At 70.6% G+C, this 87,030-nt stretch carries 72 protein-coding genes and 1 pseudogene; 22 read left to right on the forward strand and 51 right to left on the reverse strand.

Going from position 1 to position 87,030, the window contains the following annotated elements; all coding sequences use genetic code 11:
* Both ABD823_RS20735 and ABD823_RS20740 read right to left on the reverse strand, forming a co-directional pair.
* A partial coding sequence (locus tag ABD823_RS20735) for a LysR family transcriptional regulator (RefSeq protein ID WP_344862064.1) occupies window positions 1–461 on the reverse strand: 461 nt, incomplete at its 3' end.
* A 344-nt stretch (window positions 462–805) separates the two neighbouring features.
* Window positions 806–1,387: a TetR/AcrR family transcriptional regulator gene (locus ABD823_RS20740; RefSeq protein ID WP_344862068.1), complete on the reverse strand. Its 582-nt coding sequence runs from the start codon at window positions 1,385–1,387 to the stop codon at window positions 806–808.
* Between the two features lie 205 nt (window positions 1,388–1,592).
* Here ABD823_RS20740 and ABD823_RS20745 point away from each other — a divergent pair, with 205 nt between their 5' ends.
* From ABD823_RS20745 to ABD823_RS20760, 4 genes are all read left to right on the forward strand, one after another.
* Window positions 1,593–2,207 (forward strand): CatB-related O-acetyltransferase, encoded by a 615-nt coding sequence (locus ABD823_RS20745; protein WP_425566636.1) that lies wholly within the window; start codon window positions 1,593–1,595, stop codon window positions 2,205–2,207.
* Window positions 2,208–2,247: 40 nt separating this feature from the next.
* Window positions 2,248–3,519, forward strand: coding sequence for an erythromycin esterase family protein (locus ABD823_RS20750; RefSeq protein WP_344862072.1), 1,272 nt, complete (start codon window positions 2,248–2,250; stop codon window positions 3,517–3,519).
* Between the two features lie 187 nt (window positions 3,520–3,706).
* A complete protein-coding gene (locus tag ABD823_RS20755; RefSeq protein ID WP_344862074.1) occupies window positions 3,707–4,084 on the forward strand; it encodes an FAD-dependent monooxygenase in 378 nt (125 codons plus the stop codon).
* Window positions 4,081–5,238: an FAD-dependent monooxygenase gene (locus ABD823_RS20760; protein ID WP_344862076.1), complete on the forward strand. Its 1,158-nt coding sequence runs from the start codon at window positions 4,081–4,083 to the stop codon at window positions 5,236–5,238. The genes ABD823_RS20755 and ABD823_RS20760 overlap by 4 nt, the downstream gene beginning before the upstream one ends.
* Window positions 5,239–5,358: 120 nt before the next feature.
* On the opposite strand, the gene ABD823_RS20765 is transcribed toward ABD823_RS20760, so the two are convergent.
* Entirely contained in the window at window positions 5,359–8,478 is a 3,120-nt protein-coding gene (locus ABD823_RS20765; RefSeq protein ID WP_425566632.1) for a Tn3 family transposase, read from the reverse strand.
* A gap of 676 nt (window positions 8,479–9,154) precedes the next feature.
* On the opposite strand from ABD823_RS20765, the gene ABD823_RS20770 reads away from it, so the two are divergent.
* The 3 genes from ABD823_RS20770 to ABD823_RS20780 are packed head-to-tail and all read left to right on the forward strand — an operon-like array spanning window position 9,155 to window position 12,584.
* Window positions 9,155–10,180 carry an enoyl-CoA hydratase/isomerase family protein gene (locus ABD823_RS20770; RefSeq protein WP_344862078.1) on the forward strand — a complete coding sequence of 342 codons (1,026 nt, stop codon included), beginning with the start codon at window positions 9,155–9,157 and terminating at the stop codon, window positions 10,178–10,180.
* A complete protein-coding gene (locus tag ABD823_RS20775) occupies window positions 10,177–11,298 on the forward strand; it encodes a CoA transferase (RefSeq protein WP_344862080.1) in 1,122 nt (373 codons plus the stop codon). Before ABD823_RS20770 ends, ABD823_RS20775 begins: the two co-directional genes overlap by 4 nt.
* Window positions 11,295–12,584 carry an amidohydrolase family protein gene (locus ABD823_RS20780; RefSeq protein ID WP_344862082.1) on the forward strand — a complete coding sequence of 430 codons (1,290 nt, stop codon included), beginning with the start codon at window positions 11,295–11,297 and terminating at the stop codon, window positions 12,582–12,584. The genes ABD823_RS20775 and ABD823_RS20780 overlap by 4 nt, the downstream gene beginning before the upstream one ends.
* Window positions 12,585–12,663: 79 nt before the next feature.
* Here ABD823_RS20780 and ABD823_RS20785 read toward each other — a convergent pair whose 3' ends face one another.
* The 9 genes from ABD823_RS20785 to ABD823_RS20825 all read right to left on the reverse strand — a co-directional run bounded on the left by ABD823_RS20785 (window position 12,664) and on the right by ABD823_RS20825 (window position 23,085).
* On the reverse strand, window positions 12,664–14,166 hold the full coding sequence (locus ABD823_RS20785) for a class I adenylate-forming enzyme family protein (protein WP_344862084.1): 1,503 nt from the start codon (window positions 14,164–14,166) through the stop codon (window positions 12,664–12,666).
* 7 nt (window positions 14,167–14,173) lie between these two features.
* A complete protein-coding gene (locus ABD823_RS20790) occupies window positions 14,174–14,473 on the reverse strand; it encodes a hypothetical protein (RefSeq protein WP_344862086.1) in 300 nt (99 codons plus the stop codon).
* Between the two features lie 12 nt (window positions 14,474–14,485).
* The gene (locus ABD823_RS20795) at window positions 14,486–15,598 is read right to left on the reverse strand and encodes an FAS1-like dehydratase domain-containing protein (RefSeq protein WP_344862088.1); all 1,113 of its coding nucleotides are present in this window, start codon (window positions 15,596–15,598) and stop codon (window positions 14,486–14,488) included.
* 6 nt (window positions 15,599–15,604) lie between these two features.
* A complete protein-coding gene (locus ABD823_RS20800; RefSeq protein ID WP_344862089.1) occupies window positions 15,605–16,810 on the reverse strand; it encodes a cytochrome P450 in 1,206 nt (401 codons plus the stop codon).
* On the reverse strand, window positions 16,807–17,661 hold the full coding sequence (locus tag ABD823_RS20805; RefSeq protein WP_344862091.1) for an SDR family NAD(P)-dependent oxidoreductase: 855 nt from the start codon (window positions 17,659–17,661) through the stop codon (window positions 16,807–16,809). Before ABD823_RS20805 ends, ABD823_RS20800 begins: the two co-directional genes overlap by 4 nt.
* An 83-nt stretch (window positions 17,662–17,744) precedes the next feature.
* Window positions 17,745–18,641, reverse strand: a complete 897-nt coding sequence (locus ABD823_RS20810; protein ID WP_344862093.1) for an SMP-30/gluconolactonase/LRE family protein — start codon at window positions 18,639–18,641, stop codon at window positions 17,745–17,747.
* 8 nt (window positions 18,642–18,649) lie between these two features.
* Window positions 18,650–20,887 (reverse strand): CaiB/BaiF CoA-transferase family protein, encoded by a 2,238-nt coding sequence (locus ABD823_RS20815; protein ID WP_344862095.1) that lies wholly within the window; start codon window positions 20,885–20,887, stop codon window positions 18,650–18,652.
* Window positions 20,884–21,909, reverse strand: coding sequence for an acyl-CoA dehydrogenase family protein (locus tag ABD823_RS20820; protein ID WP_344862097.1), 1,026 nt, complete (start codon window positions 21,907–21,909; stop codon window positions 20,884–20,886). Before ABD823_RS20820 ends, ABD823_RS20815 begins: the two co-directional genes overlap by 4 nt.
* Window positions 21,910–21,918: 9 nt before the next feature.
* The gene (locus ABD823_RS20825; RefSeq protein WP_344862099.1) at window positions 21,919–23,085 is read right to left on the reverse strand and encodes an acyl-CoA dehydrogenase family protein; all 1,167 of its coding nucleotides are present in this window, start codon (window positions 23,083–23,085) and stop codon (window positions 21,919–21,921) included.
* Window positions 23,086–23,217: 132 nt separating this feature from the next.
* Between ABD823_RS20825 and ABD823_RS20830 the strand changes: the two genes are divergently transcribed.
* The 3 genes from ABD823_RS20830 to ABD823_RS20840 all read left to right on the forward strand — a co-directional run bounded on the left by ABD823_RS20830 (window position 23,218) and on the right by ABD823_RS20840 (window position 26,535).
* Window positions 23,218–23,688, forward strand: a complete 471-nt coding sequence (locus ABD823_RS20830; protein ID WP_344862101.1) for a MarR family winged helix-turn-helix transcriptional regulator — start codon at window positions 23,218–23,220, stop codon at window positions 23,686–23,688.
* A gap of 149 nt (window positions 23,689–23,837) precedes the next feature.
* On the forward strand, window positions 23,838–25,289 hold the full coding sequence (locus ABD823_RS20835; RefSeq protein ID WP_344862103.1) for an FAD-dependent oxidoreductase: 1,452 nt from the start codon (window positions 23,838–23,840) through the stop codon (window positions 25,287–25,289).
* Window positions 25,290–25,428: 139 nt separating this feature from the next.
* The gene (locus tag ABD823_RS20840) at window positions 25,429–26,535 is read left to right on the forward strand and encodes a 2Fe-2S iron-sulfur cluster-binding protein (RefSeq protein ID WP_344862105.1); all 1,107 of its coding nucleotides are present in this window, start codon (window positions 25,429–25,431) and stop codon (window positions 26,533–26,535) included.
* 61 nt (window positions 26,536–26,596) lie between these two features.
* On the opposite strand, the gene ABD823_RS20845 is transcribed toward ABD823_RS20840, so the two are convergent.
* From ABD823_RS20845 to ABD823_RS20945, 21 genes are all read right to left on the reverse strand, one after another.
* Window positions 26,597–27,403 carry a 2-keto-4-pentenoate hydratase gene (locus ABD823_RS20845; RefSeq protein WP_344862107.1) on the reverse strand — a complete coding sequence of 269 codons (807 nt, stop codon included), beginning with the start codon at window positions 27,401–27,403 and terminating at the stop codon, window positions 26,597–26,599.
* The gene (locus ABD823_RS20850; protein ID WP_344862109.1) at window positions 27,388–28,275 is read right to left on the reverse strand and encodes a VOC family protein; all 888 of its coding nucleotides are present in this window, start codon (window positions 28,273–28,275) and stop codon (window positions 27,388–27,390) included. Before ABD823_RS20850 ends, ABD823_RS20845 begins: the two co-directional genes overlap by 16 nt.
* Before the next feature lie 40 nt (window positions 28,276–28,315).
* Complete coding sequence (locus ABD823_RS20855) at window positions 28,316–29,491, reverse strand: acyl-CoA dehydrogenase family protein (protein ID WP_344862111.1); 1,176 nt, start codon at window positions 29,489–29,491, stop codon at window positions 28,316–28,318.
* A gap of 210 nt (window positions 29,492–29,701) precedes the next feature.
* Entirely contained in the window at window positions 29,702–30,730 is a 1,029-nt protein-coding gene (gene dmpG / locus ABD823_RS20860) for a 4-hydroxy-2-oxovalerate aldolase (RefSeq protein ID WP_344862113.1), read from the reverse strand.
* A complete protein-coding gene (locus ABD823_RS20865) occupies window positions 30,727–31,647 on the reverse strand; it encodes an acetaldehyde dehydrogenase (acetylating) (RefSeq protein WP_344862115.1) in 921 nt (306 codons plus the stop codon). The genes dmpG and ABD823_RS20865 overlap by 4 nt, the downstream gene beginning before the upstream one ends.
* Window positions 31,648–31,697: 50 nt before the next feature.
* On the reverse strand, window positions 31,698–32,576 hold the full coding sequence (locus tag ABD823_RS20870; protein ID WP_344862117.1) for an alpha/beta fold hydrolase: 879 nt from the start codon (window positions 32,574–32,576) through the stop codon (window positions 31,698–31,700).
* A gap of 88 nt (window positions 32,577–32,664) precedes the next feature.
* Complete coding sequence (locus ABD823_RS20875) at window positions 32,665–32,877, reverse strand: hypothetical protein (RefSeq protein ID WP_344862119.1); 213 nt, start codon at window positions 32,875–32,877, stop codon at window positions 32,665–32,667.
* 3 nt (window positions 32,878–32,880) lie between these two features.
* A complete protein-coding gene (locus ABD823_RS20880) occupies window positions 32,881–34,062 on the reverse strand; it encodes an amidohydrolase family protein (protein WP_344862121.1) in 1,182 nt (393 codons plus the stop codon).
* A gap of 9 nt (window positions 34,063–34,071) precedes the next feature.
* The gene (locus ABD823_RS20885) at window positions 34,072–34,962 is read right to left on the reverse strand and encodes an SDR family NAD(P)-dependent oxidoreductase (protein WP_344862123.1); all 891 of its coding nucleotides are present in this window, start codon (window positions 34,960–34,962) and stop codon (window positions 34,072–34,074) included.
* Window positions 34,959–35,954, reverse strand: a complete 996-nt coding sequence (locus ABD823_RS20890) for an amidohydrolase family protein (RefSeq protein WP_344862125.1) — start codon at window positions 35,952–35,954, stop codon at window positions 34,959–34,961. The genes ABD823_RS20885 and ABD823_RS20890 overlap by 4 nt, the downstream gene beginning before the upstream one ends.
* Complete coding sequence (locus ABD823_RS20895; RefSeq protein ID WP_344862127.1) at window positions 35,951–36,811, reverse strand: SDR family NAD(P)-dependent oxidoreductase; 861 nt, start codon at window positions 36,809–36,811, stop codon at window positions 35,951–35,953. Before ABD823_RS20895 ends, ABD823_RS20890 begins: the two co-directional genes overlap by 4 nt.
* A complete protein-coding gene (locus ABD823_RS20900; RefSeq protein WP_344862129.1) occupies window positions 36,808–37,191 on the reverse strand; it encodes a Zn-ribbon domain-containing OB-fold protein in 384 nt (127 codons plus the stop codon). The genes ABD823_RS20895 and ABD823_RS20900 overlap by 4 nt, the downstream gene beginning before the upstream one ends.
* A 101-nt stretch (window positions 37,192–37,292) precedes the next feature.
* Window positions 37,293–38,471, reverse strand: coding sequence for a thiolase family protein (locus ABD823_RS20905; protein ID WP_344862131.1), 1,179 nt, complete (start codon window positions 38,469–38,471; stop codon window positions 37,293–37,295).
* On the reverse strand, window positions 38,468–40,831 hold the full coding sequence (locus tag ABD823_RS20910; protein ID WP_344862133.1) for a CaiB/BaiF CoA-transferase family protein: 2,364 nt from the start codon (window positions 40,829–40,831) through the stop codon (window positions 38,468–38,470). Before ABD823_RS20910 ends, ABD823_RS20905 begins: the two co-directional genes overlap by 4 nt.
* 8 nt (window positions 40,832–40,839) lie before the next feature.
* Complete coding sequence (gene hsaB / locus ABD823_RS20915; RefSeq protein ID WP_344862135.1) at window positions 40,840–41,340, reverse strand: 3-hydroxy-9,10-secoandrosta-1,3,5(10)-triene-9,17-dione monooxygenase reductase subunit; 501 nt, start codon at window positions 41,338–41,340, stop codon at window positions 40,840–40,842.
* Window positions 41,337–41,591 (reverse strand): hypothetical protein, encoded by a 255-nt coding sequence (locus tag ABD823_RS20920; RefSeq protein ID WP_344862137.1) that lies wholly within the window; start codon window positions 41,589–41,591, stop codon window positions 41,337–41,339. Before ABD823_RS20920 ends, hsaB begins: the two co-directional genes overlap by 4 nt.
* Window positions 41,588–42,757 (reverse strand): 3-ketosteroid-9-alpha-monooxygenase, oxygenase component, encoded by a 1,170-nt coding sequence (locus ABD823_RS20925; protein WP_344862139.1) that lies wholly within the window; start codon window positions 42,755–42,757, stop codon window positions 41,588–41,590. Before ABD823_RS20925 ends, ABD823_RS20920 begins: the two co-directional genes overlap by 4 nt.
* A 75-nt stretch (window positions 42,758–42,832) precedes the next feature.
* Window positions 42,833–44,008: a DegT/DnrJ/EryC1/StrS family aminotransferase gene (locus ABD823_RS20930; RefSeq protein ID WP_344862141.1), complete on the reverse strand. Its 1,176-nt coding sequence runs from the start codon at window positions 44,006–44,008 to the stop codon at window positions 42,833–42,835.
* 433 nt (window positions 44,009–44,441) lie between these two features.
* A complete protein-coding gene (locus tag ABD823_RS20935; protein WP_344862143.1) occupies window positions 44,442–45,587 on the reverse strand; it encodes an acyl-CoA dehydrogenase family protein in 1,146 nt (381 codons plus the stop codon).
* A 5-nt stretch (window positions 45,588–45,592) separates the two neighbouring features.
* Window positions 45,593–46,768: an acyl-CoA dehydrogenase family protein gene (locus ABD823_RS20940; protein ID WP_425566634.1), complete on the reverse strand. Its 1,176-nt coding sequence runs from the start codon at window positions 46,766–46,768 to the stop codon at window positions 45,593–45,595.
* Entirely contained in the window at window positions 46,765–47,376 is a 612-nt protein-coding gene (locus ABD823_RS20945) for an SDR family oxidoreductase (protein WP_344862145.1), read from the reverse strand. Before ABD823_RS20945 ends, ABD823_RS20940 begins: the two co-directional genes overlap by 4 nt.
* A 303-nt stretch (window positions 47,377–47,679) precedes the next feature.
* Here ABD823_RS20945 and ABD823_RS20950 point away from each other — a divergent pair, with 303 nt between their 5' ends.
* The gene (locus ABD823_RS20950) at window positions 47,680–48,753 is read left to right on the forward strand and encodes a MarR family winged helix-turn-helix transcriptional regulator (RefSeq protein ID WP_344862147.1); all 1,074 of its coding nucleotides are present in this window, start codon (window positions 47,680–47,682) and stop codon (window positions 48,751–48,753) included.
* 134 nt (window positions 48,754–48,887) lie between these two features.
* On the opposite strand, the gene ABD823_RS20955 is transcribed toward ABD823_RS20950, so the two are convergent.
* The 4 genes from ABD823_RS20955 to ABD823_RS20970 all read right to left on the reverse strand — a co-directional run bounded on the left by ABD823_RS20955 (window position 48,888) and on the right by ABD823_RS20970 (window position 55,438).
* Complete coding sequence (locus ABD823_RS20955) at window positions 48,888–50,429, reverse strand: FAD-binding protein (RefSeq protein WP_344862149.1); 1,542 nt, start codon at window positions 50,427–50,429, stop codon at window positions 48,888–48,890.
* 103 nt (window positions 50,430–50,532) lie between these two features.
* Window positions 50,533–51,321 carry an IclR family transcriptional regulator gene (locus tag ABD823_RS20960; RefSeq protein ID WP_344862151.1) on the reverse strand — a complete coding sequence of 263 codons (789 nt, stop codon included), beginning with the start codon at window positions 51,319–51,321 and terminating at the stop codon, window positions 50,533–50,535.
* A 109-nt stretch (window positions 51,322–51,430) separates the two neighbouring features.
* Window positions 51,431–53,884: an alpha-L-rhamnosidase gene (locus ABD823_RS20965; protein WP_344862153.1), complete on the reverse strand. Its 2,454-nt coding sequence runs from the start codon at window positions 53,882–53,884 to the stop codon at window positions 51,431–51,433.
* A gap of 72 nt (window positions 53,885–53,956) precedes the next feature.
* Window positions 53,957–55,438 (reverse strand): glycoside hydrolase family 43 protein, encoded by a 1,482-nt coding sequence (locus tag ABD823_RS20970; RefSeq protein WP_344862155.1) that lies wholly within the window; start codon window positions 55,436–55,438, stop codon window positions 53,957–53,959.
* Between the two features lie 370 nt (window positions 55,439–55,808).
* Here ABD823_RS20970 and ABD823_RS20975 point away from each other — a divergent pair, with 370 nt between their 5' ends.
* Window positions 55,809–57,128, forward strand: a complete 1,320-nt coding sequence (locus ABD823_RS20975; protein ID WP_344862157.1) for an MFS transporter — start codon at window positions 55,809–55,811, stop codon at window positions 57,126–57,128.
* A 72-nt stretch (window positions 57,129–57,200) separates the two neighbouring features.
* Here the strand turns inward: ABD823_RS20975 and ABD823_RS20980 are convergent, their stop codons facing one another.
* The 4 genes from ABD823_RS20980 to ABD823_RS20995 all read right to left on the reverse strand — a co-directional run bounded on the left by ABD823_RS20980 (window position 57,201) and on the right by ABD823_RS20995 (window position 61,718).
* Window positions 57,201–58,367, reverse strand: coding sequence for a glycoside hydrolase family 1 protein (locus ABD823_RS20980; protein ID WP_344862159.1), 1,167 nt, complete (start codon window positions 58,365–58,367; stop codon window positions 57,201–57,203).
* 184 nt (window positions 58,368–58,551) lie between these two features.
* Entirely contained in the window at window positions 58,552–59,352 is an 801-nt protein-coding gene (locus ABD823_RS20985; protein ID WP_344862161.1) for a carbohydrate ABC transporter permease, read from the reverse strand.
* A gap of 76 nt (window positions 59,353–59,428) precedes the next feature.
* Window positions 59,429–60,352, reverse strand: a complete 924-nt coding sequence (locus tag ABD823_RS20990; RefSeq protein WP_344862163.1) for a carbohydrate ABC transporter permease — start codon at window positions 60,350–60,352, stop codon at window positions 59,429–59,431.
* Between the two features lie 7 nt (window positions 60,353–60,359).
* Window positions 60,360–61,718 (reverse strand): ABC transporter substrate-binding protein, encoded by a 1,359-nt coding sequence (locus ABD823_RS20995; protein WP_344862165.1) that lies wholly within the window; start codon window positions 61,716–61,718, stop codon window positions 60,360–60,362.
* 230 nt (window positions 61,719–61,948) lie between these two features.
* Here ABD823_RS20995 and ABD823_RS21000 point away from each other — a divergent pair, with 230 nt between their 5' ends.
* The 3 genes from ABD823_RS21000 to ABD823_RS21010 all read left to right on the forward strand — a co-directional run bounded on the left by ABD823_RS21000 (window position 61,949) and on the right by ABD823_RS21010 (window position 64,729).
* Window positions 61,949–62,581 carry a TetR/AcrR family transcriptional regulator gene (locus tag ABD823_RS21000; protein ID WP_344862167.1) on the forward strand — a complete coding sequence of 211 codons (633 nt, stop codon included), beginning with the start codon at window positions 61,949–61,951 and terminating at the stop codon, window positions 62,579–62,581.
* A gap of 186 nt (window positions 62,582–62,767) precedes the next feature.
* Complete coding sequence (locus ABD823_RS21005; protein ID WP_344862169.1) at window positions 62,768–64,060, forward strand: endo-1,4-beta-xylanase; 1,293 nt, start codon at window positions 62,768–62,770, stop codon at window positions 64,058–64,060.
* Window positions 64,061–64,342: 282 nt separating this feature from the next.
* On the forward strand, window positions 64,343–64,729 hold the full coding sequence (locus ABD823_RS21010) for a hypothetical protein (protein ID WP_344862171.1): 387 nt from the start codon (window positions 64,343–64,345) through the stop codon (window positions 64,727–64,729).
* Window positions 64,730–64,929: 200 nt separating this feature from the next.
* Here ABD823_RS21010 and ABD823_RS21015 read toward each other — a convergent pair whose 3' ends face one another.
* The 3 genes from ABD823_RS21015 to ABD823_RS21025 all read right to left on the reverse strand — a co-directional run bounded on the left by ABD823_RS21015 (window position 64,930) and on the right by ABD823_RS21025 (window position 69,514).
* Complete coding sequence (locus ABD823_RS21015) at window positions 64,930–66,105, reverse strand: glycoside hydrolase family 1 protein (RefSeq protein WP_344862173.1); 1,176 nt, start codon at window positions 66,103–66,105, stop codon at window positions 64,930–64,932.
* On the reverse strand, window positions 66,102–68,654 hold the full coding sequence (locus tag ABD823_RS21020) for a beta-glucosidase family protein (RefSeq protein WP_344862175.1): 2,553 nt from the start codon (window positions 68,652–68,654) through the stop codon (window positions 66,102–66,104). The genes ABD823_RS21015 and ABD823_RS21020 overlap by 4 nt, the downstream gene beginning before the upstream one ends.
* Window positions 68,655–68,755: 101 nt before the next feature.
* Window positions 68,756–69,514: an SDR family NAD(P)-dependent oxidoreductase gene (locus ABD823_RS21025; RefSeq protein ID WP_344862178.1), complete on the reverse strand. Its 759-nt coding sequence runs from the start codon at window positions 69,512–69,514 to the stop codon at window positions 68,756–68,758.
* A 288-nt stretch (window positions 69,515–69,802) separates the two neighbouring features.
* Here ABD823_RS21025 and ABD823_RS21030 point away from each other — a divergent pair, with 288 nt between their 5' ends.
* From ABD823_RS21030 to ABD823_RS21055, 6 genes are all read left to right on the forward strand, one after another.
* Window positions 69,803–72,052, forward strand: coding sequence for a glycoside hydrolase family 3 C-terminal domain-containing protein (locus ABD823_RS21030; protein ID WP_344862180.1), 2,250 nt, complete (start codon window positions 69,803–69,805; stop codon window positions 72,050–72,052).
* Window positions 72,049–74,949, forward strand: coding sequence for a glycoside hydrolase family 2 TIM barrel-domain containing protein (locus ABD823_RS21035; RefSeq protein WP_344862182.1), 2,901 nt, complete (start codon window positions 72,049–72,051; stop codon window positions 74,947–74,949). The genes ABD823_RS21030 and ABD823_RS21035 overlap by 4 nt, the downstream gene beginning before the upstream one ends.
* 54 nt (window positions 74,950–75,003) lie before the next feature.
* Window positions 75,004–76,044, forward strand: a complete 1,041-nt coding sequence (locus tag ABD823_RS21040) for a LacI family DNA-binding transcriptional regulator (protein ID WP_344862188.1) — start codon at window positions 75,004–75,006, stop codon at window positions 76,042–76,044.
* Between the two features lie 10 nt (window positions 76,045–76,054).
* Window positions 76,055–77,218 (forward strand): sensor histidine kinase, encoded by a 1,164-nt coding sequence (locus ABD823_RS21045; protein WP_344862190.1) that lies wholly within the window; start codon window positions 76,055–76,057, stop codon window positions 77,216–77,218.
* Window positions 77,215–77,886: a response regulator gene (locus ABD823_RS21050; RefSeq protein WP_425566635.1), complete on the forward strand. Its 672-nt coding sequence runs from the start codon at window positions 77,215–77,217 to the stop codon at window positions 77,884–77,886. The genes ABD823_RS21045 and ABD823_RS21050 overlap by 4 nt, the downstream gene beginning before the upstream one ends.
* 166 nt (window positions 77,887–78,052) lie before the next feature.
* Window positions 78,053–80,263, forward strand: a complete 2,211-nt coding sequence (locus ABD823_RS21055) for an MMPL family transporter (protein ID WP_344862192.1) — start codon at window positions 78,053–78,055, stop codon at window positions 80,261–80,263.
* 213 nt (window positions 80,264–80,476) lie between these two features.
* Here ABD823_RS21055 and ABD823_RS21060 read toward each other — a convergent pair whose 3' ends face one another.
* The 7 genes and pseudogenes from ABD823_RS21060 to ABD823_RS21090 form a co-directional block, all read right to left on the reverse strand.
* Entirely contained in the window at window positions 80,477–80,677 is a 201-nt protein-coding gene (locus tag ABD823_RS21060) for an IS3 family transposase (RefSeq protein ID WP_344862194.1), read from the reverse strand.
* A 125-nt stretch (window positions 80,678–80,802) separates the two neighbouring features.
* Window positions 80,803–82,043: pseudogene (locus ABD823_RS21065) on the reverse strand (IS256 family transposase).
* Window positions 82,044–82,217: 174 nt separating this feature from the next.
* Complete coding sequence (locus ABD823_RS21070; RefSeq protein ID WP_344862196.1) at window positions 82,218–82,664, reverse strand: hypothetical protein; 447 nt, start codon at window positions 82,662–82,664, stop codon at window positions 82,218–82,220.
* On the reverse strand, window positions 82,661–83,494 hold the full coding sequence (locus ABD823_RS21075) for an IS5 family transposase (RefSeq protein ID WP_344862198.1): 834 nt from the start codon (window positions 83,492–83,494) through the stop codon (window positions 82,661–82,663). The genes ABD823_RS21070 and ABD823_RS21075 overlap by 4 nt, the downstream gene beginning before the upstream one ends.
* 101 nt (window positions 83,495–83,595) lie before the next feature.
* Window positions 83,596–84,342 carry an SDR family oxidoreductase gene (locus ABD823_RS21080; protein WP_344862199.1) on the reverse strand — a complete coding sequence of 249 codons (747 nt, stop codon included), beginning with the start codon at window positions 84,340–84,342 and terminating at the stop codon, window positions 83,596–83,598.
* 69 nt (window positions 84,343–84,411) lie between these two features.
* On the reverse strand, window positions 84,412–85,482 hold the full coding sequence (locus ABD823_RS21085) for an aldo/keto reductase (RefSeq protein WP_344862200.1): 1,071 nt from the start codon (window positions 85,480–85,482) through the stop codon (window positions 84,412–84,414).
* Between the two features lie 69 nt (window positions 85,483–85,551).
* Window positions 85,552–86,277 (reverse strand): SDR family oxidoreductase, encoded by a 726-nt coding sequence (locus ABD823_RS21090; protein WP_344862201.1) that lies wholly within the window; start codon window positions 86,275–86,277, stop codon window positions 85,552–85,554.
* A 138-nt stretch (window positions 86,278–86,415) separates the two neighbouring features.
* Between ABD823_RS21090 and ABD823_RS21095 the strand changes: the two genes are divergently transcribed.
* A complete protein-coding gene (locus ABD823_RS21095) occupies window positions 86,416–86,979 on the forward strand; it encodes a TetR/AcrR family transcriptional regulator (protein WP_344862202.1) in 564 nt (187 codons plus the stop codon).
* Window positions 86,980–87,030: the final 51 nt, after the last annotated feature.

Consider the following 87,030-nt stretch of genomic DNA (forward strand, 5'->3'; position numbering starts at 1 on the left):
TCCGGGAACCAGGGTTCCCCAGAGGTGAGGTGTCCACCAAACCGGGTTAACTCCAGGTCCTCGTACGACACCGTTTCCCGCTGGGCCAGGCGGTTCTGTGCCTCGCACGCGGGATGCCGGGCGTGGAACCCGTCGAGCAGCGGCCGGAAGTCCTGGACATTGCTGGAGAGCATGCCCAGGCGCAGCACCTCGGTCTTTCCGCCGGCCGCGCGCATGGCGCGCTCCAGGCTCTCGTGCAGGCCACGGTACATCGGCCGCAGGTCCTCGAAAAGCTGCCTGCCGATCGGCGTCAGCGCCACGGCCCGGTTGCTGCGTTCGAACAAGGCGGCGCCGATCCGGCGCTCCTGCTTCTTGACCGCCTGACTGACACGGGCGGGTGTCACGTGCAAACGCTCGGCGGTCCGGCCGAAGTGCAGTTCCTCGGCCAGGGTCAAGAAGATCTCGATGTCCCGCAGCTCCACACATGCTCTTTCGTTGTTAAGCGAGAGGTTAAGGCACCTTATCGGAGCCGACGTTGTCACCGGTGCCGGCTTGCGGCCAGGCTGGAGGGCGTCCGAAGAGATCACGATGGCTGGTGGTGCTCGCCGGGCTGTCGGATTTTCCGTTTCTGGGAGGGCGCTCTGCACATCATCAGCTCGGCCGTGTCGCTGAACGTCGACGACCTGGCGGCCTTCGTCGATTTTTCACCACGCATCTGGGCTTTCACGAGCCAGCGGCGGCCGCAGGCTTCGTCACTCTCGCCCGTCCGGACAGCGCCGACATCGTGTTGGTGGCGCGGCGGCCGGCCCGGATGAGCGCTGGCGTGTCAGGGCTGTGGTCGAGGGCCCATACCAGCGAAGACCGCCTGGAGCACACGATCGACGTAAGCGGGCGTCAGCGGCTCATGGGTGATCAGCAGCCTGAAGTACAACGGTCCCGACAGGAGCTCGAAGGCCAGGTCCAGGTCGAAGTCGGGGGCGAGCTGCCCTTGCTCTTGCGCAGCCTTGATCCGGGCCAGGGTGTCGGCGGCCTGGGGCTGGATGAAGCGTTCGTTGAGGGCTGCGGCGACTTCGGGGTTGTGCTGCGCCTCGCCGATCAGGTCCTGATACAGCGGTCCCCATGGCGGCCGGCCCAGCAGGTCGCAGGCCCGGGTCATCACCTGGCGCAGGTCGGCCACGATGTCACCGGTGTCGGGATGTTCCAGGCCTTGGGTGCGTGAGCTGAGGACGGCGTCGAGGAACAGCAGGGCCTTGGAGGGCCATCGGCGGTAGATGGTGTCCTTGCCGACGCCGGCCCGGGCGGCGACCGCCTCCATGCTGAGCTTGGCGTAGCCGACCTCAAGGGCCAGGTCGAGTGCAGTCTGCATGATCGTTTCTGTCCGGTCGTGGGAGCGGCGGCGGGCGTTCATGATGCCACCATATCGGGACGGGACGTCTTGTTTGACAATGAAGAAGACATTCTTGCACGCTTGGCACATCCATACGGGACGCCCCGTCCCGTTACTGGTCCAAGGCGTTCGCAGGTGGCCTTACTCCACCTGCGGGGGCCAGCTTTCAGAGAGGAAAGAGTTCGTGACCTCCGCTGTTCCCGCCGATCCGACCGTGGTGCACCCGATGCCCGGCCAGCCCCGGGTGGTGCTGCTCAAGCCGCTGGTCACCTCGCCGCTGATCGAGGTGGGGGAGTTCTCCTACTACGACGATCCGGATGATCCCACCGCGTTCGAGACCCGCAACGTGCTGTACCACTACGGGCCGGAGAAGCTGGTCATCGGGAGGTTCTGCGCGCTGGGCGAGGGTGTGCGGTTCATCATGAACGGCGCCAACCACCGCATGGACGGGCCCTCGACGTTCCCGTTCCCGATCATGGGCGGCTCCTGGGCCGAGCACTTCGACCTCATCAGCGGTTTGCCCGGACGGGGTGACACCGTGGTGGGCCACGACGTGTGGTTCGGCTACCGGTCCATGGTGATGCCCGGCGTCCGCATCGGGCACGGCGCGATCATCGCCTCCGGCGCCGTGGTGGTCGACGACGTGCCCGACTACGGCATCGTCGGCGGCAACCCCGCCCGGCTCATCCGTCGCCGCCACAGCGACGCCGACGTCGCCCGGCTCCTGGCGGTGGCGTGGTGGGACTGGCCGCTGGAGCACATCACCGCGCACGTCCGGACGATCATGTCCGGCAGCGTCGACGACCTGGAGCGTGCGGCTTCCGCGCTGCCGCACCTCTGATCCATCCCTTACCAAAGCACGACAGAATCGGTTCATCAACATGCCTGCTTCGTCCCACCTCGACCCGTTCACCGGCTGGCTGCGTGAGCACGCCGTCCCGCTCCGCCACCTCGACCCCGAGGCGCCGCTGGACGACCTGGAGCCGCTGCGCGAGCTCATCGGCGACGCGCGCGTCGTCGCGATCGGCGAGAACTCCCACTTCATCACCGAGTTCGCGCACCTGCGGCAGCGCATCCTGCGCTTCCTGGCCGAACGCTGCGGCTTCACCGTCATGGCCTTCGAGTACGGCTTCAGCGAGGGCTTCCCCCTGGACGCCTGGGCCCAGGGCCAGGGCACCGACGACGACCTGAAGACCCTGCTCGACGCGACCATCCCGGTAGGCGTTGAGGAGCCGCTGCGCTGGATGCGCCGGCACAACGCCACCGCCGAGGTGCCGATGCGGTTCGCCGGCATCGACATCCCGGCAGCCGGCGGATCCCTGCTGCCCGCCCTGGCCCCCGTCGCCGACTACCTGCGCGACATCGACCCCGAAACCCTGCCGGCCATCGAGCAGGCGATGCGGATCGCCGGATCCTTCGCCGGCGCCTCCGCCGCCTCGGCCGCACCCGCCTGGACCCGCCTGCCCGCCGCCGATCAGGACGCGCTCAGCGCCCTGCTGATGCGGCTGCTGCTGCGTTTCCGCGCCGTCGAGGTCCTGTACGTCTCCCGGAGCGATCAGCACAGCTATGATGTCGCGCTGCGCCGCCTGGAGGCCGCCTGCCATGCCGACTACGGCTTCCGTGCCATGGCCGGTCTGTACGCCGGCAACGGCTGGACCGCCGACACCTCCGGCCGCGACGTCTACATGGCCGGATCCGTCCAGTGGCACCTGCAGCGCTCCGGCCCCGGCACCCGCATCGTGCTGGCCGCCCACAACGCCCATATCCAGAAGACGCCCGTCTCCTTCAACGGCCGGCTCACCGGGTTGCCGATGGGCCAGCACCTGCACAACGCCCTCGGCGACGACTACCGCGCCTTCGCCCTGACCAGCATCACCGGACGCACCGCCGACATGCGCCCCGACGAGAACGCCCGCTTCGGCTTCGCCATCGACGACACCCCGCTGCAGCCGCCCGAGCCGGGCAGCGTCGAGGCCGCCTTCGCCGAGGCCGGGCTCGGGCTCAGCATCGCCGGCCTCCGGCAGGCGCCCCGTGAGACTCCCGGCCCCGACCGCTACCGGATCCAGAGCGCCTACCTGCACACGCCCGTCCTGGACGCGTTCGACGCCGTCCTGACCGCCCCGGCCTCGACCGTGGCCGACCTGGGAAGCTGACACATCGCCCGATGACCCGTCACCATCCCACCCCGCCATGCTGCCCCTGATTCAGGCCGACACCACCCTGACGGCGGAGCCACCCGGCAGATCATCGGCCGGGCCCGGGACCGGCGGACCGGGGAGTAGCGCCATGCGCACGCTGACGACGCTGACGACAACGACGAATGACGAGGAAAGCAGATAAGTGATCAACGCCGATGTGATCATTGTGGGGGCCGGCCCGACCGGCCTGATGCTCGCCGCCGAGCTGCGGCTGGCCGGGGTGCGGCCGCTGGTGCTGGAGCGGCAGCCGCGCCGCCGGGACACCCCCAAGGCCGGCGGCCTGGGCGGGCAGATCCTGGAGCTGCTGCGCTACCGGGGCCTGCTGGAGCGTTTCGAGGCCGCCTGCCCGGGACCGCCACCGGCGCCCCGGTTCCCGTTCGGCGGCGTGCACCTGGACTTCACCCGGCTCCCCGATCCGCCGATGCACGCCCTGCCGCTGCCGCAACAGGAGCTGGAGCGGCTGCTGGAGGAGAACGTGCCGCGGAGCTGGACGTCGAAATCCACCGAGGGCACGAGGTGACCGGCATCCGCCAGGACGACGCGGCGGTGACGGTGGACGTGCGCGGCCCGGACGGGCCGTATCAGGTGCGCGCCCGCTACCTGGTGGGCTGCGACGGCGCCCGCAGCCGCGTCCGTGACTGGGCCGGCATCGGCTTTCCGGGCACCGTCTACCCGGAGGTCAACCGGCTGGCCCAGGTCACCCTGCCCGCCGCGGTGACCGTGCTCGGCAACGGCGACCTGGACGTGCCCGGCTTCGGTGTGGTCCGCGCCGGATTCACCCGCACCGACCACGGCCTGTTCGGCCTCGGCTCCGCACCCGGCGCCACCAGCGTCTCCCTCTACACCATCGAGGACGAGACCACCGAGTACGACGACGACGTCCCCATGACCGTCACCGAACTCCAGGACAGCGTGCACCGCGTGCTCGGCGCGCACCTGCCGATCGCCGCCACGACCCGGCTGTCCCGCTTCACCTTCAAGGCCCGCCAGGCCGACCACTACCGCAAAGGCCGCATCCTGCTGGCCGGGGACGCGGTCCACCTGTTCCCCGCCACCGGCGTGGCACTCAACGCGGGCATGCTGGACGCGGTCAACCTCGCCTGGAAACTGGCCGCTGACCTGCACGGCCGGGCCCCGCGCGGCCTGCTGGACACCTACCACACCGAACGCCGCCTGGCCGCCGCCCGCACCATGCTGCACACCCGTGCCCAGGTCGCCCTGCGCCGCGGCCACGACGCGGCCGCCGAAGCCCTGCGCGAGATGTTCACCGAACTGCTCACCGACGAACAACCGCTGCGCCGCATGGGAGCCCTGGTCGCCGGCAGCGACCTGCGCTACCCCACGCCCGGCACGAACGACCACCCATTGACCGGCGTCTTCGCCCCCGACCTCACCCTGCACACCGACGAGGGCATGACCGGCGTCGCCCGGCTCATGCACCCCGCCAGGCCCGTCCTGCTCGACCTCGCCGACCGCCCCGGCCTGCGCGAGGCCGCCCACGACTGGAAGGACCGCGTCGACGTCCACACCGCCAGGACCGCCGACCGGCCGGCCGACGCCCTGCTGATCCGCCCGGACGCGCACATCGCCTGGGCGGTCCCCATCGACGAACCCGCCGCAACAGCCGCGACCGCGCTGCGAGAAGCACTCTCCACCTGGTTCGGCCCGAGCTGACCTCCACTCCGGCCCGCCCCGGCCGAGTCCCGGCCGGATCCCGCGCCACCACGATGGCCCGCGCGCCGCGCGGGCCATCGTTCGCTTGCGCATGCTCATGACACCAACCCGCGCGGGCGATCAAGCGGCCAGCTCGACGTCAGCGAAGTCGACCTCCTTCAGCAGCGGATCGAACGGATCCGGCCGGTCACGTAGCTCGTCGGTGGCGTACGCGCCGAACCGGCTGATGTGGGCGCGCAGGTAGGGGGCGATCTGGCCGAGCTGGTCGGCGGTGATCTGCCAGCGCTCGGTGATCATCTGCCGCACGATGTCGGAGATGTCGAGGGCGTTGTGGAAGACGACCAGGTTGGCCAGCAAGGTGTTGAACTTGATCAGTTTCTCTTGCTCTTCGGGGTCGTTGTCGGCCAGCACGCCGCCGAAGCCGAGCCACTTGGAGAATCCGTTGTAGGACTCGACCTTGTTGGTCGCCGCGGTGACGCGCGCCCGTAGCGCCGGGTCGGCCAGATAGCGCAGTAGGGCGACGGTGCGTACGCTGCGGCCGACCTCACGGAAGGCCTTGTAGATGCGGTTCTTGCGGGAGCTGGAGCGCAGCCGCCGCATCAGCGTGGCCGAGGACAGGCGGCCCTCGCTGATGGAGATGGCCACCTGCATCAGGTCGACCCAGTGCCTTTCGAAGAGTTTCCAGTCGATGACATTGCGGCCGCTCTCGCCGAACAGCTGGTCGATGTGCGGGTAGGCGATCTCCACGGAGGCGCGGAAGAAGATCAGGTCCTTGAAGTCGCGGATACGCGGCATCAGGTCGAACCCGAACAACGTGGCCAGGGCGAAGACCGGGAAGTTCTGGCCCTGGGTGTCGGCGTGCACGGTGGAGGGCTGGATGTCGGAGGCATTCGCCAGCAACCCTTCGATCAGGTGCACCGCCTCCCACACTCCGCACGGGATGAACCGGGAGAACAGCGCCACGTAGGTGTCGGAGATGTAGTGGTAGGCGATGCCGCCGAATCCTCCGTAGCGGATGCTGGTCTCGGCGAGCAGGTTGTCGATGTAGGTGTCCACCTGCGTGCCGTCGGCGGCCACCGTGCTGCCGTCCCCCCAGGCCTTGACCACGTCCAGCTCGGCGAAGGCGTTGACCACATCGGCGATCGCGGCGTTCAGCTTCTTCAGGGTGATGTGCCGGTTGCGCACCATGGACAGCTCTCGGGCGGTGACGCCGGCGATGTGCTTGGCCGCCTCGTACGGGCCGATGTTGATGCCGCCGGTGAACACCGCCAGCGAGTACCGTCCCAGCTTGTCCTTGATCTTGGGGTCGGAGCCGGAGGTCGGGCCGAAGTGGCGATACCAGCTCAGCCAGTGGGCGGTGCGCGCGACGATCGACAGCAGGGAGCGTTCGGGCATGCGCCGCTCGATCTCGGCCGCCAGCCGTTCGGCCTCGGCGTCGCTGCCCTTGCCGCGGCGGCGTTTGAGGGTGGGCACGCCGGCCTCGTCGATGATCAGGTCGGCGTTGTCGAGGTAGCCGGCGTCCAGGTGCGCGGCAGCGCTCAGGTGGGCGTCCTTGAGATGGGCGACGAAACCGGCAGGCGTATCGGGCAGCCCGACCTTCTCGCAGAAGGCGGCCAGCTTCGGCTGGCACTCCTCCCAGGGCAGCAGGTGCGCGCCCCAGTTGGCGTACTCGCCTGAGCCGAGCACGGCCACGTCCCCGGTGCGCAGTTCCTCGGCCAGGTAGCAGAACACCATCGCCTCAAAATGCCGCCGCGCCACCATGCCGGGACGGCGCCGGTCGGTCACCGCGCGCCGCCAATTGCCCGAAGCGAACGCGATGCCCGACTCCGGCTCATCCTCCACCGACGGCGGCAGCGGGATGAAGTCGCGCCGCTTGGGTGAGTGCTCGCGGGCGTGCGCCAGCGCGGCCAGCACCGAATCGTCGCTGGAGGTGGCCTTCAGCCGCAGCTTGCTGGTCAGCTCGAACAGCGCTGGCCGGTCCTTCTTGAAGAACCGGTACACCAGCAGCTCGTGCGCGTCACCGTGGAAGGCGGCGACCTCCTCGATGTCGGCCAGCTGCGCGGCGAACCCGCCGGCCTGCTCCACCGCCGCTCGCACCGCCTGCACGCTGTGAGTCTGCACCACGAGAGCCGACAGCATCTCACCCAGCGCCTGGACCTGCCCGGCGCCCGCCCCGCACGAGGTCACCGCCTCCATGGCCCGCGCCACCGCCTCGTGTCCGGCGGCCGAGGTCTCGCTGCCGGGATCCAGACGTTCCAGCACCTGACGGTAGGTGCCGATCAGCCGCTCGCTGATCGCGCGCTGCCGGGCGCGGATCTCCTCCAGCTCCGCCTTGGCCCGTTTGACGTGGGCGGCCATCCGCTTGCACAGCATCTCGGCCAGGTCATCCCGGGCCCGCATCCGGGCAGTGTGTGTCAGGCAGGCCAGCAACGCCACCTGCTTGACCGGGTCGTAGCGCGACAAGGTGTCGGCGTCCTGGGCGTCGGCCTCACCGGCGAAGTCGGCGATCTTCGATGGAGCGATGCCGTCCAGCCACGCGTCGGTGTCACCGAGCGCGTCCACCTGATCCAGCCATCTCACCTGCTCGCGAAATCGCGACCAGGTGGCCCGCTGGGCGGGCTTCTTGAGCCGGTTGAACGTCGATTTGCCGTCCGGCCCGACGACGAGCAGACCTTCCATCCGGGCCCGGCCGGCCTCGGCCATCCGCTGCAGGATCGTGGCGAAGATGGTGGCGTTCACCTCGGCGCGAATGCTGGTGGCCAGGTCCTCCAGCGTCGTGTATCCGAGCAGTTCCAGCCGGAGCCGGAGCAACTCCTCGATCGCCACGTTGATCAGGTCCGCCGGGTTGTTCTTGGCCTGCGCCGCTTTGCGGATCGCCGCCGCGGCGATCGCCCGGGCCCGGCCCGCGTCGTACTTCACGCCCTGACGCTCGCGCACCAGCCTGCGATGCGCCTTCGCGCTCGGGGAGGACCCATGGTCTGGCCAGACGTCGTCGGCCAAGTCCAGGCAGCGCCGGACGTGGTCGATCACCACGTCGGGAATCTCGTCCGGGGACGGGAAACGCGCCATCTTCTGAAAGCACTTCAACGCCAGCACCAGCGCGAAGCGCGACTCCGGGCTGCCGGTGCGCTGTTCGGCCCAAGCCACCTCTTCCGGCGATGGCGTGAAGAACACATGCAGCACCCGCGCCGATGTCAGCCGCTTGAACTGCGGGTAGGCGGTCCGCTCGATCCATGTCACTGCAGGCCGTCCTCGCCTCGATCCCGGCATCCAAGACGCCGAAACCGTAGCGACGATCAACTCCAACGGACACCTTGCTCACCAAACCGCAATCAAACCAAAGCGGAGGGTCATATCATCCGGCAAAAGAACCCTCTGAGCAGCGCCTCGACACCTCACTATCCCTTTCTCCCGTACTTGGTCTGCGCCCCCAGAGCGCCCCGTCACTGTCGGTGACCGTGTTTTCGTTCAATCGGCGCTCATACCCCGGCCGTCCTATTGATTGGAATGCATAGGCTGGGCCTGGCCGCACCGGACGACCTGACCGTCATCGGCTCCGACGACATCTCGCGTCCCGCCTTGCCGTATCCCCGCTGACCGCAGTCGCGCTGAGCAGGTCCTCGCGATCGTGGACAGTGAGTGGGCGGATCTGGACTCCCCTCCGGGCGACGTCCACGTCGTGGAACGCGGATCCGCTTGGGCCCTAGAACTTCTTCCCCGCTCGCCTCGGTACGGCCTATTTCATCGGCAAATCACCCCTGCCGCTTCCGGAACTCCGACGATAAGGTAGACCCGTGTCGTATGGAAATAATGTAAAAACGACATCTTCTGAGGTCGGGACACCGGACCCACCCGACACCGGCCGTGCCTTCCGACCGCGTCGTCGCCAGAACGCCAGGCGGTCACAGGACCGGCGATGCTGACGGTCCGCGAACTGCTCGACCTGCTCCAGGCGCCCCAGCCGCTCACGGTCGACGGCCTCCCCACCTACCCGCTGCTGGTGGTCGACCTCGAAACAGCCGCAGGAGAGGCCGACCCCGAGACGCTGGCCCCCCACCTGGTAACGCGCCCACAAGTGATCATCGGTGTCCTACCGACGGACGCATCCCCACGGGCGCTTCGCCTGGCACGGGCATGCACCGTGGCGGTGTGCCCACAACCGTCCAGACACCCCCAGGTCGTCGCGGTGAACGACGTCCACGCCGCCCTGGAGACACTGACCCGGACCATCCACACCGCACCGGTCGCGGCGCTCAGCCTGCACCAGCTCCTGCACCTGCAGGAACACCTGCCCGTCCCCGAAGCGCTGGTGGCCGAGTCGGCGGTCTACTCCACACTGCTCGCCGGGACGGAGTTCTCCAGCTGGCTCGCCCGCCGAAACACCCGCCGCCCGCAGGAGACCACCGACCCCGTCAAAGCCAGCATCGAGGCGGGCACCCTCCGCATCAGCCTGTCCCGACCGGCCCGGCGCAACGCCTTCAACGCCGCCATGCGCGAAGCCCTGTGCGACGCCCTGGCCGTCGCCGCCGGTGACCGGGCACTCCGCGTGGAACTCACCGGCCACGGACCGGACTTCTGCGCCGGCGGTGATCTGGACGAGTTCGGCACCGCCGACCCGGCCGCGGCCCACCTGCTGCGAACGGCACGATCCGCCGCTCTGGCACTCCACCGCCTGGCCGACCGGACCACGGCCCGCCTCCAGGGAAACTGCATCGGCGCGGGCATCGAGCTCCCCGCCTACGCCGGGCGGGTCCTGGCCCGGCCGGACGTCCGCATCCACCTGCCCGAGCTCAGTATGGGACTCATCCCCGGCGCCGGCGGCACCGTCAGCCTGACCCGCCGCATCGGCCGGTGGCGCACGGCCTGGCTCGCGCTCACCGGAGCGGTCCTCACCGCCCGGGAGGCCCTCTCCTGGGGGCTGATCGACGAGCTGTGGCCATGACCTCAGCCTGGGTCTCCTCAGGGCTGGCCGCACTCACCGGCCACCCGGACGGCCCGCCCCTCGACCCCGGACACCACACGGCAGAAGCCGCCGCGCAATGGGGAGCGGCCCTGGGCGTCAACGGAGCCGCCCTGCTGACCGAGCGGGCGGCGCTGACCGGACGCACCCGCGCGGGAACGATCTCGGTCGGCGGGTCATGCCGCCTGCTGGAGACCGCCGACGGCTGGGCAGCGCTCTCCTGCGCTCGCCCCGACGATCCGGACCTGCTCACCGCGCTCATCGGCGCGCCGATGAGCCGGCGGAAGCTGGCCGAGTGGTGCCGTACCCGGAGCGGAGCCGAGATCAGGCAGCGGGCCCGGCTGCTGGGGCTCGCCGTGTCACTGGTCGGAGAGTGGCCGCATCCGGCTCCCCCATGCGCTCCGGCGGCGGTCCCGGACCTGCGCGGTGCGCTCGTCGTGGACTTCAGCGCCCTGTGGGCCGGACCGCTCTGCGCGCACCTGCTGGGCCTGGCCGGAGCCCAAGTGATCAAGGTGGAGACGCCCGACCGGCCGGACGGCGCACGCTTCGGCGACCCTCGCTTCTTCGACCTGCTGCACTCCGGCCACCGCTCCGTCATCCTCGACCCCCGCCATCAGGCCGCAGCTCTGCAGTCACTCCTCGAACGGGCCGATGTGGTCATCGAGTCCTCCCGTCCCCGGGCTCTGGCCCGCTGGGGCCTGGACGCGCACGCGGCCGCGGCGGCCGGCACCGTCTGGCTGTCCATCACGGCATACGGTCGCCGGGAGGACCGGGTGGGTTTCGGCGACGACGTGGCGGCCGCGGCCGGGCTGGTCGCCCAGGATCCCGATGGGTGCGGACCGCTGTTCTGCGGCGACGCGCTCGCCGACCCGCTCACCGGCCTGTACGCCGCCTGCCGCGTGGCCGAGAGCCTGGCCCGCGGCGGCGAGGTGCTGGATGTGGCCATGGCCGCGGTCGCGGCGAGCACGGTGTCCGGGTACGCTCCCGCCCGGCCTGTCTCGTTCGCCCCCGCCCCACAGGCGCGGACGATCCCCTCCGTCCCCGCTCCGCAGCCGGGCCGGGACACCGCAGCCGTCCTGGCCGAGCTGGCAACCGCATGACCATGCTGCTGCGCGATGTCGAAGTCCGCGGGCGACGCGCCGACGTACGGCTGGAGGCCGGACACATCACCACGATCGGGTCCCTGCGGCCCCGGCCCCGCGAGGACGTGATCGACGGCAAGGGGGGTGCGCTGCTGCCCGGCCTGACCGATCACCACGTCCACCTGCTGGCCTGGGCGGCGGCTCTGCAATCCGTACCGTGCGGGCCGCCCGCCGTACGAACCGAACAGGACCTGCACCGGGCCCTGGCCCGGGCGACCCCCGACGCCGCAGGATGGATCCGGGGAGTCGGCTGCGCATTGTCGCTGGACGCGCAAGCGCTTGACCGGCTGCACCCCCACCACCCGGTACGGCTACAGCACCGCGGCGGCTCACTGTGGATGCTCAACACCGCCGCCATCCGCCGCCTTGGCCTGGACCAGAACGACGACCCGGGCATCGAAAGAGCCACCGACGGCTCCCCCACCGGCCGGCTCTGGCGAGCTGATCACCTGGTGCGAAACATCTCCGAACCACCCGACCTGCGACCCGTCGCCGAGACTCTAGCCCGCTGGGGCGTCACCTCCGTCACCGACGCCACTCCCGGCCTGACGGCGATCCCGCCCATTCCACAGCACGTGCGCCTCCTGGGCGACCCCGCAGGACGCACGCCGTGGAAAATCGTCATCCACGACCACGCACTCCCCGGCATACAACCACTCGTCAGCGAAATCGCCCACCGGCACGCCGCAGGACGCCCCGTCGCCCTGCACTGCCTCACCACAGAGGCGCTACTGCTGGCGCTGGCCGCCTTCGACGAGGCAGGCTCGCTGAACGGCGACCGGCTCGAACACGCCGCCGTCGTGCCTCCGTGGGCCCTCACCCGCATCGCCGCACACGGGCTGCGCGTGGTCACCCAGCCCGCTCTCCTGGCCGATCGCGGATCGGACATGCTGCGCGAGGCGCCCGGTGCCGAGCTCTACCGCTACGGCAGTCTGCTGCGGGCCGGGGTGATGGTGGCGCCCTCCAGCGACGCCCCCTACGGTCCCGCCGACCCCTGGCAGGTGATGGCTGCCGCCCGCGACCGGACTCTCGCGCCCGGGGAACGCGTCAGTACTCAGGTAACGCTGCACGGCTATCTGACGGCCGGTGATCTGCCCCGATCAGGGCCGATGACCGTGCACACCGGCATGGCCGCGGACCTGCTTCTCCTGGAAGGCCCGCTCCAGGAGGTTCTCCAGGAACCGGACGCGGGCCGGGTGCGCACGACCATTATCGGCGGTCGTGTGCTCTTCCAGCGCGCGTAGCTGGTGCTTTTCGGGTCGTTGTTTGTTTTTCACGGCCTTGAGGTATTGAGAAAAGCGGGAGTGCCTTTACGTTGTAGATTTATAAGATGGCCTGCCGGAGATCCCTACGTAACAGCTTGCCCACGTCATTGCGCGGCAGGGAGTCACGAAAGACGACCTTCGCGGGCACCCTGCTGGAACGCAGCCTGTCCCCCACCCAGCCGCGCAGCTCGTCCGCAGTGGGAGCGGTGCCGGGGCGGGTGACGACCACGGCGGCTACCACCTCTCCCCACTGCTCGTCCGGCATCCCGATGACGGCGGTCTCCGCCACGGCCGGGTGCTGGAGGAGGACGTCCTCGATCTCGCCGGGTGAGAGGTTCTCCCCGCCGCGCACGATGACGTCGTCGAGCCGGCCCTCGACGAACACGTAGCCCTCCTGGTCGATCCAGCCGCCGTCGCGGGTGCGGAACCAGCCCTCGGCGTCGATGAGTGCACCGTGGGCGTACTCCCCCGACACCTGCGGCCCGCGCACCCACAACTCCCCCGCCTCGCCCGGCGGGAGGTCCTTGCCGTCGGGATCGCGCACGACCAGCTCGACGGCGGGCAGCGACCTGCCCACCGAGCCCAGCCTGCGCCGGACCGCCGCGTCGCCGGAGGCGAGCGCCAGACGGTGGTCTTCGGGGCCGAGCACAGCGATGGAGGAGGAGGTCTCGGTGAGGCCGTAGGCGCCTGCGAAGTCCACGTGCGGCAGGAGCCGCAGGGCGCGCTCGATGACCGGCACGGGCATGCGGCCGCCGCCGTAGGACAGGTGCCTGAGGTACGGCAGGCCGCCGCCGTCCTCCTCCAGTACGGCGGCGATGCGCGCCAGCATGGTGGGGACCACCATGGCGTGGGTGACGCGCTGCTCGCGTGCCAGCCGCACCCACGCGCGGGCCTCGAAGTTGGGCAGCTGCACGATGCGGCGGCCGCCGTACAGGGCGGTCAGCAGGCCGGCGATCCCGGCGATGTGGTACGGCGGGACGCTGATCAGCGTGGCCTCCTCGGGGCCGGCGGACAGGAAGTCCACCGAGCCCAGCACGTAGGAGGTCAGGTGCCGGTGGCGCAGCACCGCCACCTTCGGCGCGGCGGTGGTGCCGCTGGTGTGCAGCAGCACGCAGGGCAGGTCGGGGTCCTGGACGGGGTCCCCGGCGGGCGGCCCGCCGGACGCCGCCGCCGGGGAGTCTTCGGCGCCGCCGGCGGTGGGCCCGGCCATGGACGGCGCCATGATCGTGAGGCCGTCCACGGCCGAGGCGATCTCCGCGGGCCTGCCGTCGGCGATCACCACGGCGGGGGCCTGCCCGCGCAGGACGGTCCGCAGCGGTTCGTCGGCCAGGCGGTAGCTGACCGGGGCGAAGGGGCGGCCGGTCCAGGCAGCGGCGAACAATGCGATCGGCAGTGCAGGGGTGGCCACGGTGGCGTAGACGACTCCGGGCGGGGCCTGGTTCCAGTGCCCGGCCAGCCGGGAGGCCGCCTCCAGCAGGCCGGCGTAGGTGAGGTGCTCGCCGAGGGCGACTCGGCCGGGATCGGCGGAGGCGGCCATCTCCAGGAAGGTGACGATGTTCATGGCGTTCTCAGTCCGAGGAGGGCAGGGCCTTGGCGGGCTTGATCGTGAGGGGTTCGCCGTCGAGCGTCAGCTGCCCGCTCCCGGCCTTGGTCACCAGCACCTCCAGCGTTCCGGAGGCGTCGCTGTAGCGCTTGCCGATGAGCAGTTCGTGGCCGTCGTCGCCCGGCCCCTGGGCCGCGCTCTGGTCGTGGCCGATCACGGGCACTCCCCCGCACCGCAGGTCCACCTCGTCGTCCGGTGCCCGGACGACGATGACCTCGGCTTCGGACACGGCGCTGCGCAGCCGTGCACCTGGATGAAGCTTCATACGCAAAACTCCTCAGCCGTAGAGTCCGGGGCGGCGCTCTCCCGCCGCTTCGGGAAAGGGCGGGCCGAGCGGCGCGCCGCGGGCGGGCAGCCGTACCGTGGCCAGCCCGGTCGCGGTGACGGCCCCGGCCTGGTTGATGTTGCGGACCTCCACGTCGGCCAGCAGGTCGTCGTCCTGACGGTGGACGCGGGTGACCGTGCCGCGCACGGTGTTGGTGTCGCCGACGAGGTTGGGCCGGCGCAGCCGGGCCTGCATGCGCAGGAGGGTGCCGTGATCGCCCATCCAGTCGGTGACGGCCTGGATGAGCCAGCAGATCCGCTGCGGCCCGTAGTCGAAGCTGGCGGCCTGGGCGCGGTTGTTGCGGGCGTAGTCGGGGTCGGCCCGGCCGCCGGCGCCCATGTCGATCGTTCCCTCGTCGACATAGCGGGAGCGGCGGGTGCTCAGCGCCGCGTGGGCGAACAGGTAGAGCTCGGTGGTGGTGTAGGTGCCCCGGGGCAGCTCCGGGATGGGCTCTCCGGCGCGGGCCTCCTCCCAGTGGAGCGGCTCGCCGCCGCGCCGCTCGCGCTCCCACACCAGCGGGTCGGGCGCGATGCGCACTCCCGGCTCGCGGGCGGCCTCCACTGCGCGGCCCGGATTGGCGAAGCGGAGCATGTCGGTGCGCATGGTGGCGATCAGCTCACCGCGCGCGTTCCAGTAGTCGGTGCGCCCGGTGCACACGCACGCCTCGCCGACCTGCCGCGTGGAGGTACGGCGGATCGCCTCCGGCGTCTCGATGCCCCGGACCCGGTCGCCCAGCCAGACGGGCCGGTGCCACTCGATGCGGGAGCCGAGGTAGAGCAGGGTCAGGTCCTTGGTGGCGATGTTCTCCTGCGGGATGTGCCCCCAGATGGCGGCGTTGGCCCCGAACTCGATTGAGAACAGGAAGGCGGGCGAGGCCACCAGCGCGCCGTAGCGCGATTTTTCCGCATACCGGGGGTCACGGAAGAGCGGGTTGTAGTCCCCGGCCCCGTCGCCGAAACGCTGCAGCCACTCCTCGGTGACCGTCCGCCACGACCTGCCGGGCAGCGGGATGTCCAGCCCTTCCCGGTAGGCCGTCTCGAACTCCGCCAAAGTCGTGATCTTCATGTGGCGTCACCAGGCGACGGGAAGGTCGGTCATGCCGCCGGTGAGCACGCCCTCCAGATAGACCGGGTCACCGGCGAGCGCGAGCTCCGGCAGCCGTTTCAGCAGTGTCCCGATGCCCACCTGCAGCTCCATCGTGGCCAGTGAGGCGCCCAGGCAGCGGTGCAGCCCGTGGCTGAAGGTCAGGTGCGGGTTGTGCGTGCGCGCCAGGTCGAAGCGGCCCGCCTCATCGAAGGCCCGGTCGTCGTGGTTGGCCGAGCCCAGGTCGACCATGACGGCCTCGCCTTTCCTGATCACTGCTCCGGCCAGCTCGAGGTCCTCGGCGGCGGCGAACGGCACGAGCCCGACCCGTCCCTCGACTTCTTTGCCCATCTCCATCCCCGCGTGCCGGAGGATCTCCTCCACCGCCGGTCCGATCCGCCCATCGACGTCCTCGGCGAGGTAGGCCCGGTGCTCCGGGTTGAGCAGCAGTGACAGCACCCCCTGCTCGATGAAGTTGGCGGTGTTGTCGAAGCCGCCGAGGACGAGCAACATCGCGATCTCGACGATCTCGCCGTCTTCGAGCCGGTCGTCGGCTTCCTGTGCCGCGGCCAGAGCGCTGAGCAGGTCGTCGGCCGGGGCCGCCCGCTTGGCGGTGATCAGTTCCAGCAGGTACATGAACAGGGAGGCGGCGTGCTCGGCCACGGTCTCCTCGGCCATGCCCGAGGTGGACAGCAGCGCGTGGCTCCACTTGACGAAGTTCGCCCGCCCGTCGTCGGGCACGCCCAGCAGGTCCCCGATGACCTGGATGGGCAGCGGCAGCGCGTAGGCCTCCACCAGGTTGGCAGTGGCACGGCCGGTGGTCATCTTCTCGATCAGGCGCTCGGCCAGCGCCTCGGTGGAGGGCCGCAGCGCCTCCACCCGGCGCATGGTGAACGCCTTGGCCACCAGCCTGCGCAACCGGGTGTGGTCGGGCGGGTCCATGAACTGCAGGGTCTTGGTGAGGAACTCGGGGAACTCGATCGCATACGGCACCACCCGCCCGTCGCGGAACGGCTTGCGCACGAACCGGCGGTCCTCCAGCAGCTGCCGGCAGGCCTCGTAGCCGTGGACGACCCAGGCGTCCCCGCCGTATGCGAAGCTCACCTTGGTCATCGGCCGATCGGCGTGCAGAGCCCGGATGATCTCCATGCCTTCCGCGGGCGGGACCGGCCCGAAGGGGTAGGTGGCTTTCACGGCTTGGCTCCCGTCAGGTCGGTGATCTCGGCCAGCCGCTCGGCGACCGTCTCGGGGGTGAGCTCCGGCTCGTGGATGCCGGGGGTGTTGACAACGACCAGGCGCGAGACGTAGCCGCCGGCCGCGTTGAGCACCTCACCGGTGATCGCGCAGTCCTGGTGGACCAGGTAGGCGCCGACCGGGGCGACCAGCTCGGGCGGCATGTGCTCGTGCATGAACTCCACGGTGCCGGGCGGCAGCGCGGGACCGGCGATGTCCATGAGGCGGGTGCCCGCGCCGGGCGCGATGGCGTTGACCCGGATGCCCTGCGCCTCGCCCTCGACGGCCAGATTGCGGGTCAGTCCGTAGACGGCGCCCTTGGCCGAGCCGTAGTGGACCATGCCGGGCTGCCCGGTCATCGCGGCGGAGACGGTGTTGACGATGCGGCCGCTGCCCGAGTCGGCCAGGTGCGGCCAGGCCGCACGGCACAGCTGCAGGCTGCCGAGGTAGTGCACGTCCAGGAAGTCCCGGTAGACCTTAAGGTCCAGCTCGCGGAAATCGCCCAGCCGGTAGACCCCGGCATTGTTGATGACGGCGTCCAGACGGCCGAAGGTCTCCACCGCCAGGGTGACGATGGCCTCGGCCCCGTCGGTGACGGAGTCCGCGCTGGCCACCGCCGTACCGCCGGCGACCTTGATCTCGGCCACGACGGTGTCGGCGGCCTCCGAGGAGGGCCCGTGGCCGTCGGCGTCGCCGCCGAGGTCGTTGACGACGACGTGCGCGCCGCGGGCGGCGAGCAGTTTGGCGTAGGCGCGGCCGATGCCGCGTCCCGCGCCGGTCACGATGACGACGCGGTCGGTGAAGTCGAGCAAGGTGGTCTCCTCACGGAAACGGGGTGCGGGAAGTGGGGCACGACTGGGGCGTGGCGGGGAGCGGTCCCCGGCGATGTGTCGTGTCAGGGGCGGGCGCCGCCGCCGGGGACCTCGACGCGGGCCGTCCAGATGGACCCCTGTCCGTCCTGCCGCGACTTCTCGAAGTCGAAGACCTCCACGCCGCAGGCCAGGTAGAGGGTGCGGCGGTCCGGGCCGCCCAGCGCGCAGGCCGTGCTGGAGCCCGCCTCCGCCTGTGGCACCGTCACCTCGGCGAGCACCTCGCCGCCGTCGGCGACCCTGAGCACCCGGCTGGTGATCGGCATCGCCGCCCAGGCAGCGCCCTCCTGGTCCAGGCACAGGCCGTCGGGCATGTCGCCGAGGTCGGCGAAGATCCGGCCGCCGGACAGCTCGCCGTTCGCGTCCACCTCGAAGGCGGCCAGCCGGTTGGCGAAGGCCTCGGCGGTGACCAGCGTGGCGCCGTCGGCGGTGAGCGCGATGCCGTTGGCCCCCATCAGGTGCTCGGTGCCCTTGGCCAGGCGGGCGGCGCCTGCAGGCTCGATGATGATGATGGGGGAGGGCGCAGGCTGCTCACCCGCCCACAGGTTGAAGCCGAGCTGGGTGACATAGGCGCGGCCGGAGGCGTCGACCACCATGTCGTTGATCGGGCCGGCCGCCAGTTCGCGCAGGTCGGCGTAGACGTTGACGTCATCGCCGGAGACGATGAGCACGACCTTCTCGAACATCGAGTTAACCAGGAGGCGCCCGTCCGGCAGGTAGCCGGTGCCCACCGGGACGACCTCGGCCCCGTCCAGGGCCTCCCGGCCGCCGAGGTCCAGGATCGTCTCGGCCTTCCCGTCCTCGGTGAGGGTGACGAGCCGGTGGTTGTACATGTCGGAGAAGTGGAAACGGCCCTCGTGCCAGCGGGGGCATTCGGTCCAGCTGAAGCCCTGGGCCAGGCGGGTGGCGGGGGTGGGGTTCATGGGGATCCTCACAAAGTGGCGGGGCGGGTGCCGATGACGCCGCGGGCGGTCAGCTCGTCGATCTGTTCGGGGGTGAGGCCGAGTTCCCCGGTCAGGACCTCGTGGGTGTGCTGGCCGAGCGTGGGCGGGGCGAGCCGGGACCAGCGCTCGACGCCGGAGTACCGGTAGGGCACCACGGGCAGGTGGATGCGGCCGACCACGGGGTGGTCGATCTCCTCGAACAGCCCGTGGCCGGCCAGCTGCGGGTGTTCGTGGGCGAAGCGGGGGTCGGTGAGCCGGGCGGCGGGGATCCCGCGGTCCAAAAGCGCGGTGACGAGGTCGGCGGCGTCCTGCTCGGCGGTCCATTCGGCCAGTTCCCGGTCGAGCAGGTCCTGCTGGGCTTGGCGGCCCGCGCGGGAGCCGAGGGCGGGATCTTCCGTCCAGCGCGCCACCTTGGCGAGGTCGCGCAGGGCGCTCCAGTGCGCGTCGGTCACCACCGAGATCGCCACCCAGCTCTCGGTGCCCGCGCAGGGGTAGGCGCCCTGGGGGGCGATGCCGGGGCTGTGATTGCCGTCGCGGCCGATCACCCGGCCGGTGGCGGCGGCCGTCACGATCTGCTCGGCGGCCATGGTGAGCGCGGCCTCCACCAATGGTGCCTCCACCAGCAGTCCCTGCCCGGTCCCCGCCCGCAGGCGCAGCGCCGCCAGCAGGGCGAAGACGGCGTTCGCGCCGCCCATCGGGTCGGAGGGGCCGCTGGGGTTGGTGGGCGGCCCCTCCGGATAGCCGGTCACCCAGCACAGGCCCGCGTACTGCTCGACGGTCTGGGCGTAGCCGACCCGCTCGCGCAGCGGTCCGCTCAGCCCGAAGGCGGGCATCCGCAGCATGACCAGTGAGGGGTTGAGGGCGTGCACGCCCTCCCAGTCCAGGCCGAGGTTGTCCAGGACGCGCGGGGCGAAGTTCTCCAGCAGCACGTCGGCCGTGGTGATCAGGCGTTTGAGCAGGCCGAGCCCGTCGGGGTCGGCGAGGTCGAGGGTGATGGCCCGTTTGTTGTGGTTGGCGCCCAGGTAGAAGGGGCCGCGTTCCCACCACAGCTCCTGGCGGGGATCGGCGTTGAGCAGGCGGGCCCCGTCCACGCGCCGGGTTGATTCGACCTTGAGGACGTCGGCGCCGAGCGAACCGAGCAGTGTGGCGGCGAACGAGCCCGCCCACCAGGTGCCCAGATCCAGCACCCGCAGCCCGCTCAGAGGCCGCTGCCCGGGCCCGGCCTCCGGGTGCGGTCGCGCTGCGCCGCCGTCCGATCGCAGGGGGAGGGCGCCGCCGTCCGGGCGGGGCCGCGCGCCGCCGATGAGGAAGGGCACATCGGGCCGGGTGAAGCCGGTGCCCTCGCTGACGAAGAAGCCGCGCTCGGCCATGTGCGGGTCCTCGACGACGGTGGCCCCGCTGTGGACCGGCGAGGACGGGATCCGCAGCAGTGCGGCCTGCTCCAGGATGTGGCCGGTGGGATGGCGCGCGGTCCAACTCTGGACCACCTCGTTCCACTCCTTGGCCCGCCGGTAGCGGCCGTAGTGCGTGGACAGCTCCTCATCCGTCAGCAGGTCCGGCCGCTCCACCAGCACCATGAAGTCCTGGAGATTCTGCGCCGAGGCCAGGTTGAAGCCCACCCAGCCGTCCAGGGTGGGCTCCACCGACGGGCTGAGCCGGTGGCGCAGCACCATCGGGTCGCGCGACTCGCCCTGCAGCGCCGCCCGGGTGTCGACGAACAGGTTCGTGACGTAGGCGTGCACGTCCAGCAGCGCCACGTCCAGGCGGGCCGTGCCGCCGCCGAGGATGGCGGCGAGCGCGCCGCCCGCCGCCAGCGCCCCCGCCACCCATTCGGCCGGGCGGCCGCCGGCCATCAGCGGGTAGGAGTCCGGCAGGCCGCGCAGCCGCAGCGAGCCGCTCTCGGCCTGCAGGGTGAAGTCCGTCCACGGCCGCCGCGGCCCACCCCGCCCGTAGGGGGAGATCTCCACCGTCACCGGCGCACCGGGGCCCTCGTCGTGGCCGTCGGCCTCCCGGATGAGCACATCGGCCCCGGCGATCGACGCCTCGGCGGCCGAGAGCTCGGCCACCGGGTGTTTGCCGTGCGCGAGGAAGGCCCCGAGCGGGCCGTCCACCGCTGCGAAGGCGGTGACCTCGGCGCCGCAGTCGGCGAACAGCTTGCCCGCGTAGGCCCCGGCGACGGTCCGGGAGATCTCCACGACGCGCAGGCCCGCCAGCGGGGCGCTCATGCCCGGCTCCCCGCGAGCAGGCCGCCCAGCTCCAGCAGCCGGGCGGAGGAGCCGCCGAGGATCAGCTCGTTGCGCTTGCCCGCCAGGAAGTAGCGGTGCAGCGGGTAGTCCAGGTCCGTGCCGAGGCCGCCGTGCAGGTGCTGGGCGGCGTGCAGGACCCGCGGCCCGGCGTCGCAGGCCCACCAGGCGGCGATCTGCACCTCCTCTGCCGCGTCCAGTCCTGCGGCCAGCCGCCACGCCGCCTGCCAGGCGGTCAGCCGCTGGCCCTCCACATCGATGTAGGCGTCGGCGATGCGCTGGCTGACGGCCTGGAAGGTGGCCAGAGGGCGGCCGAACTGCTCACGGGTGCGCAGGTGGGCGGCCGTCAGCTCCAGGGCCGCCGCCGCGCAACCGGCCTGGTGCACGCAGTAGGCCGCGGTGACGCGCGGCAGCAGCCAGTCCAGCACCTCGCCGCCCTGGCCCGGCGGGCGCAGCACGTCTTCTTCGGCCACCGGGGCGCGCTGCAGTCGCAGCACGAACTCCGGCTGACCGGTGAGGGTGTCCTGGCGCAGCAGCTGCACGCCGTCGGCGGCGGGGTCGAGGAGGAACAGGCCGCTTCCGGCGTTCACCAGAATCCGCCGGGCGCGGTCGGCCAGCGGGACGAAGGGGTGCTCGCCGGTGAGCCGCCAGCCGTCTTCGCGTACGGCGTGCGCCCGTCCGGCTTCCAGTGCCGCGGGCAGGACGCTCGCGCCCTCGCAGACCGGCGGGATCAGCCGCGCCCGCTGCTGCGCCGTACCGAACGCGGCGACCGGGGCGGCGCCGAGCAGCACGCCCTCGATCAACGGCGCGTGCGCCGCGGTGGCCTCGACCACCAGGCAGAACTCGAGGAACGACGCACTGGAGCCGCCCGTCTCCTCCGGCAGCGCGACGCCGATCAGACCGGAGCGGGCGAGGTTGTTCCAGATCTGCTCCGGCGGCCCGGAGCAGATCTCGACGGCCAGTTCCCGCAGGGCCGTCTGATCCTCATCGAAGGTGAAGTCCATGAAGTGCTCCTAGCGCTTGGCACGGGGCAGCCCGAGGCCCAGCTGGGCGACGAGGTCGCGCTGGATCTCGTTGGCGCCACCGATGAAGGTCATGACGTGCACGGACTTGAACGCCTTGGGCAGTCCGCCGCCGAGGACCGCGCCCGGGGACTCGCGCGTCAGGTAGGCGCGCCGCCCCGCCAGCTCCATCAGCACCTCCACCAGCTCCACGTGGAGCTGACTGCCGAAGACCTTGGCGGCCGAGGCGTCCGCGGCGGCCAGGCGCTTGGCGTCGACCGCGGCTGCGGCCTTGGCGTTGAGCAGGCGCAGAAATTCGATCTTGGCTCGCATCCGTGCCAAGCTCATCCGCACGTGAGGCCGCTCCAGCAGCCCTTCTTCTGCGGCCCATGCGATCGCGCGCTCCAGCAGCGCGGCCTCCCCCGCCGAGGGCACCAGCGCCACGCGCTCGGAGTTGAGCTGACCGGTGATCAGCGGCCAGCCGCCGTTCTCTGCGCCGATGCAGGCCTCGGCCGGCACCCTGACGTCGTCGAAGGAGACTGCGGCGACCGAGTGGTCCCCGAGAGTCTTCAGCCGGGTGGAAGCGATGCCCGCAGCGTGGCGGGGCACCAGGAACACCGACACGCCCCGGTGCCGGGGCGCCTGCGGATCGGTGCGCGCGGCCAGCCAAATGTAGTCGGCGGCCTCCATCATCCCGGTCCACAGCTTCTGGCCGTTGATGACGTAGTCGCCGCCGTCCTTGACCGCGCGGGTGCGCAGGGAGGCCAGGTCGGTGCCGGCCTCGGGCTCGGAGTATCCGATCGCGAAATGGATCTCACCGGCCAGGATGCCGGGCAGCAGCGTGGCCTTCTGCTCCTCGGTCCCGTAGGCGGCAATCGCCGGGCCCACGCTGTTGATGGTCAGCAGCGGGGTCGGCACGTTGTAGCGGGCCGCCTCCTCGGCGAAGATGGCCTGCTCCACCATGCTCCTGCCCTGGCCGCCCAGTTCTCTGGGCCAGCCGATGCCGAGCCAGCCGTCTCGGCCGAGCCGCCGCACCACCGCCCGGTAGGTGTCGGTGGCCTCCGGCATCGAGTACCCGTCGCGCAGGGCGTGGCGGATCTCGGGGGTCATCAGCTGCTCGAAGTAGGCGCGCAGTTCGTCACGGAGGGCACGCTGTTCAGCGGTGTATTCCAGATGCATTCGGGTTGTCCGTCCGCCGGTGAGTAAGCTCCAGACGATGCGACGTGGGAGGGCGATATACTGTCGCCTGGAAACAATGTCGTAGCGACAGCGTAATCTTCGTGACTTTCCGAGGGAAGAGCTCCAGCGCAGATGACTTCACAGACCGGTCCGGAGCCGGGCCTCTCCCGCGTTCTCGAGGCGTTCGCCCTCCTGCTGGGCCGGTGGACCGCGGTCGGGATGCAGGACATCATCCTCGAGCGCGCCGGTGTGCGGGCTGACGCCGCCTCGATGACGCTGCTGCTGGAGCTCGAGCGCGTGGGCGGCACGGCTCGCCCGTCCTACCTGGCGCAGATGTCGCGCACCAGCGCCTCCAACATCAGCAAGGTGCTGGCCCGCATGGTGGGCTGGAGCCTGGTCGAGCGGACGACCGAGCCAGGGGATCTGCGGGCGGTCTCGATCACGCTGACCGAGGCCGGCCGGCGCGCCGTGGAGGCGATCAACCGGACCAGCGTGGAGATGCTCGGTGAGGTCATGAAGGACTGGCCGGAGCAGGAGATCGACCAGTTCGGCACACTGCTCGGCCGCTTCGCCCAGTCCGTGCGGGCGTCGTACCTCGTGTGAGCCGGTCATGGGCGCCTCCCGGGGTGGTAGTAGGACCGTAGGGACGCCGCGACCCGCCGCCCATGCCTTCTCCCGCTGAGCGGGAGCGGATCTCACCACCCGCCGCGGCGGCTCCTATCGTTCGTGCGACGTCAACGAGAGGAGCCGGCATGAGCGCGGCTGGGACGACCCCGGTCCGGGCATCGCAGGTGCGCAGCTGGGCGGCGGAAAGCGACGTGCTCGTCGTCGGCAACGGGTGCGCGGGCGCCAGCGCCTCGATCGAGGCGGCGAGGGCGGGAGCCGACGTGCTGGTCGTGGACGCGGCCGGGGGCTGGGGCGGCGCCTCGGCCATGGCCGGCGGCTCGCTCTACCTGGGCGGCGGGACCCCGCTGCAGAAGGCCTGCGGCGTCGCCGACAGCCAGGAGGCGATGTACGCCTTCCTCAAGGCCGCCACCGGCCCCGACCCCGACGAGGCGAAGCTGGCCCTCTACTGCGAGGGAAGCCTGGAGCACTACGACTGGCTGGTCGCCTGCGGCGTCCCGTTCACACCCCGGCTCTGGAACGAGCCGTCCTGGGAGGCCCCGAGCGGATACGGCCTGATGTACACCGGGGGCGAGAACACCCATTTCTTCGCCGGCATCGCGCCGCCCGCGCCGCGCGGGCACATCCCGCACATGGAGGGCAAACGGCCCGGCGAGCGGTCGGCCGGATGGATGCTGATGAAGCACCTGGTGGCGACGGCCGAACGCGCCGGGGTGAGAACCCGCTACGACACCAGAACCGCCCGGCTGGTGGTCGACGACGGCCGCGTCGTCGGAGCCGAGGTCGTCTCGTTCGGAGAGCGCTCCTTCCTCCGGGCCCGGCAAGGGGTCGTCCTGGCGACGGGCGGTTTCGCAGCCAACCGGGCGATGCTCGCCCAGCACGCGCCGAGGGTACTGGGCAACTTCCTGATCGGCACCGACCACGACGACGGCCGCGGGATCCGCATGGGCCAGGCGGCCGGCGCGGCGGTCCGGCACATGGAGGCCGCGCAGACCTCCTTCCCCGCCGACCCCGCCCTGCTGTGCCGCGCCCTGCTCCTGGACGCGCACGGGCGCCGCTTCATCACCGAGGACGCCTACCCCGGGCAGGTGGGGCAGGCCGCGCTCTTCCGCCAGGACCGCCAGGTCTTCCTCCTCTACGACGAGGCCGCCGCCGAGGAGGTACGGCACGCCGGCGGATACGTCGCCGAGGCCACCTGGGTCTCCGACGACCTGGCCGAGCTGGAGGAGGCGATGGGGATCGCCCCCGGCGTGCTGGCCGGCACCGTCGAGACGTACGACACGCACGCGCGCCAGGGCCGCGACCCGCTGTTCCACAAGTCGGCGCGGTGGCTGAGGCCGCTGACCCCGCCCTACGGCGTGCTGGATCTGCGGGGCGCGATGTTCGGCGTCTTCACCCTCGGCGGCCTGCACACCTCCGCGCGGGGCGAAGTCCTCAACCTCGAGGGCGAGCCGATCCCCGGTCTCTTCGCCGCGGGCAGGACGACCAGCGGCATCCCCGCCTGGGGATACTGCAGCGGGACCTCGCTGGGCGATGCGACCTTCTTCGGCCGCCGCGCCGGCCGCTCCGCGGCGGGCTGAACCACCGTGAGCCGCAGCGGGCCGACGGGGGCCGACGCTCCCGTTGATCGGGACCGCCGATGGAGCACGGCGCGGGCCCTGCCTATCGTCGAGTCCGCCGCACAGCGGCGAGAGCGGACCCGACGAGGAGGACGTGAGCATGGCGGAAGCCGCTGGGGCGCAGACCGGGCAGGTCATGCGGGCTCAGGGAAGCCCGGGACACCGCCTGCGGGTCCGCCGGGTCGTCACCGAGACGGCGCAGGCCCGGTCGCTGGTCTTTGAGGTGCCCGAGGAGCTGCGCGAGCGCTTCGCCTACTTGCCGGGGCAGTTTCTGACGCTGCGCGTTCCGGTCCCCGGCGGAGCGCTCGGCCGCTGCTACTCGCTGTCCAGCACGCCCGGGGTGGAGCACGATTTGAAGGTCACGGTCAAACGGGTCGCCGGCGGCACCGGGTCCAACTGGATCTGCGACCACGTCGAGGCGGGCGACCTGATCGAGGTGCTGCCGCCTGCGGGCCGGTTCACCTCGCCCGACCTGATGGCCGACCACCTGCTGATCGCGGCGGGCAGCGGCATCACGCCAATCATGTCGATCCTGAAGGCGGTGCTGAGCGGACCGGCCGGGCGGGCCGTCCTCCTGTACGCCAACCGCGACGAGACATCGGTGATCTTCGCTGGTGAGCTGCGCGAGCTCGCCGCACGCCATCCGGAACGGCTCACGGTGATCCACCTGCTGGAGTCGGTGCAGGGCCGGCCGACCGCCGACCAGCTGGCGCCGCTGGTGCGGCCCTTCGCCGGCTTTGCGGGGGCGTTCGTCTGCGGCCCCGAGCCGTTCATGGACGCCGCCGAGCGGGCGCTGCTCGCCTGCGGCATGCCGCGCGGGCGGGTGACGACCGAGCGGTTCCACTCGCTGGCCGCAGACCCGTTCCGCATCGCGCCGGAACCGGCGGATACGCAGGGGGGCCAGGGCTCGCGGGATGCGCAGGACGCTGCGCCGGTGAGGCTGGCCGTCACCCTGGACGGCCGGCGGGCGAGCCTGTCGTGGCCGTCCGGGACGACGCTGCTGGAGGTGCTGCTGGCAGGCGGGCTGGACGCGCCGTTCTCGTGCCGGGAGGGGTCGTGCAGCGCGTGCGCGTGCAAGGTCGTCTCGGGGGAGGTCAAGATGCTCCGCAACGAGGTGCTGGAGGAGCAGGACCTCGCGGAGGGCTGGGTGCTGGGCTGCCAGTCGCTCCCGGTGACCGAAGCGGTCGAGGTCACCTACGACGACTGACCGCCCCGCTCACCTGCGGCCCGGCCGTTCCGTCCTGTACGGCGCTCGGCTGTCTCGCCCGTTACACGCTCTCGGCGACGTGTACGGTGACCGTGCCGAGCCGGTCGAACTCGGCCCGGAAGACATCACCCGGCTCCATCGGCACCGCGGCGTGCAACGCCCCGGTCATGACGAGGTGGCCGGGTTCGAGCGCGACCCCGTCGGCGCCCAGCACGTTGGCCAGCCACGCCACCACGCCCACCGGGTCGCCGAGCGCGGCGGCCCCCGCTCCGGTGTCGACGACCTCGCCGTTGCGCGACAGCACCATGCCGATCAGGCGGGGGTCGAAGTCACCGGCCGGCACCATGCCGGGGGCGGTGACCACCGCGCCGTTGGAGGCCAGGTCGGCGACCGTGTCGGCGAGCCTGATGCGCCAGTCGGCGATCCGGGAGTCCACGATCTCCATGGCGGCCCTGGCCCCCGCGATGGCGCGGCGCGCCTCCTCCACCGTGACGCCCGGCCCTTCCAGCCGGTCGCCGAGGACGAAGACGATCTCGGCTTCGAGCTTGGGGGCGATGAAGCGGTCGAGCGGGACGGTGTCGCCGTCGGCGTACACGGTGGAGGCGAGCACGGGCCCGTAGTCCGGGGAGTCCAGGCCGATGAGCCGCTGCATGGCTTTGGAGGTCGCACCGACCTTGTGCCCGATCACCCGGTCGCCGTCGGCCAGGAGCAGGGCGAGCAGCTCGCGCTGGACGGCGTAGCCGTCGGCCATGGTGAGCCCGGGTTCGGCGTCGGTGAAGGGCGGGATCGGCCGGCGGAAGCGGCGGGCGTCGTACAGGGCCCGCGCCTTGGCCGCCGCCGAGGTGCCGCCGCTCAGCTGAAGTCCCACGCATGACCCCAGTAGCTGTCGGCGGTGATCTCCTCGGCCGTGTAGTGCGCCTCCTCCACCAGCAGGCCGTCGCTGCCGACCTCCAGGTCCCAGCCGCCCGGGGTGCGCACGTAGAACGAGACCATCTTGTCGTTGGTGTGCCGGCCGAGTGTGGAGGACAGGTGGTAGCCGGCCGCGCCGACCCGGTCCAGGGCCCGGCCGACCTCGTCCAGCGTCTCGAACTCGACCATGATGTGCACCAGCGCCGGCGCCTTGAGTTCGGGTGCGGGCATGATGGCCAGGCTGTGGTGGCGGGGGTTGACGCCCATGAACCGGATGCGCACCGGGCCGTATTCGGGCGGGGCGGGCAGCCGGAAGCCGCCGCGCGGCAGGAAGCCCAGCGTCTCGGCGTAGAAGTCGTAGGCGCCGCCCAGGTCGGCGACGGGGACCACGACGTGGCCGAGCCCCAGCTCGCCGGCCACGAAGCGGCTGCCGTACCGGGTGGCCGGGGGCGTGTGGTCGAGGGCTGGGCCGTGGAAGACCTCCGTGGGGGTGCCGCCGGGGGCTTCGAAGGCGAAGCCCGCCTCGACTCTGCGCAGGTCCGCCTCCTGCTCCGTCAGAGCCTTCGGCGCCAGGCCGGCGCTCTCGACGGCGGTCTGCACCCGGCGCAGCGCCAGGTGGTCGCGGACCTCCCAGCCGACGGCCTCCACCCGGTCCTCCTGGCCCGGCAGGATGACGATGCGCGCGGGCCGCTCGTCGAGGCGCAGGTAGAGCGCGTCCTCTTGCGGGCCCCGGCCCTCGGCGAAGCCGATGGTGTCGAAGGCGAAGGTGCGCCACGCCTGCATGTCGGTCGCCCTGACCCTGACGTAGCCCAGTGCTCTGATGTCGCCCATCCGGGCCTCCTCGTTGTCCTCGGTCGGTGTCCGGAACGTTCTAGATCAGCGTCCGGAGCGCGGGCGGCACCTCGGCGTTCATCGCGCTCAGGGCGTTGGACTGGTAGATGCCGCCGGTCACGTGGATGGCGTGGTGCAGGCCCGCGTGGGCGTCGCGCCACAGCCGCTGCATGGCGTTGTCCCTGCGCAGGGCGTTGCCGCCGGAGCGGTCGAAGATCTCGTCGGCGGCGGCCACCGCGCGCCAGGCGCAGCGCACCTGGTTGCGCCGGACGGTGGAGCGGTCCTCGAAGCTGATGGGCTGGCCGGCTTCGGCCTTGGCGTAGAGCCGGCTGATGCCGTCCAGCAGCTGGGTGCGCGAGGCGGCGATCTCGGCGGCGGCCTCGGAGACGGCGTACAGCATGTGCGCATCCCGCGTCACGCGCTCGCCGGTCGTGGCCAGGATGCGCTCGCGCTGGTGGTCCAGGTGCGCGGCCAGCACGCCCTCGGTGATGCCGATCACCGCCGCGGTGATGCCGAGCGGGAACATCGTCCAGAACGGCAGCCGGTAGAGAGGCTCGGTGCGGCCCGCGCGGGCCGCGGCCACCTCCCCCTCGGCGACCTCGGCGGCGTCCACGGTGCGGTAGCCGGGGACGAAGGCGTTTTCCACGATGATGTCCTTGCTGCCGGTGCCGCACAGTCCGACGACGTCCCAGGAGTCCTCGACGATCGTGTAGTCCCGGCGCGGCAGCACGACGTGCAGGGAGCGGGGCGGCTTGACCGGCGTGCCGCTCTCGTCCCCGACCATCGCGCCCAGGAAGATCCAGTCACAGTGGTCGGTCCCGGAGGAGAACTGCCAGCGGCCGTTGAGCGCATACCCGCCCTCGACCGGGACGGCGACGCCGCTGGGCATGTACGGCGAGGCGATCCAGGTGTCGGGGTCGGCCTCCCACACCTCCCGCTGCAGCCGGTGGTCGCACAGCGCCATCTCCCAGGGGTGCACACCGCCGACCCCGCACACCCAACCGGTGGAGCCGCAGTTGGCGGCCACCTCCATCACGGCCTCGGCGAAGTCGCGCGGGTGGGCGGCGTAGCCGCCGTGCTCGGGGGGCTGCAGCATCCGCATCACACCCGCCTCGCGGACGACTTTGACGCTCTCGTCGGACAGCTTGCCGAGCCGCTCGGTCTCCTCGGCGGCCGCGCGCAGCCGCGGAGCCAGGGACTGAACGCGTTCCACCACTTCGTGCGCCATAGGGGCCTCCGCATCGCCTCTCACGCCTCGGATCGAGCCGTGGCATGAGCGACGATAGGAGCCTGTGGCGCCCGGCCCCCATGCGCGATCCCGCTGATCGGGAGCCCGCCCGCCGGGAAGGCGGCGGCCGCGCGGGCGGCGGGTCCGCACCGTGCCGCGGCCCAGACACCGCCGCCCGCGCGGCCGGGACACGGCGGGTCAGCCCCGCTCGGCCGCGAGCTGGATCGCCACATCGATGATCATGTCTTCCTGCCCGCCGACGAAGCCCAGCTCGCCGCAGCGGCGCAGGATCCGGTGGGCCGGCACGCCGTAGCGCTCCGCGGCCCGCTCGGCGTGGAGCAGGAACGAGGAGTACACCCCCGCCCAGCCCTGCACGATGGCGTTGCGGTCCATCTTCGGCCAGCGCGTCAGGTATGGGCGGACGACCTCCTCGGCCGCGTCCACCAGCGCCGTCACCTCCAGCCCCGTATCGACGCCGAGGCGGTCGAAGACCGCGGCCAGCACCTCGGTCGGGGAGTTGCCCGCTCCCGCGCCGAGCGCGCACAGCGACCCGTCGATCGAGCGGACGCCGCACTCGTAGGCCAGCACCGAGTTGGCCACCCCCAGTCCCAGGTTCTGGTGCCCGTGGTAGCCGACCCACGCCTCCTCGCCCGCCTCCGCGACCAGCGCCTCGAACCGAGCCCTGGCCTCGTCCATGAGCAGCGCGCCCGCCGAGTCGGTGACGTACACGCACTGGCAGCCCGCGTCAATCATGATCCGCGCCTGCTTGGCCAGCTCCTGCGGGGAGGTCCGGTGCGCCATCATCAAAAAGCCGACCGTCTCCATGCCCAGCTCGCGGGCCACGCCGAAGTGCTGGGGTGCGACGTCGGCCTCGGTGCAGTGCGTCGCTACCCGCACCACGTCGGCACCGGCGTCGCAGGCGCGGCGCAGGTCCTCGGCGGTGCCGATGCCGGGCACCAGCAGCACCGCGATCCGCGCCCGCACCGCTTCCTGCCGGGCGGCGGCGATGAGCGTCATCTCATCGATGGCCGAAAAGCCGTAGTTGAAGGAGGAGCCGCCGACGCCGTCGCCGTGCGCGACCTCGATGACCTCGATGCCGCTGCGGTCCAGGGCTCGGACGGTGGCGCGGACCTGCGCCTCGGTGAAGCGGTGCGCCATCGCGTGGCTGCCGTCGCGCAGCGTGGTGTCGGTGATGCGCAGGTCGTGGCGGAACTCGGGCCGGCTCATGCGCGGGTTCCCGTCGTCCGGGCCCGCAGCGCCTCGGCGGCCATCAGCTCGCCCACCCGGGCGGCGGCGGCCGTCATGATGTCCAGATTGCCGGCCCAGGGCGGCAGGTAGTCGCCGTTGCCCCGCACCTCCAGGAAGACCGCCACCCGGCCGTTGCCGTCCCAGTCCGGGCGCGGGTCGTCGAACTGCGGTTCGGCGCGCAGCGTGTAGCCGGGCACATACTGCTGGACCTCGGCCACCATCTCGTGGATCGAGCCGGTGATCATCGCACGGTCGGCTTCGGGGGCGATCGCGCAGAACACGGTATCCCGCATGATCATGGGTGGTTCGACCGGGTTGAGGATGATGATGGCCTTGCCGCGCCGTGCGCCGCCGATCTCCTCGACGGCGCGCGCGGTGGTCTGGGTGAACTCGTCGATGTTGGCCCGGGTGCCCGGGCCGGCGCCGCGCGAGGCCACCGATGCCACGATCTCGGCGTACGGCACGCCGGTGACGCGCGCGACCGCGTGCACGATGGGGATCGTCGCCTGCCCGCCACAGGTGATCATCGAGACGTTGGGCGAGCGCAGGTGGGCGGTGCCGTTGACCGGGGGCGCCACCATCGGGCCCAGGTGCGCCGGGGTCAGGTCGATCGCCTGGATGCCCGCCTCGGCGTAGCGGGGGGCGTTGACCAGGTGGGCCGCGGCCGAGGTCGCCTCGAACACGATGTGCGGGAGCGGGTCCTGGCGCAGCAGCCAGTCCACCCCTTCCGCCGAGGCGCTGACCCCGTACTCGCGGGCCCTGCGCAGCCCGTCGGACTCCATCACCCCGACCATGTATCCGACGTCGATCACGGAGCTGCGCCGGAGCTTGGCCAGCAGGTCCGTCCCGATGTTGCCGGGGCCGACGATCGCGGCCGTCACTTTGCCTGATCCCATGCCCCGCACTGTCGCAGGGCGGGCTCCGGCGGTTGAAGCACCCGGCCCACTCAGCGGGAGGCCGGGACGTCCTTCCTGGTGAGGAAGGCGAGCACGACGTTCTCCCAGGCCTGCTTCTGCTCGATCATCACCCAGTGGCCGCAGTCGGGGAACACGTGCAGCTCGGCCTCGGGGATGGTGCGCATGGGCAGCAGGGCCATGTCGAGGGGGCTGACCCGGTCGTCGCGCCCCCAGGTGATGAGCGTCCTGGCCGTCAGGCGGTGCAGCATCGCCCAGTACGGCGGGGCGGCGGAGGCCTCCGCCGCCTTCATGCCCGCCGCCAGCGCGGCCCGGCCGTACATGCGGCGGGCGGCGGCCAGGGTGACCGGGTCGGTGGCCTGTTGCCAGCGTTCCTCGATCAGTTCCTCGGTGATCAGGGCCGGGTCGTACACCATCGAGTGCAACCACTGCACCAGCGCCTCGCGCGTGGGCCGCTCGGTGAACTCCACCAGCAGCCGGATGCCCTCCCCCGGCGCCGGGCTGAAGAGGGGGCGGCCGATGCCGCCGACGGTGACCAGCCGGCCCACCCGGTCGGGGTGGGCCAGCGCGACCTGGGCGCCCACGATGCCGCCCATCGAGTTGCCGATCACGTCGGCCCGCTCAAGCCCGAGCCCGTCCAGAAAGCGGGTCACCGCGCCGGATGCGGCCGCCATCGGGTGCTCGTCGGTCGGATCGCTCACCCCGAAGCCGGGGAACTCCAGGATCAGGCAGCGGAAGTGCTCGGCGAAGGCGGCCAGGTTCCCACGGAAGTTGCGCCAGCCGCTGACCCCCGGGCCCGAGCCGTGCAGGAACAGCAGCGGCGGGCCCTGCCCGGCCTCGTGGTAGCACAGCACGCCCCGGGCGGTGGCCAGCTCGCGTGCCGTCGACTCGAAGGTCAGCTCTGTGGTCATATCGGGAACCTAGCCGCGCCGGGCGCCGCCGGGTCTGCCTGCTCCCGTTCAGCGAGACGCGGCCCGTCCGGCCTGGCGGCGCTCCGGTCTAGGGCTCGAGGGCGGCGCGGCCGGCCGCGAGCGCGTCGAGCCGCCGTTGGAGCAGGCCGACGGCGGCGGGGTCGGCGTCGGGCGCGGCGCGCAGGGCCTGCAGGCGGGCCAGCGTCTCGGCTTCGGCCGCGGCCAGCCGCTCGCGTGCGAGCTGACGGGTCAGCAGGTCCTGCTCGGTCCAGTCGGAGGCGGCGATGTCCCTGTCCGGCACGGCTCAGCCCTCAGCCTGCGTCGCCCGGTCCACCTGCCCGTCGTGGAAGCCGAACAGCCTGCGGGTGTTCAGTTCCACGATCTGGTGCACCTCGTCGTCGGGGATGTCGGCGAACACCTTCTCGGCGTAGGCGCGGCTGTGCGGCCAGTAGGAGTCCGAGTGCGGGTAGTCGCACTCCCACGTCATGTTGCCCACGCCGATGTCGTGTCGGGCCTTCAGCCCGGCGACGTCGTCGATGAAGCAGCCGTAGATGTGCTTGCGGAACAGGTCGGAGGGGCGGACGTCCTTGACCACGTTCTGGTACCAGCGGTGGCGCTGCCAGGTGCCGTCGATGCGCTCCAGCAGGTACGGCACCCAGCCGACGCCGCCTTCGGACAGGGCGACCTTCAGTCCGGGGTGGCGGTGGAAGACCGGGGAGAACAGCAGGTGCGCGGTGGCCGACATGGAGTTGGTGCCGTACAGGGCGATCGTGACCGCGTACGGCGCCTCGGGCGCGGTCGCGGGCGGTGAGCCGGAGGAGCCGAAGTGCATGCACAGCGGCATGCCGGTCTCCTCGGCCGCGGAGAACACGCCGTCCCAGTGGTCGGTGTAGATCGAGGGCAGGTCGAGCGGCACGGTGTTCTCCGGGAAGGTGATGCCCCGGGCGCCCTTGGCCGCGGTCCGGTGGATCTCGGCCACGCACAGCTCCGGGTCCCACAGCGGCAGGATGATCAGCGGGATGAAGCGGTCGGGGGCGGTGGCGCACCACTCGTCGATGACGAAGTCGTTGTAGGCGCGCACGCACGCCAGGCCGAGGTCGGCGTCCTGGCTCTCGACGGTGAACAGGGCTCCGGCGAAGCGCGGGAAGGACGGGAAGTTCGCCGCCCCCCACACTCCGTCCAAGTCCATGTCAGCCAGCCGGGCCCGCGGGTCGTAGCAGCCGGGGATCATGTCCGCGTAGCGAACCGGCTCGACGCCGAACTCCTCCGGCCGCTTGCCGGCCACCGCGTTGAGCCCGATCGCGGGGAACCGCTTGCCCTCGTAGTGCCATACCTGGATCGGCGGCCCGCCGGACGGGGACGGCTCGTCCACGATGCGGGGGCCGCGCTGCAGGTACTTGGCGGGCAGGCGGTCGGCCCATACCCGCGGGTGCTCGATCAGGTGGTCGTCGACCGACATCAGCTTCATCCACGGTTGCAGCGGCATGGTGTGCTCCTACGTCGTGAGGTACGGCGTGCGCAGCCGTACGGGGTCGATGTCGCCCGGCTGCCAGCCGGGCAGCGGGGCCCGGCCGTCGAGCGTGCGGACCGGTCTGCCGAGCTCGGCCAGCAGCGACAGGGTGTAGGCGATGCGGCCGGTGAGCGTCCCGGGGTCGCCGGTGCACAGCGCGAGCGCGGCCTCGGCGATGGTCTCCTCGGGTTCGGAGTTGTCCCGGGTCACCCCCGGCACCGTCAGCGCGTTGTCAGTCGCCACCTGGTACTCGGGGGCCAGGGCGTTGACCGCGATGTTGTCCGCATACAGGTCCATCGCCGCGCCCGTGGTCATCCGGTCGATGAACGCCTTGGTGCCGCCGTAGAGTGCGGCGCCGCCGGTGGGGTTGGGCGGGAACGGCGGCCCCTTGCGCGGCCCGGCCTGGGAGGAGGAGATGGTCAGGATCCAGCCCGCGCCGCGCTCGCGCATGCCGGGCACCGCCAGGGCGGCCAGTTCCCAGGCCGCCCAGACGTTGGTCTCGACGGCCTGGGCGAAGGCCGTGCGGGTCATGTCCGCGAAGCGCCGGTCGAAGTGGCGCGGCGCGGCGGCGTTGTTGACCACGATGTCCGCGGGCGCGCCGAACGCGGCGTGCGCCCGTTGCAGGATCTCCCGCCGGTCGGCGTACGGGTCGGACAGGTCGAAGGCGATCGCGACGGCGCGGCCGCCCGCGTCACGGATCTGCGTCACGGTCTCCTCCAGTGAGCCCGGCAGGGTGCCCTCGCCGGGCCGCAGCGAGCGGGAGACGGCGGCTACCGCGATGCCGTCGGCGGCCAGGCGGCGGGCGATCGCGCGGCCGATGCCCCGGCTCGCCCCGGTCACGATCGCCACGTGCGGGCCGGTCACGTGCCCGGTCATGTGCCCAGTCCGGTGAGGCGGCGGAAGTTGCCGGCCGCGATGGCGGCCAGTTCCTCGTCGGTGAGCGGGAGCCGCCTGAGCACCTCGATCTCCCGGTCCAGCCGCTCGTGGCTGCTTGCGGGCGTGACGCCGGGCCGGGCTCGCAGCCACAGGTACTCGCTGATCACCCAGTTGCTGCCGAACAGGACCCGGTCGGTGCCGATGGCGCGCAGGTGGGCGGCCATGGCCTCGGCGCTGACGTGCCCGTCGGTGACCTCGATCAGCCGCAGGGACACGTCGGTGTGCACGCCGTCGTGGGCGCGGGCCAGCTCCAGGACCTCCGCGTCGGCGCCCTGGCCGAACCGGCGGTCGTGGCCGAGGTGGGCGAAGACGATTTTCAGCCCGGGGAACTCGCCGAGCGCCTTGGCGTAGCGTGCGGGGCGGCCGGGCATGAACCCGGCGGCCTGGGTGAGGAGGGGGATCCCGGCGGAGGCGCAGTAGTCGAAGACCGGCCACATCCGCGGGTCGTCGCCCTCGGTGCCGTGGTTCATGGGCACGTGCTTGACGCCCAGCGCCCCAGCGCGCACGCCGTTCTCGACCTCGGCCAGCAGCGTCTCCTCGTCCATCAGCACCGGGTCGACGCCGACGAAGCAGCTCAGCCGCGGGCTGGCCGCGGCCTGCTCCAGCGCCCAGGCGTTGTTCTCCCGGATCCTGCGGATGATGCGCCGCCGCAGCTCCTCGGCCTCCCGTGCCCGCGTGGCCGGCTCATCGGGCAGGATGTTCTGCCCCTGCCTCCAGTACACCCCCGACCAGGTGAACATCAGGATGTTCATGTGCGCGATCCCGGTGGCGTCCATGACGCGCTCGGCCTCGTCGGGGGTGCCGAAGAAGCCGGGCCGGTCGGGCAGCCCCATCGCCGCGCTGAAGCGCAGCAGGTTGCTGTAGAGGTCGCAGCTGTGGTCGGCGGTGCGCAGGATGTGGTTGTGGCAGTCGATGATCTCCAGCTCGCTCATGCCCGGCCCCCGATCGCGGCGGGGTTGAGCGTGCCCACGGGCGGGCGGCGGGTGGTGTGGACGACGCCGCCGTCGGAGACGACCGTGTGCCCGGTCATGTAGGACGACAGGTTCGAGGCGAGGAAGACCGCCACGCCCGCGGTCTCCTCCGGCAGGCCCAGCCGTCCCTGCGGTACGGCCTCGGCGGTCTTGCGCATGAACTCCGCCTGTTCGGGCCGGCGGGAGGTGGGTGTCTGCCGTCCGGTGCGGTCCACGTTGTGCGTGCCGGGCACCACGCAGTTGACGCGGATGCCGTAGGGGGCCAGCTCCAGCGCGGCCGAGCCGGTCAGGTGGATGACTGCGGCGTTGGCCGCGCCGTAGTGTGCCACGGAGGGTGCCGCCCGGAGCCCGCTGGTGGAGCCGAAGTTGACGATGGCGCCTCGCACGCCGTCGCGGATCATGGCGACGGCCTCGGCCTGCATGCACAGCATGGTGCTGGTGAGGTTGAGCTCGATGGGGCCGTTCCAGTCGTCCAGGGTGAAGTCCAGGAACGACTTCGGGGTGGCGGCGCCGAGGCTGCCCACGCCGTTGACCGCGACGGTGATCGGGCCGAGCCGCTCGCGGGTCTGGGCGACCATGGCGTGCACGTCCTGAGGGCGGCGCACGTCGGCGTGCAGGGCGATCGCCCGGCGCCCCAGCGCCTCGATCTCTTTGACGGTCTGGGCGGTGAACTCATCGGCGATGTCGGCCACCGCGACGTGCGCGCCGGCCTTGGCCAGTGCGATGGCGGCTGCCTTGGGGATGCCGCCGGCGCCGCCGGTCACCAGCGCGACGGCGCCGTTGAGGCCGAGCAGCTCGGCGCTGAGGTTGTCGGTCATGTCGCTTCCTTGTCTTCCTCGGCCGGTGTCACATAAGGCACGGCGATCCCGCCGCCCACCTGGTGGAAGCTCACGCGCACGCGCAGTCCCGCCCGCACGTCCGCGACGGTGCCGCCGACGAGGTTGGTCAGCAGCCGGAAGCCCTCGTCGAAGGTGACGATCACGACGGCGTACGGGGTGGTGAACGCGGGGGTCTGGGGGCGCCAGACGATCGTGTGGCTGTAGATCTCGCCCAGGCCCGCGCTGACCTGCCACTGCATCCGGTCGGCTCCGCAGCGGCGGCACGCCCACACCGGGTCGAAGGCGGCCTCGTCACATGCGGCGCAGCGCTGGTAGCGCAGTTGCCCGGCGGCGCAGCCGTTCCAGAACGGCTCCGACACCGCGGTGGGTGACGGCAGCGGGATCCCCGGCCGCTGCGGCCGCAAAAGGGTGCTCTCCGCAGGCCGCTCCCCCGCAGCCGCCGGTGCTCGTTCCCGCGCGGTCATGGGCGCTCGCTTCCCAGCAGGATGACGTCGGTGAACAGTGCGCCGGCCCCGCCGTTGGTGCACAGGGCGACCTTCGCGTCGGGCACCTGGCGGCTGCGGCAGCGCTTTTGCAGCTGGTGCACGCCGCGGGCGACGCGCTGGGTGAGCTGGACGATGCCGCCGCCGTGGCTGTAGGACATCAGCCCGCCGTCGGTCGTGATCGGGAAGGGGCCGTCCGGGCCGATCCTGCCGTCCATGACGAAGTCGCCGCCCTCCCCCTCGCCGCAGAACTCCAGTGCCTCGAACTGCCGGATGACCTCGAAGGAGAACGGATCGTAGAGTTCGAGTACATCGACCTGCTCGCGGCCGATCCCGGCTGTCGTGAACGCCTGGCGTGCGGCGCGGCGGCCGACGTAGCCGTTGGGGATGTCGCCGCGGGCGCCGTCGCGCCCTCCGGTGAGGTCCCAGCTCGGTGCGTGCCGGTAGGCGGGGCCGAAGGAGTCCAGGCCGCCGCCCAGGATGTACACGGGGGTGCAGGGCAGGTCGGCGGCGCGTTCGGCGGTGGTGATGAGCAGGGCGCATCCTCCTTCGGAGGTCGTCGCGCAGTCCAGGAGGCGGAACGGCTCGGCGATCATCCGTGAGGCCAGGATGTCGGCCGGGGTGTAGGGGCCGCGGCCGTGGTAGACGGCCTCGGGGTTGACGTGTCCGTTGTTGCGGATGGTGGCGGCCACCTCGGCCAGCTGCTCCGGCGTCGTGCCGTACAGCTCCATGTGGCGGCGCGCGATGAGGGCGAACTCCGCCGCCGTGTACAGCCCGAACGGCGCCACGAACTCGTTGGACGGGCGCGTCCACGGCGCGGTCGCGGCCCGCTCGGTGTACAGGCCCGCGCCGCCGTCGGCCAGCAGCACCGTGCGCGCCAGCCCGGTGGCGACCAGCGCGGCGGCCTGCAGCACGCCGGCGATCCCGCCGGCGGTGTTGGCGTTCCACACCGGGCCGATGCCGAGCGCGTAGATCAGCTCCGCCGCCTGCTTGCCGAACACGGCGTCGACCTCGGCGGCGGGCACGGTCGCCTCGGCGAGCACGCCCCGCGCCGCGGCCAGGGTGATCGAGAAGGCGGTGTGCCCGTCGAGCACGCGCGCCTGGCGGGTGTTGTGGGCGGCGACGATCGCCACGTCGCGGAAGGGATGCCCGGTCATGTCAGGCCCTCCGGCCGCTCGCCGATGACTCCGGTCCGCCGCAGCTGGGCGATCCGGGCCGGGCCGAGCCCGGCCACCTCGCGCAGGACCTCGTCGTTGTGCTGGCCGAGGGTAGGCGCGGGGCGGGAGAGCCACGGCCCGTCCCGGGAGGCCAGGCGCAACGGCAGACCCGGCATCCGGTGCACGCCGAGCAGCGGGTGACGCAAGGTCTCGGCGAATTCCCGGGCGGTGAACTGGGGGTTGTCCAGCACCTCGGACGGCGGCACGACGCGGGCCGCCGGGATGCCGCGTGCCGTCAGGGCCTCGGCCAGCTCGGCCGCGTCACGGCCCGCGCAGTGAGCCGCGAGCCGCTCGTCGATCTCGTCGTGGGCGCGCCGCCGGCCCGCCGCATCGGCCAGCTCGGGCGCCCGGGCCCAGGCGGGGTCGCCGAGCGCCGCGCGCAGGGCCGCCCAGTGCTCGTCGGTGGCGACGGCCAGCGCCAGCCACTCGTCGGCATCCGACGCGCCGCAGCGGTAGAGGTTCTGGGGGGCGGCCACGGGGCCGCGGTTGCCCGCCCGGGCCGGCTCGGCGCCGTAGGCGGTGTGCTCGATGACGACCTCGGCGGCGACGTTGAGCGCCGTCTCCACCATGGGCACCTCGACGAGCACGCCTGCGCCCGTCGCATCGGCGTGTTCGAGCGCGGCCAGCGTGGCCACGACGGCGTGCAGGCCCGCCAGCGGATCGCAGGGGCCCTTCAGGACCATGGGCGGGGCGTCGGGGTAGCCGGTCATCCAGGCCAGCCCGGTGGCCTGCTCCATGGTCTGGGCGAACCCGGTGCGGTCGCGCCAGGGCCCGTCGAGGCCGAAGGCGGGCATCCGCACCAGCGTCAGGCGTGGGCAGGCCGCGTGCAGCCGCTCCCAGGTGATGCCGAAGTTGTCCAGCACCCGCGGAGAGTAGTTCTCGATGAGCACCTCGGCCCGGGCGGCGAGGCCGTACAGGACCTGCCGTCCCTCGGGCCGTGTCAGGTCCAGGGTGATGCCGCGTTTGCCGGCGTTGGCGCCCTGGAAGATCGCTCCCCACTCCCACCATCGGTCGTGTGAGGGCGGCCGGGTGGAGGTGAAGCGCATGCCGTCGGGGCGGCGCGCCGACTCGACCTTGATCACGTCGGCGCCCAGCGCGGCGAGCAGGTGGGTGGCCGACGGGCCCGCCCAAAAGCCGGTGAGGTCGATGACCCGCATCCCGGCCAGCGGCCGTCCGTCGGGCGCGCTTCGGCCCGGTCCGCGCGCCGGCCAGGCGATGCGGCCGGTGTGCTCGCCGAGCGCCGGTGCGGGGTGCGGCGGGGGTCCGGCGTCGCCGTCGATGAGGTACGGCCGGCGGGGCTGGGCGAAGCCGCCCGAGGGGTTGTCGACGAAGACGCCGCGCGCGGTGAAGTGCTCGTTGGCGGTGATGGTGGCCGGAGTGCCCAGCGGCGCCACCGGGATGCGCAGCGCACTGGCGATCTCCTCGATGGCGGCCGTGGGCATCGTCACCGTCCAGGCTTCGATGATCTTCTGGAACTCGGCGCGGCGGCCCTGGCGGAGGCCGGGGTCAGTGATCGAGGGGTCGTCGGTGAGATCGGGGCGGCCGATCATGACCAGGAAGTCCTGGAACATCTGGCCGGTGATCGTGCAGAAGCCGACCCAGCCGTCCGCGCTGCGCTCGACGGAGGGGATCTCCACGGTGCGCGCGGCGGGCCGGTGGCCCGACAGGCTCGCGCTCAGCGGGGCATACAGCGACATGGCCACGCACATGCATTCGAGCATGGACACATCGGCGTGCTCGCCGCGTTGTCCCCGCCGCCGCCCCGCGGTGCGCAGGGCGAGTGCGACGGCGCCCGCGTAGCTTCCCGCGATCCATTCCCCCAGCCGCCCGCCGGCGTGGACGGGGGCCCGGCCGGGCAGTCCGCGCCCGCCGGTCGAGCCGGCCAGCGCCTGCAGGACGAACTCGGTCCACGGCCGCCCGGCCCAGGGGCCGGAGCGGCCGAAGGGGGAGATGGACACCACGTCGAGCGCTGGGAACGTTGCTCGGACGGCCGCCAGGGCGGCTGCGTCCAGCTCCGATTCGACCAGCAGGTCCGCGCCCGCCAGCAGCGCGCGCACCGCGGGATCGTCGTGGGTCCCGCGCACCGACCGCTTGCCCGCGTTGAGGAAGCAAAACATCGCGCCGTCGGCGCCGCCGAGGTCGGCGCCGGAGGCGGTCCAGCGCCGGTACGGATCACCGCCCGCGGGCTCGACCTTCACCACGTCGGCGCCCGCGTCGGCCAGCAGCTTGGTCGCGTACGGGCCGGCCACGCCGGTCGTCATGTCGAGGACCCGGAACTGCCGCAGCGGTGCGGTCGGCATGGGCTCTCCTAACGCTCGCCGACGAGCGAGACGCCGAGGTCGTGGCCGCCGCGGTAGAACAGCAGCGGCCGATGGTCGCGCTCGACCCGCAGCTCGCGCACCCGGCCGACCACGATCTCGTGGTCGCCGCCGCCGTGAACGCATTCGATCGAGCAGTCCAGCCAGGCCAGCACTCCGTCGATCACCACGGCGCCGCCGGGGGTCAGGCGCCAGCCGACGGCGTCGAACTTGGTCCCGCCGGGCGAGCCGAACGCTTCGCACACCTCCTGCTGGTCCTCGGCCAGGACGTTGACGCTGAACCGGCCGCCGTGCCTGATGCGCGGCCAGCTTCTGGAGGTGCGGCTGGGGCAGAACAGCACCAGCGGCGGATCGAGGGACAGCGAGGAGAAGGACTGGCAGGTCAGGCCGACCGGCTCGGTGCCGTCCAGTCCGGTGATCACGGTGACGCCCGTGCAGAAGTGGCCGAGCACGGTGCGGAAGTCACGGGCGTCGATCGAGGTGGCGGTCATGGGGCGGGCACCGAAAGCAGGCCGTTTCTGACGGCGTCCTCGATGGAGTCCCGCAGCTGGGCGCAGGTGGGGATCACCGCCGGTGCCTGCGCCGGCGCGGCGCGCCGTTCGGCGAACTCCGCGCAGCCGCCGGAGCCGCCGTTCCACTGCACCGAGGTCTGCGCCAGGCTGTTCTTCTTCACCAGGACGGAGGTGCCGCACCTGCGGCAGGACAGCAGTTGCACCGCGATCTCCTTCTCACCGTTGGTCACTGTGCGGACGGCCGGATCGGGACCCCGCCCTGCCGGGCGAGGTTGTCCTCGACTTCCCGCTGCCAGAACCCGACGGCCCGTTCGGTGTCCAGTTCGAATTCGAAGCGGTCGGCCATCTCCGGCGTGATGTCCTCGACGTCCACGTAGAACTGCTCGTACCAACGCCGCAGCTGGTAGACGGGGCCGTCCTCCTCGCACAGCAGCGGGTTGTCGATGCGGGTCTTGTTCTTCCAGATCTCGACGTCCTGCAGGAACCCGACCTCGACGCCCTTGGCCGTGGCCCGCGCGATCGCCTGGGCCTCGGCGTCGGGCCGGCCGGGCTGCTTCTTCACGATCACGCCCCACTGCAGCACGAAGCTCGTGGGCGTCACCGGGTAGTGGCAGTTGATCAGCACGGTCTCGGTCTCGATCAGGCCGTTGGACCCGTACAACCAGTCGATCATGTAGGAGGGGCCGAAGTAGGTCGCCTCGGAGCGGCCGATCCGCTCCTGCTCATCCTCGGATCTGGTGTAGGTGGAGCCCAGGGCGATGTCCGGGCGGCTCTTGGAGTTCATGTGCTGGGTGGCCAGGTGTCCTTCGAAGACGTTTTTGAAGTACACCGGGAAGGCGTAGTGCACGTAGAAGAAGTGCGCCATGTCCACCACGTTGTCCACGATCTCGCGGCAGTTCGCGCCCTCGATCAGGAGCGAGTTCCACGTCCAGTCCGACCACTCCTTGGAGAAGGCGGCCTCCAGGCGCGGGATCGCCACCTCGGGGGGCGGCGGGTTGCCCTGGGGGTCGTGGTAGACGAACAGCTGCCGGTTCTCCTCCAGCACCGGCCACGCCCTGGTACGGGCGCGCGGCGGCACGCGGCGGGCGTACGGGATAGCCGTGCACCGGCCCGATCCCGACCAGCGCCAGTCGTGGAAGGGGCAGGCCACCTCATCGCCCTTGACGGTGCCCATGGTGAGGTCTCCGCCCATGTGGGGGCAGTAGCCGTTGAGCACATGGAGCTGTCCCGAGCTGTCGGCGAACACCACGAGCTTGGTGCCGAACGCCTGGACGGCGTGCGGCCGGCCGTCGCGGAAGCCGTCGGCCAGGCCCAGGCAGTGCCAGCCCCGGGCGTAGCGGGCCGGCGGCGCGCCGGCCTCGATGACGCGGACCCGGTCGGTCGACGATGGCGCCATCTTTCCTCCCTGCATCAGCGGCCTTCCGCACCATCGTCGGAAGGGGGCGCCACCTCGCGGAACCGGACCTCCCGCTCACCGGGATCCGGCGAACGCGTGGATGGCGCGTACGACGTGGCCGACTTCCTCATCGCTCATCCCGTGGCTCATGCCGAGCGACATGCCGCGTTCGAAGACCTCGTCGGCGTGGGGCAGGCCGCCGTCGGGCACCCGGAACTCCACTTCGCGCATCATGGGGTGGCGGGTGAGATTGCCGCTCCACACCGTGCGGGTGTCGATGCCGGCGGCCTCCAGGGACTCCTGCAGCTCATAGCGGTGGAATCCGGCGTCCTGGCGGATCGTCACCGGATAGCACAGCCAGGCGGTGTCGAAGTCGGGATGCTGGCGCGGCAGCCGGAAGAACTGCGGGTAGGCGCCGAAGGCGCCGCTGTAGGCGGCGAAGATCTCTTGTCTGCGCCGGTGGTTGGCCGTGAGCTTCTTCAGCTGCTCCAGGCCGAAGGCGGCGCCGAGCTCGGACGGCTCGAAGTTCCACGGCAGGACGTCGAAGATGAAGTCGTTGTCGTAGGCGACGCCGTCCAGGTCCTCACGGAAGACCCGGCCCGCGCCGCCGGAGCCGAACAGGTGCGGCTCGGAGCGCCGGCCCCAGCGCCGCAGCATCAGGCCCCGGTCCCGCAGCCGCTCGTCGTCGAGGCAGACCATGCCGCCGTTGCCGGCGCAGGTGATGATGTGCGCCATGGCGAAGCTCGTGACCGTGATGTCGGAGCGGCTGCCGGTCCTGGTCCCGCGCAGAGTGGTGCCGATGCAGTCGCAGGAGTCCTCGATGACCTTCAGGTCGTGGCGGTCGGCGATGTCCCTGATCGCGTCCCAGTCCGGGGCGTTGCCCGCCAGGTTGGGAAAGAGCACGGCCCTGGTGCGGCCGGTGACGAGTTCCTCGATCTTGGTGACGTCGACGTTGTAGGTGTCGGGCTCGACGTCGGCGAAGACCGGGACCCAGCCGCCGCGCACGATCGGCGCCACGTCGGTGGAGAAGGTCAGCGGGGAGGTGATGACCTCGGCGCCCTTGGGCAGGTCGAGCAGTTCCAGGGCGAGATAGAGCGCCGAGGAGCCGGAGTTGCACATCAGGCCGAGCCGCTTGCCGTACAGGTCGGCGACCTGGCGTTCCATCTCGGCCACGTGCTTGCCGATCTTCAGTCCGTACGGCCCGCTGCGCAGCACCTCCAGACAGGCGTTGATCTCTGCTTCATCGTGCACACTGCGTGCGTAGACAACGCGGGGCAATGTGGCCTCCTCATGATTTCCGCTCGCCCTGTTCGGGATGCCGCGATCCTTCGGGGTCCGATGCTCCCCGCGGCGTGGTGAGGGGGGAATCACCTGTCCCGCTGAGCGGGCGGCGCCGCTCCCGCGGCCCGGCGGGCACGAGGTAGCCTGCCTGCCCGCGGGCGCGTTCCCGCCCCGCGGTTCTCAGGCCGCTGATTTGGAGTCCGCTGTCCCGAACCCCGGTCCGGGCTTCCCGGCCCAGGTTCCGGGCGCTTCACCCGAGACCGGAAAGGCGTGTGCGATGGGGCCTCCCGATGGACCGGACCCGGCGGCCGCCCGGACGGTCCCGGCGGCGCTCGACGCCGCGGCGGGCCCCGGCCGCGTATGACCGCCGGGCGCGCAGGGCCGCCGGGCGTTGCGGGCCGGGTCAGCGCAGGATGCCCGCCCTGCGGCCGACGAGCCCGCGCAGGTAGGCGGGCGCGCCGTACAGCAGCTGAGTGGATTTGGCGCGCTTGAGGTACAGGTGGGCGTCATGTTCCCAGGTGAAGCCGATCCCGCCGTGGAGCTGCATGGACTCGGCCGCGGCGTGCCAGAACACATCGGCGCAGTGCGCCTTGGCCAGCGGCGCGACGACGGCCGCCTCTTCCGGCGACTCGGCTGCGGCCCAGGCCGCGTAGTAAGCGGTGGACACCGCCGACTCTATCTCGACGGCGAGGTCGGCGCAGCGGTGCTTCAGCGCCTGGAACGAGCCGAGCGCCCGCCCGAACTGCCTGCGCCGACGCAGGTGGTCCACGGTGTCGCTCAGGCAGCGGCGGGCGGCCCCCGCCGACTCCACGGCCAGGGCGGTCCACAGCAGCTCCACGGCCCGCCGCCCGTCCACGCCGAGCGGCGTGGCGGGCGTGCCGGTGAAGGTGATCCGCGCCTGGGGCCTGGTGGGGTCCAGGACCGGCGGCACGCTGACGGCCAGTCCCGGCGCGTCGCGCCGCACCCCGCACAGCATCACGCCGTCACCACTCGCGGCGGCGACGAGCAGCACGTCGGCGACGTCACCGCCGAGAACGTGGCCGGCCGTGCCGTACAGACGGCCCTCCGCGCCCAGCCGCACCCCTGGCGACCCCCCGGCGGCGACCTCGGCGCAGGCCAGGGCGCCGATGAGCGAGCCGTCGGCCAGCCCCGGCAGGTGCTTGGCCGCGAAACCCGCGCCACCCGCGACATCCGTATCCGTCGCGAAGTTTGTGCCCGCCGCAGCGCCCGTACCTGCCCCGCCGCCCGCCAGCTCGGCCAGGAGCGCGGCGGTCAGCGCGCTGGCCAGGTAGGGAACGGGCAGCAGGAACGCGCCGAGCTCCTCCACGACGATCGCGATCTCCAGCAGGCCTGCTCCCGCGCCGCCGAAGACTTCCGGTACGGCGAGCCCGGCCAGCCCGAGCTCGCCGGTCAGCCGCCGCCACAGCGCGTGGTCCAGCCCGCCCGGCTCGGCACGTGCCTCCTGGACGGCTCTGCCGCCGTGCTCGGCGAGGAACTGCCGGGTCACTTCGCGCAGCGCGAGCTGGTCGTCGGAGAAGGTGAAGTCCATGGCCGCTATCCCCGGGGAAGGCCGAGCAGGCGTTCGGCGATGACGTTGCGCTGGATTTCGCTGGAGCCGCCGTAGATCGTGTCCGCCCGGGTGAACAGGAACAGCCGCTGAGCCTGCGACAGCTTCTCCCCCGGGCCGCCGAGTGTGGCGGCGGGGCCGGCGACGTCGACGGCGAGCTCGCCGAGCCGCTGGTGCCAGGGGGCCCACAGCAGCTTGGCGATGTTGGACTCGGCACCGGGCACAGCCCCCGGCGGCGTGCCCAGGGTGCGCAGCGCGGTGAAGCGCATGACCCGCAGCCCGATCCACGCCTCGACCAGCCGCGCGGCGATGTCCGGGTCGCCGATCGCGCCGGTGTCGCGTGCCGCCGCGAGCACGGCGTCGAACTCGCGCTGGAAGCCCATCTGCTGGCCGAAGGTGGACACGCCGCGCTCCACGGCCAGCGTGCCCATCGCCACGCGCCAGCCGTCTCCCGGTGTGCCCACGACGTTGGCCTGCGCCGTGCGCGCGTCGTCGAAGAACACCTCGTTGAACTCCGAGGTGCCGGTGAGCTGCACGATCGGGCGCACCTCGACGCCCGGCTGGTCCATCGGCACCAACAGGTACGACAGCCCGCGGTGGCGTTCGGAGCCGGGTTCGGTACGTGCCAGCACGAAGCACCAGTCGGCGACCTGGGCCAGCGACGTCCACACCTTCTGCCCGGTGATGCGCCACTGCCCGTCGCGCAGTTCGGCACGGGTGCGGACGGCGGCCAGGTCGGATCCCGCGTCGGGTTCGGAGTAGCCCTGACACCACAGCTGGGTGCCCTTGAGGATGCCGGGCAGGAACGCGCGCCGCTGCTCGGGCGTGCCGAACATGAGCAGCGTCGGGCCCAGCAGATGCTCGCCGATGTGGCCGATGCGGCCCGGTGCTCCGGCGCGGGCGTACTCCTCGGCGAAGATCACCTGCCGGGCCCAGCCCAGCCCGCGCCCGCCGGTCTCCTGCGGCCAGCCCAGGCCGATCCAGCCGGCCGCGCCCAGGCGCCGCTCCCAGGCCCGCCGCTCGGCCACCAGCTCGTGCTCGGCGCCGGGGCCGCCGCTGCCGATCAGGTCCGCGAACACCCCGGTGAGATTGGTCCTCAGCCAGGCCCCGACCTCGTCCCGGAAGCGCTCATCCGCGGCGTCGAACCGGAAATCCACGCTCACGCCCCGTACACCGGCGCCGGGGCGGGCGCGGCGGCGATCAGCCCGCGCACGACGGGACCGAGCTGCTCGGGCTCCCAGCGGCCCTCGCGCGAGGCGGCCGGCCCGTGCCGCCATCCGTCGGCCAGGCTCACCGTCCCGCCCTCCACCTCGAACATCCGGCCCGTCACCCCTTCGGACTGCGCGCTGGCCAGCCACACCACGAGCGGGGAGACGTTGGCCGGGTCCATCGCGTCGAACCCGCAGGCCGGGGCCCGCATCCGCTGGGCGAAGACCCGCTCGGTCATCGGCGTGCGCGCCGTGGGCGCGATCGCGTTGACGGCGACCCCGTAGCGGGCCAGCTCCACGGCGGCCACCTGGGTCAGTGCGGCGACCCCGGCCTTGGCCGCGGCGTAGTTGGCCTGGCCGACGCTGCCCATCAGTCCCGCGCCCGAGCTGGTGTTCACCACGCGCGCGGCGACCGGCGAGTCGGCCTTGGCCCGGTAGAAGGCGTCGTCCAAGGCGTAGGTCATCGCCGAGTTCTGCGCGTTGCGGTATTGCGGGCGGTTCATGGTGATGCGGGCGATGGGCCCGCTGCGCTCGTAGCGCACGACATCGGATTCCACACTCATCCTTCGGGTGGGAGCAGGGGTGAGCCGCCACATTCCGGCCGCGGACGGTGCTTTCCCGCTCCGCCGGGCGGCCGGCGCCCCGTGGCCTCACGGGTGCCCGGGTAGCATCACCGGCGCCCGGCCGGCCCGCCAGAGAGTGATCCCGCTCACCGGGACCACCCCGTCATCGGTTGCGCCATGACCGCTACCGTCACCGTGAGGCTGCTCGCCCCCGCTACATCCTCCGCGCAATGACAAGGCCGTTCACGGGCGGCAGAGCATCTGATGACGTGCAGGCAATTCGCGGAAGTTATGCTAATGACCATGCGCCAGGCGACGAGGGGGACGGCCCATGCAGACGTTGCCGGGATCGTCCATTTCGTCAACCTCATCGCCGCGAGCGGGCGCAGCCCGCGTACGGCCCGCCGCCTGCAGACGGTCGTCGCAACCGACGTCACCATCACCGACACCCGCGCCCTGGTCTGGCTCATGCCGGACCGGAAGATCACGGTGGGGCAGGTCGCGGCCGCCTTGGAGGTCGACCTGTCGCGCGCCAGCAGGCAGCTCGGCCGCCTGGAGGAGATGGGCCTCATCCTGCGCGCGGTGGATCCCGGCGACCGGCGAACCCACTGGATAACGATCACCGATGCGGGGCGCGCGCTGCTGCGCACCTGGTGGGCCGTGTGGATCAACGACTACCTCGTCGCCCTGGACGGCTGGGCCACCGGCGACGTCGTCCGGCTGGGCGAGCTGATCGAGCGGCTGCATCGCGCGGTGGCGCGCGATGCAGCCGGTCCCGTCATCGACATCCCCGCCGACTGCGTCGCGCGCGCGCTGGGCCCGGAGGCCGACCGGCCGCGCCGCGCGGCGCTCGAGCGGTTCGCGCCGGTGGTGGCCGCCTTTGTGGAATGGACCGGCCTGACCACCGACCCCGTCGCCAACACGCAGCGCCTGGCCCAACTGGCCAGGTGCCCGGTCGCGATGCGCAGCCTGATCGCCCTGCGCACGGTCGCCCGGCACGGACCCCTGGCCGTCTCCGAACTCGGCGAGCGGTTGGGCATGGACTCCTCCCGGGCCAGCAAGCACGCCGCGGAGCTGGCAGATAAGGGACTGCTGATGCGGGCCGTCGACACCCTCGATCGCCGCAGCAGCCGACTGCGCGCCACCCGCAAGGGCACCGAGCTCATCCGCCGGATCGACACCCTGCAACGCCAGAAGGTGCGCGAGGCGACGGCGCACTGGCCGCACGAGGAAATCGCGGCCTGCTCCTCGCTGCTGGAGCGATACGCCGACGACCTTGCGAGCGGTCACGTGGACGTCCGTGGCTGGGCGGTGCCATGGGAGCAGACGGACAAGGCCGACGTCCCGGCGTCGCGGGAGCGCGCGGCGACACGGTGAGCCGCCGGCCGGGAATCACCCCGCAACCGGCGCCTTCCCGTCGCTGCGGCCTGGAAGAGGCGCCCGCCCGGCACGGATGACTTCACGACCGCGACCGGCATGCCCGCTTCGGGGGCGGCCCCGCACCAAGCGCCTCAGAGATCGTGGCCCGCCAGGTGCCGGGCGGCCAGGAAGCCGAACACCATCGCGGTGCCGATCGGCGCGCCGGGCCCCGGGTAGACGTTCCCGGTGGCGGAGGCGGTGGTGTTGCCCGTGGCGTACAGGCCGGCGATCACCTCGCCCGCCTCGGTCAGCACCCGGCCCGAGGTATCGGTGACCAGGCCGCCCTTGGTTCCCAGGTCGCCGACGCCGATCCGCACCGCGTGGAACGGTCCGCGATCGACCGGCACCAGGCACGGGTTCGGTCCGCGGCCCCGGCCGAAGAACCGGTCCCATTCGTCCTCGCCGCGGTGGAAGTCCTCATCCACCCCCGAAGCCGCGAAGGCGTTGAAGCGCGCGACCGTTCCGGCGAGCGCGTCCGGGCGGATGGCCAGCCGGTCGGCGAGGCCTTCGAGGGTGTCGGCGGTGTGCCACAGCCCGGCCTCGCGGAACTCCTCGGGGTCGGGCGCCGCCTCCAGGATGCACGGCGGCGCCGGGAATCGGGCATCGAAGATCCAGTGGACGGGGGGGACCGGCCGGCCCTGCGCGCGCAGGTCGAGGATGCGCTGGCCGAGCCGCGTGTAGGGCAGGGACTCGTTGGCGAAGCGCTGCCCGGCCGCGTCCACGAACAGGCCGCCGTGGATCCCGACCGCGAAGGCCGAAGTGCCGTGCGGGTACAGCAGGTTCGGCGCCCACCACGCATTCTCCAGCCGGGCCACGGCGGCCCCGGCCCGCATGCCGGCCAGGATCGCATCGCCGGTGTGGGTGTCCGGCGCGTTCGTCCAGACCTCCTCCAACCCCTGCCACTTGCGGCGCAGTTCGATGTCGGCCTCGAAGCCGCCTGCGGCCAGCAGGACGCCCCGCTCGGCGCGCACGCGTACGGCACCGCCGTCGGCCCGTTCGGCCTCGACGCCGACGACCCGGCCGTCTTCGATGACGAGCCCGGTCAGGCGCGTGCTCGTGCGCAGCGTCACCTCGCCCGTGCCGGTCACGGCGAGCAGCAGCCTGCCGACGAGCGCCTGGCCGCCGCGCAGTTCCGTCCGGTCGACCTGACGACCGAACCGGTGAGCCGCCATCGGCGGCTGCAGCCGCTCCAGCAGCTCGCCGAGCTCGGCGCCGGCGATCGGGCGGGGGAAGATTCCCCGCCCGCCCCTGACCCGGCCGGGCACGTCGTAGTAGTCGGGGAAGGCTCCGTAGTCGAACCGGATCGCCGGGTTCTGCAGCAGGAATTCCACCAGGCGGCGGCTGCCCGTGACGTAGGCGCGCTGCATGGCCTCGGGCGCGCTGTCGCCCACCACCGCACGCAGGTACTCCAGAGCGCCTTCGGGAGTGTCCTCCGCGGTCGCCTCCGCCGTGATCGGGTTGCCCGGCAGCCACAGGCAGGCCCCGGAGTAGGCCGTCATGCCCCCGAAGTACTCCGACTTCTCCAGAAGGAGCGTGCGCAGGCCCGCGCTGCCCGCGGTGTAGGCGGCCGTCAGGCCGCCCCCGCCGGAGCCGATGACCACGACGTCGTAGGTGTCATCCCAGCTCGTGCCCACGTTCGTCCTCCTCGATGACCACTCGGCTGCCCAGACGGTAGCCACCGGCCGGGAGTGCGCGGCAGCGGCCATCCCGGTCACCGGGACGGCCACCCTGACCGGGTCAGGAGGCGTAGCTCAACCGGCCGGGACGACGCATCTGCTCCCTGGCCACCGTGTTCCAGATCTGGCTTGCCGCCGCCCTGACCGGCCCGACGAGCTGGTCGAAGTGGATCCTGCCGATCGGTCCGCACACCGAGACCGCCGCCTGCCCCGGTCCGCCCGGCGGCCCGATGGGTGCCGCGACGCACCCGATGCCCTGCGCCGACTCCTCCCGGTCGAAGGCGACCCCGCGCTCGGAGATTCGGCCCAGCTCACGTTTGAGCGCCTGTTCGGTCGTGATGCTCCGGGCGGTGCGCGCGTCCGGCGCGGCCGCCAGCGTGGCCCGCACGGCCTCGTCGCGGGAGTCGGCCAGCAACGCCTTGCCCACCGCGGTGAAGTGGGCCGGCTGGCGGCCCCCGATTCGGGAGGGCAGGCTCATGCCGAACCGGCCACCGATCTTGTCCAGGTAGACGATCTCGGGCCCGTCGAGCACCGCGAGGTGGACCACCATGCCGGTGAGGCTCTGCAGCTCGTGCAGGTACGGCAGCGCGGTCTTGCGCAGATGGTGCTGGTGCACGGCGAGCGTGCCGAGCTCCAGGACGCCCAGCCCGAGCTGATAGGTGTTGCCCTCACGCCGCAACCAGCGGATCTTGACGAGGTGTTCGAGGATGCGATGGGTCGACGATCGGGGCAACCCGGTGCGCGAGACCACCTGGGCGAGTGTGAGACCCACCGGAGCGTCGAACGTCTCGAGGATCTGGACCACGCGGTCGATCATGGATGCGGGTGCCGCCGACGCGGTTGTTTCCATAGTTGCCTTCATACCCGCAACTTCCTATATAGGCAAGGTATGAGTTGGTCCTCCCAGTAATAATTAGTTGCCTGATGGACTGGATTGATTGATCCCATGGCCATCGGTGTCAGCGGTCCGCCTGACGCGATCCCGCCAGTGCGCTCTTCAGGTCGTTCTTCAGGGCCTCGGAGGCGCCGGGAACGAAGTCGAGGATGTTGTTGAGTGAGTAGGCGGCGGCCTCGGGGGCGTCGCCGTCGATGGGGATGCCGGGGAAGTGCTTGGCGAACACGCCGGTGAGCGCGTGCCAGACCGCCGGGTCCGCGGCGAGGGTCCTCAGCGGGGTGTCCATGGTGTAGGCCTCGCGTGAGCCGGAGCCCTCGGGCAGGTCGTAGCGCCAGCGGTGGTCGCCGCCGGTGATCTCGATGACCTGGTCACCGAGGGGCAGCTCGACGACCGCCTCGGTGCCTTCGGGGATGGTGACCTCGACATCCATCCGGGTGCCGGTGATGCGCCAGCCGATGCGCACCTCGCCGTGGACGGTGCTGTGGGTGAGGGTGGCGTGGGTCAGGCCGCCGCCCGGCTGGGGGGCGATGCGCATCCTGCGATAGCCGGGCTCGATCGCCGACAGGCCGCCGACGGTCGTGTGCAGCCAGTGGCAGACCGCGCCGAGAGCGTAGTGGTTGAGCGAGGTCATGCCCGAGGGGTTGAGGCTGCCGTCGGGGCGGATGGCGTCCCAGCGCTCCCAGATCGTGGTGGCCCCCTGGGTGACGGGATACAGGAACGACGGGCAGGCGGTCTGCGTCAGCAGCAGGTAGGCCTCCTGCAGGTGACCGGTCCTGCTGAGGGCGGGCAGGATCAGCGGGGTGCCGGCGAACCCGGTGGAGATGGTGTATCCGGCCTTGGCCACCAGAGCGGCCAGCCGCGTTCCGGCGTGCGCCTCCTGGTCCGGGTCCAGCAGGCCGAAGCAGATGGCCAGGGCGTAGGCGGTGGCGGTCTCACCGGCCACCCGCCCGTGGGCGGTGACGTACTCGCGGCGGAAGGCCTCGCGCACCCGGTCGGCCAGTGCCGTGAAGCGGGCGGCGTCCTGCTCCCGGCCCAGGATGCGGGCGGTGTCGGCCATCTCGCGGGTGGTCTTGGCCAGGTAGGCGCAGGCCACCAGATGCCGGTCGGTCTTACCGCCGGCGGCGTTGTCGGCCGGGGCGTCGGGGTCGAGCCAGTCGCCGAACTGGAAGCCGCTGCTCCACAATCCGTCGGCGTCCAGCCGGGTCTCGACGTCGCCGATGAAGGCGGCCATGGAGTCGTAGCAGCGGCGCAGGATCTCGGTGTCGCCGTACTGCTGGTAGAGCGTCCAGGGCAGGCTGACCGCCACGTCGCTCCACAGCGCGGTCGGGGGCGAGGGGGTGGACAGGATGTCCGGCACCACCCAGGGCACATAGCCCTTCTCGGCCTGCTCGGCGGCCAGGTCGTCCAGCCAGGAGCCGAGCACGCCGCGCACGTCGTACAAGAAGGCGGCGGTGGGGGCGAAGGCGTTGAGGTCGCCGGTCCAGCCCAGCCGCTCGTCGCGCTGCGGGCAGTCGGTGGGCACGCCGACGAAGTTTCCGCGCATCGACCACACCGCGTTGGCGTGCAGCCGGTTGAGCAGGTCGTCGGAGGTCTCCAGCCAGCCGGTGCGGCGCATGTCGCTGTGCACCACCACGGCGGTGATCTCGTCGAAGGGGCCATCGATCTCGGCGTAGCGGAAGCCGTGGAAGGTGAAACGCGGCTCCCAGCGCTCCTGGCCGCCGCCGCGCAGGATGTAGGTGTCGGTGGATCGGGCGGTGCGCAGGGTTGCGACGTCGAGCTCGCCCTCGGTGAGCAGCTCGGCGTGGCGGATCGTCACGGTTTGCCCGGCCCGGCCGGTGACGGCCAGCCGTACCCAGCCGGAGAGGTTCTGCCCGAAGTCGGCGATGGTCGTCCCGGACGGGCTGGTGGTGATCTCCACCGGGGCCAGTTCCTCGATCCGGCGGATCGGCTCGGCGTTGCGGTGGACCAGCGTGGCGGGGTCCCAGTCGAAGGGTTCCACCGGGGACCAGGCGCCGTCGTCGAAGCCGGGCAGGTTCCAGCCGTCCGGCTCACACCGTGCGTCGTAGTTCTCGCCGTCGTACAGGCTCTGCGCCAGCACCGCGCCGGTGGCGGTCGTCCACTGCCCGTCGGTGCCCACGATGACGGTACGGTCACCGTAGGTCAGCTCCAGCCGCATGAAGAGCGCGGGCCGGTCGGTGTAGTGGCGGTTTCTGCCCTCATATCCCAGGCGGCCGGCCGCCCAGCCCTCGCCGACGATCGCGCCCAGGGCGTTGGCGCCGGAGCAGATCAGATCGGTCACCTCGTAGGTGCTGACCTGGATCCGGTGGCGGTAGGAGGTCCAGCCGGGCGCCAGCACCTCATCGCCCACCCGGGTGCCGTTCAGGTAGGGCTCGACGATGCCCAGCGCGGTCACCTGCAGCCGGGCCCGGTCGGGGAGTGTGTCGGCGGTGAACTCACGACGGAAGTAGGGGGCCGGGCCGCCGGGCTCGGCAGGAAACGGCGCTGTGACGAACGACATGGAGGGCAAACTCCTCAGCGGGCAGACGTGATACGGAGGATGACCGGGACCGGGCGGGGTGCGCCTGCGGGTCTAGGCCGTGGCGGTGTGGGTGCGGTAGGAGACCTGCTCGACCACGACTTCGCCGGCGACCGGCTCGATGCCGAACGTGCGGCCGGTGAAGCCGCCGGCCACTTCCGTCGACAGGTAGCGGCCGTCGAATGCGCCGAGGACCTGGGGCGTCCCGTCAGCGGCGAGGACGGCCAGCTCCACGATGTCGGGCTCCGGCGGCGGCATGAGACCGGACGGCACAGGTTCCCGGACCGAGATGCGCAGCCCGACGCTGCCGCCCGGGGGGATCGGCACCCGCGCGACGGTCGTGCTCGCAGGTCCGATGACCACGGTGGCCTCAACCGTCTCGGCGTCGGCCGTGAGCCCGTACCAGTGGGAGCCGTCGAGCCGGACGAGGAAGCGCCCGGTACCCCTGGAGGTGTCGAGCCGGGCCTCGGCGGTCCACTCAGGGTCCCGTGCACGCGCCGACAGCACCGGATCGGGGTCGCCCTGGGCGGGCGCCGTCAGCACGAGGCGACCGGGGGCCTGCCACCGGGTGAACGTGTGCGGGAACAGGTTCGGCGACACCCAGCGCGGGTCGAGCTCAGAGGAGTCGAACCGATCGACGAACGAGTGGTCCGGCGGATTCGGGGCGAAGCGCTCCTCGTCGACCACAGGCCAGCCGTCGACCCACTCCACGCCCGCGATGAACGTCTCGCGGCCGTTGACATGGAACATCGGGCTCCGGCCGCGGGGGCGTACCCCGAGATACACCATCGCCCAGGAGCCGTCGGCCAGTTGGACGAGGTCGGCGTGGCCGGTGTTCTGCACGGGATGGCCCGTGCTGCGATGGGTGAGGATCGGATTGGCGGGAGCCGCCTCAAACGGCTCATCCAGTGAGCGTGAACGCGCGATGGTGACCGCATGTCCCCGCTCCGTGCCGCCTTCCGCGAGCATGAGGTACCACCAGCCGTCACGCCGGTAAAGGTGGGGGCCCTCCGGGTAGGCCAGCCCGGTGCCGTTCCAGAGCAACCGTGGCGGGGCGAGCATCTTCCCTGTCACGGGGTCGATGGGCGCGCTGGCGATGCCGGTCAGCTCAGGCCCGGCCGACGCCCAGGTGAGGTGGCACGTTCCGTCCTCGTCCCAGACGAGGTCGGGGTCGATCCCGACGGCGCCGTCCACATGGACCGGCTCGGACCACGGACCCGCGGGATCGTCGGCCGAGACGATCAACTGGCCACGGTGGAACTCCACCACGTTCGTCGTGACGAGCCAGAACTTCTTCCCGTGGTGGCGGAGTGTCGGTGCGTACACTCCTGTGCTCGCCGGGGCGGCATGGAGGTTCAGCTGGCCGGGATGCTGCAGCGCGTTGGCGACCAGCGTCCAGGTCACCAGGTCGGTGCTGCGGTGGATCGGCACCCCTGGCGCGAACTCGAAGCTGGAGTTGGCGATGTAGTAGGCGTCTCCCGCCCGGCAGATGCTCGGGTCGGGGTGGAACCCGGCGATGATGGGCGTTGTCGTCATTCTGCAGCTCCTATACAGGGCCTCGGTTGTGAGCTGCCGCCGACGGCTTCGCGGACCACGGTGACGGCGCTCCCGGCGCACGTCCCCGCGCTTCACGCGCTGCCACCTGCGGGCGGACGGGATCCCGACTGTAGGCACCATAACTTTCGCGCGCAAGTACTTGTGCGCGAAAGTTATGGGGGTTACGGTAACCGGCAAGCTTGCGCGCGAAAGCACATGAGAACACCGGTGTGCCGTTGGGCCTCGCCTTCGGACTGGCGGCGGTGGGCCGGGAGACCTTCGAACGCCGACTCCAGCTGAACCTTCGCTGACGCGGACAGATCACACCGGCCAACACCCCGGACCCACCCGCTTTGCCGATGGAGGCATCGTGACCCCCCCGAATCCCCCTGCCGAGCCGCCGGAGGCCGTCGCCGAGGCCCTCCTCGCCGGCCACGAGGAGCTCATCGCGAGCACTGCGCCGTCGGAGAACCTGCCCAGAGTCGGCGTCTGGACCATCACGGTCTACGCGCTGACGATGTTCGGTTTCCAGCTGACGTTGCTGCTGCCGGCCCTGTTCAGCCTCGCCTACAAGGTGCAGTTGATCGATCCGGCGAACAAGGATGCGAGCCTGGGCCTGGTCGTCGGTCTCGGCATGCTGATCAGCCTCATCGTGAGCCTTCCGGTGGGCGTGCTGAGCGACGGAACCCGGCTGGGGTGGGGACGGCGCAGACCCTTCCTCGCGGCGGGTCTGGTGCTGTCGGCTCTCGGCGCGCTGATCATCGCCGTCTCCCCGACGATTTCGGTCATGGTCTCCGGCTATGCCGTCGTGGGAATAGCCAATGCCGCGATCAGCGCCGCCATCAACCCGTTCCTCGCCGAACAGGTGCCCGCCGAGCAGCGCGGCAGGGTCGGGGCGCTCGGTGGAGTGGCCTCCGCGCTCGCGGGCGTCGGGTCGACACTGCTCGGCAGTTTCCTGACCGGAAACATCTATGTGCTGTTCCTGACCCCGGTGGCCGTCCTCGCCGTCACCGCACTGCTGTACCTGCTGGTGATCCCTGATCAGCGGGCACCGGAGAAGCTGCGGGTCGGATCGATCCTCGACGTGTTCAGGAACCTGTGGTTCAACCCGCTCAAGCACCCCGACTTCGCGCTGGTCTGGATCGGGAAGTTCTGTCTGTCGGTCGGATCCACGTTCTTCACCACCTACCAGTTCTACCTTCTGCTGGACCGCTTGGGCTTCACCGCCGAGCAGGCAGGGCGTCAGCTCGCGGCTGTCGGCGGGCTCAGCCTGCTGGCTCTGGTCGGCTTCTCGATCGCCGGCGGGACGCTCTCCGACCGGTTCAAGCGGCGGAAGGTCTTCATCTACCTCGCGGCCGGGCTCATCATCGCCGGGCTCGGAGCGGCCGCGACCGCGTCCTCGTTCCTGCTCTTCGCCGTCGGCGGGATCCTGCTGTCGGCGGGCACCGGCGCGTTCAGCTCGGTCGACCTCGCCCTCGCCTCGGACGTCCTGCCCGAGAAGGACGAGGCGGGCAAGTACATGAGCATCTACTACCTCTCCTCCACCCTCGCTGGCGCCCTCGCCCCGCTGATCGCCCCGGTAATCCTGCGGCTCGGCGGCGGAGGGAACTACGGTGTCCTGTTCGCATCGGGAGCGGTCCTCACGCTCGGCACCATCGTGACCGCCTCGAGGATCCGCAGCGTGCGCTGACATCCAGCCGACCGTGACCACGCCGAAGGGCCGGTGCCACCGCCTTGAGCGACACCGGCCCTTCTCCTCTTCTCAGATCATGTTGGCTTTCGCGACGGCGCCAAGCCAGCTCAGGCTGGGTTTGGGACGGCGTTCGAAGGTCTGGTGATCGACGGCGACGAGCCCGAAGGTGGGTTCCCAGCGGCCCCATTCGTAGTTGTCGAGGAGACTCCAGTGCAGATACCCGCGGACGTCGACACCGTCCTCGATGGCGTCTCGGAGGTGACCGAGAGCCGCTCGGGTGTAAGCGATACGGCGTTCGTCATCGTCGGTGGCCAGGCCGTTCTCGGTGATGAGGATGGGGACGTCGCCCACGACGTCGCGAGTGTGGCGTACGGCGATGCCGATGGCGTCGGGCCGGTACGCCCAGCCCATCAGGGTGTTGTCGGGGTGGTCAGGATGCGGCAGGATTCCGTGCCGGTCGACGAGCTGGCTCGTGTAGGTCTGGACGCCGACGAAGTCGTCATGACGGGCGGGTTCGAGATACATGTCCTCCCAGATCCACTGCACCTCGGCCAGTTTGGCCTCGCCGCCCGGGGCCGCCTGGAACGCCTGGTTGCCGATCGTCCAGCCGACCCTGGCCCCCACCAGGTCACGGATCAGCGGCGCAACCGTCTTGTGGGCGCTGACCAGGGCGGCGCCGATCTCCTCGTCGGGCAGCATGCCCGGGGGGAACTCCTGGCCCGCGCCGATTCGCCGGGCGCCGTGCATGAGCGCCACGACGTTGGGCTCGTTGAAGGTGCAGACCCACTCCACACCGTCGAGAATCGAACACACCTGCTCGGCATAGCGCGCGAACAGATCGATTGCGTCGGCGGCGAGCCATCCTCCCGCTTCGCCGAACCAGACCGGTTGCGTGAAGTGATGCAGCGTGACGATCGGTGTCAGGCCCAGGCTGCGAGCGGTGTCGATCATCCGCCGATAGTGGGCGAGCAGCGCTCGGGAGAAATGTCCACGCGCAGGTTCGATCCGGGCCCACTCGACGCTGAACCTGTAGGCGTTGAACCCGGCCTGCGCGAGCAGCCGCATGTCCTCCTCGAAGCGGTGGTAGCCGTCGAGCGCGTCGCCGCTGGGTTGCATGCCGGGCCGGGAGTGTTCGAGCTGCCACCAGTCGCTGTTGACGTTGTTTCCCTCGATCTGATGGGCTGCGGTCGAGGCACCCCACAGGAAGTCGGCTGGGAACGGACGCGGCATGTGCATAGGTGTCTCATTCTTCGTCGGCAGAGTTCATGGAACTTCTGAATTGGTTGGCACCGGGACGGGATGTGCTCGCCGTCGTCCCTCGACGCGCCGCCGGTTCGACGCGCCGCCGGTGAGCCGGGCGGCGAACCGCGCTGGCGGGGCGTAGAGATGATCACGTCTGAATGGGCACCGCTGGTTCCGGTCAACCTTTGACTCCGGACGCGACGACGCTCCGGACGAAGTGACGCTGGGCGAACAAGAAGATCAGCAGCACAGGTATGACGTAGAGGGCGGCGGCGGCCGCCTGCACGGTCGGCAGAGGATTGCCGCGCGGATCCTGGTACCAGGCTGTGATGGCCACGGACAGCGTCGTGTGGTCGATGTCCAGCAGCAAGGCGGGAGCGATGTAGTCGCCCCAGCTCCAGGTGAAGGAGAGCAGGAACGCCGTGATCAGCACGGGACGGGACAGGGGAAGGAAGACCCTGACGAAGATCCGGCCCCAGCCGCAGCCGTCGATGATCGCCGCGTCCTCCAGTTCGCGTGGGATCGCCGCGAAGAACTGCCGGAACAGGAACACCAGGAAGGGCGAGGCGGCCAGCCCCCACAGGACCCACGGCCAGTAGGTGTTGACGAGCCCGAGTCGCGAGAACAGCACGTATGTCGGCAGGAGCGTCAGGACCTGGGGCAGCATCATCGTGGACAGCAGCACGAGGAACATGGCGCGCTTGCCGGGGGCTCGCAGCCGGGCGAATCCGAACCCGACCACCGCGCTGGACACGGTGATGAGAACCGCGTAGATGGTGGCCAGGAACAACGAGTTCATCGCGTAGGCGGGAAAGTTGATGTCCGTGAGCGCGTGCCCGAAATTGCTCCACTGCGCCTGCTCGGGCAGGACCTTGGCGGGCACCGCCACCCACTCCTCGCGGGTTTTGAGTGCGGCCAGCAGCAGCCAGAAGATCGGGCCGACGAAGATCACGGCGAGGGCCAGGAGGAGGACGTACACGCCGCCCGCGCTCCGGCGTTTGCGCCGCGGCCGTGCTCGGGACGGGTGGGATCGGCCGGTGTGCACGGGGCGGCTGCTAACGGTCTGCATCACTGTTGACCTCGTAATGGACCCACCAGCGGCTCGACCGCTGTACCAGCAGGGTGAAGGTGAGGATGATGACGAAGAAGACCCACAACATCGCCGAGCCGTAGCCGAAGCGGTTGTTGAGGAAGAACTCCTCCCACACCTGCACCATGTACAGGTGTGTGCTCTCCGGCACCTGACCGACTATCGAGATGCTGTTGGTCTCGGCCAGCAGCAACGGTTGGACGACGATCTGGAGGGTCGCGATGATGCCGGTGACCACCTGGAAGTACAGCACCGGCGAGATCAAGGGTACCGTCACGTGGCGGAACGCCTTCCAGCGCCCAGCGCCGTCTACCCGGGCCGCATCCTCGAGTTCCCTGGGGACGCCCTGGAGAGCGGCGAGCATGATGACCATGCCACCGCCGAGGCCCCACAGGGTCAGGACGATGAGCGCGTAGAAGGCCATCGGGTCGACCAGCCAGGTGATCGCGTCCACTCCGACAACTTCGAGGATGGCGTTGAGGACACCCGCGTCCCTGTTCAGGACCAGTTTCCACATGATGGCCGTCGCCACGACCGGCACAACCGACGGCAGGTAGAAGACGGTGCGCCAGAGCCCCACCGCCTTCAGCCTGCGGTTGAGCAGCACCGCCAGACCGAGCGACCCTGCGACGCTGAGCGGCACCACGATTGCGGTGTACCCGATAGTCCTGAGCAGAGCAGCCCAGGCGTATTCATCGCCGAGCAACTCGACGTAGTTGCGCAAGCCGACCCAGCGCCAACGCGGCGAGCTGCCGTCGAAGTTGGTCAGGCTCGTGGCGAACGCGTAAACCAGGGGTGCGGCGGTCAGGAGGAGAAAGCCCACCGCCCACGGCCCCACGAACAGATAGAAGGTCCGCCTCGGATAGCGGGACCAGCTACGTTGTGCCATACCGGTCTCAGCCGATCCGCTCTTTGCCCTGCTTCAGCAACTTGTTGATTTCGACGGTGGCCGCCGCGCAAGCCGCGTCGACGGTCTGCTGCTTCTTGATCGCCCGCTGCAGTTGCTTGTCCAGCGCGACGTGGCACGCGTCGGTGGAGACGTACGGCGATTCCGGCAGCGGGACCGCGTACTGCAGTTCGTTCTGAGCGACGGTGTAGGCCTGCTTCTGGTAGGGCAGGTCCTGCGGCAGCTTCGAGGCCAGGGACTTCAGCCCCGGAATACCCCACCCGCTCTTGGCTCGTTCCTCGGCGGGCGGGCCGGCCATGAAGTACTCCATCAGCTTCCAGGCCTCGTCCTTGTGCTTGGCCTCCGCCGGAATCCACGCACCCTGGCCGGAGTAGCTGGGGCTGACCCGCTTGTCGCCCATGATCGGGGCGGGCGCCATCCGGATGCTGCCGTTCAGCTCCTTGTTGTCGACGAAGTTGCCGCCGAACCAGTAGCCGTCCTGCGTGATCGCCATCCGCTTGGCGCTGAAGGTGGACATGTCGGAGCCGTCCGGCAGCGGGTTCAGCGAGGTCGGGCCGACTCCCGCCTGGCCGAAATCGACATACCACTGGAAGGCGCGGCGTGCGGCGGGCGTGTTGAAGTCGATCTCGGTCAGGTCCCCGTTGAACAGCTGGGCACCTTGCTGGAGGATCATCGTCGCGATGGGACCGATCAGGCTCCACGCCCATTCGAGCCCGAGGCCGAACACGAGGGTCTTGCCGCCGTCCTTGACCGTCAACCGCTTGGCGATAGTGAGCAGTTCGTCGTAGGTCGTCGGCTCGGAATCGCTCAGATAAGGCACCTTCGCCTTATCGAACAGGGCGGTGTTGTACCAGAGGGTGGCGTCCTGGCTCCAGTCCTTGACGATGCCGTAGTACCCGCCCTGGCCGATCTTGCGGCCGTCCCAGCGGAAGCTCTCGTTGACGGGCTGCAGGTCCTCCTTCTTCAGCACCTGGCTCTTGTCCAGGTACGGGGTCAGGTCGGTCGCGAGGCCGCGGGCGTTGGTGTTCGCGCTGCCGACGGCAGCACCGACCGTGATGTCCGGCGGGTTGCCGGAGGCGAGCATCGCGTTGAGACGGGCGAGGTCGTGCTCCAAGAACTGGATCTTGATGCCGGGATTCTTCGCCTCGAAGTCGGCGATCAGTTCCTTGGAGAGGTCCTGGGCGCCGAACATCGCGGTGATGGTCACCGCGCCCGTGCCCTTCGCACGCCCGCCGCTGGGCGACTTGCTGGACGGGCCTGCGTTGCATCCGCCGAGCAGGGGCACACCCGCGATTGCTGCCGCACCTGCGAGCAGCCGGCGCCTGCTGATCGGTTCAGATCTGGTCATGTCGACCTCCTGGCCACGGTGTGATCCGGACCCTTCCGCGGAGCCCGGGGGCGGATTGAGGTGACAGTACAACCAAACCCGAACACATGCTACATTTTCGTCGGGATCAGTTTTCCTTGAGATCAACTCGGTGTAACCATGTGCCCACCACCACGGAGAACCCGATGACAAGCCCACCCGACGCCACTCGCCCTCAGGACCGCAGGGACTGCCGCGCTATGGTCTCTTCTGTGACCACGGCGAAACCCGCCCGCGCTCGAGGGCCGTATGCCAAGTCGGCGCAGCGCTGGCAGGAGATCCTCGAAGCGGCCACGACCGTGTTCGCGACTCACGGCTACCGCGGCGGGTCGTTGCGCGACATCTCACGGCAGCTCAATTTGAGCCTGACCAGCATCGTTCATCACTTTGGAACCAAGTACGAGCTCCTCGAAGCAGTTCTGGAACGGGCCGACAAGACCGTGGGCACGGGCTTCGCCGCATTCGACTTCGAGGCGGACTGCGCCGAGCGCGGGGTCGCTCTCGCCACCTTGGAGCGGGTACGGTCCAACCTGGAACGGCCGGAGTTGCTCAGGCTCCTGGCGATCCTCGCCGCCGAGTCATCCGCCCCCGAGCATCCCGCCCACGACTGGTTCGTCAACAGGTACCGAACCAAGAAAGCAGCCCTGGCCGAAGCGTTCGCCTTCGACCAGGCGGAAGGCCGCATAGACGGCGCGCGTGACCCTGAACAGCTGAGCGCATCGCTCATCGGCACGTGGGACGGGCTCCAGCTCCAGTGGCTCATCGATCCGTCCACCGACATGGTGCGGGGCATGCGCGCTTTCTTTGAGTGGGCGGCCCCCGAGGCGCTGCAACCCGAATCGTAAGCAAGGCGTCTAGGCGTTCCGCCACGTTTTTCGCGAGTATGACGTCGCATTATTTTGGCGCACCCATTTCGCGAATACACCTCCTTATTGACAATGGAAACCGCCCGTGTTTCGATGTGCGACTAAATCGGGGATTGGCCATGGCTTGTGCCTCTTTCGAAGATCACAGGACCGGAGGAAATTCCAGTGGAACGCCATCAATCACCCGCCGGGGAAGCAAGGCCGTCAGGAAATCAATCAATCCACGGCAACAATCGTCGCGGGCTTCGAAAGTTCAGAGCGTTCGTGATCACCGTAGTGCTCACGCTCGTCGTCGGTGCGTACCTCCCGGCGACGCCGGCCAGCGCAGCGGTTCTCAGTCTTCGCGATAAGGCCGCCGAGGCGGGGATTCTCATCGGCTCCGGAGCGGTCAACCCCGCCTACCTCGACGACCCGCAGTTCGCGCGGGTGCTTCCGCAGCAGTTCAACAGCCTGTCACCCGAGAACGAACTCAAGTGGTCCTTCGTCCAGCCGGCGCAAGGCTCCTTCGACTTCTCGAAGCTCGACCGGCTCGTCGACTTCGCAGAAGAACACGACATGGCCGTGAAGGGCCACGGACTCATCTCCGGCTGCTGCAACCCGGCCTGGCTGGAGCAGATCCAGGATCCAAGTCGGCTGCACGCCGCGATCACCTCGCACTTCGAAGCGATCATGACTCGATACGCGGGAAAGATGGACCGGTGGGACGTGGCCACCGAGGTGTTCTCCACCTTCGGCGGCACCGGGCTCGCGCCGAACTACTTCTACCAGGTCCTCGGGCCCGACTATCTGGCCAAGGTATTCCAGATCGCGCACGCGGCGGATCCCGATGCCAAGCTGTTCATCAACGAATCCCTTGTGGAATATTATCCGGCGAAGCGCCAGGAGCTTTATGCGCTCGTCTCCGATCTGGTTGCCAGGGGTGTGCCCATCCACGGTGTGGGTCTCGAAACGCACTTGACGCTCTCCCCGCCAGAACCCGGCGTCATCACCGAGATCGTGAACTCGTACAAGGCCCTGGGGCTCGAAGTCGCCATCACCGAGATGGACGTTCACCTGAACCCCGACGCGAATCATGACGTGAACCAGGCACAGATTTACTGGAGCGTCATTACCGAGGCGCTGGCAGCCGGAGTCCGTGACATCAGCTTCTGGGGCTTCACCGACAAGTACGCCTACACGTGGCTTCCGGGTGCCAAGCCGCTGATGTTCGATGAGAATTACCACCCGAAGCCGGCCTTCTTCGCCACCTGGGTCGCGCTGGCGCTGCACGCATGCGTCTCGCCCCAGAGAGCTTCGGGGTCGACCGGAGAAATCGCGCAGGCGCTCGTCACCTCCGGCACCGTCGACACCAGAGACGCTCCAAAGCTGACGAACATGCTGAGATCCGCCGCCAACGATCTCCGGACGCGCAACGCCGGAAGCGCCGCCACAAGGGTCCAGTGGGCCAAGGTTCTGTAGGACCTCTTGGACAGCGGTAGTCCCTCGTCCGGCGATGGGTAAAGGCGATCTCTTCCTACAGCAACTGGGGTGAGCGCGGTCGACCCGCTGGGCAGCGTCACCGGATCAGAACTGCGATCCGGTGGCGCTGCCCTTGTCGTCCGTTGGGGGAGCTCGGATCGCGTTGGCACGAGCGATCCGGCGTCGACCGCCCGCCCGCGCAAGCGGGCGTCAAGCACCGTGCAATCAACCACTCATAGAAACGCTCCTGGTAAGTACCGGAATCACGCCCCAGGAGCACCAATGTTCGGCCTCATCATCACCGTCACCGTCCCCGCCATCGTCTTAGTCGTGATGGGCTTCGTCTTCCTTCCCGTCGTCAAGAACATGCAGGCGGGCAAGCGTATCCTGCAGACTGGAGTGCCCGCCCAGGCCATGATCGAGCACCTTGGCGAGACCGGCATCACGGTCAACGGCCAGCCCATGGTCGAGTTTGGCCTCCGTGTCCGGCAGGCGGACGGCCGCGAGTACGGCGTCACCCACCGGCAGATCCTGCCGCGCCTGATGATGGGCATGGTCACCATCGGCGCCGTGGTCCCCGTCAAGGTGGACATGGCCGAGCCTGAGAAGATCGTCATCGACTGGTCGGCCGTGCGCCCCGCCCACACTCCCGCCTGGCGGAAGGGCTGATCACTCCTGCGACCGGAGAACCCGCTGAGGGCCGAGTCGCGAGCCGCCCTCTCAATCGGGACTCGATGATCGATGGTCCCGGTGACTCAGTACGAGTAGACGGAGCCGATGATCGGGAACGGAGCGCCGTCGACGGCGATATAGGAACCATTCCACCGGGGTGTCGCGGTGCTGTCGTTCATCTGGAGACTCACCCGTTTTCAGATCGCGTTGGCGCGGGCGATGCCGCCGAGCCAGCCGAGACTCGGCTTCGGCCGGCGTTCGAAGGTTTCCCGATCGACGGCGATGAGCCCGAAGGTGGGCTCCCACCTGCCCCATTCGAAGTTGTCCAGCAGACTCCAGTGCAGGTAGCCGCGGACATCGATGCCGTCGTCCATCGCGTCGCGCAGGTGCCTCAGCGCCTCCTCGGTGTAGGCGATGCGCCGCTGATCATCGGCGGTGGCGATGCCGTTCTCGGAGACGAGGATCGGCACGTTCCCCACGACGTCGTGCGTGTGGCGTACGGCGATGCCGAGCGCGTCCGGCCGGTAGGCCCACCCCATGAGGGTGTTGTCGGGGTGGGGTGGATGCGGGACGACGCCCTTCTCGTCGACGGACTGGCTGGTGTACGACTGCACACCCACGAAGTCGTCGTCGCGGGCCGGTTCGAGGTACATGTCCTCCCAGAGGTGCTGGATCTCGGCGTGTTTCCGCTCCGCCCCGGGGGCCGGGACCAGGGCCTGGTTGGCGACGGTCCAGCCGACCTTCGCCCCGGTGGCCTGCCGCACGAGCGGCGCCGCAACGCGGTGCGCCGTGATCAGTGCCTGTCCGATCTCGGCGTCGGGCAGCGCCCCCACGAACTGGTACTCCTCGCCCCGGGCGATGCGGCGCAGCTGACCGTGGTTGACCGCCAGGACGTTCGGCTCGTTGATGGTGCAGACCCACTCGACACCGTCGAGAATCGTGCACGCCTGCTCCACGTAGCGGGCGAACGCCTCGATCGCGCCCTGCCCGAGCCAGGCCTCTCCCTTCTCGCCGAACCAGATCGGATGCGTGAAGTGGTGCAGGGTGACCACCGGCGCAAGGCCCAGCCGCTCGGCTGTTTCGATCATGCGGCGGTAGTGGGCGAGTGCCGCCCGGGAGAACCTGCCCGGGCCGGGCTCGATGCGAGACCACTCCAGGCTGAACCGGTAGGCGGTGCAGCCCGCTTCGGCGAGCAGCCGCATGTCCTCCTCGTAGCGGTGATAGCTGTCCACCGCATCACCGCTGAACTGGACACCGTACTCTGCGGTGGCGAGTTCGAACTGCCACTGATCGTTGTTGATGTTGTTGCCCTCGACCTGATGCGCGGCGGTCGCGGCTCCCCACAGGAAGCCGTCGGGGAATGAGCGGGTCACGAACCGTCTCCAACTCTGCTGTCCATCTTCGCCACAAGCTCCTCGAGCAGCGACAACGGGAACCGGCCGCCGCTGAAGGCGACCACCTGCCTCAGGGTGAGATCCAGGGCCGGGGCGAGCACCTCCTCATCGAGACCCCCGAGCGCCTCCCGGAGAAGCCCTCCTCCCACGGGGTGGTCGAGCCACTGGCGGACCGTGTCGTCCTGCGTCAGCGGCCCGACCGGACCGGACTCCTGCCCCCGCTGCGGCGCAGGTCCCTCGGATGCGACGGGACCAGCGGTGACGGTGCTGGTCAGCGGTCGGTTCGGGCCGGGGAAGTGATCCTCGCCGGTGAGTGTCGCCTCGCCCCGCAGCCGGATGGCGGCCGAGGACCCTCCGACGAAGAACTTGATCGACCCGGGTTCCACCACCCAGCCCTCGTCGGTGTCCCAGAGCGCGAACATGCTCGCCGGAACCTCGGCCGTCACCCGAGCCGCGGCACCGGGCTCGAGGTGAAGGCGGCGGAAGGCGACCAGTTGGCGCCCGCGCCGTGCCGTACGCGCGATGACGTCACGGCCGTAGATCTGGACGACCTCCTCGCCCGCCCGGTCACCGACGTTGGCCACGGTGAACGACAGCCGCACCACGCCGTCCGTCGGCACCCGCGGAGATTCGATCTCCAGGTCGCGGTAGTCGAACCTGGTGTAGCTAAGCCCGTGCCCGAAGGGGAACACCGCACCGATCGAGCCGTCGACATACGTGGGCTGCTGCAGCGTCCGCCAGTACGGAAGCGGGGCCGCGCCGGCCGAACGCAGCATCGCGATCGGCAGGCGCCCGGCCGGGTTGACATCGCCGAACAGGACGGACGCGACGGCGTTGCCGGCCTCCTCACCGCCGAAGAACGAGCTCACGATCGCGGGAACGGAGTCGGCCATCCAGCCCAGGACGTACGGCCGTCCGTGGCTGAGGACCACGATCGTCGGCGTCCCCGTCGCCACGACGGCCTCGACCAGTTCGCGCTGCACGCCCGGCAGGGCGCACTCGGTGCTGTCGAGGCCCTCCCCCACCGTGCCGTACCCGTTGACGCCCGACTGGTCGCCGACGACGACCACGGCCACCTCCGCGGCGCTCGCCGCACGCACCGCGGCCTCGAACCCGGAGCGGTCCTCGGCGGCGACTGGGCAGCCGGGCTCGTACAGCACGCTCACGTCGTCCCCGGCGCGCCGCCGGATGCCCTCCAGGAAGGTCACGACCGGCACTGATCCGACCATCAGCCTGGCATCGTCGGGACTGCCCTTGCCGGCGAGGTCCTCAAGGTCCTCGGGGCGCGCCTGGGGGTCGGCGGCGAGGTGGAACCGCGTGGTCATGCTGTCGAGGACCTGGTAGCTGTAGTCGCCGAGCTGGCCCATCAGACGGTCCGCGTTCGGGCCGATGACGGCGATGGTCCGCAGCGAAGCGCTGAGGGGCAGCAAAGGCGCCTCGCCGACCGGTTCGTTCCGCAGGAGGATGACGGACTTCTCGGCGATCCGACGCGCGAGCGCACGATCCTGGTCGGAGTCGAACGTCTCGGGCACCAGCTCCACGTCGGCGTAGGGATTCTCGAACAGCCCGAGGCGGAACTTGGCCAGCAGCACGCGTGAGACGACCCGGTCCAGGTCGGCTTCGTCGATGACGCCTGAGCGCACGGCCTCGACGATCTGCTCCGCCCAGACCTTGTTATCGAGGTTCAGATCGGCCCCGGCGCGCAGCGCCTGCGCAAGCGCGTGGGCGTCGTCCTCGGCGACTGCGTGCTTGGTGTGCAGCTGCCCCACCGCGGCGAGATCGGAGATCACCAGGCCGTCGAAGCCGAATTCCTCGCGCAGCAGACCGGTCAGGTAGGCCTTCGATCCGGTGACCGGGATCCCGTCGATGGCGTTGTACGACGGCATCACAGCTCGGGCGCCGCCGTCACGGATCGCCATCTCGAAGGGCACTCCGTGGATCTCCCGCAGCTCTCGCGGGCCGAGCTGCGCCGGTTCGGTGTTCCGGCCGCCGTCGCTCGCGCCGTAGCCGAGGAAGTGCTTCAGCGTGGCGATGAGGGGAACCTGCGCGTCGGCGTTCTGAAGTCCGCGCACGAAGGCGGTCGCCATCGTGCCGACCAGGTACGGCTCCTCGCCGTAGGTCTCCTCGACGCGACCCCATCGCGGGTCGCGGGCGACGTCGGCGAGCGGGGCCAATGCCTGGCGCACCCCGAGCCGGGCCATCTGCGTCCCGATCGCCCTGGCCATCTCCTCGATCAGCGCGGGATCCCAGGTGGCCGCCTGGGCGATCGCGTCGGGAAAGGTGGTCGCGTCACGGACCTTGAAGCCGATCAGGGCCTCTTCCGCCAGAAGGACGGGGATGCCCAGTCGCGTGTCCTCGACGTGCTTGCGCTGCAGTTCGTTCGCCCTGTGCACCGCCTCGCGGGGTGGCAGCCCGAGGGTGGACAGGCCCGCCGTCGCGTTGCCCCACCCGCTCGGGGGCGGGGTGTGCACGTCGACGGCTGATCCGAAGGGCGCTTGCGTCTGGGCGGCCTTCTCCTCGAGTGTCATACGGCTCAAAAGGTCGCGCACTCGCTCCTGCGCAGGCAGGGACGCGTCGCGATACGCCTCGTAGTTTTCCATCTGCCTTTTCTCTTCAAAGGTGCCGGTGATTATTGGTGGGCGCCGCCGTCGATGCGGATCTCGGTGCCGGTGATGAACGAGCCGTCGTCGGAGATGAGCATCGCCACCACGCCGGCGACCTTCTCCGGTCCAGGGATGCCGCCGGGCAGGGCCGGGGTGAGCTTGCCGAACAGGCCCCAGTCGGTGTCCGCCGGCAGCAGGCTGCCGATGTTGTCGGTGATCCCGCTGCTGATGCCGCCGGGCACCACGTTGACCGCGCGCAGGCCTTGCGTGCCGTACTCCTGGGCGATGCTGTGGGTGAAGGAGGCGACGCCGCCCTTGCTCGCCGCGTAGGCGGCCATGAACGGATGGGCGAAGAAGGCCGCGGTGGAGCTGAAGTTGACCACCACTCCCCTGCCGCTCTGCAGCAGGTACGGCAGCGCCGCCCGGGTCATCAGGAACGTGCCGGTCAAATTGACGGCGACGACCCGGTTCCACAGCTCCAGCGAGCACTGGTGGGTGTGCGCGCCGCGCAGAATGCCCGCCGCGTTGACCAGGGCGTCCAGCCCGCCCAGCTCGGCGACGGCCGCACCGACCACGGTGTTGACCGACGCCTCGTCGGCGACGTCCACGACGGCGATGGTGAGCCGGTCGCCGACCGCCAGGGAGGCGGTCTCCGTCAGTCCTTCCTCGGAGACGTCGGCGGCGACCACGTGGGCGCCCTCGGCCAGCAGCCGCAGGGCTATTGCCCGGCCGATGCCGGATCCGGCGCCGGTGATGACGATACGCCGGTCGATGAGCCGTTCCATAGGCATGACCTCCAGAGATGGTGCGGGGGTGTTGACCGGACATCGCAGATGAGCCGGGTGATGACGGCAGCGCCGGGCTGAACGGACCAGGCATGTTCCAGGGAGCTTTCACGCGCAAGCTTGTCGGTACGCTAGCCATCTCCACTTTCGCGCACAAGTACTTGCGCGCGAAAGTTGTCTTGCCTACAGTGAGGGCCTCATCTGCTGCCCGGTGGACCCGCACCGGCGAGGTCCACGGTGTCTCCGCCGCCTCCGGCAGGCCCGTCAGTTCGGAAGGATCCCTCCTCCATGCCCTCGATCGATATCGGCTCCCTGTCGCTGGAGCAGAAGGCCTCCCTGTTGTCCGGGGCGGACATGTGGTCGACGCACCCGCTGCCCGAGGCCGGGTTGCCGGAGGTCATGCTCTACGACGGGCCGCACGGGCTGCGTTACCTGCAGGACCGCGGCGACACCGCCGACATCTACGGAAGCACGCCGTCGACGTGCTTCCCCCCGGCGGTCGCGGTGGGCGCGAGCTGGGACCCGGCGGTGGCCGCTCAGATCGGCGCCGCGCTCGGCCGTGAGGCCAGGGCGCTGGGTGTGCACGTGGTACTCGGGCCGGGGGTGAACATCAAGCGCTCGCCCCTGTGCGGGCGCAACTTCGAGTACTACTCCGAAGACCCGCTGCTGTCCGGCGTGCTCGGCGCGGCCCACGTGCGCGCCCTGCAGGAGGAGGGACCGGGCGCGTCGGTCAAGCACTTCGCGGCCAACAACCAGGAGACCGAGCGGACCCGGATCAGCGCCGACGTCGATGAGCGGACGCTGCGCGAGATCTACCTGCCGGCCTTCGAGCGGGTCGTGACCGAGGCCCGGCCGGCGACGGTGATGGCCGCCTACAACAAGGTCAACGGGGTGTACGCGACACAGAACCGGTGGCTGCTCACCGAGGTGCTGCGCCGGGAATGGGGCTTTGCCGGCACCGTGATCTCGGACTGGGGGGCGGTGCACGACCGTGTCGCCGCGCTTGCGGCGGGCCTGGATCTGGAGATGCCCGGTGACGGCGGGGCGGGCGCCGCCCGGATCGTGGCCGCGGTGCGGGCTGGTGAGCTGGACGAAGCGCTGGTGGACGCGGCCGTGGCGCGGATCGTCGAGCTGACCGGGCGGGTGGCGCCGGCCACCGGCGGCCTGGATGTGGACGGCGGCCACGCTCTGGCGCGGAAGCTGGCGGCCGAGTGCGTGGTGCTGTTGAAGAACGACGCCGAGGTGCTGCCCCTGGACGGGGTGACCCGGCTGGCGGTCATAGGGGCGTTCGCGACGGCGCCGCGTTTCCAGGGCGGCGGCAGCTCGCGCGTCAACCCCACGCGGGTCGACGCGGCGCTGGACGCGATCGAAAAGCACGCCGCGGACCGCGGGCAGAGCGTGGCCTACGCCCAGGGATTCACGGCCGACGGCTCGGATGATGCGCGGGCTCTGCGGGCGCAGGCCGTCGAGGTCGCCTCCGCCGCCGAGGTGGCGGTGGTCTTCGCGGGGCTGAGCGACCACCAGGAGTCGGAAGGCTATGACCGGGAGAGCCTCGACCTGCCCGCCGAGCAGGTCGCCCTGATCCGCGCGGTGGCCCAGGCCTCGCCCCGCACGGTCGTGGTGCTGTCGCACGGCGGCGTGGTGTCCCTGGAAGGCTGGCACGACGATGTGGACGCCGTCCTGGACGGCGGGCTGCTCGGCCAGGCGGGCGGCGCGGCGCTCGCCGACGTGTTGTTCGGGGTGGTCAACCCGTCCGGGCGGCTGGCGGAGACCATCCCCCTGCGCCTGCAGGACAACCCGAGCTACCTGAACTTCCCCGGCGAGGCGGGCCATGTCCGCTACGGGGAGGGCGTCATGGTCGGATACCGCTACTACACCAGCGCGGAACGGGCGGTGCGCTATCCGTTCGGGCACGGCCTGTCCTACACCACGTTCGCGACCGGCGACCTGACGGTGACGGCGACCGGCGACGACACCGCCAGGGCGTCGGTCACCGTGACCAACACCGGCAGCCGGGCGGGCAAGCACGTCGTGCAGCTCTACGTCGCCACGTCCGCCGGCAAGGTCCGCCGCCCCGCCCGTGAGCTGCGTGCCTTCACCAAGGTAGCGCTGGAGCCCGGCGAGTCCCGCACGGTCGCCTTCGACCTCGACCGCCGGGCGTTCGCCTACTACGACATCACCCGGTCCCGATGGGTGGTCGCTCCCGGCGAGTACCGCATCCAGATCGGCGCCGACGCCCACCGCGTGCTCCATGAGTCGGCGATCAATCTGATCGGCGACAAGGGCCTCACTCCCCTGACGTTGGAGTCCACCGTGGGTGACTGGCTCGACCACCCCATCGCCGGTCCGGCGTTGCTGAAAAAGATGAAGGAGCACATGCAGGGCATGACCGAGCAGGAGGCCGAACTGGCCGCGCAGCACCCCGACGGCCTGAGGATGGCGGCCGCGCTGCCGATGAGCAAGCTCATCGCCTTCACCGGCGACACCTTCCCCGCCGACTTCCTCGACGAGCTGATCCGTGTCAGCAGGGCCGCATGAACCGCCTGCCCATGAGTGCGCTGCGCCGCGCACCCGAGATCGCCCTCGACGGAACGTGGGAGTTCCGGCTCCTGCCGTACGAACAGGAGTGGAAGACCGTCCAGGTGCCGGACCTGTGGACGATGCGGGAGAAGAACGACCCGCCGCACTATCTGAACGTCGCGATGCCGTTCACCGAGGTGCCTCCCGCGGTCCCCGAGCACAATCCGACCGGCCTGTACCGGCGGACCGTGCAGCTGGCGCCGCAGCCGGGGCGCAGGATGATCCTGCACGTCGGCGCGGCAGAAGGCCACCTGAGCGTCACCGTCAACGGCCACGCCGTCGGCACCAGCACGGACTCGCATCTGGCAGCCGAGTTCGACGTCACCCAGGCCGTGACCGCAGGCGCCAACACGATCGAGCTCGCGGTCGCCAAGTGGTCGGCGGCCACCTACCTGGAAGACCAGGACCACTGGTGGCAGTCCGGCCTGGCCCGGTCGGTATTCCTCTACACCGTCCCGGAGGTCCGCCTGGCCGATGTGGCCGTGGTCGCCGACTATGCAGATGGCTGCGGCAGCCTGAACGTCACCGTCGCGACCACCGGCCTGGACCACCTCCACGAGGTCGGCTGGTCGGCGCGGATCGATGTGCTGGGCCGGACGGAGAGCTGCCCGATCGCCCCACGGGTCGTCGAACCGGCCTTCCCCGAGGCATTGACCGACCGTTCGACCCGCCCGGAGCCGATGGGGATCCCCGACGGGCTGATGGACCTGCCCAGCCTGGACTCGGCCGGCGCGCCCGTCCCCGCGGAGCTCCAGCCGATCGTCGACCTCATCAAGGCACGACCGGCCAGGGCGGGGACCGCGGTGTTCTCCCTCGACTCCCTGGAGGTCGATCCCTGGACGGCGGAGACGCCGCATCTGGAAGACCTGCTGGTCGAGCTGGTCTCCCCGCAGGGGGAGGTCGTGGATGCGGCCCGATTGCGGATCGGCTTCCGGCGGGTCCGGATCGAGGGCCGCGATCTGCTGGTCAACGGCGAGCGCGTGCTCATCCAGGGCGTCAACCGGCATGACGTGGACCCCCGCACCGGGCGGGTCATCTCCCGTGAGCTGATGCTGGCCGAGCTGTCCCTGCTCAAACGGTTCAACGTCAACGCGATCCGCACCTCGCACTACCCCAACGATCCGGTCTTCCTCGACCTGTGCGACGAGATCGGCTTCTACGTCGTCGACGAGGCCGACATCGAGGGGCACGCCTTCACCACCACGCTGCCCCACGACCCGCGCTACCTGCCCGAGTTCCTGGAGCGGGTCTCGCGGATGGTGCTGCGCGACCGCAACCACCCGTCGGTGATCATCTGGTCGCTCGGGAATGAGACCGGTTACGGTCCCAACCACGACGCCGCCGCCGGATGGATCCGCCGGACCGACCCGACCCGGCCGCTGCACTATGAGGGCGCCATCGCCCACGACTGGCACGCCGGTCACGCGGCCACCGACTTGGTGTGCCCGATGTACCCCTCGTTCGAGGCGCTCAAGGCGTTCTCGGCCGACCCGCGGGCCGACCGGCCGGTCATCGTGTGCGAGTACGCCTACTCGCAAGGCAACTCGACCGGCGGCCTGGATCACTACTGGGAGCTGTTCGAGAACCTGCCCGGTCTGCAGGGGGGCTTCATCTGGGAGTTCAAGGACCACGCGCTCGATCCCGACGGCGACGGCCGCTACCGCTACGGCGGCGACTTCGGCGACGAGCCCAACGACGGCACCACCCTCCTCAACGGCGTGGTCTTCTCCGACCTGACGCCGAAACCGGCGTTGTACGAGGCCCGCGGGCTGTTCAGCCCGATTCGGGTGACCATGGACGGCGACGCGCTGCGGATCCGCAACCGGCAGGTCTTCGCCGACCTCAGTGCCTACGACCTGGAGCTGCGGGTGGAGACCGACGCCGGACCGGTGGGCGCGCTCACCCTCCCGGCGCCGCCGGCGGCCGCGGGCGAGGAAGTCGCGATCGACCTGCCCGGCTCCATCGTGGCCCTGCTCGGCACCGCTCTGGCGCTCACCATCAGTCTGCGCACCCGCCGGGACGCGCTGTGGGCCCCAGCCGGAACGGAGATCGCCGCGCACCAGGTGACGTTCCCCCGACCGCAGCCGCAGCTGCCCCGCGCCGCGACCGCAACGACCGCGGAGGTACGCCATCCGCTGCTGCGTCGGGCGCCGCAGCTGTGCCTATGGCGGGCGCTGACCGACAACGACCAGTCCTACTCGCTGGACGGCAGGTTCGTCCGCTCCGGCTTCTTCCGGCTCACCCCGGTCGAGGTCTCGACCGAGGCCGGCACGGTCGTCACCCGCTACGGCGCGGCCTTCGGCGACCAGATCGTCCACACCCGCAGCGTCACCCAGGTCGACGAGGGCGACTACGTGCTGGCTGAGCACGTGACGCTGCCCGGCGACGGCGTCGACGTCCTGCGGGTGGGCATGGAGTTCGAACTCGTCGACGGCTTCGACCGGGCCCGCTGGGTCGGGCTGGGCCCGTGGGAGAACTATCCCGACCGGCGGGCCTCGGCCCTGCTCGGCGCCTGGGACAGCACCATCGACGACCTGGCCGTGCCGTACCTGAAACCCCAGGAGAACGGCGGCCGCGGCGAGGTCACCGAGCTCGTGCTGTCCGGGCCCGCCGGAACTGTGCGGACCCGGCACGCCACTGCGCTGCACATGACCGTCAGCCGCCACACGGTGGAGGAACTGGAGGCGGTGACGCACTGGTGGAAGCTTCCGCCGGCTGGCAAGACCGTCGTCCACCTCGACATCGCGCAGCGCGGCGTCGGCACCGCCCTGCTGGGGCCCGACACCCTGCCCGCGTATCGTCTCCGCCAGCGTGAGTACGCCTGGCAGTGGCAGCTGACGCTCACCAACCCGTGAGATAGTGGTACGGCTTGCGCGTGCAAGCCGTACCACACCCCGGAGGGAAGTTTCGTGCCGGAGCGAACAAGACGGGTCACCGCAGCGGACGTCGCCCGCTCGCTCGGGGTGTCCCGCTCCACCGTGGGATACGTCCTCAACAACACCCCGGGACAGACCATCTCCGCCGCCACCCGCGAGCGGGTCCTGGCCGAGGCCGCGCGCCTGGGTTACCGGCCGCATCGGTCGGCGCAGGCGCTGGCCAGCGGCCGCAGCATGATCGTCCTGCTGCTGCTGCCCGATTGGCCCATGGAGTACTCCCTGCGCCAGCACCTGGACACCGCCACCCGCGTGCTCGACGAGGCCGGCTATTCCCTGGTGACCCACACCCGCCACGACAGCGGGCACGCCCGGCCGCTGTGGGAGTTGCTCACCCCGGACGTCGTCATCGCCTGGACGCCCGTCACCGCCGCCGAACGCGCCTCCATGAAGGCCAGCGGCATCACCAAGATTCTGCCCCCGCCCCGGCAGGGCCGCTCCTTCCTGGCCTCGCCCGCACTCACCGCGGGCACCCATCTGCAGATCGAATACCTCCACGACCGGGGACATCGGCGGATCGGCTTCGCGGCGAGCGCGGACAAGCGTTTCTCTCCGTTGTCGCAGGGACGGATGACAGCGGCGAAGCAGGCCGCGCAACGGCTCGGGCTCGATCTCCTCGACGTCCGCTCGGTCGACCACCACGACGGCAGCGCGGCGCGAGCCGTACGCAAATGGCAGCAGGAGGGCGTGAGCGCCGTCGCCGCCTTCAACGACGACCTGGCCGCGATGGTCATGGCGGCGGCGCTGCGAGCCGGCCTGGCCGTTCCCGCGGACCTGGCCGTCATCGGGCACGACGACACCCCGCTGGCGAGCATGCTCTACCCGTCCCTGTCCAGCGTGAGCATCGACAACGTCGGACTGGGCCACTACTTCGCCGATCTGGCCCTGCGCGCCGCCCGGGACGAGCCGCCGCCGGAGAAGGGGCCCGACCTGCAGGCTCGGGTCGTACCACGCGAATCGACGGAACCGCCGTCGCCTTCATCACTCACCGACCGCGCCCCCCGTCCGCCGGCGTAGGCCGTACCGGATGTTCACCGCAGATTCCGACCGCACCATAAGCGTCTACCGCTCATGGGAGATCGGTTTGGACGTCGTGGTCGCACTGGCGATGATCGTGCAACTGTGGCGGAATCCGGCGCCGTGGGGCACCGTGGAGGGAGTCGTCATCGGGATGGCCGCGCTGGCCGCCGTGGTGGCAAGACGCCGATTCACGATGACAGCGGTGATCACCGGCACCGTGGCCAGCGCGACGACCGCCGCCTTCGCCCCCGCTCTGACGCTGCTGGTGTGGATCCTGGCCCAGGTATGCCTGTTCAGCGTGCCGCTGCGCCGGTCCCGCCGGGCGACACTGGCCGCGACCGCGGCGCTGGCCGTCGTGCTGTTCACCGCCGCGCTGCTGCGGCCAGGTGTGGCGCCGTTCGATCCCGCCGGCCTCGCGCTGATCGGCTGGGCGGTCGCGGTGGCGGGTGCCGGGCTGACGCTGCGGGCTCAGCGCGACTACCTCGATGCCGTCCGGGAGCAGGCGCGCGCCGCACTCGCCGCCCGCGACAGCCACATCGCCCGGCGAGTCAGCGAAGAGCGCCTGCGCATCGCCCGAGATCTGCACGATGCGGTGGCGCACAACATCACGGTGATCTCACTGCACGCCGGCGCCGCCGACCAGGCTCTCATCGACCGGCCAGAGCACGCCCGCGAGTCGTTGCGGCAGGTTCGGACAGCCAGCCGGACGGTGCTGCGCGAGATGCAGAACATCCTGTCGGTACTGCGCGCTGGTGAGGACCGCGGCGGACGCGATCCGGTGATCGCCGCCGCCGCCGTGCCCGATCTCATCAAGCAGTTTCAGCACCTGGGAGTCGACGTCGTGGTCGACGGCGGCATCGATCCGGAGAACCTGGAACCGGTTGCGGACGTGGCCGTCTACCGGTTGCTGCAGGAAGCGCTGACCAACGCGCAGCGCCACGGCGTCGGCCCGATCAGGATCAACATCGCCCGAACCGCTGGTGAGCTGTGTCTCACGGTGTCCAACGCCGTCCGCCCGGCACTGCCCGGCAGCCGGCCGGGATTCGGTCTGATCGGCATGAGAGAGCGGGTGACCTCAGCCGGGGGGAGCCTGGATGCCCGCTATCACGCTGACCGGTTCGTCCTGCGCGTCCGGCTGCCGCTGCGCGACGACCAGGAACAGGGGAAATGATGGTCACCGTACTGCTGGTTGACGACCAGGCGATGATCAGAGCGGGGCTGGTCGGCATCCTGGCCGGCGCCGCGAAGGTCCGGGTGGTGGCGGAGGCGGCCGACGGAGCTGAAGGCGTCCGGCTGGCCCGGCGGCTGCGCCCGGATGCCGTGCTGATGGATCTGCGCATGCCGGTGCTCGACGGGGTTGAGGCGACCCGCCGCATCCGCGCCGAACCGGAGCTGGCCGGCACGCGGGTGCTCGTCCTCACCACGTTCGACGAGGACCGGGATGTGATGGCGGCGTTGCGCGCCGGCGCCGACGGTTTCCTCAGCAAGGGCGCCGAACCCGAGGAACTGCTGTCGGCACTCATCTCGGTGGCCGACGGTGACGTCGCCCTATCGCGGAAAGCAGCGCGGGCACTGGTGAGGCGGGTGTCCACGGAACCGGCACTTCCCGCGCCCGACGCGGTCCTGCTGGACCGGATCGCTCAGCTCACCGCTCGCGAGCGCGACATCGTGGTGGCGGTCGCCCTGGGCAAGGACAACCGCGCGATCGCCGCCGATCTATCGATCTCCCCCTTCACGGTGAAGACCCACCTCAACCGCGCCATGGCGAAGCTGGACGCCCGCGACCGAGCTCAGATCGTCGTGCTCGTCTACCGCGCCGGTCTCGTCACCGCGCACTGAGCCGCGGGGCCGGTGTACTGCCGATGCAGTACGGCGGTGCATCTGCGCAGATCACGACAGCGCGCTCCTGCTCGGCCGAGAATCGACGGGTTGTCCTGCGGCGGTGGTGAGGTGGACGCCTTTCCTCCTGCACCGCCGCCATCGACCCCGTTCGAGAGGCCCTGTCTTGGCACGACTGCTCTACCGTCTTGGCACATTCAGTGCCCGGCGTCGAGGTACCTTCCTGATCGGGTGGCTGCTCACCCTCGTGGTGCTCGCCGGCATAGCCGCCAGCAGCATGCGTTTCAGTGACGGCTCCTTCCAGGTACCCGGAACCGAGGCCAGCGAGGCGTTGACCATCATGGAGCGCGAGTTCGCCGCCGACGGGGCCGGCAACGCCACCCTTCAGCTGGTGCTACGAGTCCCCGACAACCAGAAGATCACCACCAGGGACAACGCCGCAGCGGTCGCCGACGCGCTCGCGCGGGCCCGCGCCGTCGAGCACGTGCAAGCGGTCAGCGACCCGTTCGACGCTGAGCGGCCGTACGTCTCCGCCGACGGCACGACCGCCGTGACCACCGTGACCTTCACCGGCATCACCCGTGACAACGCCGAGGCCGTCCAGCAAGACGTCATCACCGTGGCCGCACAGGCCCGGGCCCCCGGCCTCACCGTCGAAGTCGGGGGCACGCTCCTTACCGGGGCCCCCGAGGTGCTCGGCCCGAGCGAGATCGTCGGCGCGGCGATCGCCTTCCTGGTCCTGTTGCTGACGTTCGGCTCGCTCGCCGCGGCCGGTGCGAACATGGTCGGAGCCCTGGTCGGCGTCGGCGTCGGCATCCTCGGCGTCTTCGCCTTCTCCGCCCTTCAGCCGATCGGCGGCACCACGCCGATTCTGGCGGTCATGCTCGGCCTGGCCGTGGGCATCGACTACTGCTTGTTCATCCTCGACCGCTTCCGCGCCGAGCTGCGCCAAGGACGTGAGATCACCGACGCGATCGGCTGGGCCGTCGGCACGGCCGGATCCTCGGTCGTCTTCGCCGGAGCCACCGTCATCATCGCGCTCACCGGGCTGTCGGTCGTCGGTATCCCGTTCATCACCGAGATGGGGCTGGCCGCCGCCTTTGCCGTCTTGGTGGCGGTGCTGATGGCGCTGACGTTCCTGCCGGTGCTGCTGCGCATCCTCGGAGCGCGCGCCCTGCCGCGCTGGCAGAGGTCTGCCCGCGGCTTCCGCGCCCGGATCACCTTCCTCAACCGGTGGATCACCCTCGTCGTCCGCCGCCCGGTGATCACCGGTCTCACCTGTACCGCCCTGCTGCTGCTCGTCACCGTACCGGTGTTGTCTCTGCGCACCACTTTGAGCAACCCCGGCGGCGAGGACCCGCACTCCACCCAGCGGGCCGCCTACACGATCATCGCTGAGGAGTTCGGCGCCGGCTTCCAGGACCCGCTGATCGTGCTGGTGCAATCCGACGGCGGGCAGGTTCGCGACGCGCTGACCGGCGTCGCCACCTACCTGAAGAGCTTCCCCGCCGTGGTTCAGGTCCACCCGGGTCAGGTCAACGGTGACGGCACCGTCGCCCAGCTGACCGTCATTCCGCGTAGCGGCCCGCTCGATGACGCCACCGAGCAACTCGTGCGCGACATCCGCGCCGAGGCCGGCAGCGTGCCGGGCGCGCGGATCGCGGTGACCGGCGGCACCGCTCTGGGCATCGACTCCGACACGCAACTCAACAGCGCACTGACCACCTACCTCGTGCTCATCGTCGGCCTGTCCCTGATGCTGCTGGTGGTCATGTTCCGGTCCATCCTGGTACCGCTGATCGCCACCATCGGGTTCCTGCTGTCGCTGGGCGCCGGCATGGGCGCCACCGTCGCGGTCTTTCAGTGGGGCTGGTTCGACGCGCTGATTCCGGCGCCGCAGGGCAACCCGTTGCTGAGCCTGTTGCCGATCATCCTCACCGGCATCCTGTTCGGCCTGGCCATGGACTACCAGGTCTTCCTGGTCTCGCGCGTCCACGAGGCGTATACCCGGGGCCACTCCCCCAAAGAGGCGGTGCTGGACGGATTCGGCCGCTCCGCAGTGGTCGTGGTCGCCGCCGCCGGCATCATGACCGCCGTCTTCGTCGGCTTCGCGCTCAGCCCATCGTCCCTGGTCGGCTCGATCGCCCTGGGGTTGGCGATCGGCGTCATCGCCGACGCCTTCGTTGTCCGCATGATCCTGGTGCCCGCCGCCTTGACCCTGCTCGGCCGGGCCGCCTGGTGGATGCCCCGCTGGCTCGACCGGGTACTGCCGCACCTCGACACCGAAGGCGGCGACCTGCGCCGGGAAGCGGACACAGCGCCCGATGGCCGGTCAGCGCAGGACGCCCGGATGGGGGAGACAACCCGCGTGCGATGACAGATGCGGGTCCCGGCGCGTACGCTGCGGACCACCACCTGCCATGACCGCCGCGGCCCGCGCAAGATCACTCATCGGCCTTGCGGCATCACCTCACGCCGCGGTATCCGGTGCCGATCGCCCAACCGCCTCGTCGTGCCCGGCGTGAAGCCGACGCCTGGCGTGACGAGGCGGAGCCGGAGCTGTCAATCCCCTGAAAGCGTGGAGACGGTCCTATGCCACAGCGGCCCTCACCAGGGCCGATGATGCCTGTCTCTTCTCGATCACCTGACGCTCGAATGTGACCGGCGGCAGCCCGTCGTTGGCGCTGTGCCGCCTGCGCGTGTTGGAGAAGTCCGCGATCCAGGTCGCCACCCTCAGCCGGGCCTCGGCCCGGGTGCGAAACCGGTGCCGATGCACGAACTCGACCTTCAACGTGCCGGTACCTGTCAAACCTGTTGAGACATCAAGCCACGTTCGGTGTCTGTGTGAACCGATCCGGGGTCACGTCCAGCGAAGTGGTGTATGAACCGGCCTTCGCGTGATCCTGTTTCTGCAGGTTAAGCGGTAAGTGTCTGCGGCAGCGGATTCTGCCCCGGTGTGTCGCCCGCGATCAGGCGCAACCGGACCTTGGCCAGCACGTCCAGCCCCATGTAGCGGCGGGCCTCGGTCCACTCATCGGTCTGCTCGGCCAGCACCGCACCCACCAGGCGCACGACCGCGCCCCGGTCGGGGAAGATGCCGACCACGTCGGTGCGGCGACGGATCTCCTTGTTCAGCCTTTCTTGCGGGTTGTTCGACCAGACCTGCCGCCAGACCTCCCGCGGGAACGCGGCGAAGGCCAGCAGGTCCTCGCGGGCCGCGTCCAGATGCGTCGCCGCGGCCGGATACTTGCCCTCCAGCGCCTCGACGACCCAGGCATGCTGGGAGCGCACGGCCTCGACCGCAGGCTGGTCGAAGATCGTGCGCACCAGGGTCGCCACCCACGGCTGCGCCGACTTCGGGACCGTCGTCAGCAGATTCCGCAGGTAGTGGGTGCGACAGCGCTGCCAGGCCGCACCCGCCAGCGTCGCGCCGACCGCCTCGACCAGGCCGGCGTGGGCGTCGGAGACCACCAGCTGCACCCCGACAGGCCCCGCGCCACCAGGGAGCGCAGGAAGCCCAGCCAGCCGGCGCCGTCCTCGGCCGAGGTCACCTCCAGCCCCAGGATCTCCCGGCGGCCGTCGGCATTGACCGCCGTGGCGACCAGCACGTGCACGTTCACCGTGCGCCCGTCCTCGCGGACCTTCTGCGTCAGCGCGTCCAGCCACACGAACGCATACGGGCCGCCGTCCAGCGGGCGGGTGCGGAAGGCTTCCACCTGCCCGTCCAGCACCTTGGTCATCTCCGAGACCTGGCTCTTGGAGATGCCGGTGATGCCCAGCTGCTCGACGAGCTTGTCGACCCGGCGGGTGGAGACGCCCAGCAGGTAGCTGGTGGCCACCACGCTGATCAGGGTTTGTTCGGCCCGGCGGCGGCGCTGCAGCAGCCAGTCCGGGAAGTAGCTGCCCGAGCGCAGTTTCGGAATGGCGAGCTCGACGGTGCCGGCGCGGGTGTCCCAGCCGCGGGTCCGATAACCGTTGCGCCGGTTGGCCCGCTCGCTGCTGCGCTCGCCGTAGGCGGCGCCGCACAGGCTGTCGGCCTCGGCCGACACAGGCGCCTCGGCCATGGTCTTCACCATGGAGCGCAACAGATCCGGGTCACTGGCCTGAATCTGCTCCGCCAGCCACGCCATCGGGTCCACACTGTTGGACACGGCCATCGCTTTCCTCCTTCGATCTTGATGTCGCAATCACGAAGGATCACGCGATGGCCGTCCTCATGTCCGGCGGCACGCCTGTGTGCTGGGGAAACTCTTAGAGGGCGGTTCGCGAGTTGATGTCCCCTTCGCCACTGGGATTGGGCAAGGCGAGCTGGTCGGAGGCTCGTCACCGGACTACGGGCGCGGCCGAACGAACAAGCCCGGCTCGGTCTCGATGAGGACGCCGCGGCCGACCAGGCGCTTGAGCTTGGAACGGATGTTCTCGGTGTGCTTGGCCACGATGGGCAGGTCCAGGGCCTGGCACAGGTCGCGGGCGCGCAGAGGCCGGTCGGCATCGGCGAAGATAGCCAGAATCTGCTGGTAGGCAGGATGGCTGGGCAGCGCAGGCGGTGGTGCGGCTGGTTCGGCGCCGTCGTCGGCGGCGAGCGCGAGGAGGGTCTTTCGGGTGATCCGAAGGTGCTCGATCGCCTCGCCGAGCTCGCCCAGATGGGCGTTCAGCGCGTCGGTCTCGGCCTGGAGCTGCTCGATCCGGCACGTCAACGCCTGCTCGCGGGCGTCGATCCTGTCCAGGAGCCACGTGCCGGGGTCGGGCGGGGGCGCGGGCGTCTGGAGGCTGCTCACGTCGACCGCCACGACGGCGCGGGCGCACGGGTCAGACGACGGGCCATCACATCCGTCATCGCCCAGTACACCCGCGACTCGGACGTGGCCGGCCGGTGCTCGTAGTCGCGCACCAGGCGCCGGTGCAGCATCAAGGTGCCGTAGGTCTGCTCGACGATCCACCGTGTCGGCTGGGGGACGAATCCCGTGTCGGCCCGGTTGCGTTCGACGATCTGAACGTCGATCCCCAAGGTGGCGCCGTGGGCGACGACCGTGTTCTTGAAGCCCTGGTCGGCCAGGGCCGTGGTCACGCTGCCGCCGGTCTGTGCGGCGACGCGGTCCAGCAGCGCCGTTCCCGCGGTGTTGCCGTGCGCGGAAGCGGCCAGCAGCACCGCCGCGATGACCAGTCCGAACGTCTCGGTGGCCAGGCCGCGTTTGCGTCCCGGGACCTTCTTGGCCGCGTCTTTCCCGGTCGTGGCGGCGGGGACGCCGGCCGCGGCGTGCACGCTCTGGGTGTCCAGCACGACCGGGCTCGGATCGGCCTTTCGCCCTTTGCTCTCCCGCAGATACCAGCGCAGCAGGTCGCAGATCACCTGGGCGGTGCCGTCGTCGCGCCACTTGGCGAAGTAGTAGTACGTCGCGCTCTTGGGCGGCAGGTCGTGCGGCAGGTATTCCCACTGGACGCCGGTCCGGCCCTGATACAGGATCGCGCCCGCGATCTCGCGCATCGTGTAGGTGCCCTGGTGGCCGCTGACCGACGGGTGCGCGGCCTTCCACGCCGTGAGCACCGGTTCGATCAGCGCCCACTGCTCGTCGGAGAGGTCGCTGGGGTACGGCTTGCGCTCGCTCACCCGGTCATCCCAGCACATCCGGGCTCGCCAACCAGGGGTAACGCTAAATATCCGCCTAATCACACTGTGGCATCGCGGGCATCAGCTCACGAACCGCCCTCTCAGAGCTGGGTTTCGCCGCCATCCACAGCCAGCTCGACGCCGGTGGTGTACGTGGCATCGAAGGCGAGGAATGCGGCCGCCGTGGCGAACTCTTCGACGGTGCCGTAGCGCTTCATAGGGTTGCTCGCGGTCCGCTCCGCCCTGAACTGGTCAGCGGCCTCTTTGGACAAGTTCATCGTTTCCAGAATCCCCGAGTCGATGGGACCCGGGCTGATCGCATTGACACGGATCCCCCGCGGAAGCAGCTCCCGGGAGAAGGAGCGGGCCATCGAGCGCAGCGCCGCCTTGCTGGCCGCATAGACGCTGGTGTCCACCATGCCGATGACGTTCGCGATCGAGGTGGTGAGGACGATGCCGGCGTTCGCGCTCAGCAGCGGAGCGAGCTTCTGCACAGTGAAGAAGGCGCCCTTGACGTTGATCGCGAACAGCTCGTCGTACACGTCCTCGGTCGTCGACTCGAGGGGCGTGAGGGGTGAGATGCCGGCGTTGACGAACAAAGCCTCGATCGAGCCGAGCTCGCTCTTTACACGGCCGACGAGCATATCCAGGTCGGACAGTGAGGACACATCCGCCCGGACAGCCACGGCATTCTCGCCGAGCCGCTCGCGTGCCGCGTCGAGCTTGGCCTGAGAACGGCCGGTGATCACCACGCGGGCTCCGCCTTGCACCAGCAGCTCCGCCAGCGCGAGCCCCATGCCGCTGCTGCCACCCGTGATCACCACATTCTTGTCGCTGTACTTACCCATACCGAGGTTGCTCCGTTCCATCATTAAAAACATGTCGATATATCTGGATGTCGCCATTCAGGAAGCGAATCAGCCGAGGGTTTCGATCTTCATGTCGCCTGTGGTGACCGTGCGGATGTGATCGCTGGCGAGCAGGCCGTGCGGATTGCCGAGGTCGACGGAGCTGACCTCGTCGAGGCGGGCCAGCTGGGAAGGAGTGAGGTCGACCTGCAGGGCACCCAGGTTGTCCTCCAGCTGCGCGATGGTGCGGGCGCCGATGATGGGTGCCGTCACACCCGGGGCGTTCAGGGTCCAGGCCAGTGCGACCTGGGCGGGTGTGCGGCCTAGCTCCGAGGCCACCTCCTTCACCACATCGGCAATGGCGAGGTTGCGGTCGGTGACCCATCCCAGGGCGACGTTCAGGCTCTTGCGGCTGCTGGCGGTTTCGCCGACAACGGAGCCCGCCTGGTTCCGGTCCTCCCGGCTGTACTTGCCGGTGAGCACCCCGCCGCCCAATGGGGAGAAGGGGACCACGCCGAGTCCCATCTCGCGTGCCATCGGGATCAGGTCACGCTCCGCGGTGCGCTCGATCAGGCTGTACTCGGTCTCCAGTGCGACCAGTGGTGACCAGCCGCGCAGGTCGGCGATCGCCTGCATGCGCGACACCTGCCAGGCCGGGGCGCTGGAGATCGCCACGTACAGCACCTTGCTCTGCCTCACCAGGTCGTCCAGGCCCCGCAGGATCTCCTCCACCGGCGTCCTGAAGTCCCATACGTTCACGTAGAGCAGATCGATGTAGTCGGTGTTCAACTGCCGCAGACTGGCTTCCACCGACGCCAGCATGCTCTTGCGGTGGGTACCCCCGGAATTCGGGTCACCGGGCTGACGCAGCGTCGAGTACTTCGTCGCCAGCACCATCTTGTCGCGGTTGGTGCGGGCGAATTCGCCGAGCAGTCGCTCGGAGGTGCCGTTGGTGTAGGTGCTGGCGGTGTCGAAGAAGTTGCCGCCGAGCTCGGTGTAGCGGTCGAAGAGCTTGCGCGCCTCGTCGCGCTCGGCGCCCCAGCCCCACTCGGTGCCGAAGGTCGCCGTGCCCAGCGCCAGCGGTGAGACCCGGAGTCCGGAACGGCCCAGCAGCCGATAGGTGTCGAGAGTGAGTGCCATCGTGTTCTCCTGTGAGGTGCGGTTCGTGGCGTTCGAGAGGTGCGGATTGGTGGTCGACTCGCCCGGGTTTCAGACGCCGAGCCCGTAGCCGCCGGCCACGGTGATGTCCTGGCCGGTGATGTAGCCGGCGGCGTCCGAGGCGAGGAAGGCGACTGCTTCCGCGACCTCCTGGCTGGTTCCGAAGCGCTTGAAGGGGATCTTCGAGCGCATGGCGTCCCGGCCGCTCTCGGGCACCCCCAGCTTGTCGAGCAGCGGGGTGTCGGTGGCCCCGGGGCTCACGGCGTTGACGCGAATCCTGCGCGGGGCCAGTTCGAGCGCGAGGGAGGGCAGCATGGCCAGCAGCGCGCCGCGTGTCGCCGCCCCCACCGTGGCGCCAGGGGCGCCGCGACGGGATCCGATGCCGACGGTCAGCACGATCGAGCCGCCGTCGTTCATGAGGGGAAGGGCCTTTTGGAGGGTGAAGTACTGGCCCTTGAAGTTGAGGTCGGCGTGCTCGTCGAACGATTCCTCCGTCACCTCGGCAACCGGTGCCGGACGGAAGATCCCGGCGTTGAGGAAGAGCAGGTCCAACGATCCGAACCGCGCCGCCACCGCCGACATCAGGGCGTCGGTGTCGGAGAGCACGCGCCCGTCGGATCGGACGACGAGCACGTCACCGGGGAGCTCGGACTGCGCCCGCGCGAGGGATTCGGGATTCTGTCCGGTGACCGCGACCTGGTAGCCGCGGGCGTGCAGCAGCTCGGCCGTCGCTCTGCCGATCCCGGTCGTCCCTCCGGTGATGACCGCTGTAGGCATGGCAAACCTTTCGTCGCTGAAGCGATGGGTGAGACCACCCGTAACCGGGGAACTCCCCGTTTGTCTCACTGTACACTGAACCGGGGACATCCCCGAATCGTTCCCGAGCCTCATCCGACACTTACGATCACGAAGGTCATGACACCTCCACGTAGCACCCGGCGCGCCGACGCGCAGCGCAACCGCGAGCAGCTGATCGCCACGGCCGCCGAAGCCTTCGCCTCCGGACGCCCGATCTCGCTGGACGCGATCGCCAAACGCGCGGGAGTGGGGAACGCCACCCTGTACCGGCACTTCCCCACCCGAGAGGATCTGGTCGAAGAGGTCTACCGGGACCAGATCCGTCCCTTGCGCGAAGACGCGCACACCCTGCTGGCTACCAAGCCGCCCGCACAGGCCCTCCACGCGTGGATGCTCCGATTCGCCGACTGGGCCAGCGAACGACGCGGCATCTGCGAGGCCCTGGTCGCCATGAGCGCTTCCGGCCGCTTCGGCACCGGACCGGTCTGCGACGAGGTCCAGCAAATCCTGGCGATGGTGCTCGAGGCCGGCGCCACGGCAGGAGAACTGCGCAGCGACATCGACCCGGTCGAGGTAGGCGGCATCCTCGCCGGTTTGCTCTCCGTGGCCGGCGCACCCGAGCAGCGCCCCCAACTGAACCGCATGCTGGACATCGTCGTCGACGGACTCAGGCCCCGCTAGGCCGTGTCTGACAATTCCGCGTGGCGGAGCCAGAGCATCAAGAACGCGATG

Source organism: Planomonospora alba (assembly GCF_039534085.1).
Classification (GTDB): domain Bacteria; phylum Actinomycetota; class Actinomycetes; order Streptosporangiales; family Streptosporangiaceae; genus Planomonospora_B; species Planomonospora_B alba.

What these genes read in the sequence shown, in the direction of transcription:
- ABD823_RS21050 (WP_425566635.1), top strand. Translation starts at nt 77,215, where the DNA reads ATGATGGTCACCGTACTGCTGGTTGACGACCAGGCGATGATCAGAGCG.
- ABD823_RS20865 (WP_344862115.1), bottom strand. Translation starts at nt 31,647, where the DNA reads ATGGGATCAGGCAAAGTGACGGCCGCGATCGTCGGCCCCGGCAACATC.
- ABD823_RS21080 (WP_344862199.1), bottom strand. Translation starts at nt 84,342, where the DNA reads ATGGGTAAGTACAGCGACAAGAATGTGGTGATCACGGGTGGCAGCAGC.
- ABD823_RS20870 (WP_344862117.1), bottom strand. Translation starts at nt 32,576, where the DNA reads ATGACCACAGAGCTGACCTTCGAGTCGACGGCACGCGAGCTGGCCACC.
- ABD823_RS20895 (WP_344862127.1), bottom strand. Translation starts at nt 36,811, where the DNA reads ATGACCGACAACCTCAGCGCCGAGCTGCTCGGCCTCAACGGCGCCGTC.
- ABD823_RS20810 (WP_344862093.1), bottom strand. Translation starts at nt 18,641, where the DNA reads ATGAACCCCACCCCCGCCACCCGCCTGGCCCAGGGCTTCAGCTGGACC.
- ABD823_RS21030 (WP_344862180.1), top strand. Translation starts at nt 69,803, where the DNA reads ATGCCCTCGATCGATATCGGCTCCCTGTCGCTGGAGCAGAAGGCCTCC.
- ABD823_RS20970 (WP_344862155.1), bottom strand. Translation starts at nt 55,438, where the DNA reads ATGACGACAACGCCCATCATCGCCGGGTTCCACCCCGACCCGAGCATC.
- ABD823_RS20790 (WP_344862086.1), bottom strand. Translation starts at nt 14,473, where the DNA reads ATGAAGCTTCATCCAGGTGCACGGCTGCGCAGCGCCGTGTCCGAAGCC.
- ABD823_RS21035 (WP_344862182.1), top strand. Translation starts at nt 72,049, where the DNA reads ATGAACCGCCTGCCCATGAGTGCGCTGCGCCGCGCACCCGAGATCGCC.
- ABD823_RS20925 (WP_344862139.1), bottom strand. Translation starts at nt 42,757, where the DNA reads ATGGCGCCATCGTCGACCGACCGGGTCCGCGTCATCGAGGCCGGCGCG.
- ABD823_RS20770 (WP_344862078.1), top strand. Translation starts at nt 9,155, where the DNA reads ATGCTGACGGTCCGCGAACTGCTCGACCTGCTCCAGGCGCCCCAGCCG.
- ABD823_RS20835 (WP_344862103.1), top strand. Translation starts at nt 23,838, where the DNA reads ATGAGCGCGGCTGGGACGACCCCGGTCCGGGCATCGCAGGTGCGCAGC.
- ABD823_RS20965 (WP_344862153.1), bottom strand. Translation starts at nt 53,884, where the DNA reads ATGTCGTTCGTCACAGCGCCGTTTCCTGCCGAGCCCGGCGGCCCGGCC.
- ABD823_RS20885 (WP_344862123.1), bottom strand. Translation starts at nt 34,962, where the DNA reads ATGACCGGGCACGTGACCGGCCCGCACGTGGCGATCGTGACCGGGGCG.
- ABD823_RS20745 (WP_425566636.1), top strand. Translation starts at nt 1,593, where the DNA reads ATGCCCGGCCAGCCCCGGGTGGTGCTGCTCAAGCCGCTGGTCACCTCG.
- ABD823_RS20740 (WP_344862068.1), bottom strand. Translation starts at nt 1,387, where the DNA reads ATGAACGCCCGCCGCCGCTCCCACGACCGGACAGAAACGATCATGCAG.
- hsaB (WP_344862135.1), bottom strand. Translation starts at nt 41,340, where the DNA reads ATGACCGCCACCTCGATCGACGCCCGTGACTTCCGCACCGTGCTCGGC.
- dmpG (WP_344862113.1), bottom strand. Translation starts at nt 30,730, where the DNA reads ATGAGCCGGCCCGAGTTCCGCCACGACCTGCGCATCACCGACACCACG.
- ABD823_RS20905 (WP_344862131.1), bottom strand. Translation starts at nt 38,471, where the DNA reads ATGACCGGGCATCCCTTCCGCGACGTGGCGATCGTCGCCGCCCACAAC.
- ABD823_RS20935 (WP_344862143.1), bottom strand. Translation starts at nt 45,587, where the DNA reads ATGGACTTCACCTTCTCCGACGACCAGCTCGCGCTGCGCGAAGTGACC.
- ABD823_RS20960 (WP_344862151.1), bottom strand. Translation starts at nt 51,321, where the DNA reads ATGGAAACAACCGCGTCGGCGGCACCCGCATCCATGATCGACCGCGTG.
- ABD823_RS20880 (WP_344862121.1), bottom strand. Translation starts at nt 34,062, where the DNA reads ATGCCGCTGCAACCGTGGATGAAGCTGATGTCGGTCGACGACCACCTG.
- ABD823_RS21090 (WP_344862201.1), bottom strand. Translation starts at nt 86,277, where the DNA reads ATGCCTACAGCGGTCATCACCGGAGGGACGACCGGGATCGGCAGAGCG.
- ABD823_RS21095 (WP_344862202.1), top strand. Translation starts at nt 86,416, where the DNA reads ATGACACCTCCACGTAGCACCCGGCGCGCCGACGCGCAGCGCAACCGC.
- ABD823_RS21020 (WP_344862175.1), bottom strand. Translation starts at nt 68,654, where the DNA reads ATGACACTCGAGGAGAAGGCCGCCCAGACGCAAGCGCCCTTCGGATCA.
- ABD823_RS20750 (WP_344862072.1), top strand. Translation starts at nt 2,248, where the DNA reads ATGCCTGCTTCGTCCCACCTCGACCCGTTCACCGGCTGGCTGCGTGAG.
- ABD823_RS20995 (WP_344862165.1), bottom strand. Translation starts at nt 61,718, where the DNA reads ATGACCAGATCTGAACCGATCAGCAGGCGCCGGCTGCTCGCAGGTGCG.
- ABD823_RS20990 (WP_344862163.1), bottom strand. Translation starts at nt 60,352, where the DNA reads ATGGCACAACGTAGCTGGTCCCGCTATCCGAGGCGGACCTTCTATCTG.
- ABD823_RS21045 (WP_344862190.1), top strand. Translation starts at nt 76,055, where the DNA reads ATGTTCACCGCAGATTCCGACCGCACCATAAGCGTCTACCGCTCATGG.
- ABD823_RS20950 (WP_344862147.1), top strand. Translation starts at nt 47,680, where the DNA reads ATGCGCCAGGCGACGAGGGGGACGGCCCATGCAGACGTTGCCGGGATC.
- ABD823_RS20795 (WP_344862088.1), bottom strand. Translation starts at nt 15,598, where the DNA reads ATGAAGATCACGACTTTGGCGGAGTTCGAGACGGCCTACCGGGAAGGG.
- ABD823_RS20785 (WP_344862084.1), bottom strand. Translation starts at nt 14,166, where the DNA reads ATGAACATCGTCACCTTCCTGGAGATGGCCGCCTCCGCCGATCCCGGC.
- ABD823_RS20780 (WP_344862082.1), top strand. Translation starts at nt 11,295, where the DNA reads ATGACCATGCTGCTGCGCGATGTCGAAGTCCGCGGGCGACGCGCCGAC.
- ABD823_RS20980 (WP_344862159.1), bottom strand. Translation starts at nt 58,367, where the DNA reads ATGCACATGCCGCGTCCGTTCCCAGCCGACTTCCTGTGGGGTGCCTCG.
- ABD823_RS20825 (WP_344862099.1), bottom strand. Translation starts at nt 23,085, where the DNA reads ATGCATCTGGAATACACCGCTGAACAGCGTGCCCTCCGTGACGAACTG.
- ABD823_RS20840 (WP_344862105.1), top strand. Translation starts at nt 25,429, where the DNA reads ATGGCGGAAGCCGCTGGGGCGCAGACCGGGCAGGTCATGCGGGCTCAG.
- ABD823_RS20820 (WP_344862097.1), bottom strand. Translation starts at nt 21,909, where the DNA reads ATGGACTTCACCTTCGATGAGGATCAGACGGCCCTGCGGGAACTGGCC.
- ABD823_RS20815 (WP_344862095.1), bottom strand. Translation starts at nt 20,887, where the DNA reads ATGAGCGCCCCGCTGGCGGGCCTGCGCGTCGTGGAGATCTCCCGGACC.
- ABD823_RS20850 (WP_344862109.1), bottom strand. Translation starts at nt 28,275, where the DNA reads ATGGGCGACATCAGAGCACTGGGCTACGTCAGGGTCAGGGCGACCGAC.
- ABD823_RS20945 (WP_344862145.1), bottom strand. Translation starts at nt 47,376, where the DNA reads ATGAGTGTGGAATCCGATGTCGTGCGCTACGAGCGCAGCGGGCCCATC.
- ABD823_RS21085 (WP_344862200.1), bottom strand. Translation starts at nt 85,482, where the DNA reads ATGGCACTCACTCTCGACACCTATCGGCTGCTGGGCCGTTCCGGACTC.
- ABD823_RS20830 (WP_344862101.1), top strand. Translation starts at nt 23,218, where the DNA reads ATGACTTCACAGACCGGTCCGGAGCCGGGCCTCTCCCGCGTTCTCGAG.
- ABD823_RS20890 (WP_344862125.1), bottom strand. Translation starts at nt 35,954, where the DNA reads ATGAGCGAGCTGGAGATCATCGACTGCCACAACCACATCCTGCGCACC.
- ABD823_RS20775 (WP_344862080.1), top strand. Translation starts at nt 10,177, where the DNA reads ATGACCTCAGCCTGGGTCTCCTCAGGGCTGGCCGCACTCACCGGCCAC.
- ABD823_RS20910 (WP_344862133.1), bottom strand. Translation starts at nt 40,831, where the DNA reads ATGCCGACCGCACCGCTGCGGCAGTTCCGGGTCCTCGACATGACGACC.
- ABD823_RS21025 (WP_344862178.1), bottom strand. Translation starts at nt 69,514, where the DNA reads ATGGAACGGCTCATCGACCGGCGTATCGTCATCACCGGCGCCGGATCC.
- ABD823_RS21010 (WP_344862171.1), top strand. Translation starts at nt 64,343, where the DNA reads ATGTTCGGCCTCATCATCACCGTCACCGTCCCCGCCATCGTCTTAGTC.